This is a genomic window from Paenibacillus glucanolyticus NBRC 15330, assembly GCF_004000885.1.
Lineage (GTDB): Bacteria > Bacillota > Bacilli > Paenibacillales > Paenibacillaceae > Paenibacillus_AQ > Paenibacillus_AQ glucanolyticus.
In genome coordinates this window covers 1-115,343 of the sequence record NZ_BIMC01000011.1, presented here as the reverse complement: position 1 = coordinate 115,343, position 115,343 = coordinate 1, and the positions used below count along the sequence as shown (strand labels likewise).

Annotated in this window: 108 protein-coding genes and 2 pseudogenes (1 of these 110 running past the window's edge); 45 read left to right on the top strand and 65 right to left on the bottom strand. The window is 49.5% G+C overall.

Annotated features, from left to right (window positions below):
- From pyk to PGL02S_RS16890, 6 genes are all read right to left on the bottom strand, one after another.
- A protein-coding gene (gene pyk / locus PGL02S_RS16915) for a pyruvate kinase (RefSeq protein ID WP_006212041.1) crosses the window boundary here: on the bottom strand, positions 1-807 show its 5' portion. Its footprint begins 621 nt before the window's first position; the window shows 807 of its 1,428 coding nt (coding positions 1-807); the start codon lies at positions 805-807; the stop codon falls past the left edge of the window.
- A 120-nt stretch (positions 808-927) separates the two neighbouring features.
- Positions 928-1,920 (bottom strand): acetyl-CoA carboxylase carboxyltransferase subunit alpha, encoded by a 993-nt coding sequence (locus tag PGL02S_RS16910; RefSeq protein WP_036643304.1) that lies wholly within the window; start codon positions 1,918-1,920, stop codon positions 928-930.
- Positions 1,920-2,813 carry an acetyl-CoA carboxylase, carboxyltransferase subunit beta gene (accD, locus tag PGL02S_RS16905; protein WP_006212043.1) on the bottom strand — a complete coding sequence of 298 codons (894 nt, stop codon included), beginning with the start codon at positions 2,811-2,813 and terminating at the stop codon, positions 1,920-1,922. Before accD ends, PGL02S_RS16910 begins: the two co-directional genes overlap by 1 nt.
- A gap of 92 nt (positions 2,814-2,905) precedes the next feature.
- Positions 2,906-3,094 carry a hypothetical protein gene (locus PGL02S_RS16900; protein ID WP_006212044.1) on the bottom strand — a complete coding sequence of 63 codons (189 nt, stop codon included), beginning with the start codon at positions 3,092-3,094 and terminating at the stop codon, positions 2,906-2,908.
- A gap of 155 nt (positions 3,095-3,249) precedes the next feature.
- Positions 3,250-3,744 carry a phosphatidylglycerophosphatase A family protein gene (locus PGL02S_RS16895; RefSeq protein ID WP_006212045.1) on the bottom strand — a complete coding sequence of 165 codons (495 nt, stop codon included), beginning with the start codon at positions 3,742-3,744 and terminating at the stop codon, positions 3,250-3,252.
- Between the two features lie 145 nt (positions 3,745-3,889).
- Positions 3,890-7,633: a DNA polymerase III subunit alpha gene (locus tag PGL02S_RS16890; protein ID WP_036643306.1), complete on the bottom strand. Its 3,744-nt coding sequence runs from the start codon at positions 7,631-7,633 to the stop codon at positions 3,890-3,892.
- A gap of 177 nt (positions 7,634-7,810) precedes the next feature.
- Between PGL02S_RS16890 and PGL02S_RS16885 the strand changes: the two genes are divergently transcribed.
- From PGL02S_RS16885 to PGL02S_RS16875, 3 genes are all read left to right on the top strand, one after another.
- Positions 7,811-8,137, top strand: a complete 327-nt coding sequence (locus tag PGL02S_RS16885; RefSeq protein WP_006212048.1) for a YtrH family sporulation protein — start codon at positions 7,811-7,813, stop codon at positions 8,135-8,137.
- Between the two features lie 3 nt (positions 8,138-8,140).
- The gene (locus PGL02S_RS16880) at positions 8,141-8,644 is read left to right on the top strand and encodes a hypothetical protein (protein ID WP_036643308.1); all 504 of its coding nucleotides are present in this window, start codon (positions 8,141-8,143) and stop codon (positions 8,642-8,644) included.
- An 81-nt stretch (positions 8,645-8,725) separates the two neighbouring features.
- Entirely contained in the window at positions 8,726-9,037 is a 312-nt protein-coding gene (locus PGL02S_RS16875; RefSeq protein WP_006212050.1) for a YtpI family protein, read from the top strand.
- 76 nt (positions 9,038-9,113) lie between these two features.
- Here the strand turns inward: PGL02S_RS16875 and PGL02S_RS16870 are convergent, their stop codons facing one another.
- The 4 genes from PGL02S_RS16870 to PGL02S_RS16855 all read right to left on the bottom strand — a co-directional run bounded on the left by PGL02S_RS16870 (position 9,114) and on the right by PGL02S_RS16855 (position 12,613).
- Positions 9,114-10,448, bottom strand: a complete 1,335-nt coding sequence (locus PGL02S_RS16870) for a DRTGG domain-containing protein (RefSeq protein WP_006212051.1) — start codon at positions 10,446-10,448, stop codon at positions 9,114-9,116.
- A gap of 177 nt (positions 10,449-10,625) precedes the next feature.
- Positions 10,626-10,913: a hypothetical protein gene (locus tag PGL02S_RS16865; protein ID WP_006212052.1), complete on the bottom strand. Its 288-nt coding sequence runs from the start codon at positions 10,911-10,913 to the stop codon at positions 10,626-10,628.
- Positions 10,914-11,028: 115 nt separating this feature from the next.
- Positions 11,029-11,376: a YlbF family regulator gene (locus PGL02S_RS16860; RefSeq protein WP_006212053.1), complete on the bottom strand. Its 348-nt coding sequence runs from the start codon at positions 11,374-11,376 to the stop codon at positions 11,029-11,031.
- Positions 11,377-11,446: 70 nt separating this feature from the next.
- Entirely contained in the window at positions 11,447-12,613 is a 1,167-nt protein-coding gene (locus PGL02S_RS16855) for a DUF445 domain-containing protein (RefSeq protein WP_036643309.1), read from the bottom strand.
- A 137-nt stretch (positions 12,614-12,750) separates the two neighbouring features.
- Here PGL02S_RS16855 and PGL02S_RS16850 point away from each other — a divergent pair, with 137 nt between their 5' ends.
- Genes PGL02S_RS16850 through PGL02S_RS16825 form a run of 6 tightly spaced genes read left to right on the top strand, consistent with a single transcriptional unit; the run spans position 12,751 to position 19,463 of the window.
- The gene (locus tag PGL02S_RS16850) at positions 12,751-14,145 is read left to right on the top strand and encodes a YheC/YheD family endospore coat-associated protein (protein ID WP_006212055.1); all 1,395 of its coding nucleotides are present in this window, start codon (positions 12,751-12,753) and stop codon (positions 14,143-14,145) included.
- Between the two features lie 15 nt (positions 14,146-14,160).
- Positions 14,161-15,297: a YheC/YheD family endospore coat-associated protein gene (locus PGL02S_RS16845; protein WP_036643310.1), complete on the top strand. Its 1,137-nt coding sequence runs from the start codon at positions 14,161-14,163 to the stop codon at positions 15,295-15,297.
- Entirely contained in the window at positions 15,294-16,667 is a 1,374-nt protein-coding gene (locus PGL02S_RS16840; RefSeq protein ID WP_036643311.1) for a YheC/YheD family endospore coat-associated protein, read from the top strand. Before PGL02S_RS16845 ends, PGL02S_RS16840 begins: the two co-directional genes overlap by 4 nt.
- Complete coding sequence (locus PGL02S_RS16835; protein ID WP_036643312.1) at positions 16,664-17,770, top strand: YheC/YheD family endospore coat-associated protein; 1,107 nt, start codon at positions 16,664-16,666, stop codon at positions 17,768-17,770. Before PGL02S_RS16840 ends, PGL02S_RS16835 begins: the two co-directional genes overlap by 4 nt.
- A gap of 56 nt (positions 17,771-17,826) precedes the next feature.
- Positions 17,827-18,366, top strand: a complete 540-nt coding sequence (locus PGL02S_RS16830) for a GNAT family N-acetyltransferase (protein WP_036643313.1) — start codon at positions 17,827-17,829, stop codon at positions 18,364-18,366.
- A complete protein-coding gene (locus PGL02S_RS16825) occupies positions 18,348-19,463 on the top strand; it encodes a YheC/YheD family endospore coat-associated protein (protein ID WP_036643314.1) in 1,116 nt (371 codons plus the stop codon). The genes PGL02S_RS16830 and PGL02S_RS16825 overlap by 19 nt, the downstream gene beginning before the upstream one ends.
- A 103-nt stretch (positions 19,464-19,566) precedes the next feature.
- Here PGL02S_RS16825 and PGL02S_RS16820 read toward each other — a convergent pair whose 3' ends face one another.
- Positions 19,567-20,253 (bottom strand): HAD family hydrolase, encoded by a 687-nt coding sequence (locus tag PGL02S_RS16820; protein WP_036643316.1) that lies wholly within the window; start codon positions 20,251-20,253, stop codon positions 19,567-19,569.
- 179 nt (positions 20,254-20,432) lie between these two features.
- On the opposite strand from PGL02S_RS16820, the gene PGL02S_RS16815 reads away from it, so the two are divergent.
- A complete protein-coding gene (locus PGL02S_RS16815) occupies positions 20,433-20,720 on the top strand; it encodes a hypothetical protein (protein ID WP_173937139.1) in 288 nt (95 codons plus the stop codon).
- 328 nt (positions 20,721-21,048) lie between these two features.
- The gene (locus PGL02S_RS16810) at positions 21,049-21,777 is read left to right on the top strand and encodes a hypothetical protein (RefSeq protein WP_081742845.1); all 729 of its coding nucleotides are present in this window, start codon (positions 21,049-21,051) and stop codon (positions 21,775-21,777) included.
- A gap of 55 nt (positions 21,778-21,832) precedes the next feature.
- Here the strand turns inward: PGL02S_RS16810 and PGL02S_RS16805 are convergent, their stop codons facing one another.
- The 10 genes from PGL02S_RS16805 to PGL02S_RS16760 all read right to left on the bottom strand — a co-directional run bounded on the left by PGL02S_RS16805 (position 21,833) and on the right by PGL02S_RS16760 (position 32,643).
- On the bottom strand, positions 21,833-22,402 hold the full coding sequence (locus PGL02S_RS16805) for a manganese catalase family protein (RefSeq protein ID WP_006212065.1): 570 nt from the start codon (positions 22,400-22,402) through the stop codon (positions 21,833-21,835).
- 87 nt (positions 22,403-22,489) lie between these two features.
- Positions 22,490-22,765, bottom strand: coding sequence for a spore coat protein CotJB (locus PGL02S_RS16800; protein ID WP_006212066.1), 276 nt, complete (start codon positions 22,763-22,765; stop codon positions 22,490-22,492).
- A 5-nt stretch (positions 22,766-22,770) separates the two neighbouring features.
- Positions 22,771-22,992 carry a spore coat associated protein CotJA gene (locus PGL02S_RS16795; RefSeq protein ID WP_006212067.1) on the bottom strand — a complete coding sequence of 74 codons (222 nt, stop codon included), beginning with the start codon at positions 22,990-22,992 and terminating at the stop codon, positions 22,771-22,773.
- Between the two features lie 149 nt (positions 22,993-23,141).
- The gene (ytvI, locus tag PGL02S_RS16790) at positions 23,142-24,173 is read right to left on the bottom strand and encodes a sporulation integral membrane protein YtvI (RefSeq protein WP_006212068.1); all 1,032 of its coding nucleotides are present in this window, start codon (positions 24,171-24,173) and stop codon (positions 23,142-23,144) included.
- A 34-nt stretch (positions 24,174-24,207) separates the two neighbouring features.
- Entirely contained in the window at positions 24,208-25,533 is a 1,326-nt protein-coding gene (locus PGL02S_RS16785; protein ID WP_036643321.1) for a hemolysin family protein, read from the bottom strand.
- A 25-nt stretch (positions 25,534-25,558) separates the two neighbouring features.
- On the bottom strand, positions 25,559-26,698 hold the full coding sequence (yfkAB, locus tag PGL02S_RS16780) for a radical SAM/CxCxxxxC motif protein YfkAB (RefSeq protein ID WP_036643322.1): 1,140 nt from the start codon (positions 26,696-26,698) through the stop codon (positions 25,559-25,561).
- Positions 26,699-26,836: 138 nt separating this feature from the next.
- On the bottom strand, positions 26,837-29,098 hold the full coding sequence (locus tag PGL02S_RS16775; RefSeq protein ID WP_036643323.1) for an MMPL family transporter: 2,262 nt from the start codon (positions 29,096-29,098) through the stop codon (positions 26,837-26,839).
- Between the two features lie 18 nt (positions 29,099-29,116).
- The gene (locus PGL02S_RS16770; RefSeq protein ID WP_036643324.1) at positions 29,117-30,214 is read right to left on the bottom strand and encodes an HD-GYP domain-containing protein; all 1,098 of its coding nucleotides are present in this window, start codon (positions 30,212-30,214) and stop codon (positions 29,117-29,119) included.
- A 104-nt stretch (positions 30,215-30,318) separates the two neighbouring features.
- On the bottom strand, positions 30,319-31,143 hold the full coding sequence (locus PGL02S_RS16765; protein WP_006212072.1) for an undecaprenyl-diphosphate phosphatase: 825 nt from the start codon (positions 31,141-31,143) through the stop codon (positions 30,319-30,321).
- A 66-nt stretch (positions 31,144-31,209) separates the two neighbouring features.
- Entirely contained in the window at positions 31,210-32,643 is a 1,434-nt protein-coding gene (locus PGL02S_RS16760) for a bifunctional metallophosphatase/5'-nucleotidase (RefSeq protein ID WP_036643325.1), read from the bottom strand.
- Positions 32,644-32,756: 113 nt separating this feature from the next.
- Here PGL02S_RS16760 and PGL02S_RS16755 point away from each other — a divergent pair, with 113 nt between their 5' ends.
- Both PGL02S_RS16755 and PGL02S_RS16750 read left to right on the top strand, forming a co-directional pair.
- The gene (locus PGL02S_RS16755) at positions 32,757-33,494 is read left to right on the top strand and encodes a molybdenum cofactor biosynthesis protein MoaE (protein ID WP_036643326.1); all 738 of its coding nucleotides are present in this window, start codon (positions 32,757-32,759) and stop codon (positions 33,492-33,494) included.
- A gap of 89 nt (positions 33,495-33,583) precedes the next feature.
- Positions 33,584-34,630 (top strand): HD-GYP domain-containing protein, encoded by a 1,047-nt coding sequence (locus tag PGL02S_RS16750; RefSeq protein ID WP_036643327.1) that lies wholly within the window; start codon positions 33,584-33,586, stop codon positions 34,628-34,630.
- A gap of 366 nt (positions 34,631-34,996) precedes the next feature.
- On the opposite strand, the gene sufB is transcribed toward PGL02S_RS16750, so the two are convergent.
- The 6 genes from sufB to PGL02S_RS16720 all read right to left on the bottom strand — a co-directional run bounded on the left by sufB (position 34,997) and on the right by PGL02S_RS16720 (position 41,087).
- Entirely contained in the window at positions 34,997-36,394 is a 1,398-nt protein-coding gene (gene sufB, locus PGL02S_RS16745; RefSeq protein WP_006212076.1) for a Fe-S cluster assembly protein SufB, read from the bottom strand.
- A gap of 35 nt (positions 36,395-36,429) precedes the next feature.
- Positions 36,430-36,849 carry a Fe-S cluster assembly sulfur transfer protein SufU gene (sufU, locus tag PGL02S_RS16740; RefSeq protein WP_036643375.1) on the bottom strand — a complete coding sequence of 140 codons (420 nt, stop codon included), beginning with the start codon at positions 36,847-36,849 and terminating at the stop codon, positions 36,430-36,432.
- Entirely contained in the window at positions 36,839-38,059 is a 1,221-nt protein-coding gene (locus PGL02S_RS16735) for a cysteine desulfurase (protein ID WP_036643376.1), read from the bottom strand. The genes sufU and PGL02S_RS16735 overlap by 11 nt, the downstream gene beginning before the upstream one ends.
- A complete protein-coding gene (sufD, locus tag PGL02S_RS16730; protein WP_036643377.1) occupies positions 38,056-39,360 on the bottom strand; it encodes a Fe-S cluster assembly protein SufD in 1,305 nt (434 codons plus the stop codon). Before sufD ends, PGL02S_RS16735 begins: the two co-directional genes overlap by 4 nt.
- A 22-nt stretch (positions 39,361-39,382) precedes the next feature.
- Complete coding sequence (gene sufC, locus PGL02S_RS16725; protein ID WP_063455949.1) at positions 39,383-40,165, bottom strand: Fe-S cluster assembly ATPase SufC; 783 nt, start codon at positions 40,163-40,165, stop codon at positions 39,383-39,385.
- 445 nt (positions 40,166-40,610) lie between these two features.
- Positions 40,611-41,087 carry a Dps family protein gene (locus PGL02S_RS16720; protein ID WP_006212081.1) on the bottom strand — a complete coding sequence of 159 codons (477 nt, stop codon included), beginning with the start codon at positions 41,085-41,087 and terminating at the stop codon, positions 40,611-40,613.
- A 308-nt stretch (positions 41,088-41,395) separates the two neighbouring features.
- On the opposite strand from PGL02S_RS16720, the gene mtnK reads away from it, so the two are divergent.
- Positions 41,396-42,619 (top strand): S-methyl-5-thioribose kinase, encoded by a 1,224-nt coding sequence (gene mtnK / locus PGL02S_RS16715; protein ID WP_006212082.1) that lies wholly within the window; start codon positions 41,396-41,398, stop codon positions 42,617-42,619.
- Positions 42,616-43,695, top strand: a complete 1,080-nt coding sequence (mtnA, locus tag PGL02S_RS16710; RefSeq protein WP_036643378.1) for an S-methyl-5-thioribose-1-phosphate isomerase — start codon at positions 42,616-42,618, stop codon at positions 43,693-43,695. The genes mtnK and mtnA overlap by 4 nt, the downstream gene beginning before the upstream one ends.
- Before the next feature lie 164 nt (positions 43,696-43,859).
- Here the strand turns inward: mtnA and PGL02S_RS16705 are convergent, their stop codons facing one another.
- The gene (locus tag PGL02S_RS16705; RefSeq protein ID WP_006212084.1) at positions 43,860-44,162 is read right to left on the bottom strand and encodes a YunC family protein; all 303 of its coding nucleotides are present in this window, start codon (positions 44,160-44,162) and stop codon (positions 43,860-43,862) included.
- A 232-nt stretch (positions 44,163-44,394) separates the two neighbouring features.
- On the opposite strand from PGL02S_RS16705, the gene PGL02S_RS16700 reads away from it, so the two are divergent.
- Positions 44,395-44,943 carry a hypothetical protein gene (locus PGL02S_RS16700; RefSeq protein WP_152825399.1) on the top strand — a complete coding sequence of 183 codons (549 nt, stop codon included), beginning with the start codon at positions 44,395-44,397 and terminating at the stop codon, positions 44,941-44,943.
- 86 nt (positions 44,944-45,029) lie between these two features.
- Here the strand turns inward: PGL02S_RS16700 and PGL02S_RS16695 are convergent, their stop codons facing one another.
- Positions 45,030-45,410 carry a DUF423 domain-containing protein gene (locus PGL02S_RS16695; protein WP_006212086.1) on the bottom strand — a complete coding sequence of 127 codons (381 nt, stop codon included), beginning with the start codon at positions 45,408-45,410 and terminating at the stop codon, positions 45,030-45,032.
- A 212-nt stretch (positions 45,411-45,622) separates the two neighbouring features.
- Here PGL02S_RS16695 and PGL02S_RS16690 point away from each other — a divergent pair, with 212 nt between their 5' ends.
- The 8 genes from PGL02S_RS16690 (at position 45,623) to PGL02S_RS16660 (ending at position 54,449) form a co-directional block, all read left to right on the top strand.
- Positions 45,623-46,045 (top strand): hypothetical protein, encoded by a 423-nt coding sequence (locus tag PGL02S_RS16690; RefSeq protein ID WP_006212087.1) that lies wholly within the window; start codon positions 45,623-45,625, stop codon positions 46,043-46,045.
- Positions 46,046-46,212: 167 nt separating this feature from the next.
- Positions 46,213-47,373, top strand: a complete 1,161-nt coding sequence (gene yhbH / locus PGL02S_RS16685) for a sporulation protein YhbH (protein WP_006212088.1) — start codon at positions 46,213-46,215, stop codon at positions 47,371-47,373.
- Between the two features lie 338 nt (positions 47,374-47,711).
- Positions 47,712-47,849, top strand: a complete 138-nt coding sequence (locus PGL02S_RS28530) for a hypothetical protein (RefSeq protein ID WP_006212090.1) — start codon at positions 47,712-47,714, stop codon at positions 47,847-47,849.
- Entirely contained in the window at positions 47,833-50,025 is a 2,193-nt protein-coding gene (locus tag PGL02S_RS16680) for an acyltransferase family protein (RefSeq protein WP_036643381.1), read from the top strand. The genes PGL02S_RS28530 and PGL02S_RS16680 overlap by 17 nt, the downstream gene beginning before the upstream one ends.
- Positions 50,026-50,191: 166 nt before the next feature.
- Entirely contained in the window at positions 50,192-51,028 is an 837-nt protein-coding gene (locus tag PGL02S_RS16675; RefSeq protein ID WP_036643382.1) for a sulfurtransferase, read from the top strand.
- A 204-nt stretch (positions 51,029-51,232) separates the two neighbouring features.
- Positions 51,233-51,892, top strand: coding sequence for a response regulator transcription factor (locus PGL02S_RS16670; RefSeq protein ID WP_036643383.1), 660 nt, complete (start codon positions 51,233-51,235; stop codon positions 51,890-51,892).
- A gap of 6 nt (positions 51,893-51,898) precedes the next feature.
- Positions 51,899-53,299: a sensor histidine kinase gene (locus tag PGL02S_RS16665; protein WP_006212094.1), complete on the top strand. Its 1,401-nt coding sequence runs from the start codon at positions 51,899-51,901 to the stop codon at positions 53,297-53,299.
- A gap of 55 nt (positions 53,300-53,354) precedes the next feature.
- A complete protein-coding gene (locus tag PGL02S_RS16660; protein ID WP_036643384.1) occupies positions 53,355-54,449 on the top strand; it encodes a hypothetical protein in 1,095 nt (364 codons plus the stop codon).
- A gap of 157 nt (positions 54,450-54,606) precedes the next feature.
- On the opposite strand, the gene PGL02S_RS16655 is transcribed toward PGL02S_RS16660, so the two are convergent.
- Positions 54,607-55,572, bottom strand: coding sequence for an ABC transporter substrate-binding protein (locus PGL02S_RS16655; protein ID WP_051449325.1), 966 nt, complete (start codon positions 55,570-55,572; stop codon positions 54,607-54,609).
- Between the two features lie 143 nt (positions 55,573-55,715).
- On the bottom strand, positions 55,716-57,308 hold the full coding sequence (locus tag PGL02S_RS16650) for a helix-turn-helix domain-containing protein (protein WP_244892299.1): 1,593 nt from the start codon (positions 57,306-57,308) through the stop codon (positions 55,716-55,718).
- A 287-nt stretch (positions 57,309-57,595) separates the two neighbouring features.
- On the opposite strand from PGL02S_RS16650, the gene PGL02S_RS16645 reads away from it, so the two are divergent.
- Positions 57,596-57,934, top strand: coding sequence for a VOC family protein (locus tag PGL02S_RS16645; RefSeq protein WP_006212100.1), 339 nt, complete (start codon positions 57,596-57,598; stop codon positions 57,932-57,934).
- Positions 57,935-58,104: 170 nt separating this feature from the next.
- Here PGL02S_RS16645 and PGL02S_RS16640 read toward each other — a convergent pair whose 3' ends face one another.
- A complete protein-coding gene (locus PGL02S_RS16640; protein WP_036643387.1) occupies positions 58,105-58,869 on the bottom strand; it encodes an SDR family oxidoreductase in 765 nt (254 codons plus the stop codon).
- A 248-nt stretch (positions 58,870-59,117) separates the two neighbouring features.
- On the opposite strand from PGL02S_RS16640, the gene PGL02S_RS16635 reads away from it, so the two are divergent.
- The gene (locus PGL02S_RS16635) at positions 59,118-59,954 is read left to right on the top strand and encodes a YitT family protein (RefSeq protein WP_036643388.1); all 837 of its coding nucleotides are present in this window, start codon (positions 59,118-59,120) and stop codon (positions 59,952-59,954) included.
- A gap of 102 nt (positions 59,955-60,056) precedes the next feature.
- Here the strand turns inward: PGL02S_RS16635 and PGL02S_RS28845 are convergent, their stop codons facing one another.
- Complete coding sequence (locus PGL02S_RS28845) at positions 60,057-60,332, bottom strand: hypothetical protein (protein WP_228029940.1); 276 nt, start codon at positions 60,330-60,332, stop codon at positions 60,057-60,059.
- Between the two features lie 568 nt (positions 60,333-60,900).
- Here PGL02S_RS28845 and gdhA point away from each other — a divergent pair.
- Positions 60,901-62,280: an NADP-specific glutamate dehydrogenase gene (gene gdhA / locus PGL02S_RS16625; protein WP_036643389.1), complete on the top strand. Its 1,380-nt coding sequence runs from the start codon at positions 60,901-60,903 to the stop codon at positions 62,278-62,280.
- Between the two features lie 51 nt (positions 62,281-62,331).
- Here gdhA and PGL02S_RS16620 read toward each other — a convergent pair whose 3' ends face one another.
- Positions 62,332-63,315, bottom strand: a complete 984-nt coding sequence (locus tag PGL02S_RS16620; protein ID WP_036643390.1) for a diaminopimelate dehydrogenase — start codon at positions 63,313-63,315, stop codon at positions 62,332-62,334.
- 311 nt (positions 63,316-63,626) lie between these two features.
- Between PGL02S_RS16620 and PGL02S_RS16615 the strand changes: the two genes are divergently transcribed.
- Positions 63,627-64,364 carry an MORN repeat-containing protein gene (locus tag PGL02S_RS16615; RefSeq protein WP_036643391.1) on the top strand — a complete coding sequence of 246 codons (738 nt, stop codon included), beginning with the start codon at positions 63,627-63,629 and terminating at the stop codon, positions 64,362-64,364.
- A 103-nt stretch (positions 64,365-64,467) separates the two neighbouring features.
- Here the strand turns inward: PGL02S_RS16615 and PGL02S_RS16610 are convergent, their stop codons facing one another.
- The 4 genes from PGL02S_RS16610 to PGL02S_RS16595 form a co-directional block, all read right to left on the bottom strand.
- Entirely contained in the window at positions 64,468-66,012 is a 1,545-nt protein-coding gene (locus PGL02S_RS16610; protein ID WP_081742850.1) for a copper amine oxidase N-terminal domain-containing protein, read from the bottom strand.
- A gap of 12 nt (positions 66,013-66,024) precedes the next feature.
- Positions 66,025-67,431 (bottom strand): MBOAT family O-acyltransferase, encoded by a 1,407-nt coding sequence (locus tag PGL02S_RS16605; protein ID WP_036643393.1) that lies wholly within the window; start codon positions 67,429-67,431, stop codon positions 66,025-66,027.
- Between the two features lie 218 nt (positions 67,432-67,649).
- A complete protein-coding gene (locus PGL02S_RS16600) occupies positions 67,650-68,042 on the bottom strand; it encodes a VOC family protein (protein WP_006212107.1) in 393 nt (130 codons plus the stop codon).
- Positions 68,043-68,222: 180 nt separating this feature from the next.
- A complete protein-coding gene (locus tag PGL02S_RS16595) occupies positions 68,223-68,984 on the bottom strand; it encodes an SDR family NAD(P)-dependent oxidoreductase (protein WP_036643394.1) in 762 nt (253 codons plus the stop codon).
- A gap of 231 nt (positions 68,985-69,215) precedes the next feature.
- On the opposite strand from PGL02S_RS16595, the gene PGL02S_RS16590 reads away from it, so the two are divergent.
- On the top strand, positions 69,216-70,331 hold the full coding sequence (locus PGL02S_RS16590; RefSeq protein ID WP_036643395.1) for a DUF3626 domain-containing protein: 1,116 nt from the start codon (positions 69,216-69,218) through the stop codon (positions 70,329-70,331).
- A gap of 136 nt (positions 70,332-70,467) precedes the next feature.
- Complete coding sequence (locus PGL02S_RS16585) at positions 70,468-71,322, top strand: AraC family transcriptional regulator (protein ID WP_036643396.1); 855 nt, start codon at positions 70,468-70,470, stop codon at positions 71,320-71,322.
- A gap of 196 nt (positions 71,323-71,518) precedes the next feature.
- On the opposite strand, the gene PGL02S_RS16580 is transcribed toward PGL02S_RS16585, so the two are convergent.
- The 3 genes from PGL02S_RS16580 to PGL02S_RS16570 form a co-directional block, all read right to left on the bottom strand.
- The gene (locus tag PGL02S_RS16580) at positions 71,519-74,500 is read right to left on the bottom strand and encodes an S-layer homology domain-containing protein (protein WP_036643397.1); all 2,982 of its coding nucleotides are present in this window, start codon (positions 74,498-74,500) and stop codon (positions 71,519-71,521) included.
- A 165-nt stretch (positions 74,501-74,665) separates the two neighbouring features.
- Complete coding sequence (locus tag PGL02S_RS16575; protein WP_036643398.1) at positions 74,666-77,290, bottom strand: LuxR C-terminal-related transcriptional regulator; 2,625 nt, start codon at positions 77,288-77,290, stop codon at positions 74,666-74,668.
- Positions 77,291-77,498: 208 nt separating this feature from the next.
- On the bottom strand, positions 77,499-78,005 hold the full coding sequence (locus PGL02S_RS16570) for a GyrI-like domain-containing protein (RefSeq protein ID WP_036643399.1): 507 nt from the start codon (positions 78,003-78,005) through the stop codon (positions 77,499-77,501).
- 97 nt (positions 78,006-78,102) lie between these two features.
- Here PGL02S_RS16570 and PGL02S_RS16565 point away from each other — a divergent pair, with 97 nt between their 5' ends.
- Positions 78,103-78,795 carry a GyrI-like domain-containing protein gene (locus PGL02S_RS16565; protein ID WP_036643400.1) on the top strand — a complete coding sequence of 231 codons (693 nt, stop codon included), beginning with the start codon at positions 78,103-78,105 and terminating at the stop codon, positions 78,793-78,795.
- 363 nt (positions 78,796-79,158) lie between these two features.
- Here the strand turns inward: PGL02S_RS16565 and fabV are convergent, their stop codons facing one another.
- Both fabV and PGL02S_RS16555 read right to left on the bottom strand, forming a co-directional pair.
- Positions 79,159-80,349 (bottom strand): enoyl-ACP reductase FabV, encoded by a 1,191-nt coding sequence (gene fabV, locus PGL02S_RS16560; RefSeq protein ID WP_036643401.1) that lies wholly within the window; start codon positions 80,347-80,349, stop codon positions 79,159-79,161.
- Between the two features lie 217 nt (positions 80,350-80,566).
- Positions 80,567-81,316, bottom strand: coding sequence for an SDR family NAD(P)-dependent oxidoreductase (locus tag PGL02S_RS16555; protein ID WP_036643402.1), 750 nt, complete (start codon positions 81,314-81,316; stop codon positions 80,567-80,569).
- A 144-nt stretch (positions 81,317-81,460) separates the two neighbouring features.
- On the opposite strand from PGL02S_RS16555, the gene PGL02S_RS16550 reads away from it, so the two are divergent.
- Positions 81,461-82,360, top strand: coding sequence for a LysR family transcriptional regulator (locus PGL02S_RS16550; RefSeq protein WP_036643403.1), 900 nt, complete (start codon positions 81,461-81,463; stop codon positions 82,358-82,360).
- A 102-nt stretch (positions 82,361-82,462) separates the two neighbouring features.
- On the opposite strand, the gene PGL02S_RS16545 is transcribed toward PGL02S_RS16550, so the two are convergent.
- Positions 82,463-83,227, bottom strand: a complete 765-nt coding sequence (locus tag PGL02S_RS16545) for an exodeoxyribonuclease III (RefSeq protein WP_036643404.1) — start codon at positions 83,225-83,227, stop codon at positions 82,463-82,465.
- A 252-nt stretch (positions 83,228-83,479) separates the two neighbouring features.
- On the opposite strand from PGL02S_RS16545, the gene PGL02S_RS28240 reads away from it, so the two are divergent.
- Entirely contained in the window at positions 83,480-83,623 is a 144-nt protein-coding gene (locus PGL02S_RS28240; protein WP_164481466.1) for a hypothetical protein, read from the top strand.
- A gap of 80 nt (positions 83,624-83,703) precedes the next feature.
- Here PGL02S_RS28240 and PGL02S_RS16540 read toward each other — a convergent pair whose 3' ends face one another.
- Positions 83,704-84,711: an ABC transporter substrate-binding protein gene (locus PGL02S_RS16540; protein WP_036643405.1), complete on the bottom strand. Its 1,008-nt coding sequence runs from the start codon at positions 84,709-84,711 to the stop codon at positions 83,704-83,706.
- Positions 84,712-84,864: 153 nt separating this feature from the next.
- Between PGL02S_RS16540 and PGL02S_RS16535 the strand changes: the two genes are divergently transcribed.
- The gene (locus PGL02S_RS16535; RefSeq protein ID WP_036643406.1) at positions 84,865-85,896 is read left to right on the top strand and encodes a FecCD family ABC transporter permease; all 1,032 of its coding nucleotides are present in this window, start codon (positions 84,865-84,867) and stop codon (positions 85,894-85,896) included.
- The gene (locus PGL02S_RS16530) at positions 85,896-86,903 is read left to right on the top strand and encodes a FecCD family ABC transporter permease (RefSeq protein ID WP_036643407.1); all 1,008 of its coding nucleotides are present in this window, start codon (positions 85,896-85,898) and stop codon (positions 86,901-86,903) included. The genes PGL02S_RS16535 and PGL02S_RS16530 overlap by 1 nt, the downstream gene beginning before the upstream one ends.
- A 149-nt stretch (positions 86,904-87,052) precedes the next feature.
- Here PGL02S_RS16530 and PGL02S_RS16525 read toward each other — a convergent pair whose 3' ends face one another.
- From PGL02S_RS16525 to PGL02S_RS16515, 3 genes are all read right to left on the bottom strand, one after another.
- Positions 87,053-89,542: an FtsX-like permease family protein gene (locus PGL02S_RS16525; RefSeq protein ID WP_036643408.1), complete on the bottom strand. Its 2,490-nt coding sequence runs from the start codon at positions 89,540-89,542 to the stop codon at positions 87,053-87,055.
- On the bottom strand, positions 89,539-90,297 hold the full coding sequence (locus PGL02S_RS16520) for an ABC transporter ATP-binding protein (protein WP_036643409.1): 759 nt from the start codon (positions 90,295-90,297) through the stop codon (positions 89,539-89,541). The genes PGL02S_RS16525 and PGL02S_RS16520 overlap by 4 nt, the downstream gene beginning before the upstream one ends.
- A gap of 199 nt (positions 90,298-90,496) precedes the next feature.
- On the bottom strand, positions 90,497-91,546 hold the full coding sequence (locus tag PGL02S_RS16515) for a 2,3-butanediol dehydrogenase (protein WP_006212128.1): 1,050 nt from the start codon (positions 91,544-91,546) through the stop codon (positions 90,497-90,499).
- Between the two features lie 327 nt (positions 91,547-91,873).
- Here PGL02S_RS16515 and PGL02S_RS16510 point away from each other — a divergent pair, with 327 nt between their 5' ends.
- Complete coding sequence (locus tag PGL02S_RS16510; RefSeq protein ID WP_006212129.1) at positions 91,874-92,902, top strand: LacI family DNA-binding transcriptional regulator; 1,029 nt, start codon at positions 91,874-91,876, stop codon at positions 92,900-92,902.
- 109 nt (positions 92,903-93,011) lie between these two features.
- Here the strand turns inward: PGL02S_RS16510 and PGL02S_RS16505 are convergent, their stop codons facing one another.
- The 13 genes and pseudogenes from PGL02S_RS16505 to PGL02S_RS16445 all read right to left on the bottom strand — a co-directional run bounded on the left by PGL02S_RS16505 (position 93,012) and on the right by PGL02S_RS16445 (position 104,381).
- Positions 93,012-94,316: a 6-phospho-beta-glucosidase gene (locus PGL02S_RS16505; protein WP_036643410.1), complete on the bottom strand. Its 1,305-nt coding sequence runs from the start codon at positions 94,314-94,316 to the stop codon at positions 93,012-93,014.
- Complete coding sequence (locus PGL02S_RS16500; RefSeq protein WP_036643411.1) at positions 94,301-95,293, bottom strand: N-acetylglucosamine kinase; 993 nt, start codon at positions 95,291-95,293, stop codon at positions 94,301-94,303. The genes PGL02S_RS16505 and PGL02S_RS16500 overlap by 16 nt, the downstream gene beginning before the upstream one ends.
- 102 nt (positions 95,294-95,395) lie before the next feature.
- Positions 95,396-97,063 carry an extracellular solute-binding protein gene (locus tag PGL02S_RS16495; RefSeq protein ID WP_036643442.1) on the bottom strand — a complete coding sequence of 556 codons (1,668 nt, stop codon included), beginning with the start codon at positions 97,061-97,063 and terminating at the stop codon, positions 95,396-95,398.
- A 72-nt stretch (positions 97,064-97,135) separates the two neighbouring features.
- Positions 97,136-98,029: a carbohydrate ABC transporter permease gene (locus PGL02S_RS16490; RefSeq protein ID WP_006212133.1), complete on the bottom strand. Its 894-nt coding sequence runs from the start codon at positions 98,027-98,029 to the stop codon at positions 97,136-97,138.
- Positions 98,030-98,051: 22 nt separating this feature from the next.
- Entirely contained in the window at positions 98,052-99,005 is a 954-nt protein-coding gene (locus PGL02S_RS16485) for an ABC transporter permease (RefSeq protein WP_006212134.1), read from the bottom strand.
- A gap of 134 nt (positions 99,006-99,139) precedes the next feature.
- Positions 99,140-100,018 (bottom strand): AraC family transcriptional regulator, encoded by an 879-nt coding sequence (locus PGL02S_RS16480; protein WP_006212135.1) that lies wholly within the window; start codon positions 100,016-100,018, stop codon positions 99,140-99,142.
- Positions 100,019-100,207: 189 nt separating this feature from the next.
- Complete coding sequence (gene bglS, locus PGL02S_RS16475) at positions 100,208-100,978, bottom strand: beta-glucanase (protein ID WP_006212136.1); 771 nt, start codon at positions 100,976-100,978, stop codon at positions 100,208-100,210.
- A 291-nt stretch (positions 100,979-101,269) separates the two neighbouring features.
- Positions 101,270-102,118 carry an AraC family transcriptional regulator gene (locus tag PGL02S_RS16470; RefSeq protein WP_231888279.1) on the bottom strand — a complete coding sequence of 283 codons (849 nt, stop codon included), beginning with the start codon at positions 102,116-102,118 and terminating at the stop codon, positions 101,270-101,272.
- Between the two features lie 160 nt (positions 102,119-102,278).
- Positions 102,279-102,398 (bottom strand): annotated as a pseudogene (locus PGL02S_RS16465) (aldo/keto reductase); the annotation flags it as partial.
- A gap of 176 nt (positions 102,399-102,574) precedes the next feature.
- Positions 102,575-102,721, bottom strand: coding sequence for a hypothetical protein (locus PGL02S_RS16460; protein WP_218029248.1), 147 nt, complete (start codon positions 102,719-102,721; stop codon positions 102,575-102,577).
- 54 nt (positions 102,722-102,775) lie between these two features.
- Positions 102,776-103,351, bottom strand: a complete 576-nt coding sequence (locus PGL02S_RS16455) for a DUF4825 domain-containing protein (protein WP_036643413.1) — start codon at positions 103,349-103,351, stop codon at positions 102,776-102,778.
- Positions 103,348-104,028 (bottom strand): permease prefix domain 1-containing protein, encoded by a 681-nt coding sequence (locus PGL02S_RS16450; protein ID WP_036643414.1) that lies wholly within the window; start codon positions 104,026-104,028, stop codon positions 103,348-103,350. Before PGL02S_RS16450 ends, PGL02S_RS16455 begins: the two co-directional genes overlap by 4 nt.
- Positions 104,025-104,381, bottom strand: a complete 357-nt coding sequence (locus PGL02S_RS16445; protein ID WP_036643415.1) for a PadR family transcriptional regulator — start codon at positions 104,379-104,381, stop codon at positions 104,025-104,027. The genes PGL02S_RS16450 and PGL02S_RS16445 overlap by 4 nt, the downstream gene beginning before the upstream one ends.
- A gap of 238 nt (positions 104,382-104,619) precedes the next feature.
- Between PGL02S_RS16445 and PGL02S_RS16440 the strand changes: the two genes are divergently transcribed.
- The 5 genes from PGL02S_RS16440 to PGL02S_RS16420 all read left to right on the top strand — a co-directional run bounded on the left by PGL02S_RS16440 (position 104,620) and on the right by PGL02S_RS16420 (position 109,339).
- Positions 104,620-105,153: a DUF2062 domain-containing protein gene (locus PGL02S_RS16440; protein ID WP_036643416.1), complete on the top strand. Its 534-nt coding sequence runs from the start codon at positions 104,620-104,622 to the stop codon at positions 105,151-105,153.
- Between the two features lie 190 nt (positions 105,154-105,343).
- The gene (locus PGL02S_RS16435; protein WP_036643417.1) at positions 105,344-106,801 is read left to right on the top strand and encodes a spore germination protein; all 1,458 of its coding nucleotides are present in this window, start codon (positions 105,344-105,346) and stop codon (positions 106,799-106,801) included.
- A 2-nt stretch (positions 106,802-106,803) separates the two neighbouring features.
- Positions 106,804-107,973: a Ger(x)C family spore germination protein gene (locus PGL02S_RS16430; RefSeq protein ID WP_036643418.1), complete on the top strand. Its 1,170-nt coding sequence runs from the start codon at positions 106,804-106,806 to the stop codon at positions 107,971-107,973.
- Positions 107,974-107,987: 14 nt separating this feature from the next.
- Positions 107,988-108,191, top strand: a complete 204-nt coding sequence (locus PGL02S_RS16425) for a hypothetical protein (protein ID WP_036643419.1) — start codon at positions 107,988-107,990, stop codon at positions 108,189-108,191.
- A 26-nt stretch (positions 108,192-108,217) separates the two neighbouring features.
- Positions 108,218-109,339, top strand: coding sequence for a GerAB/ArcD/ProY family transporter (locus tag PGL02S_RS16420; RefSeq protein ID WP_036643420.1), 1,122 nt, complete (start codon positions 108,218-108,220; stop codon positions 109,337-109,339).
- A 93-nt stretch (positions 109,340-109,432) separates the two neighbouring features.
- Here the strand turns inward: PGL02S_RS16420 and PGL02S_RS16415 are convergent, their stop codons facing one another.
- The 3 genes and pseudogenes from PGL02S_RS16415 to PGL02S_RS16405 all read right to left on the bottom strand — a co-directional run.
- Positions 109,433-110,389 carry an NrtA/SsuA/CpmA family ABC transporter substrate-binding protein gene (locus PGL02S_RS16415; protein ID WP_244892300.1) on the bottom strand — a complete coding sequence of 319 codons (957 nt, stop codon included), beginning with the start codon at positions 110,387-110,389 and terminating at the stop codon, positions 109,433-109,435.
- A gap of 96 nt (positions 110,390-110,485) precedes the next feature.
- Positions 110,486-111,397 carry a TauD/TfdA dioxygenase family protein gene (locus tag PGL02S_RS16410; protein ID WP_036643421.1) on the bottom strand — a complete coding sequence of 304 codons (912 nt, stop codon included), beginning with the start codon at positions 111,395-111,397 and terminating at the stop codon, positions 110,486-110,488.
- A 47-nt stretch (positions 111,398-111,444) separates the two neighbouring features.
- Positions 111,445-111,552, bottom strand: a pseudogene (locus PGL02S_RS16405) (taurine dioxygenase); the annotation flags it as partial.
- A gap of 387 nt (positions 111,553-111,939) precedes the next feature.
- Between PGL02S_RS16405 and PGL02S_RS29120 the strand changes: the two are divergent.
- Positions 111,940-112,023 carry a putative holin-like toxin gene (locus tag PGL02S_RS29120; protein ID WP_223260591.1) on the top strand — a complete coding sequence of 28 codons (84 nt, stop codon included), beginning with the start codon at positions 111,940-111,942 and terminating at the stop codon, positions 112,021-112,023.
- A 169-nt stretch (positions 112,024-112,192) separates the two neighbouring features.
- Here the strand turns inward: PGL02S_RS29120 and PGL02S_RS16400 are convergent, their stop codons facing one another.
- Positions 112,193-113,053 carry a DUF421 domain-containing protein gene (locus PGL02S_RS16400; protein ID WP_006212151.1) on the bottom strand — a complete coding sequence of 287 codons (861 nt, stop codon included), beginning with the start codon at positions 113,051-113,053 and terminating at the stop codon, positions 112,193-112,195.
- A 153-nt stretch (positions 113,054-113,206) separates the two neighbouring features.
- Between PGL02S_RS16400 and PGL02S_RS16395 the strand changes: the two genes are divergently transcribed.
- The 3 genes from PGL02S_RS16395 to PGL02S_RS16385 all read left to right on the top strand — a co-directional run bounded on the left by PGL02S_RS16395 (position 113,207) and on the right by PGL02S_RS16385 (position 115,264).
- Positions 113,207-113,413, top strand: a complete 207-nt coding sequence (locus tag PGL02S_RS16395) for a DUF1657 domain-containing protein (RefSeq protein WP_006212152.1) — start codon at positions 113,207-113,209, stop codon at positions 113,411-113,413.
- Between the two features lie 161 nt (positions 113,414-113,574).
- Complete coding sequence (locus tag PGL02S_RS16390; protein WP_006212153.1) at positions 113,575-114,537, top strand: sugar kinase; 963 nt, start codon at positions 113,575-113,577, stop codon at positions 114,535-114,537.
- A gap of 58 nt (positions 114,538-114,595) precedes the next feature.
- Positions 114,596-115,264, top strand: coding sequence for a bifunctional 2-keto-4-hydroxyglutarate aldolase/2-keto-3-deoxy-6-phosphogluconate aldolase (locus PGL02S_RS16385; RefSeq protein ID WP_036643422.1), 669 nt, complete (start codon positions 114,596-114,598; stop codon positions 115,262-115,264).
- The last annotated feature ends 79 nt before the right edge of the window (positions 115,265-115,343 follow it).

Genomic DNA, 115,343 nt, shown 5'->3' with positions numbered 1-115,343 from the left:
GCCAGCCAGGTTACATTTTTCGATCATGCGTTTTTGAACCAATGGAACTTCCTCTGCAGGAATCTCAACGCCCAGATCACCGCGGGCAACCATCAAACCGTCGGATACTTCAAGGATTTCGTCAAGGTTATCAACGCCTTGTTGATTCTCGATTTTGGAGATAATTTGGATGTGCTCTCCGTTGTGTCTTTTCAGCAATTCGCGGATTTCAAGCACGTCACTTGCTTTACGAACGAAGGAAGCAGCAATAAAATCGATGCCCTGTTCGATCCCAAAAATGATATCGTTGGCGTCTTTTTCCGTAATTCCTGGGAGGGAAATTGCAACTCCCGGTACGTTAACACCTTTTTTGCTCTTGATGGTTCCGCCATTAACGATGCGGCATCTGATTTCCGTGCCTTCAATCTCCACTACGGTCAGACCGATCAGACCATCATCGATCAAAATCGTCGATCCGACTTGAACGTCCTGCGGCAACTCTTTGTAAGTAATGGACAAACGATTCTTATCACCAAGGATTTCCTCGGTAGTAAGGGTGATATATTCATCTTGTACAAGCTCAATCGGTTCCACTTCAAGTTTACCTGTACGGATTTCCGGTCCTTTGGTATCAAGCAGGATCGCTACCGTTTTGTTCAACTCTTCGCAAGCTTGGCGGATATTTTTAATCCGGTTGCCATGCTCCTCGAAGTCGCCGTGAGAGAAGTTCAGACGAGCCACGTTCATGCCAGCCATAATGAGCTTCTTGGTGTTTTCCAACGATTCACTGGAAGGACCGATGGTACATACAATTTTTGTTTTGCGCATTTTGGGTTTCCTCCGTTTATTAAAGGGTTCTCTATATCTCTTTTTCCAACAACTAAATCTACTACAAAAAGTCTCATTTGTATAGGAACTTTGTCATATCGTCACATACTCATCAGACTTTTACAGTATAATGTCTTCCTGTTCCGTCTTTTCGGCCTTCGCAAAATCAAACTCACCGATCTTGCGGAATTTGCGGTAACGGTCTTCCTTAAGCTCACAGGCGTCCATCACCGACAGCTCCTTCAGCTGGCTGATGAGGGCACTTTGGATCGCGGCAGCCGTCTCCTCATAGTTCCGGTGGGCACCGCCCTTAGGCTCCGGAATGATCTCCTCAATGACTTCCATTTCGAGCAGATCCTTCGCGGTAATCTTCATCGCTTCCGCAGCCTGATCTGCCTTGGACGCATCCTTCCACAGAATGGATGCGGCACCATTAGGGGATATCGCGGAATAAATCGCGTGCTCAAGCATCAGCACACGGTTGCCTACGGCCATCGCAAGAGCACCGCCGCTTCCACCTTCGCCGATGACCACACAAACAACAGGCACTCCAAGAGACGACATTTCCCGTAAATTACGGGCAATCGCCTCGGACTGACCTCTTTCTTCAGCTGTATTACCCGGATATGCGCCTTTTGTATCAATGAAGGTGATGATCGGACGCTTGAATTTGTTCGCCTGCTGCATAAGTCGCAGGGCTTTGCGGAAGCCTTCCGGATGCGGACTTCCGAAGAAACGGGCGATATTGTCCTTCGTATCTTTGCCGCGCTGCTGACCAACCACCGTAACGGGAATGCCGTCAAGTTTGGCCAATCCGCCGACGATTGCGAGATCGTCCCCATAGAGTCGATCCCCATGCAGCTCGATAAAATCGGTGAAGACCAATTGAATCAGATCAAGCGATGTCGGACGTTGCTGGTGACGGGCCAGATGCATTTTTTGGGAAGGCGAAATCGAAGTGTAAATTTCTTCCTCCAATCGGCTATATCGTTCTTCGAGGCGGGCGATTTCATCCGTGAAATCGATCCCTTTTTCCTGTCCGAATTGTTTCAGTTCTTCAATCTTCTTGCGCATTTCTGCAAGAGGCATTTCAAAAGGCAATTCGCCTGACATTAGAATCCCCCTTTCACGGAATGCATCTCCAGCAGCTTGCCAAGCATGGAGCGCATATCTTTCCGATGAATAACCATGTCAAGCTGACCATGTGCCAGATTAAATTCCGCTGTCTGGAAGTCGTCCGGCAGCTTCTGGCGAATGGTCTGTTCAATAACGATACGGCCCGCAAAACCGAATACGGCACCCGGTTCGGCAATGTTAATATCGCCGAGGGTTGCGAAGCTGGCGGATACGCCGCCGGTCGTCGGATCCGTAATTACTGAAATGTACAGCCCGCCCAGTTCATTGAATCTGGATAGGGCTGCGCTTGTTTTGGCCATCTGCATCAAACTTAGAATACTTTCTTGCATCCGGGCACCGCCGGAGGTAGAGAAAATAATAAGCGGCAAACGCTTGTCCGTTGCAAACTCAATGGCGCGCGTAATTTTCTCCCCTACGACGGAGCCCATGCTTCCCGTGAAGAAATCAAAGCTCATCACAGCCACAACAACGGGCTGGCCCAGGATGGAGCCGTGACCGGTAATAACCGCATCATGAAGTCCGGACTTCATCTTCTGCTGCTCCAGCTTGGCTGCATATCCAGGAAACTGCAGCGGATCCACCGAGATCATATCGGCATCAAATTCTTCGAAGCCTGTCTCATCCAATGTCATGCTAATCCGTTCTATCGCATTCAGACGCATGTGATGTCCGCATTCCTGACAGACCTTCAGATTCTTCTCAAGCTCTTTGCTGTATTGAATGGTGCCGCATTTGGCACACTTATTCATCAGACCTTCTGGAATTTCCCGTTTCGGGCGTTCGCCTTCCTGAGGCTGCCCCGCTGTCCCAAGTCGTTCCGATGGGATCGTTGCGTATTTCCTTTTTTTCTGAAACAAGTCTTTAAACACAACTACACCTCTCCAGCCGTAAATTTGAATGGCCGCCGCAAATAGCACTTCGCCGATCCGTACACTTGCTTCGCTATGTAACCCAGGTGAAACTAGGGGTGCAATATCGAATTCAACACTTCCTGTACTTCCTCAAGCTCTCCGGAGGGTACCAAAATCTCAAACTGCTGTTTGGAAAGATTCACAGGACGGCTTTGAACCAAAAAACCTTCTTCCGTTAGCCTGGTCTTGATCATTTCCGCCACCTTTGCAGTTGGCGCAATATAGATTACCGTCCACATGCCTTTCAGATCCCCCTAATCTCGTCCCACAGGCATATCCTGAGCCGATATAATGGATAATGATAACATACTTCAGTTTTTACCTCAACAAAGAGAGCAGGGGGCTGAAAGCCAAATTTGTACCCTTATGCATCATTCGACAGCACTCGCGATAATCAGTCAGAACCCGCAGAGTAGAGGGCCGCATCGGGATTTCGATGCGCGATCCGCGAAGAAGCGGCAGCGGCAATACCTGCAACGAGATCGTCCAAAAACACATGGATCCCGTCGGATTTATCATTCAACGTCTCAATCACACCCATTTTTTCCTTGTCCAAATAACCGAAACTGGTCAGTCCGATCATGCCATAAATGCTTGTGACACCAAGCGCCATGGTCTCATCCACACCGTAGAGCGGTTCATCTTGTTCCATAATCGACTGCAAGGGCTCCGGCAGCAGCTTCTTCTCTGCCAGCTCGTCAAGCGCAATGCCCGTAAACAGCGTATACTGCACTTCCCGCTTGCCAAGTACTGCTCGAACGCTTTCCTCACACTGGTCGATCGTTAATTTCGGATGATATCGCTTCTGAAGCTGAAACACAATATCCGCGATGGAGCTTACGCTGACTCCCCTGCGGCTGAGCATGCTCTCTGCCAAATCAATTGACATCACAAATCCCCCCGCGTCTCTGGCCGAATCCCCCACTGGATTAAATGTCGTGGAGAGCCTGTTGGGCTGGCGATACTCGGCCAATGTTTCCTGTAGTGTCCTAATTGTATGCGGGAGGGATTAGAAACGTTCTTAAATTTTGATATCATTTTACCTTGACGGTGTCTTGTCCCAGCATGCCCTCCATTTCAGCAAAAAGCTCCTTCGAGGGCTTAATCCGGTAGGCATCGCTAAGTGCAAGGACCTTTTGGCTCCGCTCGTAAAATAACACCGTTGCGACAGGTCCCGGGTGCCGCTGCAGCAGCTCTTTCAGCTTCACCAGCAATTCTGATTGCTCGGCATCGGCTGTTATTTTCACAAACACGCGCTGCTCAGCCTTAGGATTCGCTGTGTCTGTACGAGAATCCTTCTCGGACGCTTGGCGGTTGTTTACGGCTTCGTTTCCAGACGGGTTCGTCTCACCGCCATTCATGGTGCTCACCGGGGCCGCGACCGGCTCTGCCGATGGCACTGCGGTGGAAACCGGCTGTGCTCCTGACGGACCCGGACCCGATCTTCCAGCCCCGCCGCTGCCTGATCCTGGTCCCCCGGCTTTGCCCCTGCCGCCGCCTGCTGCTCCACGGACCTTGCTCCGCTGGACCAGTTGACGCAGCGTCTGCGCTTCAAGCGGCGCCACTTCTTCGGCCAGCAGCTTGAAACCTTCATCCTGCAGCTGTACCTTGGCCCGTATGGCAAGCAGGGCGCCTTTTTCAATCAGATGCGCGCTTCGTTTCCATACTTCAGGAAAGAGCACAACCTCGCAGCGCTCGATTTGGTCTTCGCATTCCATGAAGGCCATCGCTTTGCCCTGTTTGGTCGTAATCGTCTTCAGCGTAACCACCATACCGGCCACGGCAGCCATCGATTCGTCTGCCGCTTCATGAAGGTCCATTAGCCGGTCGGCCCCCGACTCCGTCAGTGTATCTTCATATCCATCCAGCGGGTGGCCGGACAGATACATACCCAGAAGCTCACGCTCGAATTCGAGCTGCTGACTTGCCGTATAAGGCGGGATGTCAGGATATTCAATGTCCCAATTGGTTGCTTCAACAAAGTCAAACAGCTGAATTTGCAGGTCGTCCCGCTCTTTACGCCACTTCACAGCTGCCTCCACCGTCTCATCCAGCATGGCCACCAGTTGGGAGCGGTGACCCGGCAAGGAATCGAAGGCCCCGGCCTGGATGAGTGACTCGATCACGCGCTTGTTGCATACGCGGAGGTCTACGCGGCGGCAAAAATCGAGCAGACTTTCAAATGGCTTCTCGCGGCGTATCTCTACGATATTCTCAACCGCTTGGGTGCCCACGTTCTTAATGGCTGCAAGCCCAAAGCGAATGCCGCCTTCGGTGAAATGATGGCTTCCTTCATCCAGGCTGGCGGATTCAGACTGGCTTACGACCGGCGTAAAATATGTCCCGCTTTCATTGACATCGGGCGGCATCACTTCAATATCGATGCGGCGAGCCTCCAGCACGTATTCTGCAACCTTCCGGTGACTCCCCATAACGGCGGTCAGCATGGAAGCCATGAATGGAACCGGATAATGTGCCTTCAGATAAGCCGTCTGGAAAGCGAGCACGCCGTAGGCGGCAGCATGCGCACGTGGAAATCCATAGTTCGCAAACCGCACAATCATATCGTACACGCGGTTAGCTTCATCCTCGCTATAGCCAAGCTTGAGGCTGCCCGAAACGAAGTGGCTGCGCTCCCGGTCCAGCACCTCGCGCTTTTTCTTCGATACCGCTCGGCGAAGCAGATCCGCCTCCCCGAGAGAGAAGCCCGCCATCGTCGAGGCAATCTGCATGATCTGCTCTTGATAGACAATGATCCCATAAGTATCGCCAAGTATTGGAATTAGATCCTCATGAGGGTACTCAGGATCTATCTGGCCGTGCTTAACCTGGATAAACCTTGGTATAAATTCCATCGGACCTGGTCGATACAAGGCGACCACGGATACGATATCCTCAAACGCCGAAGGCTTCAGATCTTTCAGCACCCGCCTTACACCTGCGGACTCAAGCTGAAATACGCCCGTGGTTTCGCCGCGCCCCAGCATTTCGTACGTGTTGCCATCGTTATCCGGTATCTGTTCGAAATCAAGCGCCCCGCCGGTCAATTCTTGAATCCATTTCAGCGTCCGCTCGATGATGGACAGCGTCCGCAGACCCAGAAAATCCATCTTAAGAAGGCCCACGCTCTCCAAATTCTCCATGGAATACTGCGTCAGCGCTGTCTTCTCGCTGCCTTCCTGCAGCGGCACCGCATCCGTCAGCGGATCGCGTGAAATAACGATACCCGCGGCATGCGTCGAAGCATGGCGCGGCATACCTTCCACTTTCATCGCCATGTCGATCAGCTCGCGCACCTTCGGCCTTGTTTCGTACTGCTCCTTCAGCTGCGGGCTTTGCTCCATCGCTTTGGCAATACTGATGCCAAGATGGTTAGGAATCAGTTTGGCCGCTTTGTCCACATCCCCGAACGGCACATTCAGCGCACGGCCGACATCGCGTACAGCCGCCCTTGCCGCCATCGTACCGAACGTGATGATCTGGGCGACATGCTCCTTCCCATACTTATCCACCACATAATCGATAACCTCATCCCGGCGCTCGTCACTGAAGTCGATATCAATATCGGGCATCGTAATCCGCTCCGGGTTCAGGAAGCGTTCAAACAACAATTTATATTTCATCGGGTCAACATTTGTAATCTGAAGGGTGTAAGCGACCAAGCTTCCCGCCGACGAGCCCCTGCCGGGCCCAACCGCGATGCCCTGTCTGTGGGCGTAAGCAATAAAGTCCCATACGATCAGAAAATAGTCGCTGAAGCCCATATTCTCGATGACGCCGAGCTCATAATTCAGACGCTGCTCCAGCTCACTCCGAAGTGCCTCATCCTGCCACCGTTCTGTAATCCCGTAGCGTTCCTGCAGTCCGTTCAGGCAAAGCTCGCGCAGGTATTCCGCAGCATTCTTTCCCTCGGGGAGAGAGCTGTACTCCGGCAAAATCGATTTGCCGAATTCGAGCTCCAGATTGCATTGGTCCGCAATCTTGGCTGTATTCTGTATCGCTTCCGGCACATGGGGGTACAGACGCTCCATTTCACTGCCGCTCTTGAGATACAGCTGGTTGGTCTGGATCTGCAGCCGGTCCTCGTCCTCCACTGTTTTGCCCGTACCGATACAGATCAGAACGTCTTGAACCTCGGCATCTTCCTCCGTGAGGTAATGCACATCATTGGTAGCTACGAGTGGAATACCCGTCTCACGGCTGAGCGCGATCAGCTGCGGATTGACGCGCTTCTGCTCCGGAATCCCGTGATCCTGCAGCTCCAGGTAATAGTCATCTCCGAATATCGCCTGGTAACGAAGCGCTGCTGCCTTGGCTTCCGCTTCACGTCCATGAAGCAGATGCTGCGGGACCTCGCCTCCCAGGCAAGCACTGAGGCATATGATGCCTTCATGATGGGCAGCCAGCGCCTCCATGTCGATTCGGGGTCTGTAATGGTAACCCTCCAGATGCCCGATCGAACAGAGCTTCATTAAATTGCGATAGCCAACCTCATTCTTGGCGAGCAGAATCAAATGATAGATCGGCTGATCCTTGCGGCTGCCCCGTTCCTTGCGGGAACCCGCCGTAATATAGGCTTCGCAGCCAATAATCGGTTTAATGCCCTGCGCCAGGCAGGCTTTATAGAATGGAATGGCCCCATACATCACGCCATGATCCGTCAGCGCCAGCGATTTCATTCCAAGCACTGCCGCTTCCCGCACCAGGTCACCGATACGTGCCGCTCCATCGAGCAAACTGTATTCGCTATGCACGTGCAAATGCACGAAAGAGCTCATCGTAACGCCTTCCTTTCGCCGGTACATTTATATTTATAGTCAACCCGGTAATATCTTTAAAAGTCTTTATTCCATTTTATCATAATCATGCTAGGCCCGCCCATAGAATGAGACTAGGGAGAATGTGGACAGGCGGCTGCCGTGATATCCACCTAAGAAGAGAGGAGACATGAGGCGATGAGCATTTTTTTATCAAAAGCGATTCTGGACTTTTTTATAGCCTTCGGCATCGTCCTGGGGGGCGCTATGGTGGGAGGCGTGGGTGCCGTGCTGTCCCTGCAGCCCCCCACCCATACCATGCTGGAGGTCGCAGACCGGATCAAGATATGGGCGCTTGCTGCCGCCATCGGAGGCACCATCGATCCGATGCGCGTCATCGAGAGCAATATGCTTGGCGGCAATTTATCCCCTGCGATCAAGCAAATATTATATCTTGGCTTTGCATTTCTCGGAGCGCATATGGGCAGCGAACTCGTAAAATGGGTTTGCTCCAGCCGGAGCTAGCCTATGCGAGTGCCCCCAGCCCACCGCTTTCGCCCCTTCTATCAGGTTGCTTCCATCTTCGTGCTGGGGATGGTCGTCGGCAGCATCGTCTACAACTCGATCTACCACGCAAGCTACACTAAACTGTGGGAAACGAATCAAGCCCAGCAGCTCCAAATCACGCAGTATAAAGAAGATATCGATTCGTTAAAAAAATACAATAAACAATCTACGGTCATCAAGGAAATCAAGATCCGCAGCGAGCAAGACGCCAAAGCCCCTCTTGATCCCGTGATCAGCAAGGATATCATAAAACTCATGGGGGAAGATCTGGCAGCCCTTCGCGGCCGGAACGTGTTTGATATCGATACGGACAGCAAGCTGACCCGTTCGCTCCTCAGCGACAAAATTTACACCGTTCGCGATAAAGATTACAAAGTCCAAATCAAGACCATGCTGGTCATGGAGGGTGTGCTGCAAATCTGGATCAGCATTGACCATCTGGATGCAAAGTCAAGCATATCATGATACAATACCGTTATCGTAAATGATCGAATCGTATATGCTGTGCTGCATCGTGAGCACATAGCCGAACTAAAGGAGCCTTCCATGATAACCGTCATTCACTACGTCCTGTACATTATCCTTGTCTTGTCCGTAATTGCCGCTGCGCTGTACAGTATTCGTGCTCGCCGAGTGGCCGATCCGGCTGATCGCGGACTATATATGTCCATGATGAACCTCTGCATGGGCATTATGCTGGTTTCCCTATCGCTTATCTGTATGTTTTTGTTCAGCGGCTCCACGCCGGCCGTTATTGTAGAGGCCGCGTTTATGGTGCTTGGCGCATTTAATATATTTGCCGGGCTTCGAAGCCGCACCTATTACAACAGGCTGAAGAATTCCCGGACTGCAAGCTGAGTGAATTAAGCTGAAGGGGCATCCCGTCAGGTCATAGCGACCTATGGGATGCCCCTTTATATTTCAAGCGTTTGTATTATCCATGATCGATGGCCTGCATCGTCATGACCGCTTTGGCAATCAGACTGGACTGATGCTGGATTTCGATCTCCATCTTGCAGGTGCGCCGGCTGATTTCCAGCAATTTCGGAATAATGACGATGGGATCCTCAATCTGCACGGGCCGGATGAAATAGGTCGACAGATGATCCAATACATGATCCCACCCGCTGATATCCTTGGCAGCCTTGACAGCCGCCTGACTCATCACCGTTGTGAGCACGCCTTGAGAAATCGTACCGAGATCCGTGGCCATCTGGGGAGTAATAAAGCCGTGGAAAAACAAATGCCCTTCCTCATCCCGATCCTCGGCAATGCCATTCCAGATCAGCTGGTCAAACGTCTCTCCAAGCTGAGGCTGGTTTCGGGCATCGCGAAGTGCGCCAAGCACCTCTTTTCGGGTGACGGTTGCGAGCAGCTTGCGGTTCCGATCGACAATCGGGAGAAAATCGATTCCCTCCCACATCATAATCTGTGCCGCTGAAGCGAGGGACGTCTTCAAACTTGCCGTTACCGGATTGCGGGTCATTGCTTTCTCGATCGGCTGGGATTCGGCCAATCCCTCCACATCCCGAACCCCGACGATGCCGATGACCCGGTTCCATTCATCGGTTACCGGATACCGAATCTCACCGGTCTCCTGGATAATCCGCTTAAATTCCTGAACGGTAACAGAGTTTTTCAACTGGTGATTCTTGGGTTTATCATGAGCAATATCCTCGACCAGCATAATTTTCTTCTTAATTAAACGGTCAAAAATGGCGCGGTTAATCATGGAGGCTACCGTAAACGTATCATGTCGGGATGATATGATGGGCAGGTCCAACTGGTCTGCCAGCTGCTTCACTTCACGGCTCGTACCGAAACCGCCCGTAATCAATACTCCCGCTCCCTGCTCCAATGCCAGGAAATGCGCATCCTCCCGGTTGCCAACAATCATGAGGCTTCCCGCATCAATATACCGGATCATCGCCTCTACCTTCATGGCGCCGATCACATATTTGTGCAGGCTCTTGTTCAGCCCTTCCGCACCGCCCAATACGTGCCCCTCCACAATTTCAACAACATCCGCAAACGTAAGCTGCTCCGATATGTTCCGCGGCTTGCGTTCAACGCGAACCGTGCCGATCCGTTCCTTGGTGACCACGATGCCCAGGCTTTCCGCTTCCTTCACGGCACGATAAGCGGTACCCTCGCTCACCCCCATCTCTTTGGCTAATCGGCGGACGGATATCTTGCTCCCAACCTTCAAACTTTCGATATGCTGAACCAACTGCTCGTGTTTTGTAATCGTATCATCTCGAACGTCCATCTGTTACACCCCCGGAACACTATCTGTACCATACTGTATCTATTATATCACGTCCTAACAAGCTCCCATACCCGGCCAACGCAAAAAACTCCCCTGCGGATACCGGATGGGTGCAGCCATCCAATCCGCCCTAGGGAGTTTATTTGTTCTTGTCGCGGTACTTATCGTCCCCTGCTATTAATTCGCTTCCTGGCTCTTCTGTTCTTCAGGCCATTTCAGTTCCCATTGATGCATTTTTTCCTTACGAATCTCATCAAGTGCTTTCTGTTTTGCATCATCAACACCGATAAGGTAATAGAGATGCGAGCCGATAACGAGCAGGGCAAATCCAGCCCAGACTGCACCGAACAGAGAAACCCATGAGAACCCTCCTGTGAAAGAAATGCTAGGAAGGGCGTATATCAACATGCCCAGTGCGACCAACAAATAAGCCGTGTGCTTAAACTTGTTCTTCTTCTTTTTCATTGTAAACGCAGCTCCTCTACTCTCTGAAATCTATATTTCTACTCTATGAGGAGTCTGCACAATTTATGAGACAAGTTTTCGAAATTTAACCAGTTCGGCTATGCCAATGACGAATTTATTGTTGGCCTGGGCCATACAGATGCTGAAGACTATCTGAAATGATCTTGTTCACGTCTTCAATAATAACACTCAGACGGCGCTCTGCATCAAACAAACGGCGAATGTTCAGGTTCAGGCTAAGCACATCGAACTGTTTCTCCATTTTCTCCATTTCGTCTTGTGCCGGCATATCCCCCGACATCATGCGCTGCTGGAGCTCCATCTGACGCTGACGGAAATCATCCAGCATGCGTCGGCTCTCCGGATCGGCATCCACGAGTTTCATCGCATCCGTAATCTCCTGTACCTCCTGGCTTTCCTTCATCGCTTTTGCCAAATCGTGCGCTTTATCATAAATGTTCATTTTTAATTTCCTCCAATTATGTTCGGCCTCATCGCCGTATTTGTTTGCTTTGCACTCGATGAATATCCATCTATCTCCAGAGCAGGGTTAACATCGATTGGAACAATCCAATCATTCCCCCCAGCAGGACACCGAGCCACGTAATGGCCCTGAATTCCCGCCCCGAGACGCTTAATATGACCTCTTCCAGCCGCTCAACGGGAAATTTCTGCACCTGCTCCTGAACAAGCTGTGGTAAATTAACAGCCTTCATGGCCACAGGAACGCCTCGCTCCAGGAAGCCCAGGGCTTTGTCAAGCAAGCCCGGCAGCGCCGCCTCGATGGCTGGCATCCGCGTCCCGATCACGTCGGCAACGCGAAGATTTTCGATTTGCTGAATCCACTTGGCCCAAGGAAGCTTATCATCCAATGTGCGTTCGATCCACGTCAGCCCCGGCTCGCCTGTTGCATGCTCGATGACCTCCCCAAGCGGCATATCGCCGTAATATGACAATTTTCCTGAGATGATGTCCGTAATCGTCTTACGAACCTGATCTCCCTCAAGCTGCTGGATCAGCATGGGGGTCAGCTTCTGAATCAGTTTATCCTCATCCACAAAAATCGAAGCCATTGTGCCCAAAAATCCGCCCGCCTTATCGATGAGCGAGGAAGCCACATCCGATAGCATTAGCTGGCCTTTGGCTGACAGCAGCGTGCTCCCCAGTTCCTTCAGCACCATATCAGTGGCTGCCCTGCTCCAGCCCTCGATCGTTTCTTCCGACCAACCGGGAACAAGCACCTTCAGCGGTTTGGCTCCCAGCTCATACCCATGCCATATTGCAGATGCGCCCTGGGCCGTAAGCGAGCGCGCCGATTGTTCGGCCCGAACCTTTACCTGCTCCCACTGCTCGGGACTCCATACCTTCAACGCCAAGTCTCCCAGGCTCCGTTCCGATTGGCTCCATTCCACCAGCTTCCGATGAAGGGTATCCTCCATCTTGGCCCGGAATACGGGCTTGCGGATGAGTTCCTGCAGTCCTTCGCTTGTCACCAGATAGTCCGAGACCACATGTCCCAACGACTCTGCGATTTCTTCCTTGCGCTTCGGGATCAAGCCTGGTGTAAATGGCAGGCGACGACCCAGCAGAATTTTTTCTTCGCGGGGGTGAAACAACATTTTTATCGCAAAGTGGTTGGTGATGCCGCCGACAAAAGCAGCTACGCACACGTTCACCAAAATAAACAGCCAGTTCGGCATTTTAAGCACTCCTTTTTCCCGAGCAGTACAATCACCAAGGGATATATGTCCTCATATGATGCATTACATGCAATGATCAGATGAAGTTCTTAGTCTGTTCACTTAAGTATCCAGTTGTTGTCGGAAGGAGATCCATCATGCGCAAATCCAAGATTAAACCCAACACCAAATCCAAGATATCGGTTCAATTAGTCCGTTCAGCCCAGCTTCCGGATAACGATATCAAGCTTGGTGATCGGCTCATAAGACAGCTCCGTATCCCCACAGATTCGCCGATACAGCTTGCCTTTGGCTCCTTCAAGCAGGAAATTCAAGTCACTTCAGGAGGTAAATCGAACTCACTGCACCTTAACCCTTCCGTATTCAGCAATTCGGGACTTCTTCCTCGAACCGTAATGAATGTCAAATATTTTCCATTAGAAAGGACTCTGAAGCTCGGTCCGCTTATCGGGGTTATGGTCAGTCGCTATCACCCGGATGAGCCAGACAAACCTTTCGGATCCATTTCAGCCTTCTGCCTGGAAATGGTAAACGCGGCCAGGAAACAAGGCGCATATGTATACTTCTTTACCCCTGACATGATCGGTTCGAACCCGTCGACACTTGAAGCGATTGCCTATGACGCGGGGTGGAAAAAGCTCAGCGTTCCAGCTCCAGACGTCATTAATAACCGGCTGTCTACCCGCAAACTGGAGAATAGTCCTAGCGTACAGCATTTTATGAGAGAAGTAAAATCACGATTCGGCACCCACATCTTCAATGAGAAATTTCTCGATAAATCCGATGTTTTTGAAGCACTCGGACCTGATGCGAAACTTCAAAAGTATTTGCCTGAATCCTATTTACTCAGCGGTTATCCAACCCTCAAAAAAATGTGTGCCGCTTATCGGACGGTGTTTCTAAAACCGGTACGTGGAAGTCTGGGAAAAGGAATCATCCGGATATCCCGCCAAGAGAACGGCCATTATCAGACGATGACCACCTCTCTTGAAGGAATCAAGAAAAATACCTACTCCTCGCTTCCAAAGCTGTTCAGCAGCTTATCAGGAAAAATCAAGAAAACGCGTTATCAAATTCAGCAAGGATTGGATTTGATCCGCATCAACCGGCGAAACGTCGATTTTCGCGTGCTTGTTCATAAAAACAAAAACGGCAAATGGTCGGTGACTTCTGTCGTAGCCCGAATCGCCGGCGGAAATCACTTTGTGTCCAATCTTGCTAGAGGCGGTACGCTCTCTGCCGTCAAGGATGCGCTTGCGATGAGTGGAATTCCGTTAACCTCCAAACAAACAGCGCCTGCTCGAATGAACCAGATCGCACTGGACATCGCTCATGGATTGGAGGCTGCCATTCCATATCATTTCGGTGAGCTCGGCATTGACTTGGCGATTGATACGTCAGGACGCATATGGCTCCTTGAAGTCAATTCCAAGCCTTCCAAAGGTGAAAATGCACCGCTGAATGCCGACTCCAAAGTTAGACCTTCAGCCGTACGCCTCGTTCAATATTGTCAATTCTTGACGGGTCTTTAAAAAAAGGAGAACCTTATGTCCTTAAACATGATAGGCACCCTAGGTGTCATGGTATGCCGCAGACCAGGTTCCCCTCCCTTTGCCGAGAAGGAATTTCTTCGTGAATTAAGCTTGAGGGGCAGGAAGCTGGGAATGCAGGTATTTGTTTTTTGCCCGGACGATGCTTTTGCTGCTGACGATGCAGGAAGCAGTTCAGACAGAATCAAAGGATATTGTTACGGCTCGGATCAACAGTGGAGTTCCGGCAGCTTTCCACTGCCTGATATCATCTATGACCGAGGTCTGCATCGAAACGGCGAGGAAACCGCCGCCGCAAGCGAATCTCTAAACCGCATGTTACAACGAGGTTCCAGACTATGGTCGCGCGGTTTGCCAGGCAAACAAAAAGTACATCAATTATTGAAGCATTCTGCCGCCTTAAGACCTTATCTTCCTGCAACCTTAAGTTATACGGGAGACGAATCACTGAACCGGGCTTTGCTGGCTTTTGGGAGCGGCATTTTTATGAAGCCAAGCGGAGGCTCTCAGGGTCGTCACACGCTGTGCATCTCCTGGATAGATGAGCTGCATGTCAAATTGCAAGGGAGAGATCGGATCAATCGCATGTTCGAGCAGACCATTCCCTTGGAGAAGATGAACGACTGGGTGCGGAGATTTACCGGCAGACGCCGATTTATCATTCAACCCTTCCTGAAGCTTCATAACCGTAACGGGGAGCCTTACGATATCCGGTCGCTGGTCCAGAAGAATGATCGCGGCTTATGGTCCATTACAGGCATTGCAGTAAGGCAAGGAGCTGTCCAGGGGTTGACCTCTAACCTCCATGGAGGCGGTACGGCTTACCCCGCCCTTCCATATCTAACCTCCGATTTCGGGGAAGAGAAGGCCTTGAAGATCATCCAGACCATCCGGGAATTGTCCGCCCAGCTTCCTTCACTGCTGGAAGAAGGGTTCGGCCGTCTTGGGGAACTGGGAATCGATTTCGGCGTGGATATGAGCGGGCGAGTATGGATTCTGGAGGTCAATTCCAAACCTGGCCGACGCGCATTTACACTAACGGGAGATGGTGACGCAGCCCGGCTGTCCGTCGAACATCCGATTCAATACGCCCGTTATTTATTGCTTCGACAACTTAGGAGGGTAAATACATGAGTTTGAATTTCGGAAATATTCATTTCTCGCAGCAGCCCGAAAAAGTCGTCTTTTTATCCGGTTCGCTGCTTCGGAGCCTGGGACTAACAAGCAGGAAATCCATTCAGCTTCGCATCGGCACCAATGCCGTGTCCGCTTCTGTGAAACCGATAGAGCGATCGGGGAAACATATCTATTTAAGCAACGGCGTCCGAAACAGCATCAATGTCCCTAGACAAGGACCCGTCTATATTAATTCCCCCCGTGACGGAGAAATCGAACTCGGGCCCGTTGTTGGCGTTCTGTCCGATGGACCACATAATCCATCCAGCCCGTTCGGCGCCAGGACTTCGTATATCAAGCAGCTGCTTCGTGAGGGCAATAAGAAGATGTTTGTATATGCCTTCGCCCCGCGGGATATCAACTGGCAGCGTGAAACCGTGCAGGCCTATATGCTCGGCTCTAACGGCGGCTTTGTTCGCAAAACCGTTCCGCTTCCTGACGTCGTCTATAACCGCCTGCCCAGCCGGAAAACCGACTTCTCCCCGTTCACCAATCAGCTCAGAGACCGGTTTGGCAAACGCAATATCAAATTCTTCAATTGGGCATTCTTCAATAAGTCGGATGTGTATTCGCAGCTGGACGGCGACGTGCAGGCCGGAAGATATTTACCAGAAACCTATAACAATCCAAGTCCCGAGCGGATCAAGGATATGATGGAACGCCATAGCTTTGTCTACTATAAGCCCTCAGCCGGAAGTTTAGGACTCGGCATCTACCGGCTGACCTACCTCCCCAAAAAAGGATACTATGCGCGATATCACGGAAACGGTGGTAACACACTGCTGAAATTCCCGAACTTTAACAGCATGATGCGGATGCTTCAGGCCAAACACGGCTCCAAGCTGAAGAATTATGTCATCCAGCAGGGAATTCGGCTTATTGAAATTGACGGCTGCCCCATCGACTTCAGATTCCATATGCATAAGAACAGCAAGAACCGCTGGTCGGTGGTCGGTATCGGTGCCAAAAAAGCCGGCCGGGGCAGCGTAACAACGCATATCAAGAACGGCGGCTCCTTAATGACACCGGAGCAGGCGCTCTCCCGTGCCTTCGGCTCCAGGTCGCGTGATGTGCTGGAGCGCGCCAAGGACGCCGCCATTGCGATGTCCGAAGCCATCGAGAATCATCATCCGCATCTGCTGGGAGAAATCGGGTTCGATATCGGCATTGATGATAACGAGAGAATATGGATGTTTGAAGCGAATTCGAAGCCCGGCAGATCGATCTTCAGCCATCCTTTGCTCAAAGGGGAAGGAAAAGCATCGGTCGAGCATATTTTTGAGCACAGCATGTATTTGAGTGGCTTCCACAGGGGGAATGATTCGTGATCAGCCGAGTGGAGAGTGATGGAAGACCGGTTGTAGCTATTCTAACCATGCATGATTCGTATTCCATGTTCAGGGGCAACCGGCAGAACTTTCAGGAAATCATCAAGACGGGAAAAGATATGGGCTTTATGGTCTATGTAGTAACCGTGCGTGATCTGAAACTAAACTCGGGTACGGTCAAGGGCTATACACTGCAGAGCGACAATTCCTGGGAGCAGAGGCTCTGTCCTCTGCCCCAGGTTATATACAACCGGATTCCATACCGGGAGGATGAATCCCTCCCCTGGGTCCGCCGCAAAATCAAGGAATGCCAAAAGCACCCCCACATCGATATTTACAATCCGCACTTCTTCAATAAATGGCAGCTCTTCTCGTGGCTGAACAAATCACGTTTAACTAAAAAATGGGCTCCTCTAACGAAGCGTATGAAAGGCTTCCCCACTTTATACGAGATGATTAAACGGAAGCCTTACCTTTATCTGAAACCCGAGGATGGAAAAGCCGGGCAAGGCATCATGAGAGTGCGGTATCAGAGGAACAACTCCCTTCCTTACCGCATTCAAATTCAGAACAACAAGAACAGCACGACTTATAAAGCGGCGTCTCTGGAACGGCTCTGGAATCGCGTCTATCAGGAAACCAAAGGGAGCTCTTACTTGATCCAGCAGGGAATCGAGCTGGCCCAGGTCCATGGACGCGCTTTTGACCTTCGAATTCTCGTGCAAAAGAATGAGTTTGGTGCATGGTCCGTCACTGGCATCGGTGCTCGCATGGCAGGTGCCAAGAGCATAACCACACATGTTCCCCGCGGAGGAACCATTGAGGATCCCGAGAAATTGCTTCCAATCGTGTTCGGTCAGGAGCGCTCTGAGGCCATTCTTAGTGAAGTTAGAAAAGCAGCCGTGCACATGGCCCGGCAGATTGAGAAAAGCTCCGGCCATACGCATGGTGAAATGTCGATGGATCTTGGAATTGACAGCGAAGGCGTCCTCTGGTTTTTCGAAGCCAACTCGAGACCGATGAAATTTGACGAACCGGCCATCCGTAAAAAGTCACTTGAGCGGATTTTTCAATATTCCGACTATCTGATCAATCAACGATAGGACGCTGCCTCGCCTCGAAACCGAGCCTTAGGGATTATAGGAAAGGAGGGGATCCTGTGGAAATCTCATGTCTCTCTCTCTCAAGTCCGGATGAATGGCCGCATGCACGACAGCAGTGCAGCGACTTTCTCCGGCGGTATAGCAGCAAGCGTCTAACCCGTGAAGGTTATCAGCGTCTGGCTTCGCTATCCTACGATGAACTGATGCAGCCCGGTACTTCTATTATAGCGGCTACAGTTCGAAGCGATGTCGGCCGCATACCTGTGGGAATTTGCTATGCGGCGGACTATGGCGAAGGTGCCTGTATGATTGCGGTGCACCCGCTATACCGCAACCGGCATATCGGCTCTTCCCTGATCCGCTCACAATTGTCCAGACTTGGTCGGCTGCGCTGCAAAGTAGCTGCCGATCATTCAGCCAGTTTGCAAATGTGCTTCCATGCAGGCTTACAAGCTATCGCCCTTGAGCAGGGTCCAACAGGCAAGCCAACGCTCATTATGAGCGGAACCCTGCCCTTAAACCAATACCAGAGTTCTTCAGCGCCTAATGCTGACTCTATTCAAGAAGGTGACCTTCTGTGTCAAAGCCCATCTTAGGTATCATGACGCTTTACTTGGATGATCGAAAAAAGCTGGAAGAACGGCATATCTACGAGCATATGATCAGGGAAGGTAAAGCGATGGGGATGGACGTTTATGTCTTCACCCCTGCCGATGTCAACAGCTCGCAAGGTCGGATCAACGCCATGGAGTACGATCCTGACAACAACAAATGGAGCCGAAATTGGCGTTCGTTCCCCCATATGATCTTTGACCGCTGCCGAATTCAAAAGAGCGCCCGATTTCAACAACTGCTGCGCTTTCGTTCCCGCTACCGGTATTTATTGTTTCTGAACAGACCCTTGCGCAATAAATGGACGATTCATCAAATATTATCCACCAAAAAACGATTCCGGCCCCATTTGCCGGATACCCGGATCGTGACGAGCACCAGCGATATCCACCGGATGCTGAATGTTCATCCCACCGTCTACTTTAAGCCGATTAACGGAACGGGCGGACGCGGAATTCTGAGGATAAACAAAGTGGAAGGTGTCGCAGGTACCTATGAAGTCCAGGGACGCAATGCCAACCGCAACATTATTAAACCAAAACGGATGCCTTCAGGCCATCTGGCCCAATACCTCTCAGGCTGGGGCAATAAAGATAGATACCTGGTTCAGGAAGGGATACAGCTGGAACTGCCGGATGGCAGAGTGCATGATTACCGGATGCTCGTACAGAAAAATGGAACCGGCCGTTGGCAAGTGACGGGCTGCGTAGGACGCGTTGGAGCACCCAAAAGCGTCACCTCCAATCTGCATGGCGGCGGACGTGCAACAAGGATGGAAGAACTGCTGAGCAAATGGATTACTGATCCGGCAAGGCGTGCCAGCATCCGCGAGGAAGCCGACGCTCTCGGCGTGGATGTCGCTCAGTTTCTTGATGAACAGTACGGGGGCTTGTGCGAACTCGCCCTGGATTTGGCCGTTGATAAATCCGGGAGAATCCTCATTATCGAGGTCAATCCGAAGCCATCGCGGGAAGTCTTCTCGCAAATCGGCGATATGACGGCTTACAGGGAATCCATGGTAAGGCCTCTAGAGTATGCAATGTGGGTATACAGTCAAAAAAAATCCGCAAAAAATGCTTAGTCGAATCTTACGAATACCGTATCTCAGAATTCAGAAGAACACACAAAGGCTGTTCCCAAGTTGGTTCCTACCCTTGGGAACAGCCTTTGTGACTCCTATCTATCTATTCCGCTTGATCATGAAGCTTCAACAGCTGTGAAAAAGAATGAATGACAACATCCGAACCCTTCAGCTCCTGCTCCCCGCCAAAGCCAGCGTACTGACATCCGATGACGGTCTGTCCATTCTCTTTGCCTGCCTCCACATCCGACGACCGGTCACCTACCATCCAGGCATTCTGGATATTATGCTGATCCAGCAGTAACCGTACCAGATCTACCTTCGAAGCCGTTCCATGCTCTCCAGCACTGTAGACTCCGTCAAAGAGCGACATGATTCCTCTCGCATCAGCAATGCCCTTAACGTAATGCTCCAGACCGTTGCTGGCAACAAACAAACGGACACCGCGCTGATGAAGCTCCTCTAACGTTTCCATCACCTCAGGATACAATATGCCTGTTTTATTGTTCAACCCCTCAAGCTCCAGCTGCAGCAGCAGCTCATCTGCCCTGCGATGGGCAGCAGGCGTTCCATTCGGTATGACCTTCTTCCAGATGTCATCGAGCAGCATTCCCAAACATCCAAGCATCAGCTCCTCATCCGGTGTTTCCCCTTGATAATGCCCCTCTTCACGCAAAATGTCGAACAGTTTGTGATAGGCAGGCAGCAGCAAGGTTTCCGTCTGAAACAGCGTTCCATCCATGTCAAATATCATTGCTTCCGGCTTGATCAAAGTTGCTGTGTTTTCCAATTTGGACCTTCCCTTCGCTCCGTATAATCTGATTTTAGTCTAGTATCCCCTCATCATATAGGAACCATATCACAACTGCAAACCCCAATTCCTATTTACTTTTGGACTTCAGCCTATAAAGTATGCGTAACCAGGGGAGCTTAATCGTTGTTATAAAGATAGTGAGTTAATGTGAAAGGATGATCGACGTGCCGGGAACTCAGGAATCCGCCGCTGCGCAGCAAATCGAGCAACTGGAAACCGAACTGGCGACAGAGCTCAATCGATATAATTCAGACGAACAGGCTGCCATTCTTAAGCGAATAATCAGCCGTCTAAAAAGAGGGAGGTATGTCCGCAGCCCGATCGTGATTGTTAAGGAGATGATCAGAACGCCGCTGGTGTGGCTCCTCATGGCGATGGGAATCACGATCCCTCTGCTATTCTATATTCTGATTATCTGGGTATCGCTGGCCGTTGAAAGGTAATCTTCGACCTGGTTACTTCGGACACGTGCGCCAGATGAACAGCGTAGCTGCGCACAATACCGACTGCCATCGTTAGACGGCGCCATCCCGGCAGGTACTTACTGACTGAATCACTAGGCAAAGGCAACCGCCGAAGCTCCATCATATACAGGACAGTCTGGCAGATATTAGCCTGGCCTTATTTGTTCATTGCGTAAGCCGAAAGCAAATCGGACAGAGTCATTGTCGATTATTTTCCTCCGTCAGCCAGTCCAGCCTGTGTCTAAACTAGGCGAACGTACATAGACTGGGATATATTTGATTTTGCCGATGAAGGAGCCAGAAAACCATGAATCATGCAAAAGCGAAAGCCAAACCCAAGCACATCCCCTTAAAAAAACTTCCCCCGCTCGCCCGGATCCAGGAGTTTCCCACTGTGCGCATTCATCACGCATCTTCTTCTACGAGTCAAGCAAACGCCCCCGCTGCCCAACAAGTGAGTGCCGCATACAACGAATGCATCGATCGGGCTTTTCGGATTCCAATCTTTTTGAGCACGGCCAATTCGTTGAACAACGTGCAGCAGCAATTTTTCAACCGGCTGGTTTTGGAAATTGAGGACGCTTTGTTATTTCCACGCACCCTGCCGCAGAGTGAGCAGTATCCCGAGACGGTGCTGACCAACATCCGTCGTCTGGTCATCTCCAGCTACGGTATGCTGGCTATCAACTTCCGAAGATTTTTTGTGCAGATCCTGGAAGCTAACGTCGGGCAGCCGCCAACAACCACGCCGTTTTGGCAGGGCTCTACCTTTTCACAGATCGAACCGTCGATGGCTTTCCAATTTGGCCTTCCGACCTTGTTGGTCAGGGAACGGGGGACCGATACCACCAATGGGATCTGGGCAGGCGGCATCACGCCGCTGAACATTTTCGTGGAATGGGACTCCGACAATCAGACCGTGGATGAATTTTTTGGCAGCGTGCAATGGAGAGAGGTCTTTGCCAACTGGACTGCGGAGGTTAGGGGCAACTACTACCTCCGAACGGAACCTCAGTTCAGCCTGCAGATGCAGTAAGATGCACATAAAGTCCCACCGGCAGGCTGCCAGTGGGACTTTATGTATTTCCTATTTAAAAAACCTTCTTTGTCGCCCGATCATCCTTAATAATCTCTACCGCCTCCCGGAAACGGATGGCATGAATGATTTCACGTTCCCGTAAAAATTTAAGACCGTCCTGCAAATCCACATCATCCGTCATATCGATCAACCACTGGTATGTAGCCCGCGCTTTCTCTTCTGCGGCAATGTCCTCATACAAATCCGCGATAGGATCGCCTTTGGCCTGTATATAGGCTGCCGTCCATGGTACACCTCCGGCATTCTCATAATACAGCGCATGGTCGTGATTCACGTAGTGAGCGCCGAGTCCTGCAGCTTCCATCTCCGACACCGTTGCATCCTTCGTTAATTTAAATACCATGGTGGCAATCATCTCAAGATGTGCGAATTCTTCAGTCCCGATATCATTAAGCAGCCCAATGACCTTGTCAGGAATGGTATATCGCTGATTCAGGTAGCGGAGCGCTGCCGCCAGCTCGCCATCGGCACCTCCGTACTGCTCAATCAAGAACTTCGCCATTCTTGGATCACATTTACTTACACGGACCGGATATTGAAGCTTCTTTTCATATACCCACATGGGCTCTTCCGCCTCCTTGTTCTCGCTTTTCCTCTTGAGGGCTGCATGCCGTTCGTGAAGGAAGTTGCAGCCCGAGTGACGGCACCATTAAACCTGCCAAGGCCAGGGGCCTTGAGCCCATTCAAAGGGATATTTAGAAAATGCACGGCCAAAATTTTGCAGGGGTCCATACAGCTCTTGAAATTGCTTCGCAAGTACCGTCCTTTCCTGTGTCAGCTTGTTAAACTGCTCAATACTCTTCAGGTCATCCGGATGAGTATCCAAAAACAGATTCAGCTCCACCAGGACAAAATCCAATGCCTGCAGCTGCTCTAGCAATTCGTAATACTTCAGATCACCAACCTGGGGTTTGGCTTCATTCACGCCGCTCACTCTCCTTTAAATTTTCGCGAGGTATACGGACTATATAAGGATGGCCACAACGTTCCGTATCTCAACGCTTCGGCAGGGCTGAATTGCGGCAGTCCAGCCGGTTGAAATACGATATACTGGTTAACAGGGACAACGTACGATCTGTAGAGTTTGGGAGGGCAAGGATCAAACGGGGAATGAAAAACCGGGTAGACACGTACCTCTGGATTCTCCTTCAAGGGTATTCCTCCTTATGTTTTACTATCCGTAATATCAAGGACTCTTCGTAATTAACATATGTCCTTCGCCCAGAAAATGAACTCCAAATTGACAAAAAAACCCTCATCCCTGGAATATTTCCGGGAAAAGGGTTCTTTTCAAGTTGTCCTTAAAATTTAATTTTGATTTGGAACAAGCCTGCTTTGCGCATCGCTGAGTAGATAATGACGACTAATGGACCGATAAAAAATCCGATGACGCCAACCAGCTTAAATCCGACATACATGCTGACCAGAGCAGGTAATGCGCCTATACCAACAGCATCACCGATGACCTTCGGTTCCAATACACGGCGGATCACCGTAATCAGAATGAACAGGAAGATCAAGCCGAGCCCTGTGAAAACATCACCTGTTGCAAGCAGATACACCGACCATGGCACCAATACGGACCCTACGCCCAGAATCGGAAGAATGTCGACAATCGTAACAAGCAGAGCGATTGCCAGCGGGTAGTTAATCCCTAATATCAGCAAGCCCAGCAGTGTGATCACATATGTAAACAGACTGAGTATCAGCTGTGCCCGTAAAAATCCGAAAATTGATTTTTTCAGGCTGAGCAGCACTTCATTCACCTGCGACTGCGATGTCTCATCAAACAGGGAGAGCACTCTTTCTCGCATCGTATCCAGACTGAAGGCAAATAAGTACACGGCCACGCAGAACACGATGAAGGTTACAAACAGGTTAGGCAATGTTTTGGCAAAGGACAGGAATGTCGATGATACCGAATTGACAAGCGACTGCACATAGGAAGAAATATTCGACATAAACTCGGTCAGACTGTCTGCAAGTCCCGGCGAAATGCCGTTCAGCATGTCTTGAGCTTGTATAATCGTATGCTGAAGGAATTCGTTAGCCCCTTCAAAATATTGCGGAGCCCGGCTCCAGTACTCAACCAGCTGGTTAAACACCTGCAGGCCGATTAAATAGGCTAATAGCAGCAGCAAGAGAAGGAACAGTGTGCTTGTAGCGGTGGCCGCCGCGATCCGATTGAGCCGCAGCCTTTTCATTAAGAGCCGATTTAACGGCTCCAGTGCAATAGCAATGACAATGGCCAACAAGAAGGGAGCTCCCACCGTAAACATTCCGTACAGCAAGAAGAGCCCCAGGCCGATAAATATCAGCTGCTTAATCGACATAATCCACTTCCTAACAAATAGAGTCTTGCTAGTTCTAAGTGAAGCTGCTATCCAGCTTCTGATGAATCATGACGCGGTTTACACGAAAACGGGTTGACTCCTCCACTTCGAAGACCACTCCATCGAATGTCGTTTTCTTCCCGACTGCCGGATTACCTTCAAGTTCCTTGAATAACCAGCCGCCAATGGAATCAACATTATGCTCCTCAATCATTAATCCGGTTAAATCATTCACTTCTTCAATGAGCATTCGCCCATCCACCGAAAAGTACTCATCGTACACTTCCATTTCCGGACGTTCATCTTCAAATTCATCGTACAGGTCACCGACGATCTCTTCCAGAATCTTCTCGGCTGTGAGTATGCCGGCAGTTCCCCCATACTCATCTATCACAAGAGCAAGCTGCTCATGCTTCGCTTGCATCTGACGAAGCACCTTGCTGATCTCCGTCGATTCCGATACGTCCATAATCGGTCTGACCAAGCTGGCCAGATCACGCTGTTTCTCAGGATCGGCGAGTAAAAGATCCGTAATATGAACAAATCCGATGATGCGGTCCTTGTTGTCCGTTGCAACCGGATAACGGGAATGCTTCGTCTCGCTGACAATCTGCAAGTTCTCTTCCAACGTAAGATTCGTGAACAGAACGTCCATATCGGTTCTCGGCAGCATGATTTCCCTGGCTCGCAAGTCGGAGAAATCGAACAGGTTGTCCATCAGCTTCATCTCATTCTCATCGATGACCCCGCTCTTTGCACTCTCGTTCATCAGAATTCGAATCTCTTCTTCCGAGTGGGCCGCCTCGGCTTCGCTTGCCGGCTGAATACCGGCCAGCTTGAGGATACGGTTTGCGGACGCATTGAGTATCCAGATCACCGGCAGAAAAATGCGGTAAAACCAGAGCAGCGGAGCCGACAGGATCAGTGCCGTCCCCTCCGTTCGCTGAATCGCAATTGATTTAGGGGCAAGCTCCCCTAATACAATATGCAGGAAGGTGATAATACAGAAGCCGACTGCAACGGAGATTGTGCTGATCAATCGCTCTTCCGTAAAGCCAATACTGTGCATAATCGGCGCAACCAGCAAATCCGAAATTGCAGGTTCCCCAATCCAGCCCAAACCCAGTGAAGTCAAGGTGATTCCAAGCTGAGTCGCGGATAAATACGCATCCAGCTTTTGGTTAACTTTCAGCGCAATACCTGCAAGCCGGTTGCCTTCACTAACGAGCTGGGTCAACCGGGATTGACGCATCTTCACAAGTGAAAACTCCGCAGCTACAAACACACCGTTCAACAAAACGAGCAGGAAAACCAAGAGTAAATTCAAAATCAGTTGCCCGACCTCAAATTCCTCTGCCATGATGACACGCCTTCTTTCTAGGGTTCTAGTTTGTCTGTGCTTTTCTTGACTTGAAATCCACACCCCGATAGTACATGTCAGCTACCAACAAATTCGGGCCGCAGCAGCTTACTGCATCACAATGACAGTTGACGGTTTGATTTAACGGGTGGCCGGTCGACCATTCGTCAAAAATATCGTCCAGCTTCTGTTCCTTAATATTACCAAAAGCCGGGATATCAGCAAAATCCGTAACATACACGTCACCCGAGAATAAATTCACATTCACCCGGTTGCGGCCATCCGGATCATTGCGAACCGTTACATTAGGCTCTTGCCGCAGGCGGCGGATGATCTCCTGATCGTGAGCATCGAAGCTGCACGCATAAAAAGGCAGCGTTCCGAACAGCATCCACATCTCAGGGTCGCGCACATCCAGCAAATGCTGAATGGCGGCCTTCGTATCCGCTAAGGACAACACAGGCAGAGCAGAAGCAAAGTTCGATGCATACATCGGATGGACTTCATGCCGCTTGGCGCCCATGTCCTTAATCAACCTGTGAATGCCTCCCAATTTGGTATGCGTTCGGTAGTTAATCATGGATTCAGCGGAGATGTACATTCCCGCTGCACTCAATTTTTCCGAATTGAGAAGCATCGTATCATACATCTTGTATGCTTTTTCCTTAGAAACAGGACGCGCACTATTCGCAAATCCGACTTCATAGAAGTCGTCCCCGTTCAAATAATTAAAGGAGATATGCATAACATCCAGATAGGGCAGCATCTTCTCGTAACGGCTGATATCGAGCGTCAAATTAGAGTTGATCTGGGTCCGAATTCCCCGATCCCTGGCATACTTAAGAAGGGGAACAATCACGTTGTCCACCGTCTTGCCGAGAAATGCCGGTTCCCCGCCGGTCAAACTGATCGTCTGCAGATGCTCTACCTCGTCGAGCCGCCTCAGCATGGTATCAAGTGGCAGCATCGGAGCTTCCTTCATGACAAGCATATCGCCAACAGCGCAATGTTCACAGCGCATATTACAAAGATGCGTCACTGTCATTTCCACGCTGGTCAGCACATGGCGGCCATGCTCACGCAATGAAGTTATCGGATCCCACGGATCATAACTCGGCGAAATGGGCCTCAAGGCTGATGGAAATGGCTGTGCTGTATTACTCATGGTTCACTCACCTTACTTCTTTGAATTACCGATTCTATCAGTACAACTTACATGGATGTACTTACGGTTGTTGATCATGTCCATTATATGATTATAACATACCCGTACAGAAGGCTTGTGTTTCATTCTTGGTGAATATCAGCCGGTTTCCCTTCCGCGATCAGGCGTATCCCTGGCAGCAGGCTTATATCGAGGAAACATCCAGTTTGGACTCCACCAATTGGCTCTGCCCAGCATTTTCATGAATGCAGGAACAAGCAAAACACGAATCACCGTAGCATCCAGAAGAACAGCCGCAGTTAAACCTAAACCGATCGCTTTCATGACTTCATTATCCGTAAATACAAAGGCACCCACAACGACAGCCAGAATCAGGGCAGCACTTGTGATCAGCCCACCCGTGCTCTCCAGACCTTCGGCTGTACTGTATTCATTATCCCCCGTCCGCTCATAGTTCTCCATAATCCGAGAGAGCATCATGACTTCATAGTCCATGGATATGCCAAACACAACACAGAATATCAGTATCGGCAAAAGTGCAAAAATGGATCCTGTTGAGGACACGCCCAGCCATTCTGCGCCTATCCCCTCTTGAAATACCCACACAACGATCCCGAGTCCCGCACCAAGGCTGAGCAGGTTCATCACACTCGCTTTTAACGGGAGCACCATCGATCGGAACGCTATAAGGAGAATGACGTAAGTCACTACAAATACAAAGGTAAGGACAAACGGAATATTCTGATGAATAACGTCAATGATGTCCAGTTTATAAGCAGGGCTACCTGTTACATAGGTTGTCAGGCCCAACGCATCCATCGTTCTCAAATCCCGGACAAGCTGCGTTGTTAACGCATGAGATTCACCGTATTCCGGAATCACAGCTACTGCGGCCATCTCTCCCCTTACGAAACGATGCTGTTCCAGCTGCTGGCGAATATCTGCACGAGACAAATACTTGGACACTTCATCGATGGACCCCCGCCCGATGCTCAGATAGCTCTCCACCCGCTTCACGCCCGGCATGATCCTGATTTCATCCGTATATGCCTTCATCTGCTCGATGCTGCGCAAATCCTCATAAGAGGCAGGTAGCTCCACAGCAACAACGATGGAGTTTAGTTCACGCTCATCATAAGCCTGTGCAAGCAGGTCATGGCCATAACGGGATTCATAGGCTGGAGGCAGAACCTCGGCAGCCGGGATCTCGATGTTCATGTTTCGTACCGGATAAATGGCCAGCAGAAGCGCACCGATCACAGCTATCGAGATCGTCACAGGATGAGCCATGACAAACCTGGATAGTTTTCTCCACATGCCTGAAGTCTGCTGTGCACGGAAGTGCCGGAATTTAGCCGGGAATAGAGGGAGTGTATGAATGCGGGGTCCCAGTAGCCCCAACAGTGCAGGAAGAAGCGTGTTGCCTGCCAGAACCGATAACAGCACCACCGTAATGCCGCCAAGGCTAAAGGAACGGAAAATCGGCAGATTGATAAAACCCATGGCCACAAAACCGATCAATACAGCGGCTCCGGAGAACATGACCGCTTTGCCGGCTGTTGCACAAGTGACGGCCAAGGCACTTTCCACGTCTCCGCTGCGCGCTTGCATCTCTTCTTTGAATCGGCTTACTACGATCAGAGCATAATCAATACCTACAGCCAGACCCAGCATCGTGACAACATTCGGAAGAAAATTACTGATCGAACCGTCAGCCATGGCAACAAAATACAGGAGCCCCATCGTAACAACCACGCTGACCACGCCTGCGATCAGCGGAAGGATCGCCGCGGTCAATGTGCCGAAGACCACGGCCAAAATGATCAAAGCTGCAGGTATGCCAATCATCTCGGCTTGGATTATGTCGCTTTTGACAGCTTCATTCATATCGGCGAATATGGCCGTATTTCCGGTTATGTAAGTATCCGCTCCCGTAATGGCAGGGACCGATTCCCTAATCTCATCAAACTGTAACAGGGCTTCCGAGGAGTCCAGGTCCAGCAGCACCGTCACCGATACGATATGGTCCTGACCGGCTCTATGAGCTGCCATATTCATATAGATATCTCTCACGTAAGGACGGGAACGCAAAGGCTCCAGCTCCGTTAGAATACGCCTATGCGCCATGCCTGTTGTCAGGTTCTCATCACTGTTGCTGACCACGACAATATCCAGCGAGGCTGCCGAAAGCCCCAGCCCTTCTTCCAGCTTTTCAATCCCGATCTGGGCGGGACTATCCTCCGGTGTAAATCCGTTATGCTGCAATATGGAGGGAAGTTTAAATGCAAAAGGAAGCAGCCCGCAAAACAAAATAAGCCAAGTTACAACAATGGCTTTACGGTAGCGATATATCTGTCGCCCCCATGTATGCAGCAATGTTGTACGGCCGTTACGTTTCACGAGTCAACCTCCTTATAGTCAAGTTTGATCTATGGTGCTCTGTCCGATTCCGGCAATCATGATCGCCAAGGTTTCGGATAAATCCAATTCGTACGGAGCCGAGAGCGGCGTTCCGTCCCCATCCGTTAAGACACGAACCACCGGCCGATGGGGCACATGCGCGTGGATTTTGGATACAACCCCGCTTTCACCCGTGTGCAGCTTCACCGTTATCCCTGGAGGATATATTGCTACGCGGTCGCGGAACATGGCCAGAAATTGCTGTTCATACAGCGTTCCCGACCCGGCATACATGACCTCTACCGCTTCATGCGGCAGTAAGGCAGGCTTGTACACCCGCTGCGTTGTCATCGCGTCGTAAGAATCCGTAATGGCAATCCATTTGGCATATTCATGGATATCAGGGCCTTTCAATGCTCTTGGATAACCGCTGCCGTCCAGACGCTCATGATGCGATAGCGCGCAATGAGCCGATAACAGCGGAATATTGGGCTCGTCCTTTAATATTTTGAACCCGATTTCGGTATGCTTCTGGATCTCGCGAAATTCCTCCTCGCTAAGCCGCCCGGGATGCTGCAGAAGCTTCTGGGAAATCCTGGTCTTGCCAATATCATGGAGCAGAGCCCCCAGACCGAGAACTCGAAGCTCCTCCCGGTTATATCCGTAGGACACGCCAAGAACCGTTGAATATAAACATACGTTTAAGGAATGGCGGTACAGATTGTAATCATTCGTATTCATATCGGTCAGCAGCACCATGCACTCATCATGTCCCGATATTTCATCCATGATCGATTCCATCATTCCCGAAAATGTCTTGCCCAAATGAAGAAAGCTGCCTTTCAGACTCGCTTGACTCTCCAGGTTCTTGAAGCTGGTTCGAATCGACAGAATCGCCTGAAGCCGTGTTTCTTCCGTCAATAACTCCGGAACCACGATATCCTCTGTCACCGCATCCTCGATATATACATATCCCAATTCTAATGTGCCAAGTCGGCGGATCAGTCCAGTCGTCAGTTCAACACCTTCAGCAAGCAGGACCAAACCGTCGCTATTGTATATTCTTTTACCAAGTACCATTCCCGGCCTCAACGCATGGATAGGTATAAGACGCAAATCCGTCACTTCCTCTGCTATTCTCAAACTTGTGTGGGATATAGCGTCTAGTCTTCAGTCGATCACTATACGAAGAAGCCGGACCACCTCTTTGCCTACGATCTCTAGTGCATAATAAACAGCCAGAAAACAGCGGCGAGAACAAAACGGTAGATCGCGAAATGAGTGAGTCGTATCTTCTGTATAAGCTTCATGAAGGCCAAGACGACAAAATAAGCGACAACAAACGAAACGATAAATCCGGCGAGAAATACACCAATCGTATCTGAAGTAAAATATGGATAAGAATCCAGCAATTCATAACCGGATGCAGCACACATAATAGGAATTGCGATAAGAAAAGAGAAATCAGCCGATGCCTTGTAACTCACTCCGCTGAGCATGCCGCCGGAGATGGTCGAGCCCGAACGGGAAAAGCCCGGCCATAATACCGATATGATCTGATAGACACCAATCAGAAGTGCCTGCTTGTATGTCAATTCGTCCAGATCGTGTGAAGTCACTTGAACTTTATTTTTGTTGTACCATTCTGCAAATATCATGAAAATACCGCCCGCAACAAGTGCAAATAATACAGTTTGGGCATGAAACAGGCTCTTGATGAAATCCCTCGCAAAAAACGCTACCAGCAGCGCTGGAGCAATACCCAAAAATACATGAATCAGATTCAGTTTTTTGCGCGGCGCCTTTTTGTTCAAAGATTCACTTCGACTCCAGCCCAGCAGGTTCAGAATACGATTCCAGTAAACAATCGCAATCGCCAAAATAGCGCCAAGCTGAATAACAATTTCAAATGTCTTCATGATCGCTGTTTGATCATCGTACCCTAACACCTTGGCTGTCAAAATCATGTGGCCTGTGGAAGACACCGGAATGAATTCCGTTAATCCTTCCACAATCCCCAGTATAATAGCTGTTATAAAATCCATGTCCATCCCCTCCCTAACCTTTGTCCTCATATGTATGCTCGGCCAAAGGAAGTTAGTCGGGGGTTGTCAGGATATCCAGCGTGAAATCAAGGTCTCTTCAAGCGAGCCGGGGCGCGAAAGTTCTTTTCGCAGCAAATCTCGGATAAACTCCGGCAGCATGTAAACCGTATCCTTGCCAAGTGCCAGCGTCTCGTATCCGATTTTGAAAGTGAACATGTCCAGCGTCCCCACTTCATATTCACGTTGTCGATCCAGCGGCTGTCCCTGGATGGAGATATCGGTGATCTTGTGATACGGCTCTCCCTGCTTATCGTAGTGAATGCTTAATCCGTCTACGGCAAGCCCGCCTAATATATAGCCGCGAAAGCCGAAACCGAGTATTTTCTTGCTGCTAAACTCCTGGAGTAGACTCTCTTCAAGCGCCTGGTAGATATGTTCCCCAAGCAGCTTCACTACACAGGGGTTAATGGGGGAAGGACACAAACCATGGAGCATTCCCGTACTGATCTCGCCCTCCGGCAATGGACCGAGCAGCTGTCCCGAGTTAACGATGGCAAGTTCTGCCCCTGTGTGCTGAAGCACGGCCTGAGCCAGCAGGTTTGCAAACGGCGACTCCTCTTCATAATGGATCGGCAGACTCCGATCTATAACGGCAACAGACTCCGTTAATCGCTCCCTTGCCAACTCATGATGCCTCATGATCGCTTGTTCGACGATCGGCTCCATCACGCTCTTGTCAACGGGCAGAAGGCTGCCCTCAATACAAGTAAACCGCTCCTCCACATGGCTGTGCTGCATAACGATTCGACCAACATATTGTCCGAATTTGCCTGCACCGCATACGGCGGTATTTCCGATCATCAGCGGTTCCTCTAAAATATGATGGGTATGACCGCCAAGAATGACATCAATGCCTTCGATAGTCTCTGCCAATCTTTTATCAATCGTTAGACCTAAATGGGATAGAACAATAACGATGTCGCACTTGTCCTGAAGTGCCTCTACTTGTTCAGCAATGGCCTGCACAGGATCCTCAGCTTCCCAGCCTAACAATTGATAAAATCCTGCAAAAGCAGCGGTTGCGCCAGTCAGCCCGATTCGGATGCCTTCCCGCTCAAGGATGACATGCTGTTTCATCCATGAAGGAGGAGCGCCGCTTATCGTCTCATGAATGTTGCAGCAGACGACAGGACATTGCAGTCCGGCGTAAACACTCTCCAAGATGTCATAGGGTATGGTCAACCCTTCATTATTGCCAATTGTAATCGCGTCGTATCCTGTCAGATTAATGACATCCACGTTGGCTTGGCCCATGGAGCCTTCCGTTTCCACCGAAGCCCGGTCCATATGATCACCGATATCCAGTACGATAGCAGAATCGCCGGCAGCCGTCTTTTCCCGGGAAATAAGTGCCGCCACCTTACTCATCATTTCAAAATGGCTGTGTATATCGTTGGTATACAGTATGGTAAGCGTCTGTTTATTGCCTTGTATCCCCATCTGGCGGCCCCCCTCCCCATGTTCGTTTTACGATAATTTCCGGTCTATCAAGCATAACATTTTAGCGAAGAATATGGTATATTGTAGCCCATAAGAATTACGAGGTGATAAAGATGTCGACAACCATTCCTTTACTGCTATTCGCCGGACTAGCTGATCGGATCGGCACCGGTTCGCTTGCCTTCAACGTACCGGGCCTCCCGCTTACAGCCGGCGAATTAAAGTCGCTTCTCAGCGAAGCTTATCCTCATGCCAAATCCCAGATTGCCACCGCTTTTGTAGCGGTCAATCAAGAATATGCCCTATCGAATCAGCTTATTCAGATTGGCGATGAGGTTGCTCTCATTCCGCCTGTATCCGGCGGTGATGGAACAGAGGGGGATGCCCCTGACTCGAAGTCCTCCACGGATGGGAATTGCCTTATCACTTACGACAAGCTGTCTGTAGAAGAGGCTGTAGCCAAAGTCCATGATGCAAATCATGGAGCTACACTTTCATTTATAGGAACCACCAGGGAAATGACCGGCGAGATGCGTACGGTTACGTTGGAATATGAGGCCTACATTCCGATGGCATTAAAAGAAATGCAGCAAATCTGTGCAGACATCCTCTCACAATGGCCTGGTACGCAATGCGCGATCTCTCATCGAATCGGTACCGTTGGCATAGGTGAAACCAGTGTGGTCATTGCCGTGTCCTCTCCCCATCGGGCATCCTGTTATGATGCCAGTCGCTACGCCATCGAACAGCTGAAGCGCTCCGTCCCGATATGGAAGAAGGAGATATGGGACGATGGGTCGGAGTGGAAAGGACCGCAGACTGGACCCTGGGACCCAATGATTAGGCAATAAGTCGTGATTATATCATTGTAAAACCATAATTTTCTTGCTAAGATAGTTTTGATCTTTTTACTTACTATAAGGGCAAGAGGTGCAATGATTTGAGAGTACATGTCACGGACCTGATACCCGGTGATCAAATGCAGCATGATGCTTACAACAGTAACGGCGTTCATGTTCTACAAAAAGGAGCAACACTTCGAATAGAGGATATATCCAAGCTGCTGCAGCACGGCATCGATTACATTGAAATAGAGCCACGGGCATTGACTGTATCCCTCGATCCATTATCTGAAATTTCAGATTCATTCAACAAGGTGAAACCACAATTCAATCTCGCATTCAACGGATGCTCCACCCTGTTCACGGAAGCATCTCAGTCCGGAAAGTTCAATGAATCCGTTGTAGACGATGTCTTCAAACCTTTGGTCGGCTCTCTGGATGAGCATACGGATGTCGTATCCCTCCTTCTCCTCTTTAACGGTAAAGATGATTACACCTACCGGCACTCCATTCAAGTAGGAATGTTATCGTACTATATAGCGGATTGGATGGGATATTCCCAAAAGGAAGCTTACGATATTGGCAAAGCCGGTTATCTCCACGACATTGGCAAGAGCAAGATTTCAAGAGATATACTGGACAAGCCTGGCAAGCTCACCCCTGAAGAGTTTGAGGAAGTGAAGCTGCACACCATCTATGGTTACGAGATGATCTCGGAATCCATGAATGATAAGATTACCGCAATGGTTGCCCTGCAGCACCATGAGCGGGACGATGGCTCCGGTTATCCCAGAGCACTCCGTGAAGATCAGATCCATCCATATGCCCAAATATGCGCTGTGGCGGATGTGTATAGCGCGATGACAACGAACCGGGTGTATCAGTCCAAGCAGCAGCTGTTAACCGTTCTTCGGGAGCTCTACAGCCTCAGTTTCGGTAAGCTGAACGGCAAGCCTACACACGCCTTCATCCAGCAAATGCTTCCGAACTTTATTGGCAAAAAAGTTCAGCTGACAACCGGTGAATCGGGCATTATTGTGATGAACAATCCCTCGGATTACTTCCGTCCGTTGGTGAAAACCGACGACCGGTTCATCGATCTTTCCAAGGAATACAATACGGCGATTCTGGAGATCCTCCTGTAATCTGTAAACCGCGTTTTTCTATGGTTACGTCCTTTTCGAATTCATTTCGATATATACATTTGAAATAAAGGTTCCCCGGCTGGATGAGAGATTCACCACCGGGGAACCTTTTCATATTTTCAAGGGAAGGTGTGATATTTCTCACATCCGATCCCTCCTGGTTTCTGGCAGAATATAAGACGTATCCCGATAACCTGAGCACGCAAGCATAAAAGTCACACTAGATACATCATGGGACCGTTCCTGTCAAAATGAATGGAGAAGGACACCAGGCTTTCCCCTTCTCTGTGGGCTATAATAATCGGGATTAAGCAAAAAAAGGGGCAAACCACTCGCATGTGAGTGATTTGCCCCTGTGTTTAGGATTTAACCGATGGAACCTTCCATCTCGAACTTGATAAGACGATTCATCTCTACCGCATACTCCATTGGGAGTTCTTTGGTGAACGGTTCGATGAAGCCCATAACGATCATTTGTGTAGCTTCAGCTTCACTGAGACCACGGCTCATAAGGTAGAACAATTGATCCTCGGAAACCTTGGATACGGTCGCTTCATGCTCCAGCACGATATTATCGTTCTTGATTTCATTGTAAGGAATCGTATCGGATGTAGATTCGTTATCCAATATGAGTGTGTCACACTTAATGTTGGCTTTGGCGCCTTCCGCGTTGCGGCCGAAGGAGGCAAGTCCGCGGTACGTTACTTTACCGCCGTGCTTGCTGATGGATTTGGATACAATGGTAGACGTTGTATCCGGTGCCAGGTGAATCATTTTAGCCCCTGCATCCTGATGTTGGCCTTTACCTGCTACAGCGATGGACAATACCATCCCTTTAGCGCCGCGGCCTTTCAGAATAACAGCTGGGTATTTCATTGTAAGTTTGGAGCCGATGTTGCCATCAACCCATTCCATCGTTGCATTCTCTTCAGCAACCGCACGCTTCGTAACGAGGTTGTAGATATTAGGTGCCCAGTTCTGGATCGTTGTATAACGAACGCGAGCGTTCTTTTTACAGATGATCTCAACTACCGCGCTGTGAAGCGAGTTCGTGCTGTAGATTGGAGCTGTACAGCCCTCTACGTAGTGAACAAAGCTATCTTCGTCCGCAATGATCAGGGTACGCTCAAACTGTCCCATGTTCTCGGAGTTGATGCGGAAATATGCTTGCAGCGGAATTTCGCATTTTACACCTTTTGGAACATAGATAAAGCTTCCGCCGGACCATACGGCACTGTTAAGTGCAGCAAATTTGTTATCCGTTGGAGGTACCACCGTTGCAAAGTATTCTCTCAAAATTTCCGGATGCTCTCTGAGCGCCGTGTCGGTATCCATGAAGATGACACCTTGATCCTCAAGATCCTTCTGCATGTTGTGATAAACAACCTCGGATTCGTACTGTGCGGATACACCGGCCAGGAACTTCTGCTCTGCTTCCGGAATTCCTAATTTGTCAAAGGTTTCTTTGATCTCGGTAGGTACTTCCTCCCAAGTCTTCCCTTGCTTATCAGAAGGTCTTACATAATACTGGATATCGTTGAAATCGAGCTCGTCGAGGTCGCCGCCCCAGCGAGGCATTTGCATTTTCTCGAACTGCTCCAGTGATTTCAGGCGAAATTCCAGCATCCATTCCGGCTCGTTCTTGATTTTGGAAATTTCCATAACGACTTCACGTGTCAAACCTTTACCGGTTTGAAAAATAGCTTTGTGCTCGTCGCGGAAACCATATTTATACTCTTCCATTTCTGGTGCTTTTTTAGCCATTTAACTTACCTCCCTATCGATCTATTATCGTTCGCTTACTTCGCGTCTATTCCTTTTCGGAGTGCGTTCCACGCAAGTGTTGCACACTTAATGCGGGCAGGAAATTTATTAACACCGGATAGGGCTTCAATGTCCTCGTACTCTTCAAATTCCACAGCCTCACCTTTCATAAGGGAGGAGAAGCGGTTCGCAAGACTAATTGCTTCATCAAGCGACTTGCCCTTTACAGCATCGGTCATCATCGAAGCGGAAGACATGCTGATGGAACAGCCTTCGCCTGTATATTTGGCATCGGCAACTACGCCGTTCTCCACCTTCAGCTGCAAGGAAATTCGATCTCCGCAAGTCGGATTGTTCAAATCGATGGTTACCGCATCTTCATCAAACTTTCCGCGGTTGCGGGGGTTCTTATAATGATCCATGATGACACGTCTATACAAATCGTCAAGTTGCATCGCCGAAATACTCCTTTGTCTGGATTAAGGCGCTAACTAACCGATCAACGTCCTCCTCTGTATTATACAGATAAAAGCTAGCACGTGCCGTAGATGATACTTTTAACCAACGCATAAGCGGCTGACAACAATGATGTCCTGCTCGAATCGCAATTCCTTGTGCATCAAGTACCGTGGCTACATCATGCGGGTGAACGTCTCCAAGATTGAATGTAACGAGACCGACCTTGCGTTCGCGTGGACCGTATATCGTAATCCCTTCAATCTCGGACATGCGGTTCATAGCGTAAGCCGCAAGCTGAGTCTCATGCTGTTCGATCGCGTCCATTCCGATTTCTTCCAGGAAATCGATAGCAGCTCCAAGACCGACAGCCCCTGCAATGATAGGCGTGCCCCCCTCAAACTTCCAAGGGAGCTCCTTCCAATTCGATTCGTACAATCCAACATCATTGATCATCTCGCCGCCGAATTCGATCGGCTCCATTGATTCCAGCAGCGCCTTCTTGCCGTATAATGCGCCGATGCCTGTTGGAGCACACATCTTGTGGCCGGACAAGGCGTAGAAATCGCAATCCAAGTCCTGAACGTCCACCTTCATGTGCGGTGTGCTTTGAGCGCCGTCAACCACAACAACTGCACCGTGGCGATGGGCGATTTCCGCGATTTGTTTTACAGGATGCACAATGCCCATGACATTGGATACGTAAGCAATCGCAACGACCTTCGTCCGTTCGGTAACGATGGCCTCTACATCCTCGACCCTGATCGAGCCGTCAGGCTGCAGAGGAATATATTTCAGCGTAGCGCCAACGGCCAGAGCCGCTTGCTGCCACGGAATGAGATTACTATGATGCTCCATTTCCGTCAGGACAATTTCATCCCCGGGACCGCATACAGAGCGTGCGTACGACGAAGCAACCAGATTCAGTGCCGTCGTTGTACCGCGGGTAAAAATAATCTGTTCCGAACTCTCGGCATTAATGAAACGGGCAACCTTCTCCCTGGCTCCTTCATAAGCGTCGGTAGCACGGCTGCCGAGCGTATGAACCCCGCGGTGCACATTGGAGTTCTCCCACTCGTAGTACCGCTTGACAGCATCTATGACTACCTGCGGCTTTTGAGATGTCGCGGCATTGTCGAGATATACCAGCGGATGTCCGTTAATCTCCTGATGAAGGATGGGAAATTGCTCACGGACGGAGGCTATCATTGTCCCAGCTTCCTTTCAACAAGCCCCTGCAGCTGATCGCGAAGTCCCTCAAGCGGGATTTCACTTACAACCGGAGCCAAGAAGCCATATATAATCAAGGATTCAGCCACTGTACGCGAGATACCGCGGGACATCAGGTAATAGACTTGCTCCCGATTCACTTGTCCGACGGACGCTGCGTGTCCTGCCGTTACATCGTCCTCGTCAATCAACAGGATCGGGTTCGCGTCGCCGCGGGCTTTCGGGCTGAGCATCAGAACGCGCTCGGTTTGTTGTCCGTCCGCCTTCGTTGCACCCTTCTCGATCTTGGTGATTCCGTTGATGATGGCCTGGGCTTCTTCACGCATGACCGCGCGAGTAATCATCTGGGATTCAGAGCTCTTGCCAAAATGCTTCGCTTGCGTCGTGTAGTTAATCTTCTGGGAGCCGGAACCAACTGCAATGATTTTTGCATCGGAGGTTGAGCCATTGCCCTTCAGAATACTCATGGTGTCACTTGCTGTATCCCCATCATTCATCTCGCCGACGATCCATTCGATGGAGGCATCATTCTCCAGCATCGCGCGGCGGAATGTAACATCCGTTACCTCGCCGGTCAATTGGTGTACGGAAGCATACCGAACCTTCGCGCCATTTTTAACGAATACTTCCACCGCTCCGTTGTGCGTTACCGGCGCAGTCAAGGAATCCGATACGTAGTTATCCACATACGTAATCTGACTGTTCGCTTCCGCTACGACCAGAACATGCGGAGCAAATGTCGCTTCGGCATCATCACTCAGCATAACGGCCTGAAGCGGAACATCCACCTCTACGTTTTTGGGAACATAGAGGAACACCCCGCCGTTCCATACCGCAGCATGCAGAGCAGCCATCGAATGCTCATCGTTCTTAAGCGCTTGGTGCAGATAAGGTTTAACCAAATCCGCATGCTCTTTAACCGCTGTTTCCAGATCGGTAAAGATAACGCCTTTTGCAGCAAGTTCCGGTGCCAAGCTTACATGCACAGTTCCCGAGTTGCGTTGAATAACCAGACCGCCTTCTCTTGAACCTTCTACAAGTTTAGCAACTTGTTCAGGCAGATCATCAAGGGAAGCAAGTTTCTTGCTCTCTTTATATTCACCGTAGCTTTGAATGTTCCAGCGTTCAATACGCTGTTTCTCCAGCTTGGGCAGTTCCAACTGGCCAGCCAGTTCCAGAGAAGCCAGACGGCTGTCTGTCAGCCAAGTCGGCTCCTGTTTACTTTCGGACAATGCCTTCAGAGCCTCAGCGTTGACCGGAAGAATGGTTTGTGTAGTCATATCGTTTCCTCCTCCCGTCTATTTACGCGTCTTGACCTACAGTTTCATCAGTAATGCCCAGCTCTTCTTTAATCCAGTCGTAACCCTCAGCTTCCAGACGCTCCGCCAGTTCAGGACCGCCGGATTTCACGATGCGGCCTTGCATCATAACATGTACATAATCTGGCGTGATATAGTTAAGCAAACGCTGGTAGTGGGTAATAATCAAGAAACCGCGTTTTTCCGATTTCATGGCATTCACGCCGTTCGCTACAATTCTCAAAGCATCGATATCAAGACCGGAGTCGATTTCGTCAAGAATTACAATTTTCGGATCCAGCATCATCATTTGCAGGATTTCGTTACGCTTCTTCTCACCGCCGGAGAAACCTTCGTTCAGGTAACGATGGGCAAACTCAGGGTTCATCTCGAGCTCTTTCATTTTGCCTTCCATTTGACGGATGAATTTGATCAACGAGATTTCGTTACCTTCGCCGCGGCGCGCGTTGATGGAGCTGCGCAGGAAGTCGGAGTTCGTAACACCAGCGATTTCACTAGGATATTGCATAGCCAGGAACAGACCGGCGAGTGCGCGCTCATCAACTTCCATATCCAGCACATCTTCATCATTCAACAAAACTTTACCGTCTGTAACTTCATATTTAGGATGACCCATCAAAGCGGAAGCCAACGTACTTTTGCCTGTGCCGTTTGGTCCCATGATGGCATGAATTTCTCCGCCCTTCATCTCAAGGTTGATCCCCTTAAGGATCTCCTTGCCTTCGATTGTTGCTTTCAATCCTTCAATGACAAACTTGGTTGACATATTAGATTCCCTCCGTTAGATAGGTAGTGTATTTTTGTCCTATATGATAACAGGATTTGGACGCCCTGATTTCATAAATAAAAAATAATTATTTATTTATAATCATTCTAAACTGATTATCAATGATTCTCAAGCCATTTTATAATAAAATATGACGTATTTCAACCGGACAAGCGTTTTAGAGACAACATTCGGACAACCAAAACGCTTAAAAAACAGGCTTGACCGATAGACCGGCCAAGCCTGTTTTAATCTGCTCTGCTCATCCTGTAGTTGCTGATGCTTCTAGTGTCGTCACGGCATCAGTCACCGGCGTTAACGCTCGTTGACAAACGGTGTTATAGTCATCATCATGTTGAGCTGTACAGGCGCACGTTGGACGAGCACCCTAAAGCTCTGCAAATACAAGTCATGAACATGGCATCGCTACATTAATATTCACGAATTATCCAAGGAAAGAACGCAGCATCCACATATGCTTCTCAAGATCAGCCTTGAAGCCTGTGAACATATCCGCTGTAGGCGCATCTCCGGCTTCCTCAGCCATTTCGATACCTTCTGTCAGCTCTTCCGATACGGTAGCAAAGTCCTCAATCAGGGCTTGTACCATTCCGCGAGTATCCTCGTTGCCGGAAGCTTCCTGAACCGTTGCAAGTTCCAAATATTCTTTCATGGTTGCTGCAGGCTTGCCTTTGATCGACAGCAGGCGCTCCGCAACCTCATCCATTTTAAGTGTAACTTCATCGTACAGTTCCTCGAACTTGACATGAAGGGAGAAGAATTGCTCTCCTGTTACATACCAATGATAATTATGAAGTTTGACATAGAGCACGTTGAAATTCGCGACCTGTTGGTTCAACAGCTGCTCTAAGCTGGAGTTTTTTGTTTTTCCTGCAGATTTGCCTGATGTAGTTTTTGCCATGGTTAATCCCTTCCTTTTCTATATGAAATGCACCCTGTACTGCGACAAAGGAATATGCTGCAGATTGGTGTATACCCATTGTAACTGGAACCTTCTGCTAATGCCATTCCTTCATTAATATATAAGTACATCCTGAGCTTGGGCGTCTATTTGTAGTTTACCCTTACGGCTGCGAAGCGAATCAGATTCACCAAACTTAAGGCTTGCCAAAAAGTTATACAAAATTTGCGAAAAAACGTTATACTAGGTAATACCAAGCAAAAAAGTTGGCTTTGTTTTTCTTCTATTCTATTTGGGGGTGACCATCCATGTCTGCATACCATCCGCTGAACGCGGAAGAAGCTATACAGTTAGCAAAAAGTATACCGGGCCGTTTCCCGGACCATGCCGAACTCGAATGCCGCGAAATCGGCGACGGCAATCTGAATCTGGTGTTTCATGTCACCGCCAAAAATACGGCTGATAGTATCATTATCAAGCAAGCCGTTCCTTATGCAAAAGTTGTAGGTGAATCCTGGCCGCTGTCGCTCGACCGTGCCCGTATTGAACGTGTGGCGCTGGAGACGCAGTACTCCCTCTGCCCGAACCTCGTACCGAAAGTATACGGCTATTCGGATGAGCTCGCCTACACCGTGATGGAGGACTTGAGCGAGTATACCATCATGCGCAAAGGTCTTATTGAGGGCATCGCCTATCCGAAGTTTGCCGAGCACATTGGCGAATTCATGGCCAGAACGCTGTTCTATACATCGGATCTCGGGATGAACCAACAGGAGAAGAAAGTACTTGCCGGCCGTTTTGTGAATCCGGATTTATGCAAAATCACCGAAGATCTGATCTTCGAAGATCCATACCGCGAATCCTCCAATAATAACTATCCGGACCATATTGCCGATGAGGCGGAGGCGCTTCGTACGGATCTGCCTCTCCACTTCGAAGTGGCTCTGCTTCGCGAGAAGTTCCTGACTCACGCCCAAGCCCTGCTGCATGGGGATCTGCACACAGGCAGCATCTTCGTCACGCCGGAATCAACCAAGGTGATTGACCCGGAATTTGCTTATTTCGGGCCGATGGGCTTTGATATCGGCGCCGTGATTGGCAACCTGCTGCTCAACTATGCCGCTCAGCCGGGCTGGAGCCAGGACGAGTACACGCAAGCGACCCGGGAGGCAAGGCTCCTCGAAATGGCAAGCGACGTGTGGAATCACTTCGAGAGCAACTTCCGCATGCTGTGGAATGATGACCTGTTGGATGAGATGTCTCGTACGCCTGGATATCAGGACTACTACGTATCGCAGATATTGAAGGACACCGCAGGATTTGCCGGCTGCAAGATGATCCGGCGCATTGTTGGGCTGTCCCACGTTGCGGATATCGATACCATTGCCGACGATACCGCCAGAGAAGCGGCGCAGCGCAAAGCACTGGCGATCGGCAAGAATCTTGTTCGCCATCACCGCAGCATCAAATCCTTCGAGGATATCCTGACTTTGATTCAACAAGCAACTAAAGGAAATGAGGTATCGATATGAGCGGTATAACTACCGGCAACTCCAGCACCTATGAGCCGCTAAGCTCCGTATACTGGTTTGGGGACCATCTGGTCCTGCTTGATCAGAGATTGCTCCCGGAAGAAATCGTGTATCTCAAGCTTTCAACACCGGAGGAGGTGTGGGAAGGCATTCATTCCATGAAGGTCCGCGGCGCACCGGCCATTGGAATCGCGGCAGCATTCGGCGCCGTGCTGGGAGGCATGCTGTACGAAGCTGAAGACAGCGAGGGATGGCTTCAGCAAGTTGTAAAGACCTGCGCTTATCTCGCCACTTCCAGACCGACGGCTGTTAATCTGTTCTGGGCACTGGACCGTATGAAACTGGCTGCAGAAAAACTCGCAGCAGATAAGCTTGATACAGCCGCGCTAAATGCAGCATTGCTCGCTGAGGCTGAGGCCATTCGTTCCGAAGATGAAGAGGTATGCCGCCGGATCGGGGAAAATGCACTGCCATTCTTCAAGGATGGCATGGGCGTCCTTACCCACTGCAATGCGGGCGGATTGGCAACTGCCAAATACGGCACAGCCCTGGCACCGATGTATCTGGCTCATGAGCAAGGCTTGAACATCAAGGTGTTCGCAGATGAGACAAGACCTGTACTGCAAGGCGCCCGACTAACCGCTTTTGAGCTTCAGCAGGCCGGTATCGACGTTACGCTGCTGGCAGACAATATGGCCGCCATGGTCATGTCCAAAGGCTGGATCCAGGCGGTCATCGTCGGTACAGACCGTGTAGCCGCAAATGGCGATGTCGCCAACAAAATCGGAACGTATGGGGTAGCCGTTCTGGCGAAAGCCCACGGCATTCCTTTTTACGTGGCTTGTCCGCTGTCTACGATTGATCTGAACACGAAGACAGGTGCCGATATTCCGATTGAGGAGCGTCCTGCCGAGGAAATCACAGAAGGTTTTGGCAAACGCACGGCTCCGCAAGGCGTAAAAGTATACAATCCGGCCTTCGACATCACACCGAATGAATATGTCACAGCAATTATTACCGAAAAAGGCGTCGTACAGGCTCCTTATCATGAGAGCTTGAAAAGCTTGTTTGAATAGTCCTGTCGCTGCATATGCAAGTCAATTCAACTAAAACGGACAACCGGTTGAAAAACCCGATTGTCCGTTTTTTTCTTGTCCGCCGCTTCAATGCAGCTTACTTACATATTTCATATAAAAAAGAGCGATCCGCTTGGACCACTCCTCAGCCCCTGAAACAGGCCCTATAACATCCGAAGAATTGCGTCCTTGCCAGCCAAGCCTGGATGGATACCCCATTTCTCCGCTTCCAAGGTTACGGATTCGAGCGGTGCTTCCAGCAGCTGCTCGAGTGTGCGTACCCCAACGGCTCTTGCGGCAATGATTTTGCGGTCCGCAAGCTGTTCGTTCAGAAGACCAACATCCAGCGCACCACACATAATATAGCCGCGGGAAGTATATACGGCCAGCAGCGTAGTTTTGGGCAGCTTAACCTCAACCCCCATAACGGTATGTCCTTCAATTTCGATTGGCAGTAAAGTCACCAATATAAACAAACCTCCCCTCACATCGGCTTAGAATTATGTTTATTCTCCGTGAACCGACATGGTGCGAATGTCTCTGATATCTGGGCCTTCTCCTGCATACAAGTGGTACGAATGTCTCTAGATCAATAGAACAATCATGAAATACGCATGACATTAGGACTATGAAAATCTGAAAATTATGGTATATTTGATTCAGTAGAAACAATGTGAAAGCTGGTGAATAATAAAAGCTATGAACACAATTCCTGTCACCGATGATAACGGCTTTTTATTCAACGTTGATATTCTGGTCAAGAGTCCCTCCAACGCACTGGCTTTGCAATATTTGCTGGAAATGCTGAACGACAAGGCTGAGGTCGTCGATTTCCGGGTTAAATCCGGGATGGAGCTTGGAGAGATTATCAACACTTTGGTTCAAGCCAAGAAAAAATCCGTTATCAGCAAAGCCTCTCAGAAGATGGCTTCTGCAACTTCTCAGAATAAGGAAAAGCCCGCTCCGCCCCCTGCGACATCCTCGCCGGAAAAAAAGAAGGTCGCTGCCAGCGTGCCTTCTGTTCAAACTCCACTCACCGGAAACGATCCCTTTGAATGGATTAAAGTATATAGTAAGGAGAATCGCCTTGTTCGCTTGACAACCAACCGCCACGGCAAGCAGACAAGTCTTCCCTGCCGGATTCTCAACTATGATGAAAGCAATTTTCTGGTCAACGTCTATCATGTGGATGAGAAACAGGTTTATACCTTCAAGCTTAATGAAATAGACGAATTCAGTGTCAGTTAACAGGGTATACATTTAACCGGATTCCACTAAAAAACGGCTTCGCCGCCCCTGCAACAAGGGATCGGCGAAGCCGTTTTTCGGGAGAATCAGGCGTTTCTTCGAGACAGCGCCGAGGACATCAGCATCAGCCAGCCCACGATGAAGGATACGCCGCCAATCGGCGTGATGGCCCCAAGCCACTTTATACCTGATATACTTAACACATAGAGACTGCCGGAGAAGATGATGGTGCCTGCAATGAATAAAGCTCCCGCCCAGAACAGCTTGCGGGATTCGCCCAGTACCTTTGCCAGAATACCTGTAATCAGGACCGCAAGTCCATGCATCATATGATATTGGACTCCCGTCTCATAAATGGCAAGCTCGTCTGCCGTAATCATGCCTTCTAACATATGGGCACCGAAAGCACCGATGGCCACAGACAGCGCCATCAGGATCGAGCCCCATGCGATGAATGTTCGACTCAAGCCGTTTCAACCCCTTCTGTCAACGGACACACCGTGTCCTTATGTAATCATGTTAAGTTTAACGGATTCGCCACAGCTTTTCCACCTGCATGAAAGCGCTCTGGACTTGATTTCAGGGCCATTTTGTGAAAGATTAATAAGGATGTCTTTTTTTATGAATAAGCCGCATGGACTATTAAAGAATGTATCCCAAGTTAGGAGCGATTAAGTACATGGATCAGCAAACACCTTCCTCCCCATCCGAGGACCAAGCTTCACCCCAGAAACCTAAAACCACATTTATCCCCCCTGAGGACAGAAAGCACTCCCGATTCGGCATAGCATCCTTCATACTGTCTATCGTTACGCTGCTCGGTTATATTTTGCTCGGCGCACTCGGCACAACGATGATTGAACCTTATATGACGGAAAATGGCCCGATCCTGGAGCCGACGCAGGAAACGATGGAAGCGATGACGACGCTTGCCGCTGTGTTCATCCTTGTGATGATCGTAAATATCGTCGGACTGGTGCTCGGCGTTGTAGGCTGCTTCTCCAAAACGCGCAAGCGTGCGGTTGCCGTCATTGCAACCATCGTCAACAGCGTGGTTATCGTCACCATCGGCGCCCTGTTCCTATTTGTACTAAACGGCTAAGCATTATCATGGTGGGACACTTGCCTGATCATTTTCAGGTGAAGTGTCCTTTTTCATGGCAAACACGGATTCACACTCACATATCGCTCTTTCTCCCGAATATAATGAAATACTACAGCCAAAACGACGGCAACAGTGTCAAGGCTACACTTGGGAGGTGACTGTCCGTGCAAAATGAAGATGCCCTTTCGTTTGTCGTATCCCGTGAAGACTGGTCGCTGCACCGCAAAGGCTATCAGGATCAGGTACGTCATCAGCATAAAATTCGCGAAGTGATCAAGCGCAACCTGCCTGACCTTATTACCGAAGAAAACATTATCCTCTCCGACGGGAAACAGATCATTAAGGTTCCGATCCGAAGCCTTGACGAATACCGTTTCATCTATAACTATCAGAAGCAAAAGCATGTCGGCCAAGGCGATGGCGACAGTCAGGTTGGTGACGTCCTCGGCCGAGACCCTTCGTCGGCCCAGCCCGGAAAGGGAGAATCCGCGGGCGATCAGGCAGGCCAGGACATCGTGGAGACCGAGGTCAGTCTGGAAGAATTGGAGAACATGCTGTTTGAGGAGCTGGAACTTCCGCTGCTTCAGCCCAAGGATAAAGAGCAGATCGAGACGCAGTCCATCGTGTTCAACGACATCCGCAAAAAAGGCATCATGTCCAACATTGACAAGAAACGCACCATTCTGGAGAATTTGCGACGCAATGCCAGAGACGGCAATCCCGGCATCCACGGCATCAGCCCGGACGATCTTCGTTACAAGACCTGGGACGATACCGTCATTCCGGAATCGAGCGCGGTCATTATTGCGATGATGGATACTTCAGGGTCCATGGGCTCTTTTGAAAAATACTGCGCACGCAGCTTTTTCTTCTGGATGACCCGTTTCCTTCGCAAACAGTACGAAAAGGTTGAAATTGTGTTTATCGCCCACCATACCGAAGCGAAGGAAGTAACCGAGGAGGAATTCTTCACACGCGGTGAAAGCGGCGGAACCATATGTTCATCCGCTTATCAGAAAGCGCTGGATATTATCAATCACCGTTATCCCCCTTCCCAATACAACATTTATCCATTCCATTTCTCGGATGGCGATAATCTCACTTCCGACAATGAACGCTGCGTCAAACTCATCGGCGAGCTGCTGAAGGTAAGCAATATGTTCGGTTACGGCGAGGTCAATCAATACAACCGCAGCAGCACGCTGATGTCGGCCTATAAGAATATCAAGCTGGACCAATTCATGTACCATGTGATCAAAGACAAAGGGGAAGTGTACGACGCACTGAAAACCTTTTTTCGCAAACGTGAAGGAGCCGCTATATAATCCGTACGCAAAAAAGAATGAAGGAAGATGTGAGCTGATTCATCATCTTGACGTTAGGGGAGGCAGGGACCTCCTCTTTCTTATGGTCTGAAGCGATACGGCTAACAGGCTGTTATCGAAGAGTGCACATACCAAGCACAATAGCTTGTAATTTCAAATGAAAAATCTGTCTTATTATTGACATCACAATGTAGCCGTAGGTTCATTTTTTTGTCACCTTCTGTTTTTCTGGGGATGCTAGTATTTAACTATGACATCAAGTTGCAGGATATTACAGGTTTCGATACAGGTCTCCTTAATATGAAATATCCTCCTATAAAGGAAAGGGAAGGTTTACCATGTTCCAAATGACACATCGACTATTCAGCACCCAGACGTTTGAGAATATGTCCTACATATTATCGCAGCGGCTGTTGCAGGGCGGCATCAGTGCAGATCCTTCGAAAGGAGTGATCTCCAGTGCCGATATCGGATAAACCACATTCGCGTTACATGCCTGGTCTGGATGGGCTAAGAGCCCTCGCCTTGATCGGGGTTATGGGATACCACTGGAATTTTGGTTTTGCAGGCGGTGGTTTTCTCGGGGTCAGCTTATTCTTTGTACTATCCGGTTATCTCATAACCGATATTCTGGCATCCCAATGGCATCATCAACGGCGGATCGACCTGAAGGATTTCTGGATACGAAGGTTCCGGCGCCTTCTGCCGGCCATGCTGCTCATGCTGTTCATCCTGGTCGTATGGGTTACACTGTTCGACCGATCCCGGCTGCTCACTCTTCGGGGCGAAGTACTGGGAGCCGTTACGTACATAAGCAACTGGCAGTTTATTTATCAGCAGCAATCCTATTTCGAATCATTTGGCCCGCCGTCTCCACTAGGGCATTTCTGGTCGCTGGCCGTGGAAGAGCAGTTCTACTTGCTGTGGCCGCTCATCATGCTGGCGGGACTCAAGCTGTTCCCCCGCAGAGGACAGCTGTTCAGCTTTATCGCCGCCGGAGCAGCAGCCTCGGCTCTGGTCATGGCGCTCATCTACCAGCCGGGAGAAGATCCCAGCCGAGTCTACTATGGAACGGATACCCGGGCGTTCGGTCTGCTGATCGGAGCAGGGCTGGCCATCGTATGGCCCAGCTGGAAGTTATCCCTTCAAGTATCCACTGCCGTCCGGCGCAGACTTAACCTGACAGGTGCTGCAGCATTGCTCATCATCCTCTTCATGATGTGGCAGGTGGACCGGTACGATCCGTTCCTGTATCGCGGAGGCATGTTCCTCTTCTCTATGGCTGCTGCCGTACTCGTTGCGGTACTCGCCCATCCCGCGGCATCAATCAGTCGCTTGTTAAGCTGGAAACCGCTGTTATGGGTAGGCGTACGTTCCTATGGCATCTATTTGTGGCATTACCCTGTGATGATACTCACCTCGCCTGCTTCCGGTTCAGGAGATCTGAGCCTGCCACAGGTTGTATTGCAGATTACGGCAAGTGTCATACTGGCAGCACTATCCTGGAAGTATGTAGAAGAGCCGATACGACACGGCGGTTTGAAGAAGTTATGGCTTAAGGTCCGTTCCGTTCGCCGCCGTCCGGCTTCGATATCGTTAAAAGGCTGGATCGTGTCGCTAAGCTCGCTTATCTTAATTGGCATTTTCTGTACCGGCATGATGAGCAGCGTATCCGATGCAAGAACAGTTGGCGATATCGCCGCAATGCTGAACATCGAGAACCCGGTTCTGGAAGAACCCGAGCCGTCTCAAACAGAGGAGCCCTCCCCAGACGTTCCTCCGCAAGGACAGCAGCGAAATCCGGTAGGAACGAGTGGAAACATTACTCCGCCTGCGGACGTGTCTTCGATGCAGCCTGAAGCGACGAGGGAGCCAAGCTCCGGGGATGACACGAAGAAGGATTCCCTCCCGGATACAGAAGCCGTTCCAGGGAATAACGATTCAATCGTGAATGAAGATTCGGGCAATGCACTTCCAGCCGGAGATGGCACCGCGAGCCATCAGACAAACAAAGTGGATGGGAGCTCAGAGACAACGGATTCCGGCAACAATGATAAGACTGGTAAGGAAATAAAGTCTGAAAATCCTCCTCAACCCAAGGATTCTTCAGGCGGTTCTGCTGATGGCAAGGACCCTAACCATACCAAGCCGGTGAATAAGGATCCGCAAGCTCGGCCATCGTCTAAATCCACAATCACGGCCATCGGAGATTCGGTCATGCTCGGTGTCTCCCCTTATCTGGAGAAATCACTGCCCGGCATTCATATCGATGCGGTGATTGGACGCCAAATGCGCCAGGCTGATGATCTTGTCCCAGCATTGAAAGCTCAAAACCGTATCGATGGCGGCATCATCATTATCGGACTGGGTACCAACGGAGCTTTCTCGAAAAAAGACCTCGATTCGCTTCTGCGCCCGCTGGATTCCGCTAAGCAAATTGTACTTGTCAATACACGGGTTCCTCGTGATTGGGAACAGAACGTAAACGACATGCTGGCAAAAGCGGCTGCCGAGAACCCGAAGGTTACACTCGTGGATTGGTACTCGGCGAGCAAAGATCATCCTGAATATTTCCGATCCGACAGCGTTCACCTGGAACCGGAAGGTGCCGCTGCCTACACCTCGATGCTGCTTCAATCTATCAAGAAATAAGCATTATCCGATTCTTGCCATATTCCATTCTTACTAATGTCGACCGGCTCTCATAATTTTATGGGACAGGTCGACTTTTTACTTATATACGTAATGGCAAGCAGCAATATGATATAATTCGATTACCTTATCTCATTATTTCCCATAGAAGGCGGTGTCCTGATATATGAACAATATCGTGACGATGAAATGGCTGCTGGCCAGACTCTACGAATCGGATCTGGTCATCGTAGACTGCCGTTTTGCTCTTGGCAAGCCGGAAAGCGGCCAGGCCAGTTACGAGGAGTCGCATATCCCGCGTGCGGTTTATCTCGATCTGGAGAAGGACCTCTCCTCCCCCATTACGGAACATGGCGGACGCCATCCGCTGCCAGACTTGGATACATTGGCAAAGCGTCTTGGCCAATCCGGTATTCTTCAAGGCAGCCGTGTCGTCATCTATGATGACCAGGGCGGGGCCATGGCCAGCCGTTTATGGTGGCTGCTGAAATATACGGGGCACGAACAAGCCTATGTAATGGCCGAAGGCTATTCAGCCTGGAAGAGTGCTTCTTATCCGGTTACGGATGAACAGCCGATTGTCATTCCCGTTACATACGAAATGAAGCTGCAGCCCCATAAACTCGTCAGCGTACATGACGTACGCGAGGCTTCTCAACAGGGTATCAGCATGCTTCTGGATTCCCGCGAGCCGCGCAGATATGCCGGATTGGAGGAGCCCTTGGATGCCAAGGCCGGACATATTCCGGGTGCAAAGAACTACTTCTGGAAGGGTGTTCTGGAGCCTTCCGGACATTGGAAGGCTCCAGGAGCACTTCGTGAGCACTTCTCGGACATTCCGCAAGATGCCGAGATCATTGTATACTGCGGCTCCGGCGTAACTGCCTGCCCCAACGTGCTTGCTCTGGAGGAAGCCGGTTACGGCCATGTGAAGCTGTATGCCGGCAGCTGGAGCGACTGGATCAGTTACGAGGACAACCCGGTTGCGACGGGAGACGAGTAAAGTGCAAGAACCCGTTAGTCGGCGGGTTCTTTTTTTATATGATCGCTCTTGTTAACTATCTTTCATGAATCTATGTATCGCTGAAACGACAACTCGTGCTAAAGTACTTTCAAAGAGAAACTATCGTAAAACACGGGCTTTGACTTAAAAAACGCCCTGCTTATCGCAGTGAATAACGGATTTTAGCAAACGGAGGACTCGATTGTGGCCAATATATTAGTCGTTGAAGATGAAAAATCAATAAACGATTTAATTACAATGAATTTAAAGCTGGTAGGACATCATTTCTGTAAATCTTACAACGGAACAGACGTCATTCAATTTCTTAAACAGGAGAAATTTGATCTGATTCTCCTAGACATAATGCTGCCTGGTATGGATGGTTTTGAACTAATGCAACATATACGAGCATATAACATACCGGTTATTTTTCTTACAGCGAAGGAATCCTTGTCCGACCGCATCACCGGATTTGAACTTGGAGCTGAGGATTATATCATCAAACCATTTGAAATTTTAGAGCTTCTTGCCCGCATAAATGTCGTGCTTCGCCGTGCGAAGCCATCCGATGACCTCTTTGTCTTAGGTGAAGCAGAAGTCAAATTGCTGGAACGGCAAGTATTAAAAGACGACCAACCTGTAGAACTGACTGCACGAGAATTCGATCTACTTGAGGTATTAATCCGTAATCGCAATATTGCGTTATCCAGAGAGAAACTGCTGGAACTTGTCTGGGGTTATGATTTCCTCGGTGAAACCCGCACGGTAGACGTCCATATTAGACAGCTGCGTAAAAAGCTAGGATGGGAAGAACGGATCGTCACTATCTTTAAGCTGGGCTATAGGCTGAATGCGGAGGTATAGAACCCATTGAAATTCTGGCTGAAGACACTACTCGTGGTATTAGTTCTTTTCGTTGTGGCACTTGATATCAGTGTTGTCATGATTATGAATAAAAGCTGGTCTCTTAATACAGAGCGAGAAATCCAAAGAGCCTCAAGTGAACAAGCGCTCATTGCTAATAACATCTATGAGAATTTAACGTCGATCATGTCACGAGGATCGAGTGTAGACGATGAAATCCTGCACAATGTTACCTATTCTTATGCCAAAAATTATTTACAACAGGGTGTTACCTTACAGCTCTGGAATCAAGAACAGCTATTATATCCAAAAGATATGAACCATCTAATAAAACCCGACATTCCATTCGAACAAATTGAAGAACAAGGAATTCATTATATACAATTCTCTCATAAACTTCCTCCCCCTTATGATCATCTACTGCTTGTTTACACACGAGATATTGAGGAATTGTATGACAATCAGCGAGAGCTGAATCGTTTTTTTGTAACTATCAACTTTACGATCAGCCCTGCGCTTATGATTCTCCTGTTTCTATTCATCAGGCAATTGACTAAACCACTTAGGTTATTATCGAAGACAACCAAACATATTGCCGAAGGCGATTATTCAGAACGGGTCCTGTTATACAACAAGGATGAGTTCGGCGAATTGTCGCAGAATTTCAACCGCATGGCTGAAGCGATAGAACAGCGTATGCATGAGTTGTCAGAAATGGCAGAAGAAAAACAACGAATCGTTGATAATCTTGCACACGAATTGCGAACACCACTTACAAGTATGCAAGGCTTCGCAGAATACTTGAGATCCGCTAACATTGGGGAAGAAGAACGCGGCACCGCCACCCACTATATATGGACCGAAACCATGCGATTAAAAAGCCTGGCCTTTAAGCTGCTAGACCTTTCGGTTGTCGGTCGTAAACCGCTGGAACTGCAACGAATCCCTGTTGAAGAGTTATTCAATTCTGTCCAACAGACTGAAATGAAAAACATGAGGGATTCTCGAATCAAGCTTATTGTCCATCGGGATATCGATTATGTATATGGGGACTTTGATTTACTCGCCACTTTCCTAGTAAACTGCCTTGAGAATTCAATTCATGCTTCCGTTGAAGGAGGCGAAATTAGGCTAATGGCTTATGAACTTGACGAAGAAGCCGTTCTGGAAGTACGCGATTTCGGTATTGGAATGACTGCACAGCAGGTGGCACGGGCTTTTGAACCCTTTTACCGAGCTGACAGTGCCCGTTCCAGAGAACATGGAGGGGCAGGGCTCGGCTTATCCTTGTGCCGTCAAATTGCCGAAGCACACGATGCTCGTCTATCACTGCAGTCCAAGCAGCATTCAGGAACGAGTGTCCATCTTATTTTACAACTCCATAACAACTCCAGTACGACTCCATAATAACGCTATATTAAAGTAAACCAAGACAAAAGCTTATTAAATGGAGGGTATATCAATGAAAAACAAGAAGAAATTATTCACGATGGCAGCAACAGTATTTGTTATTTCGGGGGGACTTCTAGCATTAAATGCAGTCATGGTTCCAAGTGTCGTAAATCAAACAGTTGTAGCACAAAAGGCGTCCTTGCAACAGAACATTTCGACCGTAAGCTCCGTTAGCAGCACGGTGCCTGTTATGAAAATTGAAGCCACAGCTCCTGTATCAACAGTTGAGAGCTATCTAGAGCAGACCATAACAGATGAAGAAATACAATTAATTAATAACTATTTCGATGAAAATAAGAAAGAAACCACCGAGCTAAGCAGAGAGCTTACAGAAGAGGAAAGTAACCGTCTTCTAAAGCTGGGCGATCAATATGTATATGATGGACTGCGACCAACGAGCCCACTACCCTTAGAGCCAGGACCTTATGATTTTTATCTCGATATGGACAAAGACATCTTCTTCTACCCCAAGAGACCTATGACAGATCAAGAGCTGCTGCAACATATCGACTGGTACTACCGGATCAACTATGTATTATCCAAACGAGTTGATCCCGAACAACAGGAAATCACCGACATCAAAGAGTCAGAAGCTGTCAAATTTGCAGCAGCAAGTGTAAAGAAAATATTTGACGTCGATGTTTCCAAGCTGGAGGTCTCTGCCTCTTTGCATACCTTATATTCCGAACAACAGAAAACATGGAGTATTCTCTTTCAGCCTTATAAAGCAGATACTTTACGAGCCAATGGACAAGCCTATTTAACTTATATTGTCATCCTGGATTCAACAACAGGTACGGTGATAGATACAACGGTTACTGATTTATCATACAAAAGAACACCTATTAGTTCCTCAGCAAGTCTAAAAATAAGCAAGGATGCAAGCTGGGTAGTAGCAGCTAGGCAGATTGTGACTAAGAAGCTTGGCGAAACCCGAGCAATCAAGAGCGCAAAATATGTGAAGAATCCAGTTAACGATAAACGTGGAATGGTTAACATTCTAATTACATTGGAAGATGGCAGCACTTATGATGCAGAGCTTCGTTATCCTGAAAAAACACTACGATGCCTGTTGTATAATCCTGCTCCCTCCATTACACCATAACCTCTCAAGTATTAGGCTGGTTCCTCATAGATTGAATTCAACACAACAAAAAAGAGTGTGCAGAAATTGCACACTCTTTATCTATTTTTCCAGTAAGCCAACACGTCATATCATTCGCGAGCGTGCTCATCGTCGACGACGGAAAGCACCGCATCAACTATCTATCCTGTTTGGAGAGCCAATCCGCCAATTCTTCTGTTTGAGCAAGAACGGCAAGCGGATCATAATACCAGGAGCGTTCTTCAGGCCAGACGTACATCTGTCCCTTATTGACTGCCGGGAGGCTGCCCCAGATCGGATCTGCTTTATAATCCTCCATCGTACGCGAATTGGAAGTCATAATAATATAATCACCCGCATATTTACTCACCATTTCAGCCGTTAACTCAGCCCACTGCTTCTCTAATATTTCCTCGGCCACCCCGCTCGGAGGTTTCCTTCCCAAAGCCTGATAGACAGCCTGACCGCCACGCCCAAAATTATCACCGTATACCCAGGTTGACTTCTCGCCGTCCTCCATAATACTGAAGGTGGCGTCAGTGGGAATTGCTGCATCGACTTTAGCCTTGGCGGCCGCAATGCGCCGGTCATATTCCTCCAGCCAGGTTTTAGCTTCTTCTTCCTTACCAAACAGTTCGCCGAAATAAGTCAACTCTTCGTGGGCGTTTTTTAAATCCCCATACGGAATGACGATAGTAGGTGCAATTTTACTGAGCTGTTCATACGTTTTTTCAGCATTGCCGGTGATGATGAGATCCGGATTCAATGCCACGATCTTCTCGACTGACGGCTTTCCGTAATCCCCAATATCCTCGATTCCTTCCAAAGATTCTTTAAAGTAGTAGTTCTTGATGGTTAATCCTGGCGCTCCGACCGGAATCACATCAAGCGCAATGAGACTTCCCAAGTATTCTTCAGCAACAATTCGCTGCGGATGCACCGGAACTTCAATGTCTCCATGGACAGTGGAGATCGTTTTCACTTTGGAATCTCCCTCCGAATTCGTCTCAACCGCTTTCGACGGATCCGACGCTGCAGTCTGTACTGTCTCCGTGTTGCTATTGCCGTTACCCGTATCTGCTGCTCCACACGCACTGATCATAAGTGCCGTTATAAGGACCATGACAATCAATGTAAGCCTTCGTCTGCTCAAATATTCTGAAAAAAGCAATTTGAATCCCCCTTATTTATCGATAACGATAATCATTCTCAAATAAACTTTACCCCCTGTCCCTTCAAATGGCTATGCCTTATAATGATGTCCATTCATGCAAATTTGTGATGTCGTCTCAGCACCTTCATCAATTCGTGCAGCTGTGCTTCCGAAGAGATGGGATCATACCCGAAGAATAATTCCGGCTGATTCAGCACATAGACTTGATTGCGCCGGACTGCATCCAAATTCATCCATTCCTCCGAACGAAACAATACATTGACACGTTCCTGACCAGATGGATCACTTGGGAGTGACGTGATAAAAATATGATCTGCTGCATAAGAAGCGATCTCTCCAATATCGACTTCGACAAACCCATCACGAAACAAACCCTCCTCTATCAGCCGTTCAGGTGGACGGAATCCGATATCATCATATAAAATCTGACTGCCTCTGCCGAAGCTGCCGCTAATGCAATAGGCCGTGTCCGAGCATATTTCCCAGACAACGGCGGTGCCCCGCTCACCAAGCACATGGTTCAGCTCACCATTCACACGATCGGCAAGTTCGTCATAACGGGACAGCCAATCCTCTGCTGCCGTTTGTTTGTTCATCGTGCAAGCAATGAAACGAAACTGTTCACGCCAGCTCATCGTCTTGAATGGCAGCTCCAGAACAGGGGCCAAAGAGAGCATCCTCTTATTCTCAGCAGCAGAATTGTAGCTAATAATCAAATCGGGACTGGATGAAGCCACTGCTTCATAGTATCCATCAGTGGCAAGCGTATCGGGATCGAAATAACGTCCTGTACTCAAGTTCCTGTTATATTGAGTCTGCAGCAGCCAGGGAGTATACACACCAAGCTCTGGAATAATGCCAAGTGCCAACAACGATGCGGTATGGTTAAGATTTAACGCCGTGATACGTTTAGTCTTGCGTTTGTATACCGTAGGCGATACACCGACGGATTCTTTGAATTTACGGCTTAAGTACAAGCCCTCCTTATACCCTACCTCCTGCGCCAGAGCATTCAGATCCTGCGATCCGGTCAATACTCGTTCCTGCGCTTTGCGAATTCGAAGCAGCGTCAGGTAAGTATTAAAGGTACGTCCGGTATGCTTGCGGAACATGCGTGAGAAATGCTCAGGACTGACACCCGACAGAGCAGTCATATGCTCACGTGTTACATCTTGATGGTAGTTCTTATCTATATACTCAAGAGCTTGCTCTACCCAAGGTTGTTTTGTTGATGAAGAAGCCCTGATTTCCATCTCCGCATGGATCTCCTGCAGCAGTTTAATAAACAGAAGCTGCATGTGAAAGGGCTCATCTGAGTTCTGGCCTCTCCACAAGCTCTCAAACTCTCCGGCCAATCGCAGAGTCTCGGGCGAGATGGCATGAAACGGCGCAGAGCAATCAAGACCATAAGATGTGCTGCCACTTATAGGTAAACACCGGTATTCTATATAAATCCCCCGCAACGGGGTAACTCTGTTCGATTCCAGCCTTAAATCCGGAATGGTGCTGCCAGAGACAAATACGCTTCCCCTGGAAACCGGGAATGAACGATCATCCTGGTGCAGCATACCGGCTCCGTCCTGAATAATCAGTACTATGTAATCCGCCTCCTGACTGTCCCCGATGGTGCTTGGAATCCCTTTCTCCAATCCGATTAAACGAATGGGGATATGAAAAGAGTACATGGAACAGGTGGCCTTTGGAGTTAACATGGAATCCTCCCCTTGATTATGATAATCATTATCAATTAAGTATAACAGATGAGCTGTCTCATCTGTTAGGATAAATCCATTCTCAGCAGCTATGCATTTTTATGAACTGACAAAGCAAAGTCCGTTCAAAAACCTTCAACTTATATGACGGCTTTCATCATCAACTACAGTCTAAAACGACCATAAGCCTGGTACTTGCATATATGTGCTACGCTTGAATTAAGAATCACTCATTCCACTAAAAAGGAAGTGTGTACACAATGATACTGAATCATCTTAATCTCACGGTAACTGATGTAACCGCAGCCAAGGAATTTCTGCAAACTTATTTCGGACTCAAAATCGGCGGTGAGCGCGGTCAGTCATTTGCAGCGTTGTTTGACGATGAAGGGATGGTGCTGACCTTAATGCGGGGGACCGAGGTGAACTATCCCAAGACTTTTCATATCGGCTTTATACAGGAAAGCGAAGAGAAGGTAAATGAAATCCATCAACGTCTGAGGGAGGATGGGTATGATGTCCCTCCTCCCCAAAGGGCCCACGGCTGGACTTTCTATGTCAAGGCTCCGGGAGGCTTTACAGTAGAAGTACTTGCATAATTGTCATGCCGCATGAGGTAACGGCTGGGTTAGCTTCCTACCATAAGAAGCCTGCGCACTGCGCGCGGGCTTTATGGTATGTCGGCCTGTTACAGAACATGCAAAAAACCGTGCATGGCACGGTTCTTCTCATGAATACGTGTTCTTCTCTTGCTTCAAGAAGCAAGCTCTTACAAGTGAGAGCCTCCGCTTGCATCGATGCTCTGACCCGTGATCCAGCGGCTCTCCGAAGAAGCCAGAAATGCTGCGATATCTGCGATATCGCCAGGCTCTCCCCACCTTCCGAAGACCGAATAGTCGGCGCCGAATTGAAACGAAGCAGGATCCTGAAGCATCGGGGCATTCATGTCCGTGTTAATGAATCCGGGTTGAATCGCATTGACCGTAATCCCACGGGAGCCAAGCTGGCTTGACAAGGAGAGCGTCAACGCATTGATGGCCCCCTTCGTCATGGTGTACGCCGGAATATTGGGCAAGGAAATCCGGGTTACGGCAGACGATAGATTAATAATGCGCCCGTCGTCCCGAAGGCGTGGAAGGGCTTGCTGAGTCAGGAAGAACGGTGCCTTCACATTGACTCGCATGATATCGTCAAAGCTCTCTTCTCTTGTCTCCTCGATTGTTGCCATCAAGCCGACTCCTGCGTTATTGACCAGAATATCGAAACGCGTATCATCGGTCCGTGCTCTCAACATCTCATCCAGCGTTTTGTACAGCTTGCTTACTCCATCCCTGTCGCCAAGATCTGCCCCAATCAGAAAAGCGTCGCCTCCGCCCTGTGTTATCTCCCGTACGACCTCTTCCGCCGTATCGCGGTTCTTGCCATAGTGAACAGCTACCAAGGCCCCTTCCTTTGCTAGACGCATGGCTACGGCGCGCCCAATTCCTCGACTGGAACCCGTAACCAGGGCTATCTTCCCATTCAATGCAGTCATGATCTCATCATCTCCTCTTCTTCTTTCACTTTCAGTTTTATCACAGGGTCCGTTTCGAAATGTTGCTCACCTATTCGGACATTCCTTTTCTGAAAATTAAAAATCATTTACATTCCATGTAATGCTCTTTATAATGAGAATATCAAAAGAGCTGCGCAACCTATGTTTGCATAAAGCGATTAAAGGATGATTTTTTCCTTTAATCGCTTTTTTTGTGAGCTTGTTGAAAGTCATGGAGGTAGGTACGTATGAAAAAAAGAGCATTTGATATGATCATGCTGCTCATCGGGGCATTTATTTTTGCGCTGGCCGTCAATTTATTTGTGATTCCCAACGATTTTGGCGAAGGCGGCGTTACCGGGGTATCCATCATTCTGTATTACGTGCTGCAATGGTCCCCGGCACTGGTCGGCATCGTTATTAACGGGATTTTACTCATTATCGGCTACAGGCTGCTGGATAGAAGAACAACGGTGTATACCATTATTGCGGTTGCCTTTAACTCCATCTTCCTGCATCTGACAGAGAACTGGCGTATCGCTTCGAATGAGCCGGTGATCAACGCCATCTTCGCCGGACTGTTTGCCGGCGTCGGAATCGGACTCATCGTCCGGGTGGGCGGCACAACGGCAGGCACGGTCATACTCGCACGTCTGGCCAACAAATATTGGGATTGGAATATCAGCTACGCCCTGCTGTTCTTCGACCTGATCGTGGCTGGACTGTCCGTCTTTGTTATCGGTATCGAGAAGGTGATGTTCACGGTGGTGATCCTCTATATCGGGACCAAAGCCATGGAGTTTATTATCGAGGGGCTGAATCCCAAAAAAGCCGTTACCATCATCTCAACCCATCATGATCGCATCGCCATACGGGTGACGGAGATCATGGATCGCGGGGTAACCGTATTGCGGGGTTACGGATACTACACCGGTCAAACGAAAGATGTGCTCTACATCGTCATTAGCAAACAAGAAGTATCCATGCTCAAAAAAATCGTGCGCGCAGAGGACAAAAACGCCTTTGTCACGATCCACGATGTACGCGATGTGTTTGGCGAAGGATTCATTGATATATCCAAATAAAACGCACTTATTCTTATTGTAATAACAAAATAGATCGAAACTCAGCACGCGGACTGGGTTCGATCTTTTTTTTGTGTAAATGTTCGGCTATATTTAACCAGCTTATATCGGAGACATATATCTTCCGTACTCCAATCCGAGATCCGTTATCGCATCATCCGACACAGACAGCAGAGATACATTCTCTCCTTCCGCCCCCATCCATTGGACTCCGACCACGAGACCGTTAGCAGACTCTGCTGCAAAAAGAAAGGAGAACATCTCCGGCCGTATCTCTCCTTGATCGTTCACTCTCCATGTGGAATCCGAATCATATTTCGCCGGATAATCATAATACAGCCATACCCCCGCATGTTTCAGCGCCAGGCTTGCCAGCATATCGTCACCTTGTCTGGCAATTGGACCAGGTATACGGTTTCCCTATCTGTAAGCTGAGCAAGCGGCCATGCCTGGTCTACCTTCCTTCCCTTGACGTCCTCTATCTCCTTCCGCTCCTGTTGGCCGGCCTGCTTCGGATCTGCTGGCTGGATGACCAGAAGCGTCTCCGCCGGAAGATGGCTCCTTCAGCTCCTGTAATAATATTCCATTACTTCCATTACCCTAAACGTAAAACACACCCAAAAAATTTAACTGCGCGACCGGTTTCGTTGTGTATTTCCATGACAAATTCAGCTTATTATTTGCATTTTAACTACACGAAACACGGCGAAACTGCCAGCGAATTAACACCTAATGACAGGTTTATAGAAATATTTAATGAGTTCGTAAAAAACATTTTATTGGTAATGCGAGCCAAGATTCTATAAAATTCTTTTTAACTTAAAAATGCAGAGTGCAAACTTTTAATGTTTTAGTACAAATTGTCCAAGACAGGCCCCTCTTTCTGCAGAACAGACGATTTTTCACGCAATACTACTTTAACGATTTGAAGGAGTGCATCGCAAAAGTGAATACGAATATTTCTGTATCCTCACCCCTTACTGCCGCGCAAGATTATGTGGAATCCATCTATAACCAGGTTGTAGCGCGAGATCCGCATGAGTCCGAATTTCATCAAGCCGTCCGGGAATTTGTGGATTCCCTCGTCCCTGTGTTAGCCCAGCATCCGAAGTATCGTGAGCTTGGTATCTTGGAGCGCCTTGTCGAGCCGGAGCGTATGATCACCTTCCGCGTTCCTTGGATGGACGACCAAGGCAGAACTCAAGTGAACCGCGGGTTCCGCGTCCAGTTTAACAGCGCACTGGGTCCGTTCAAAGGCGGCATCCGGTTCCATCCGTCGGTTTATGCCGGCATTGTCAAATTCCTTGGTTTTGAGCAAATCTTTAAAAACTCGCTCACGGGCCAGCCGATCGGCGGCGGCAAGGGTGGTTCGGATTTCGATCCGAAAGGCAAGTCCGATCAGGAAGTGATGCGTTTTACCCAGAGCTTCATGACCGAGCTGTACCGCCATATCGGACCTGATTCCGATGTGCCTGCTGGGGATATCGGTGTCGGTGCTCGCGAGATCGGTTATATGTTCGGTCAATACAAGCGTATCCGTGGAGGACATGAAGCCGGAGTGCTGACAGGCAAAGGCGTCATATATGGCGGAAGCCTGGCTCGGACGGAAGCAACCGGTTATGGCTGCGTTTACTTCGTACAGGAAATGCTGGCTGCGCAAGGCCTTGATTTCAAAGACCGCCGCGTCGTGGTTTCCGGTTCGGGCAACGTCTCCATTTACGCCATCGAGAAAGCGCAGCAGCTCGGCGCGCATGTCATTGCTTGCAGTGATTCCAACGGATACCTGCATGATCCGGACGGAATCAACCTTGAAACCGTCAAGCTGCTGAAGGAGCGGGATCGCCTGCGGATCAGCGAATACGTCAAGATCCACCCGCATGCCGAATATACCGAAGGCTGCTCGGGAATCTGGAACCTTCCATGCGATATCGCACTTCCTTGTGCCACGCAGAATGAGCTCGACGCCGACGCTGCCAAAACACTCATCGCAAACGGAGTGAAGGCTATCGGCGAAGGAGCCAATATGCCTTCAACATTGGAGGCCATGGAGCTGTTCATTAGCAGCGGCGTGTTGTTTGGACCGGCTAAAGCCGCCAATGCAGGCGGAGTTGCCGTATCCGCTCTGGAGATGAGCCAAAACAGCATGAGAATGTCATGGACCTTTGAAGAGGTGGATGCGAAGCTCCATCAGATTATGAAAAACATCTACAGCAGTGCCGTAGATGCTGCTGAAGAGTATGGTGTGGCCGGCAATCTTGTGGCTGGCGCCAACATCGCTGGTTTCATCAAAGTGGCCGATGCCATGATCGCCCAAGGTATCGTATAATATCCAGAAAAAAAGAAGCCCTGCCGCATATGCGGCAGGGCTTCTTACAGCTTACAGCAGCTCGCTGCGGAGCTCTTCGGCTGATTTTGGCGACAGGTATCCGAGCGGGATATCAAATACCGTCTTGGCGCCTTGCTGTCCCTCTCTGCTCAAGCGAATGGCCGCTCTTGCATAAGACACGAGCACGCTCGCCGTAAATTCAGGGTTGCTGTCGAGTTTCAGCCCGAATTCAACAATTTGTTTGCTTCCGTTTCCGGTGATCCCGCTGCGGATGACAAATCCGCCGTGAGGCATCCCGGCATGCTCAGCCTCAAGCTCTTCTTGCGTAATAAAGGTAACGGTTGTATCGTAATCCGCAAAATAGTTAGGCATCGACACAATGGTTTGGCGGATTTGTTCTTGGTCCGCTCCTTCTTCCGCTACAACAAAGCAATCTCTCCGATGCTTCTCGCGAGTAGATAGCTCCGGCGTTTCTCCGAAACGGATCTGGTCGATAACCTCTTCTACCGGAACCGTGTATTGAACGCCCGCTTTCACTCCGGGTACTCGACGGATCGCATCCGAGTGGCCTTGGCTTACGCCCTTGCCCCAGAACGTGTAGTCTTTTCCTTCAGGCAGAATCGCTTCGGCGAGGAGACGGTTCATGGAGAACAGCCCCGGATCCCAGCCTGTCGAGATCACGCTCACATGACCTCCGCCCATCGCTGCTTTGTTAACTTCCTGGAAAAACTCAGGGATTTTCGCGTGTGTGTCAAAGCTGTCTACCGTATTGAACATACTGGCAAGCTGTGGAGTTTGCTCAGGCAAATCCGTAGCCGAACCGCCACAGAGGATCATGACATCAATCTTGCCGATATATTGCTCTGCCGCTGATATATGCTCGAAGCGTGCACCGGAATTTGCCGGCATTTGCTGCGGGTCTCTGCGCGTGAAGATAGCCACCAGCTCCAGATCCGGATTCTGTCCGATCGCTTTCTGTACCCCTTTACCCAAGTTACCATAACCTACGATTCCTACTTTAATAGATGCGTTCAATGTTTATCCTCCCTTTGCCAGACCATACTTCCATTGGCATGATGTTTATGTACTGCTTTAAAGTATAAGTATATAGACATCACAACAAATGTAAACTATTTTATGTTGAGAGGAAATCCTTTCTATCTGTTTCGTTCATATTTTATCCACAATAATCTTACCTGTCGTCTTGTGAAACGTTGCCCCGGTATTCTGACTTCGTTCTTGCTATTTCAACACGAAGCACCCATAATTTTGCAGCCATAAGAGGATTTATGGAAGCTTAAGAGAAGTAAATATTAAGATCACACGAGAAAAGGAGACATGTTATCATGCAAAAAATAAAGGCGTTATCCATAACTCTTGCTTGTGCTTTATCGCTCTTTGCATCTTCTCTCGTTCCAGCACCAGCATCAGCAGATGCCAATGCCGCCTCCGCCAAGAAATGGATCCAAATATCCGCACGGACATCTTATTACGGTGAGACAGCCAATGGCCAGCCCCACGGGCGAGGCACTATCAAATGGGGTGAAGACAAACAGTATTCCGGCGATTTCGTAAACGGAAAACGCACGGGCACCGGTAAATACATGAACCAATACCAAGCAGATGATGAAGAACATAAAGTGGTGTACAACGGCTCCTGGACGGACGATAAGATGGATGGCGAAGGCCTCCAGACACACAAAGTCACGCTCCCCGACGGGACCGTCAGATGGAACCAGCTCCAGAAGGGGACATTCAAGGCAGGCGTATTCCAAAGCGGCTACGATGTCATTCATGCCGTAGCGGACCCGGATTACAGCTTCACTTACAAGAATGGCAAGGAATTGCTGACGATTATGGGAAGCAACCAAAACATGAAAAAAGCCTGGGCAGCTGCCTCCATGTTCAGTGTCCAATACAAAAACGGCTCCGTCAACAAATCCTATTCGATCTTTCCGGCCAGCACGGCTGCAGAACAACGTCAAAATGATGCCGCAAAAAAATATTTAAAGAGCATACAAAACAAAATAAATCCTCATCTGTTGCAATTTGAGGCATTGTCCAAGCAGGTCCCGTTAAAATAACCCGGATTCAAACAAACCCAAAAAAGAACCCCCATCTTGCAAAAAACAAGAGTCGGGGTTCTTTTGAATGTTTGGCGGGTTCTTTCATTGAACTCCGTCGATGTTATGAAGCAGGTCGATCGAGTACATAACGAAGCGTATAGTAATCCGGCTTCTCAATGACTACGTTATAGCCCAATAACTCGGCGGTTTGCAGAAGGGGAACCATGGTCTTCCCGCCCGCAACATAAGGAGCATGTCGAAGTGTAACCTCGCTTTTGGCCACTCCATTCTTCCTGTCCTCTTTGCTTCTGGACTCCCATGCCTGTGTTGAATCCACCTTCAGCTCGACTACGGGACCTCGACCTGATAATGTCACGATGCCTGCATCATACGCAGCCGATATCCCCAGCGCTTCAACCGCTTCCTTCACAGGCACCATCAATTCCGTCTCGTCCGGCATCTTCCGGCTTGTAAAAGAGATCGGCTCCCCATTCCCGTCTATCAAGACCTCGACATTTCTGGCTTCCTTCCCCGTAATAAGCACGGTGTCGACCTGTCTGGATAGCCGTTCCGTGAATGCCTCAACATTATCCGGCGTCACCTTATAGCGGACATCCCCTTCACTGATTGCCCAAGTTATACGGGAGTTTATGTCCTGTGAATGATGCGACAGATCCTTGAATAACGAGAAATCGTAGGTCCAGTCCGCTTCAGCCTGGAAGTCATATACCTGCGTGTTGCGATAGCGGTTGAACTGCTGGAACATCCAGGTCTTCATTTCCAACTGGTTACTGTAACGGGCCGGGTTTGAATCCTGCCAAAGCTTCTGCCGCAGAATGCTGTATGGCGGAGAATAAACGATAAATTCAACTTCGGGATATGCCTCGACCAAAGACAAGACATACGTGTTGAAATGATGCTGCACCTCTTCGAGCGGCTCTTCATTCACGCCAAAATAATGTTCCGTGTTTCTTGCGCGATCGTAGGCATTCATCACCTGATCACTTCCATAGGACGCTTCATCGTTCCAGTTATACAGATATTCGATATTTTGGGGTGTTCCACCCAGGAGCGACTTGGCAATCCCTCTTGCAAAGCTTTCATAAGCGGAGTAATTGAACCAATACTTGTAATCGTTCCACCAGATGTCATCATAAAGGTAATCAGGAAAATTAGCATCTGTGCCCTCATCCGGATTCTTGAGTGCAAAATAGTCCAGTCCCCACAGGACTCTCTTCACCTTCCCAGTCTCAAGCGCCAGCGATGCAATCTTAAACTGCTCATCCGCTGTTGATCCTCGCATGGACAGCTTGAGAGCTTGACCTCCCAGAGCCTCCCCCACCTCAGAAGGCAGGAAATTCTCCGTCATGGATGTACCCAGAATAATCGTATCATAGGGATAATTGCGGGCCAGACCAGGGTTCTGGTATCGCTGCTCGCCGGTGAATACAGGAGAATACCAGGTTGCCTTGCGGTAGAACTGAAAAGGGTCCAACACAAATGTCATACAACTGATCAGCAGCGCAGCTGCGATGGAAACGAGAGCAAACTGAATCAGCATCCTTTTTCCGGCTCTCCGAGAAGCTCGCGCAGGTTGGAGATCTGCCATAGCATGCCTCTTGGATGGCGCCGACTTCGCGGCTGTTGATGTGGATGGCATGTTCATTAGCCGCCCTTCCTAAAAATTAAAATACAAAAATTCGCTAATGCGAGTAATGTACATCAAAGAGATCACAAACAGTACCGCACATACTACTGCCTGTCTGAAGTTCGGCCGGAAGGATACGGACAGCTCCGAGGAATTCCGACAGAAGAACACGATCGGGGCGATGAGGATCATGATCGCGACCGGCTCTAACAGGGCAGTGTCCAAATTCAGATGAATACCCGATAGACCGCTCATTCCCTTCATTAGCCGCATGGCATCAGCCCAGCTTTCCGCTCGGAAAAAGACCCAGGTCACCGTTATAAAAACGAAGGTGATCGCCCAAGCGAGCACACGGGGCATCGTAATGCCCAGCTTCCCCCATAACCGTTGAATGACCTGTCCGACACCGTGCAGGAGGCCCCAGAACAGAAACGTCCAGCCTGCGCCATGCCACAGTCCGCCGATCAGGAAGGTCAGCACCAGATTCCGCAGCATGATCGCTTCACCACGGCGGTTGCCTCCCAGCGGAATATAAATGTAGTCCCGTAAAAATCGGCTCAGTGTCATATGCCAGCGCCGCCAGAAGTCTTGAATATTCACCGCCTTATAAGGTGAGTTGAAATTCTGCGGCAGCCGGATATTGAACAGAAGCGCAGCACCGATAGCCATGTCGGTATAACCGCTGAAGTCAAAATAAAGCTGGAACGTATAAGATAGCGCAGCTACCCAGGAATCAACGAAGCCCGAAGCAGTATCAAAACCTGTATTGGCATAAACCGCCAGCGTATCCGCGATAACTACCTTCTTAAACAAACCGATGCAGAATATAAAAATGCCGTTTGCGGCGTTCCCCCAATCCCACAGCTTGCCCCGAACCCGATCAAACTGCGGCATCATCTCGCCATGATGCAGGATCGGACCCGCGATCAGATGCGGATAGAAAGTCACGAACAGCACATAATTGACCAGATTGTATTCACGAGCCTTCCCCTTGTACGCATCCACCAGATAGGCGATTTGGGTGAAGGTAAAAAAGCTGATTCCGAGTGGCAGCACCAGATTGAGGAGGGGCACTTCCCACCCTGTCGCTGCTCCAATATTAACGATGAAGAAATCAGCGTATTTGTAATAGATTAACAGCAATACATTCCCTGATATGCCGGCGATTAATATGCCTTTTGCACCGCGCCGGGAAGCGGTTTGATCTAGGGAATGAGCTTGACGTGCCTGGAGCAGCCGTCCCACGGCATAATTGAAAGCAATGGAGCCGAGAAGAAGAGGTAAATAACTGATATTCCACCAGCTGTAGAAGAATAGCGAGGATAATGCCAGCCAGCATTTAGCGGCCAATCCATAACGAAGCCGGTTCAGCATAAAATAAACAAGCACCGTAATCGGCAGAAACACAAAAATAAAAGGATAAGAATTAAACAACATGCCTGAACAGGCACCTCCGACTTCCTGACTTCACATTTCGCTTCGGTTTATGTCGTTTTTAGACGACGATTTCTCAATAGTATCATATATTTTACATCTGAGAAATAATTTTCTTGCAAGTGCTTTCTATGATTTATATCGAACAATTTCCATATAAACTGAAGTATAACTGAAGTATTTAACCCAAGAAATTTAGGAATCGGCAGGTGCCCCAAGCATTATCGGAGAACTTGATATAAGTCGAACTGATTACCGTATAAATCCTCAAAACCTACGCCTCTGCCACCTGGAACAGGCTTCGGTTCTCCGTGGAATACGACGCCTCTTGCTTTCAAATCCTGATAATCTTGGTCGATATCATTCGATGCAAACATGATAAGAACTTGATCGGCTGCTTGTTTACCTATAAGTTCCTCTCGTTCTGGCGTATCCGCTTCAGTTAACTCCAGAACCAACTCATTGTGCTTCTGGGGTGCAACGGTCAGGTAGCGCCAACCCGGTGCAAACTCCTCCTCTGCTACAACATGAAACCCCAGCTTCTCCGTATAGTAGGCTTTGGCTTCGTCAAGATCTCTCACGAAAATAGTAACTTGAATAGCAGACGTAATCATCGTTTTCTCCTCCCTTATCTAGGTGCAGTCCTGATTGGCTTCACCTCATCAATCACAATACAGTTTAGCAAAAGGCCTCATGCTATCTTTCTTATGCATTGCTAGATTTAAGGAGTTACAGAGAGGACCTTTGAAAGCCTCCTAGTATATAAGCGATAGAATCTTCTAATGAATGCAGCACTACTGTGCTGTCCAGCCGCCATCCACAAGCAGCAAAGTACCTGTAACAAGATCGGACGCCGGTGAGGCCAAATAAATGACGGCTCCCGCCACGTCTCCAATGGTGCCGATCCTTCCTGCCGGAATACGAGCCAATACGCCATCTCGAAAATCCGGCGAGTCCAGACGCTCGGCCGTTCCAGGCGTATGAATGAATGTCGGGCCCACCGCATTGATATTTACACCGCGACTGGACCACTCCAGCGCCAGCACCTTCGTCAACTGATTCACGCCTCCCTTGGAGGCGCAATAAGCTGCACCTTCGGTAATGCCAACGACACTGACCTGTGAGCTGACGTTAATGATTTTGCCATAACCCTGCTCCAGCATGATGCGGCCGGCGGCCTGACAGCAGAAAAATACGCCCTTCAAATTAACATCCATCATTTCATCCCAGTAGTCCTCTGTGATGTCTTCGGTCAGCATCCCCTCTCCCAAGCCAGCGTTATTGACCACGATATCCAGTCTGCCATAATTCTTGGCAACCTGAGCAAAAGCATCACGGATCTGTTCCACGTTCCGGACGTCCAGTTCATAGGCCTTGGCCTGACCTCCCGCTTGGGATATGTCCTCAACTAATCGATCCAGCACCTCCTTGCTCCGTGCCATGACCGCCACCTTAGCCCCTACCGCTGCAAGCGATTGGGCCAAACCATACCCGATTCCTTTGCTTGCGCCGGTTACAATGGCGACCTTACCCTCAATACTGAAATTAGGCTGCATATGTAAAACCTCCATGATTTTTATTCGTATATGTAGTTACATTAAATCATGGCGGTAAAGCCGAGGCAATCTTTACCAGATCATTTGAAGTCCGGCAGGAGGCTGGAACCCTAGAACCGAAAAGGAAATTTACCGAAACGCAATGGAGGAGTCATAGCCTCTCGGCTAGAAATGATGTAAGAGCAGCATCGTTATCGAAGCATGAAGGAAGTATGAGGAAGGAGTTACGATATGAGTGAATGGTTATCCGAAGCACAACAGCAGGCGATTCTTCATGTCGGCTCATCGATGAAACGGGCACAACAGCATGCCATAGACATCATAGAGCGCATTTTAGAACGTAACGGCTTAGGCGCTGTGACAATCCACTCGCTATTAACCTGTATCCGAAAGAATGCCCGAGTCACGTTGAATTTCCATCCTGACCGGGTACTGCCCACCACCAACCGCGCTGTAATAGAAAGCCTTCTGACAGAGGGCCGTTACCATAACCAGTTCATCACAAGCGTGACGAATGGAAGCCGTACCGCCTATCCGGGCGGTGAGCGTGACCGCTGGGAACAGCTTCTGTTTGGCGGAGCCTACCAAGAGCCTGGCGTTCATAATGAGGAGCGGCCCAAATACGGGGCCCTTAATCTCATGAACTATGCGGACGGCGCCTCGCCCCGGTTTGGCTCTTGTTTTTTTGTATTGTCTCCGGCCATATTGAGCCGCTGCACGTTTACTTTCGGGGACAGTCATGCAGGACCTGCATTTACAGGTACCATAAAGCAATGGGACTCCGTTCTTGCAGCCCTTCTGCTTGAAGTCGAGTCCACGGGGTCAGCCCTGGGGGCCCCCCACATGAACATTCCATCTATGGTGGAGCAGCTTGTTCACCTGCCTTCATCCTATACCAGTCACTCCGGACCTGTTGGTCGCAGCCTGGATGATTATATTGAAGCGCAGATTCATGGCGTTATCGATTTGTCCAGCGATGTGGAAGCGCTTGTTGCCGATCCATCTTACCGGAATACCCGAACCGGTCAGCTGTTTCAAGAATTGTGTGAACGATATAACCTTACCCTATCCTGGCATCCCGGGTTCTGCCTTGCTGTACAGGATGTACCCGATGACTTTCGGGGACCCGCCATGCCGCCGCTGGCCCAGAGGATCGACCGGCAATTTGCGGATTCGCAAGGCGTGCTGGACGCCGCTGTTATCGGCAAAGCAGCAGCACAGCTGTATCATCAACCAGACCATTGGAGCGATTGGGGAACCTATGATGAAACCTGTCAGCATCTCAAACAGCTGTGGCACGTGCTCGTAAAGTATGGATATCCGAATCCGAATACTTCAAGCCACTAGGCCGCATTCTGCCCCAGTACAGTTGATCGGTTGATCGTTCGCCTGGAAATAACCAGGCTAGCCGGATCCGTGCAGCAACGGCTAGGCTTATCGATCACAGCTTCTTTATATTGATTATAGAAAGGATGATGACCGGATGGATTGGATTCAGCGAATGAATGAGGCCATAGGCTATATGGAAGCGCACCTGACCGAGGAGATTGATTACGCGGAAGCTGCACGGATTGCATGCTGCTCCGTATACCATTTTCAGCGCATGTTCCCTTACATTACGGATGTTTCGCTATCTGAATACATACGGAGACGACGGCTGACCTTGGCTGCTTACGAGCTGCAGAACAGCGATATCAAAGTCATCAGCCTTGCACTCAAATATGGCTATGAATCGCCGGAGGCGTTCGCGCGCGCGTTCCAGAATATGCATGGCACAACGCCAACGGCAGCTCGCCAAGCCGGTACAAAGCTGAAGGCCTATCCCCGCATCTTCTTTCAATTTTCCATGCGAGGAGCTGCAGAAATGAATTATAGAATTGAGGAAATGAAGGGTTTCTCCATTGTTGGCTTCCAGAAGCAAATTCGAACACAGCAAGCTTATGAAGACGTCCCCCTCCTCTGGAAGGACGCCCATGCGGAAGGAATATTCGATAAGCTGTGGAACTATCGTCAGGATGACCATCCGATTCGGGGGATACTAGGGGTTTGCGCGGACGGCGACTATGGGAAAAACGAAGATTTTGATTACATCATGTCCGTGGTCTCCCAGCACACGCCCCCGGATCCGATGGTGCGGCGGCATGTTCCCGCAGCCACTTGGGCCGTCTTCGAAATGGAGGGCGACCCGAGCGGGATAGCGGATATGTGGAAGCGTCTATATACCGAATGGGTTCCATCCCATGCGTATGATCTCGCACCGATACCTGCTATTGAATGCTACCTTCCACCGGATGAGAACAAGAATGAGTTATGGATTCCTGTCATTAGAAAAACTTAACCAGGGCTCTCCGTCTACCGACCCATAATGCGAAACCAATGAGCAGTATATCCATGCCGATTGGTTCAGCGGACATTCCAGCCATTCCGTCAACAATGATCCAGCCGATAAAAGCCGCAAGCTCTGTGATATCACAAGCTTGCGGCTTTTATATCGAAATTCATGTCTTTAACCCTAACCGACCAGGTCGTGGATGTTACTTGTTCAGCAAACGCAGCAGCATAACCACAGCCTCTGCCCGGGTGGCCGGGGCATCCGGCTCGAACTTCCCGCCGCTCCGACCGCTAACCAGTCCTTCTGCATATGCGGCGGCGATATAACCTTTTGCCCAAGCTGGAAAACTCGCCAAGTCTGCAAACTGGGCAGGGTCACCTTGAAGCGGTTCTAAACCTAATGCTTTGGCCAGCATGACAGTTAACTCCGCTCTTGTGATCACACCTGCAGGCTGGAATCGCCCATCCTGATATCCCTGAATCATCCCGGCCTGTACTGCAAGCCCTACCGCTTCCCTTGACCATTTCGGGATGTCGGATTCGTCTTTAAATGTATATTGGCCTTCACCTTGCAGCCCCAGCGCTCTAACCAGCAAAACCGTGAATTCATCTCGTCTAATTAAGGAATCCGGTTTAAACCATCCGTTAGCATAACCCTTGACGATCCCTCGGCTTGCCAGTTCGTCAATCGCTGCCTGCGCCCAGTGTCCTTCTGTATCACGAAAAACTTCCGCAGCCTGAGGTGGCTCAGGTCTCATCGGCGGCTCAGGATTTGGCACAGTGCGGACAATGGTTAGGGTATACGTATTCACCTTGCCGCTTTCAGCGCTTACCTTAATCTCTATGACATTCTCCCCAGGTTTTAATGTGATCCTTCCGTCTTTGTCCCAGGGTCCCGTAATGCTTGCTTTGTTATGGGCGGCAGTGAGATCGAATTGGATCTCTGATGCCTCGGTCTCGGCACGATACGCGAACACGTTCGGCGAGAAGTCGGGACTCAGCTTCAACGCATTCCCGGCTTCCCCAGCTCCAATAGAGAATGTATGAAGCAAGGCATTATCCGAAGGAATCGTGGGTGTAGACGGGATCGGGTTCGCCGGTCCCGGATCTGGATTGCCTCCCGGATTTGGAGCTGGAGGCGCAGGGAGCTGAAGTGTCTTCGCTGTTGCCTCGAGCGGTGTGCTACCGTTTCCGGCAGGGTCATATGCCTTTACCCGAAACGTGTAGGACGTATTCGGGGATAAACCTTCCACCTTGTAGGAATACGTGCTGCCGGTTACCGTTGCTACCGGCGTATCTGCGGTATCTACGCGGTATACCCGATATCCTGTAACCTCTTCATCATCCGAGGCTTGCGGCCAGGATAACCTCATCGAGGTAGTGCTGATGTCAGATATCGTCAGTTGTCCGAGATCAGGCCATACCGGAGCTTCCTGATCCGGATCAGGGCCTGAATTCGGATCTTCCAGCGTCTGAACCGTCGTCTGGAGCGGAACGCTCGCATTGCCAGCCCGATCATAGGCACGGACGCTAAGCGTATACGATGTGTCGGCCGCCAAACCGTTCATCTCGTAGGAATAGGTGGCACCCGTCACCGTTGCTGCCGGCGTGGCATCATTCCCATTAAAAATGCGATATTCCGCAACCTCGTCATTGTCCGTGGCTTCAGGCCAAGACAGCTTGAGGGAGTCGGTGGATATGTCGGATGCAAGCAGCTCCGCAGCCGCAGGCCATAACGGCCCTTCCGTGTCTGGCTGCGGGTCATCCTCTGTTATCGTGATAACCGCCTGGATTGGGCTGCCAACGACTGTACCTGGCACTGCAGCAATATTCAAATAAAACTCACGGTCATCTTCATGGATATCATCATTTAGAATTTCGATCTCAATCCATTTCTCAAGCTCTCCATCGGCAAAAGAGAGCGTCCCTGAAGTTGGCTTATAATGCTTGTCAGCCTTAGCGCTTCCATCCGCAGTATGATAAGTGACAGCGACAGCACCGTGGCTGCCTCCTTCACGTATCACCTTCACCCGTACCTCGGCCCCGTCTTCCGAAACCGCGTAATCAGCCGCCTCCAGCCTTATCGTTCCCGGTTCGGGTTGCACAACAATAGCCTTGTAGATATACAGGGCTTGATTAGAAGATACAATAAGGTCCGGCGTTCCGTCCTCGGCATAGTCCCCGACAAGCGCCCGGTGCGTTCCATTTCCCTGAGTGACCAATTCCGTTTGCCACAGTAAATTCAGTTGGCCTGACGCATACTCCTTGGAATACAAATCAACGCCTTTTCCCGTCGCAACGATTATTTCCGATTGGCCATCCCCGTTTACATCCTCTGCATATACTTTTTGAGGAACCGTGACCAGAGGCTGCTGCTGAAGATTATACGTATTATCCCCAAAATTCATATAGAAGAAAACGCCTAATATATCATTCAGTGCCATAATATCGATATGTCCGTCACCATCAATATCCCTGGATATGAGATCCACGGTATTGCCTGGTACCATATGAAAGATCTCGCTCCGCGTATAATCATTTCCCTTATACCGCTGCAGACCCAGCATCGGACTGGCCACAACCAAATCTACCGTGCCTATGGCTCCATTCGTGATGGTTGTCGCTCTATTGCCGCCTGGTGTCAAAGTGATGGGGAGCATTGTAAAAGTTCTATCTGCGGCAACGTGAACAATGGTAACCTGATTGAAATTAATAATCATAATGTCTCTCTTACCATCCAAATCAAAGTCCGCAGCTACGATATCCTGAGAAGGCAGCAATGAAAGCAGCCTCGTATCACGAAAGGTACCGTCACCTTCCCCGTACCATAAAAACGTTCCGATTTGCGTTCCGATCAGTAAGTCCAAGTGATCGTCCTGATCGTAATCATCGATTTCTAGTGTATGCGGCACCCCCAGAACCTGCAGGCTTTGTGGGAGAGGATCAAATGTTCCATCCCCCTGGCCATAGAATACATGGACACTCCCATCATCCGTTATGGCCGCAAAATCCAAATGACCGTCTTGGTTGAAATCACCCGATTTTAAATCTACCACCTTACCGCTAAGCTGGGCGATCTCGGATTTATTCTCATAGTCCGGTACAGCCGCATAGGCACTCGGCGGCAGCAGCAAAAGACTGCATAGCAGTATCATCATGAATTTATAGCCGTTTGGAATACTCATAAAATTTCTCCTGAACATCGACTTCAACTTCTAACCTCCCATTCACTAAATAGACCTGCCTTTTTATTTGTGCGCTCCGAATTCATTGTAAGACAACACGTAGCACAAAAAATCCCCCTGAAGGGGGATAGATGAGGGGTGATAAAATGATGAATCGTATCAAGTTCAGGGTCTATTCGTTTTCTTGGGATCGCTCAGCCTCTCGGCCTGCGCAATCGCCTCACTGAGATTGGCTGCATTCAGTTTGCTATAGATCCGTTTCCTGTGCGTCTTCACCGTTTCGTAGGTAACATTCAGTTTCTCCGCAATTTCCCTTCCGCTCAGATGGTCCAGCAATCCCTGAAAAACATCCATCTCCCTTGACGTGAGCAGAGCCTCCAGCGGGGAATTCACCGATTCGGCCATTCCGTCCACTGCGGCAAGGATCGATCTGATAAAAGAAAGAGATGCGGAATCCTTCCCCCGATATCGCCCCTGCTGCTTCGCGCGGATCAGTTCGTGCAGGAGCTCTATAACCGGAGCTCCTTCATCGAGAAAAATCCGGGTAAAATCATTGGCCTCCGATACCTGCAGCGCCTCTTCAAGCTGGATCAGCGCCTTGCGATGCTCCTCCCTGGACTGTAACATGACGGCTGTAATGCATAATATTTCAGCAGCATCGATCGGTCTCATCTCACTCTCCGCAAGGTACAGCAGCCGATCCAACAGCTCTTCGGCTTCATCCCATCTGCCCTGCAGAACAAGAACGCGGGCAAACAGCTGATAATCAAATAATTCGAAGACAGACACCCTGTCCCGGCTCGATAATTGGCACTGTTCGCCCCAAGCCAGTGCAGCCGCCGGATCGCCGTATTGCAATTGGAGACGTATGCCCTCCAGGTGTAAAATTTCCATCCCCCGGGGAATATCCATCCACTTCATCCGCCGCTGCCCGCCTTCAAGCAGTTCCAGAGCTTCGAGCATATGACCCTCGGCGGCCTTGAGTTTCGCTTGCAGAATCCAGCTCGCCACAAGGTCATGCTCGGGCCGGTTTGGATTTTGTCCGATCCACGTCATCGCCTTGGAAACATAATCGGCTGCCGCCGATAGATCATTCCAGTAGTAGAGCACTTCCGCGTGATTAAGGAATAATTTTCCCAGAAAAATCGGATTCACGGCCTGGTACACTTCTGCCATCTGCATGGTGTACGGTGCTGCAATGGCCTTTGAGGCATGACCGCGGCCGATTTTATAAGTTTTTACCGTGATCGGCTGCAGCGGTTTCTCCGGTTGGCCAAACAACATTTTGATCCCATTCGGGGCATATCGCACAACCTGCTCGTATTCCTGCTTGGCGAGCTTCAGATCATTCCGCCCAAACACCATTAACGTCCCGCGCACATAGTGAAGCATTGCCAAATATTCATGTCGCAGCACCTCGCTCAATGCTCCAGAGGATTCGGCATACCAGGCATCCGCTTGATGCAGCAGCTCCTCTCCCTTCGTAATATCCCCCGACTCCTCGGCAATGAGCGAGTTGGCATAGGAGAAAAAGAGAACCGGGTGCTGAAGCAAAATATCGCTGGGAATCACGGATAACCATTTTTGCAGATTCGACCATTCCCAATCCACGACGCGGGAAGTCATCTCGCGCAGCAGCAACACGGCCTGCTCATAATATTGACCTTGCAAGTAATACTCAACGGCTTCCTCCGCAAGGCGTTGTTCACTGCACCAATCACCGGCTGCCTTGTATAGCAATTCCTTATGAATATCCTTCTCCTGTTCCAGTCGTCTCTGCAAAAATTCCGAGAATAAATGATGAAATCGGAACCACTCTCCCTTATCATCCAGTGCCACTACGAATAGGTGGGAACGCTCTATCAATTCGACTAGTTCCCGGCTATCCTCAAACCCAGACACAGCCATACACAGGGATACATTCCACCGCTTCAGGATCGAGTTGGTTAGCAGAAAATGCTTCATCCGATCGTTCTGAACCGAGAACACCTCTTCGAACAAATATTGCTTCACCTCGCGGCTGTCCCCTGCAAAATGGCGGATAAACGGTTCTTTATTCTCCTGCCGCCGCATGGCAATAGATGCAAGTTTGAGGCCGGTAATCCAGCCCTCTGTTTTTCTGACGAGTGCGGAGGACAGCTCTTCGTTCAGCAATAGCTCGGTGCTCTGGAAGAACTGCGCACCCTCCTTCTCTGTAAACCGCATGTCCTCGGTATGGAGTCTGCTGGCGAGCTGTCTTGCTTCCATACGGGCTACAGAGAAATCAGGTTCTGTACGACTGATCAGGCAAACATGGATGCCCCTTGGCAAATGGTCGACAAAATACGAAAATGAAGCTGATAGTATTTCGTTCTGAATCACATGGAAATCGTCCAGCACGAGGATTAGCTCTTCGTTCAGCCTGCCTAGCGTATTCAAGCACACGATGAGCCCCTGCTCATAACCTTCCGTATGCAGCAGCGGCAGCACAGGTTTGACCTCTTCCCAGTAAGCGGGAAACACTTCTGCTATCGCGGCCGATATGTACCTCCAAAAGCGGGAGCCTTGATTATCCCCGGAATCCAGCGACACCCAGGCGGCCTGTTTCCCATGCTGCAGCAGCCACTCGCTGACAAGCGTCGTTTTCCCGAATCCCGCCGGAGCGCAGATCAGTGTCACATTGCCCGACATGGCATCCATCAGCCGTTCACTTAGACGCGGCCGGGGAATCAAGGTGGATACCGTTCTTGGAACGGTTAATTTCGAGTGCAACAGCGGCTCTTGTGCACCGAGTTCAGTCCCATTTATCATCATACGCCTCCGTATCACCTCGAATTTGACGCTGGGACTTAACCTGATGGCATGGCCCAGACGTGTTAATCCATCATTTCTGTACTATTCTACCATTCCATAATCTGAGCTATAAAGCTTCAATTTCGTCAACCGGTCAATCAAGTAGACAAAGTTCATCTGTCCAAGAAAAAAACCGCTCACTATCAGAGCGGCTCCCGGATACTTGTTATTTCCCCGCCTGATCGGTTTGGACGGGAATCATAATGATAAATTCAGGGTTATCCGCATACGGATCCTGACTCATCGGATATTTTTCGAAGTGGGTTAAATGATCCGGATTATATTCCGTATAGCCTTGCTCGTGAATCCAGCTGTAAATATTATTATAGGATTGCTCTATGCTGTGCTGCCTGCTGTGCTCACAGGCTGCATAGGTAAGTGCAGGTACGGACAATGAAACCATTCCTGCCGGAATTTCCTCGATCCGTTCCACTTCGACGACCCCATAATGGATAAATCCTTCTCCATCAGGAAACGCATGATACGACAGCCCCAACAGCGTATCGGTATGTATCGGATAAGGGATCTCCGGCAGCCTCTCTTGCAGCATCCGATGAATCGCGCGAATCCCCCCGGCACCGGCCTCGGCAAACGTCCCTTCCCACTTCAGTCCAACTGCTTGGAAGGCTTCCTTGCTCATGATTTTTGCTTCGTTTCGTTGATTGATTGTCATGGGGATATGCTCCTTTTTCATATTTTTTAAATTCATTATATACTTGATCTATGTCAAAAACTGTCACAGTATAAAAAATAATCAAAGGAGCAGGGTCATGCCAAAAACCGAACGAATCCTTAAGGTCATGCAGCGGGTATATGAACGGCAAAACTTCACGGTAGGCGAGTTAGCTGAGGAATTCTCGGTTTCGTATCGGACAATGCTCCGCTACCTTCATGAGCTGTCCCATCTGGGTGTTCCCCTGTATGCCCATGAGGGAAAGAACGGTGGTTATTCGATCCTGAACACACGCCAGCAGCGAGCGCGCACGGAGCAAACGGGGGAGTCCATTCAGCGGATTATCAAGCCGCAGACCCTGATAGTTGGCCTGGAAATGAAAATCCCTTTCACGGCTTATTACATGTCGCATGCCCTCAAACCCAAGCTGTGGCAAGAGCTTGAGCAGCGTATGGCTGAAATTCCATATTTGCGGAGAACATCAAAACCCCAATATGTCGCCGCTGTATTAAACCGGCAGCAGATCTATCATTATGTGGCCGGGATGGAGGTAACAACGATCCGTGATATGCCAGAACGGATGGTGAGTCTAACCCTGCCAACGCAGGAGTATGCAATGTATACGCATGAAGGGCATTCCAACAGGGAGGATACTGATCAATCCTATGCTTATGTTCTCCAGCAGCTGAAACAACGCGGTCTTACGCCGAACCCGACACGCTACTGCCTGGAGCTGAGAGCCTCCGTTCATGCTTCTTTGGCTCAAATTTACGTTCCTCTAACCGTATAAAATAGGCTTACAGCCAGAATCAGTACTTCATTCAATGCTTGCCCACTTACACTGCGTTCAAGCGAACTAATCGACAGTGTATACGAGCAGCGGACTCCACAGGCCTTATTTTTGATATATCCGGCTATTTAGGAAGTTAACGGACTCAGGAGACGCTAAGTATAGGAATCCTTGCAAAAAACGGATGTTTTTAAGCAGATAACGTCTCCTGAGTCCGCTTCTTGCTCCAAAACACGGTTTCATGCACAAATAGTGGCTATACGGTCCGCCGACTCCCGATCGATACAGAGGAGAAGCGAAACGTCAAAGCTCCTTCCGAAGTTAAAAAACAAGCCCCGGCTCACGTTGGCCGGGGCTCCATTATTAAATGGCTTTCGGATTGTCTACCACAGGGTTTACATCCGCATCATAATCCACGCCGTCGGTTTCAAAGCCGAACAGCTGGAAGAACTCGCGGCGATACCCTGCAAGGTCGGTCAATTCTTCGATGTTCTCGCTTGTAACCTTGCTCCATAATTCCGCAACTTCAGACTGCACATCCTCGCGAAGCTCCCAATCATCAATCCGGATACGGCCCTTCTCATCCACGGGCGTTTCTTGTCCGTTATAGAGACGATCTGCGAAGAGACGGTAAATCTGCTCAATGCAGCCCTCGTGGAGTCCTTTTTCCTTCATAACTTTGTACAGCGCCGATACGTACAGCGGAACAACCGGGATCGCCGAGCTGGACTGGGTAACCAACGCTTTGCTGACCGTCACGTAAGCACGTCCGCCTCCATCTGCAAGCCTTTCGTTCAGCTTCAGCGCAGTTGCCTCCAGATGATCCTTGGCTTGTCCGATGGATCCATCCCGATAAATGGCCTTGGTGATCTCGGAACCGATGTAGGAGAACGCAATCGTTGTGACTTTTTCAGCCAGTACGCCGCCTTCAGCCAGCTCATTCATCCACAGCTCCCAATCATCGCCGCCCATCACCTCAACGGTGTTCTTCACTTCCTCTTCCGTAGCGGGCTCGATCGTAACCTCCGTTACTTCACCGGTATGGAAATTCACCGTTTTGTTGGTGTAGGCAGGTCCGATCGGCTTCAATACGGAATTGACCGTTTCGCCGGTTTCAGGCAGGGTGCGGCGCGCCGAGGCAACACTGTACACCACAAGGTCAATTTGGCCCAGTTCCTTGCGGATAAGCTCAACCGTCTTGGCTTTTGTCTCTTGTGTATAAGCATCCCCTGTCACGCTGAACGATTTCAAGCCTGCCGCGTCTGCCGCCTTCTCAAATGCAGCTGAATTATACCAGCCCGCGGAAGCCGTCCGCTTCTCGGTGGCCTGGCTGGGACGGTAAACTCCCACGGTATTCGCCCGGGAGCCAAATGCCGCAGCAATTCTTGCCGACAAACCATACCCTGTCGAGGCGCCAATGACCAGCACATTACGCGGACCTTCGATTCCAGGCTGCTTCAATACATAATCGATCTGCTCCTGTACTTGTGCTTCGCATCCTACAGGATGGGATGTGGTACAAATAAATCCTCGGGTTCTAGGTTTAATAATCATATTTATATACCTCTCTTCCAGTATTCGTCGTCTGACACCATATGTATGGTCTTTTGAATTCCTTTCTATTTTAACTGTTTTTCATGGAGAGAGGAAATCTTTTGACTGAAGAACCAATAAAACCTCCCTACTAAATAACGGAGGGCATCGCCTTCCATCCAATTAAAAGAGAGGTTCTTCTTGTCATCTATTCGGATTCGATTCTATAGCCGCCGCATTATTTAAATGAAGCATAGCCTTGGTCAGCCATGACCACACTGCCTGTAATGGCGGCTGCTTCGTCTAGGGATACCAGGTAAACCGTATCTGCGACAACTTCAGGCTGGGTTAATTCCCCGCCCATAACTTTGGCTCGCATGGAATCCAGCAGCCCTGAATCTTTATAGCCCTGGATAATCGGTGTGTCTACTGCGCCAGGAGCAACAGCCACAACACGGATGCCATAAGGTGCAAGTTCAAGGGCGGCAGATTTACTCATCATGATGACCGCACCTTTTGTGGCATGATAGGCAAACGTACCCGGCGAAGCCAGGAATCCGAATACGGATGCCGTATTGATGATAACCCCTTTAATGCCAAGCTCCTTCATTTTTCTGCCTGCTGCGATAATGCCGTAAGCTACCCCGTGTTGATTCACGTTAATGGTACGGTGATAGAGATCCATGTTCTGCTCAAGGACCGGTCCAGCTCCGCCAATGCCTGCATTGTTGTGCATGACATCAATACGGCCATATAACTCAACCGCTTTATCAACAAGCGCTTCAACGCTTTCCGGTTTGGAAACATCAACCTGTACAAAAGACGCTTCGCCGCCTTCTTGTTGGATCATATCCACCGTCTCTTGTCCGGCAGCCTCGTTAAAATCGGCAACAACAACACGGTCGCCCTTTCTAGCAAATTTAAGAGAAACCTGACGGCCGATGCCGCTCGCTCCACCGGTAATTACCGCTACGCGTTGTTCTGACATTATCAATGACCTCCTAGGGTAAAATAGCATTATTTCTTGAATATTGTGTGTCCATGTCCTTGTGTTCATTGTAACGCTGCGTTATATTTAAGTAAATTTAAATCTAATTAATATTACTTAAATTTAAATTAAGGATGCGATCACATGAATCTGGAGCAATTGGAATATATCGTGGAAACCGCCAAGACAGGATCATTAACGAAGGCGGCCCAAAACTGCAACGTTACCCTGTCAGCCGTCAGTCAAGCGGTGTCCAGTCTGGAATCCGAGTTCGGATTCTCCTTGTTCACCCGCTCACGGCTTGGCGCCGTACCTACAGCCGAGGGCCAGCGAATCCTCCAGAAAGCCTATGCCATTTTGGAACAATTTCAGGATCTGAAATCAGTGGCGGAAGGATATTCCAACCTGCTGAGCGGATCTCTTCGGATTGCCACCGTACCCGTACCGTTAACACTATCCATTGATGCGATTATTCAGTTCAAGAAAGATTTTCCCCAGATCCAACTCGAAATCACGGAGAAAGCGACACTTGATATTATTGAGGATATCAAACAAAACCAGGCCGATATCGGCTTGATTTTTGTCGATGACGCTATCATCCATCAGCACCGCGGACTGCATTTCGGCAAGCTGCTGGTAAGTAAATTCGTCGTGGGGGTCAGCCGTCAATCCCCGCTTGCAATGAGGCAGTCCATTACGCCTGAGGAGCTGTGCAAATATCCGCTCGTCCTCTATAAGGATGATCAGCTCTTGAAGCTTATGGATCAGTTCCAGGAACAATACGGCGACATGGAGGTGCTCTTCTCTACTAACCAGACAAGGGTCATACAGAAGGTCGTCGAAGAGAATGTAGCGGTTACGGTGGGGGTTGATTTGTCCTTCTCCAGCTTCACTCCCATACCTTCGGGAAACATCGTCACGCTGGAGCTGGAGATGCCCCCCGGCCACGCTGCTTCCTCATTCGGATGGGTACAGCCCGGAACCCACCATCTGTCAAAGCCAGCCTCGATCTTTTTGGACAAGCTGAAGCATCAGATAGGATGAATGCAGCCTTTGCGCTCCCAAATATAAAAGCCAACCGACAAGTAGGATCGTGACCGTTATCCAGTCCCCTGCTTCCGGTTGGCTTTTTCAGAAAAATCTGTATTAACGTAATGACTCGCTAAGTGTCAAACTCACCGGACAATGGTCACTTCCCATCACATGGCAGTCAATCTCGGCATCCTTGAGCTTTTCGGACAAACGGGCAGACACCAGAAAATAATCGATGCGCCAGCCGATATTCCGCTCTCTGACCTTCGCCATATATGACCACCAGCTGTATACATCTGTCCGGTCCGGATAGAAGAATCGAAAGGAATCGATGAAGCCCGCTGCCAACAGATCGGTCATTTTGCCGCGTTCTTCCAGCGTGAAGCCGGAGTTGCCGTGATTGGATTTGGCATTTTTCAGGTCGATCTCCTGATGGGCCACATTCAAATCTCCGCATACGATGACGGGTTTGCGTTCATCAAGCTGAAGCAGATAATGGCGGAACCGCTCTTCCCATTCCAATCGATAAGGAAGCCTGCTCAGGTCCCGCTTGGCATTCGGTGTATACACGTTCACCAGATAGAAGCCCTCAAACTCCAGCGTGATCACTCTCCCCTCCGGTTCGCTGTCCTCCTCCAAGCCATATCGTACAGACAAAGGGGCAATTCTCGTAAATACCGCTGTTCCCGAGTAGCCTTTCTTCTCGGCATAGTTCCAATACTGCTGATATTCAGGCCCCAGATCCAGTTCAATCTGTCCGGCTTGCAGCTTCGTTTCTTGCACGCAAAATATATCGGCACCCGCCTGTTGAAAATAATCGTTAAAACCCTTTGTTACGCAGGCGCGCAGGCCGTTGACATTCCAAGACACTAACTTCATATCGAAACCTCCATGATATCCATATCGTGCGGTAAGCAGAATCTATGAATCTTCTAAATTCTATTATGGTATCATGCGCCGGCCGGAACGAACAAGGGAACTTCACTGTTTCATCATAACTTCATACATAGAATCGAGAGTTTGCATGCATAATCGGGAGCACAATCAGGAACAACATAAGGGTACATGAAGTGCGGCACGGAGCACGCACACAATAACAGATGAAGATCCTATCTTATGGAGGTGCACAGCATGACTGGCAGAAACAACAAACCCAAAAACGACGGCCCTTCCAGCAGTCCGGATCGTCTGGACCAATACGGCGACAAACTTGCTTCCGAGAATGAAGAAGAGTTTACCTCGGCTGCCGAGGAGAACTGCCGGGATCAGGATTAGCTGAATGTTCTAGGTTACACACAAAACAGCCGCCTCCCGATAAACATCGGAAGACGGCTGCACATGCAATCATTTAAAACTTACTTCACCAAACTCTCCAGTACATCATCAATGATCTGGGTATTGGCAATTGTGCCGGTATACAACCAGCTTGTTTCTTTCCCATACTCATAAATGTTTCCGTTCTTAACAGCAGGAATATTCGCCCAGAGCGGATCTTGGAGCACTTCGGCACCTTCTCCGTCACTGTTAATGAAGAACAAATGGTCGGCATCAAGCTCAGCCAGCTTCTCCAGGGAAATGGAGGACCAGTTGCCAGTTGCCGATGCGGAAATTTCCTTCACCACATTCGGTACCGCGAGACCCAGGTCACCATACATGACAGCACCGCTGGACAACGTTTCGCTAACGACAAACAGTTTACCGCCGACAAGCCAAATGGCAGCCGCCGATTCACCGCCGATGCCCTGCTGGATTTGCTCTTTGGCATCCTTCGCCTTCTGCTCGTACTTGTCGAGTGCCGCCTGAGCTTCCTCTTTCATATCGAAGATTTCGCCAACCTGCATAAGCTCTTCGCGCCAATCGTTATTGACTTCAGTACCAACTACATAAGTAGGAGCGATCTTGTCATATTGACTGTACTTATTGCCTTCGACCATGGAAGCGGAATCCATAATCAATAGATCCGGCTGGAAACTGGCTACCGCTTCAAAGGGAAGATCATGTTCAATAGTCGGCACATCTTTCAGATACTCCTGAAGGTAGTCCTGAACGCTTCCGCCATTGACCGACCACTGGGCAGCTGGTGTGATGCCGAGTGCCACCAAGTTATCCTCCAGGTAGGAAGCTATGACTCGCTTCGGCTCAGCCGGAATCTTAACCTCATGTCCCATGGCATCTGTCAGCGTACGTTCTGTTGTGGCTTCGGCATCAGGCTTGGCCTCAGTGCCGCTGTTCTGCTCGCTTGGCGTCTGTGCTTCAAACTGGCCATTCTCAGCCGAGTCCTTGTTATTTCCACAGGCTGCCAGAAGTGTCAAGGCAACCAATAAACTTGCGATAATCCATATTTTTTTCTTGAAATGATTCATGATTTTCATTTCCCCCAATGTCTATTTTTTGATACAATTCACTAGCATTCTATTTGGCAAGTGATATAATAGCCATAACCATGATAATGAAATTCATTCTCATTTACAATACGTTATTTTTATTTTTTTATCAACATAAAGGTTTAGGTGACTATGCAAGCAAATCATTCCATAACAAAAACAAAAACATACCACCCTAAAACAGCCGTGGCTGTGATTGTGTCGGGGTTATGCCTTCTTGTCCTCGCCATGGCATTCTCCATCATCTATGGAGCAGCGAACATCAAACTCTCGACGATATGGGAAGCTTTTGTCCACTTCGATTCCAGTTCTACCGCTCACCAGATTATCCAGAGACTGCGTATGCCAAGAGCTGTGGCGGCAGCGTTAATCGGCGGTTCCCTGGCCGTGTCCGGAGCCGTTATGCAGGGCATGACAAGGAACGCGCTGGCCTCCCCTTCTATTATGGGAGTCACGGCCGGAGCTACCTTCGTGATGTCAATCGGCCTTGCTTTTATGGAGTCGGCTTCCAACACCACACTGATGCTGCTGTCTTTTGCAGGCGCTGGCCTCGGTGCCGGACTGGTGCTCCTGATCGGTTCGTTATCAAAGCGGGGACTAACACCTGTCAAGCTGGCACTGGCCGGTTCCGCCGTTACCGCACTCCTGAGCTCGATATCCTCGGCCATTGCCATTCACTTTAACGTTGCCAAGGACATCAGCTTCTGGTACGCCGGAGGCGTATCCGGTGTGCAATGGGTGAATGTGCAGCTTCTGATTCCTGTATCCATCGTCGGATTATTGCTTGCGCTGGGGCTAAGCAGGTCAATTACCGTCATGAGTTTGGGTGAAGAGGTGGCCACCGGACTTGGTCAAAAAACGGGCATTGTTAAATTTCTGGGCACACTACTTGTCCTGCTGCTAACAGGGGCGGCGGTGGCGGTAGGCGGAACGATAGGCTTTGTAGGCCTCGTCATCCCGCATATCGTTCGGTTCATTGTAGGCCCTGACTATCGTCTGATCATTCCCTGCTCTGCTGTCATGGGGGCGCTTCTTCTGGTGTTCGCCGATGTGGCAGCTCGCATGATCAATCCTCCGTTTGAGACGCCTGTCGGCGCGATTACGGCGATTATCGGCGTTCCCTTCTTCCTCTATCTCGCACGCCGGGAAGGGAGGGGGCTGTAATGACGAATAAGACAAGAAAAGTCATGTCGGTCTCCATGATCCTGCTGCTGGCGATTATCACCGTGTTTTTAATCAGCTTGAATATGGGCACCCTCAAAATCCCGCTCGCAGAGGTCATCAAAGCTTTCAACGGGACCGGATCGGAGCAGAACTATACCGTGCTCGTGCACTTTCGCTTGCCCCGTATGGTCATCGCCATCCTGATTGGTGCCGGAATCGCCGTGTCAGGCGCCATCCTGCAGAGCGTTTCACGAAACGCGCTGGCGGACCCGGGCATACTCGGCATTAACTCCGGGGCCGGACTGGCCGTCGTACTGTACATTTTTTATTTTCAAGGGAGCTCATTCAGTTCAGGTGTACTGTCCGTCTACATAATGCCTTTTGCCGCGTTACTCGGCGCCTTTCTTGCCACATTCCTGATTTATACGCTTGCCTGGAAGCAGGGGGTAACGCCGATTCGGCTTGTCCTGGTAGGGATCGGTATCAATGCCGCATTTGCAGCACTTATTATTGTATTCCAGCTCATGATGGACCCTAACAATTTTATGCAGGCTACCATCTGGCTGTCGGGAAGCATCTGGGGAGCGAGCTGGGAATATGTCTATGCCATCCTGCCGTGGATTCTTCTGCTGATTCCTTTGGCGCTGTATAAATCGCAAAATTTAAATGTGCTAAATTTGGGGGACCATACGGCAACGGGACTTGGCGTCAAGGTTGAACGCGAGCGAAGAACGCTGCTGTTCATCTCCGTTGCTTTGGCTGGCGCTTGCGTCGCTGTTGGCGGAGGGATTGCGTTCCTGGGACTTGTCGCTCCGCATCTGGCGCGTAAATGGGTTGGTCCCCGTCATCAGGGAATGCTGCCTGTCTCTGCACTTATCGGCGCCCTTGTTCTGCTTGTGGCTGATATGATCGGCAAAAACCTGATGGCCCCCTCCGAAATTCCTGTGGGGCTGGTCGTTTCGTGTCTAGGAGCGCCTTATTTTATTTATTTGTTGATCAAGGATTAACGAAGTTGAAATATAAAAAGACGGCGATCGCTCCCGAGTGGACACGGGGGAGATCGCCGTTGTTTATTTAAAATACGGGCTCACTTGTTTATTACATTGCCTGTTTGCCCCCGCCCCACCAAGCACGAGTTCAGGTATAACAACAACCGCTAGGCATGGCTCTGATTCAGCTCAGAGGCAACCTTTTTATTCCCGAGACTGCTTGCATACGGAATAAACACGATAAGCGCCAAGAACAGCATGATTCCTACGATTGTGGTTACGAACCTAACATGAATATGGATAGGTGACGGGTCTATCAATCTAAAAGCATATAACAGGATTATCCCAAGCATAATCCCCACCGCCATTCCAATACAGAGATACAACAGCACCTGTGTTAGTATGATCCGAACAAGCCCTTTTTTGTCCACAGAAATGGCCCGTAACACGGCGAATTCTTTGCGCTTGCTGTGGATGTTGTTCATCAGGGAATTAAATACCCCAATGGTAACGCTCAGCATAATCACAATGATCGCGCTCAGGAAAAAGGACCACACCCGCGTGTACATGCTGCTTGAATTCTCCAGAGCTTGTGAATAACTGCTGATGTCCACTGTAGGAAACTTCCCCACGATTCCTTCCAGCTGCTTCAATGCAGCATTCTCATTTATGGGCGTTACATAAGCCGTATCAAAAACCGTAAATTTCGTATGAACATCCGCATTCGACCAATCGATGTACATATCCGCGTGATGAAATGGCTCCACGATAGCTGCTACTGTCAATGTTCCGGCATGCTTGAAGTTCTTTGGATCCTCGTCTTGATAAACCGATAAAGCAATCGAGTCGCCGATGCCTATCGCATGTGCCTTGGCGTATTGCTTGGACACGATAACTCCGTTCGCCACATTCACTATATCCGGCAGCAGCCGCTGCGCTGCCAATGCATCCAGGTCAGCCAGCGCATAGTCGATAACCTTGTCGTCCTGCCCCTGCTTGGCGGGGCTTAATCGGCTGACCGTGCTTACTGCTTCTATCCCTTCAAATTGCATGATTTGCTGCTTTAATTGCTCCGGGTCAATGGTAGACGAGCCCTCCAGCCGATCTACAATCTTGATATCCGTAGCGTACTGCTTCTTGACATAATTCCGTTCATTATATTGTATCGTATTCAGCAGGGACGAGCCGATGACAGCAATCATCATGGCAATGCTTATCGTCAGGATAAGGAAGGTATTTCTCTTGACCTGCGGCACGATATTTTTGACAGCAACATAGGAGATTCGGCCCGCAAACAGCTTTAGTACAGGCAGGATTTTAGTTAAAACAACGGAAAGGTACACGGGAACCATCGTAAACACGGACCATATAAACAATAGAAAGCCCAGAAGATAACCTAACTCCGCGTTAGCAGACGGCGTACCTGAAAAGGCAACCCCGAAAAGGATGCAAAACAGACTGGCTGCCATCAGCACTTTCCCTAAAGTTCCCCGTCCTTTTTGCCCTTTAAAATTATGATTCTGGTTCATCTCCAGCATTTTCAGCGGAAGAATCTTGGTACTTCGATAAGCAGGGATCAACATAAATAACTCAAGGATGATAAAGCTTGCCACCGCAACCATAGCTGCAACTCCAACATCAAAACGGGGTTCCGATATCGGAACCGCAAACAGTCCGGATATCCATGGAATGATGTAGGAATAGCTTAGCAGCGATACCAGCAGTCCGCACACAACACCGAGTCCATCCGTAACCGAGCACTGAATGAAGACCATTTTAAACAGCTGCTCCGTTTGAGCGCCCATGGACCTTAGAACGGCGAATTGAAACCGGTATTTATGCAGCATACCCTCAAAATTAGAAATGATCAGCAGGGCGATGACCATCACAATTAGAACCGAAATGACCAAGATGTAATTGCTCAAGAGGGACAAGCCTGCTTTTAACGCCGAACTTTGCTCAGCAATCTCTACCGTGAACCCGGGATCCAGCTCTTGTAAGTACTCACTCAGAATCAGAAGATCGGTATGGTCCGCTGCCTGCACCATCATATAACTTGACAACATTTCATGCCGGGCTCTGGCAGCTTCAATCTGCTTGACTTCCTCCCGGTTCATAAGCAGAATATTCGAAACAGATTCCGCACCACCAACAGGATCACCAATGATCTCCTTAACGGTGTAGACCTTTCCTTCCACTGTCATTTGACTGCCCGCCTGCAGCTGCAGTTCATCCGCCAGCGACTGATTCAGAATCAGCTCCTCCTGTCCCGGGTAGGCCGTGAAATGATATCGGCTCTTCGACAATGCATCGTTCTCAACGCCAGCAGTGGATATAGGCAGCGCCTGTCCCTTAACGCGCATATGTGACAGAATGACCGGAGACACCCGCTGTACCCCACCGGTCGATTGCATCAAATCTGCCATATACTGATCTAATGTCTCATTGTCCAGCTCGGTCGCGTACCCCACCAGCATATCCATGTCGCCGTACTGCTGCTTCATTTCATGGTCTATCGAACGATTGGCATTCGCCATGAAGGAAGACACCGTGATCATCAAAAACACGGCTAAACATATGCTGATCACGGAGAAGGACAAAATCGTCTTATTACGGGCAAGTATACGAAGGGCTATGCCTCGTAATGAATGGATCATGCGGATCGCTCCATCATGTTCTTGAATATAGACAATATCGGATCGATATCCCTCTTCCCTCTGCTCACGTACTGATCCACAATTTGCCCATCATGGAAAAACAACACCCGGTCCGCGTAAACGGCCACGTTCGGATCATGAGTTACCATAATCATGCTTTGTTTCAAGCTGCTTCTCATCTCTACCAAGGCTTCCAGGATTTCCTTCGACGTATTATAATCCAGATTGCCAGTCGGCTCGTCTGCCAGCAGCAGCGGCGGTTTCGTAATCAACGCAAGGCCGATAGCTACACGCTGCTGCTGTCCCCCCGACAGCTGTGTAGGACGTTTCTTCCTCCAGTTTGCCAGCCCAAGCAGCTGGAGCATATTCTGGACTTTTTGCTGTATATCCGCCTCTGAATCACCTTGTAAAATTAAAGGAATCGCTATATTCTCTTCTACGCTTAAATCATTCAATAGATGAAAGGATTGAAACACAAAACCGATATTTTCACGCCGGTAGTGGGTTGCATGAGGCTCCACAAAGATGTTGTCCATGACCTTACCTTTTAACTCAATTGTCCCCGAGGTTGGCTTATCAAGGGAGCTGATAATGTTAAGCAGGGTGCTTTTTCCAGAGCCGCTAGTCCCCATGACAGCAACCAGTTCACCCTCCTCAAGCGCAAAAGACACATCCTTTAATGCATCAACCTTAAACCCGTCTCCATCATAGGTTTTGTGGATATTGCGAACAGATAACAAACTCTTCTGATTCATCCGATCCCTCCACTAGATTTATTTGTCTGGTTCCTCCTAAAACACTCTATGAGTATATCAGATTTGGTTATATATGTAATCTAATGGAATCTGTGGAACACGGGAAGTTGACCTGTCGATCCTATTCACCAAAAACAAAAAAGAGACCGCGTTACGCGGTCTCTAACAGTCCTTGCTGCTGCACAGCACAGCTACATCATTAGTGAGCACTTACCAGGATTTTCACCTGGTTCTTCTCTTTGAGCAGGGCCTCAAAGCCCCGGTCAATCACCTCGTCCAGTTTGATCCGCTGGGTTACCAGCTTATCCGCAGGGAAGAATCCTTTTTCCATCAGGCTAATGACAGCCGGGAATACGTCGCGATAACCGATGATTCCGGTAATATTCCGCTCCTTCATCACGACATCATTCGGCACGATGGGCGCGGAGGTTTCGAATATGCTGACAATCATAATCTGTCCGCCGATCTTCGTGGAGTTGATCGCTTGGCTCAGAACAGGAGGGACACCCGTAACCTCGAATGCCACATCGACTCCACCACCGGTGCGGCGATGAAGCTCATCCACCACAGCGTGGGCTTTCGGATCCAACACAATGGCACCCAACTCCTCGGCTTTCTGTTTCCGCTCCGGGGACAGCTCCACCGCGTAGATTTCAGAAGCGCCTGCTGCCTTCAATGCTTCGATCACAAGCAGACCGATAGGCCCGGCTCCGAAGACCACAGCTCGATCCCCGGCTTTCAGCTGACTTTGGCGCACGGCATACAGCGCGACCGCCGCAGGTTCTACCAAGGCTCCCTGTTCATAAGAGACACCGTCTGGAATTTTATGAACCATATGCTCATCGGCTGCCACATATTCGGAGAATCCGCCGCCACCGCCGGCAAGCCCAAGAAAGCCCATTTCTTCGCATAGATTATATTTCCCTTGTCGGCAAGCGTCGCATGTTCCGCATGAAAATACAGGCTCAACGACCACTCGGTCACCAGCCTTGAATTTCGTAACGCCTTCGCCAACCTCTACCACCTGGCCGGAAAATTCATGGCCCATAACGACGGGAGCCTGTTCTCCTGTAAGCGTATGAGGTGTATTCTCAGGTATAAATATAGGCCCGGCCACGTATTCATGGAGATCACTGCCACAAATGCCGCACCATTCAACCTTGATTTTCACTTTTCCATTCGTTGCTTGAGGCTCCGCTATCGTCTCCAAACGCAGATCCTTCACGCCATGCCAGCGCAATGCTTGCATTGTCTTCATCTCCTTATGAGTTCGAAAAATAAGAATGAAATAGGAAACGTTTCCGAAATCAAATATGTCACAGTTTTGACATTCTGTCAAACCCCGCAGCCCCAAATGTATGAAAAGTCATGGACAACTTCCGATTGTGCTTACTCTTTATTTTTCAAGGCGATAAAGCTAACTGTTCTGATGAAACAATCTCGATATTCTTCGTCTTACATGAGTACCATGATTTAAGTACATTCTTAATGTTATAATATAGATATGGCTCGATTTATTCTCCAAATTGCATTCAGAACAGGAAACGTTTCCGATATAGAGAGGACTTTTTCGAATATGGTGAACCCCAAAAAAGTGACAATTGAAGATGTCGCTAAAAAAGCGGGCGTCGGTATTGCCACTGTGTCCAGAGCGATCAACAACAGCAAGGGAATCAGTCCCGCAACAAAAGCACGGATCCTGCAAGTGATCGAGGAAATCGGATTTAGTCCGGATACATCAGCTCAAAGCCTGAAGGTTCGCCAGACGAATCAAATTGCCTTGGCCGTGCCGGACATCCGGAATGCCATTATCCCGGAAATCGCCTGGTCGGTCGAACAGACCGCCAAGCAGCATGGATATCGTGTCGTTCAGATCAATACAGCTGGCAACGCCCGCAACGAGCTTGAAATTGTGAGGGATATCAAGAAGCTGCACGTGGATGGTCTGATTATTATGCCGCTGGCCTATCCCAAAACACTGGGCGAGCAAATCAATAAATCCAGCCTGCCCGTCTCCATCATTAATTACGGGAAGCAGTTAGGCGAGGAGTATAAGGCCGATATTGTCGGACTTGCCCGCCAGGAGGGCAGACTTGTCATGGAGCATCTGCTGAAAATCGGACGAACCCGAATCGCCTATGCCGGAGCCCCCAAAGATAAAATCGAAGAGCGGTATTGGGCATATGAGCAGTCGCTGAAGCAGGTCGATCCGTCCCTCGTTTATTTCGGGGAGGATTTCTCATTTGAAACGGGGGTTCGTGCAGCAGACTATTTTTATGGACTGAAGCATATGCCGGACGCCATCTATGCGGTTAACGACATGGTCGCCATCGGCATTGTCAATCGCTTTAAGGAGCTGCATGTACGGATTCCCGAAGATGTGGCGGTCGTAGGCATCGATAACAATGCTTGGACAACCGTTACCAATCCGCAGATCAGTTCGGTTTCCATCATGGGGGACGAAGTTGCGCGTCTGGCTACGGAACTGCTCCTCAAGCGCCTTCGCGAGCAAAAGTCCGGCCAATACGAGCGTGTGCAATTCGAACCGCGGCTCATCGTGAGGGAATCCAGCATTTCCGTCATTCGAAACGCGACAACCGACTAGGGTTGCCGGACAATAAACAAAGCCTGGATGCGAAGTTCCAGGCTCTTTTCTTGCGAATATTTACTTCGGAGTCACATTAAGAATCCACAATTTACTGCGCACTCGCCTTCTATACCTTGAAAAACTGCGGCAAATACAAACGGTTCCGCTCCAGCATTTCATTCAGCATCCATTCCGCTTCACTTACGGAATCGATAAGGGGATGACTGCTTAGCGCAAGCAGCGCCTTCTCCCTGCTTCCCGTCACTGCCGCTTCAATGGTCAGGCTTTCGTAGGTCTTCACCGCTTGAATCAGGCCGACGGCAGCAGCGGGCACTCGCTTAATCGGGACCGGAACGGCACCGCTCTTCGTGACAACACAGTTCACTTCAATGCTGGCATCCGCAGGCAAAAATTCCAGCGTATCGCCGTTCATAACGTTCAGCGTCTGAATTTCGCCGCTGTCCGTATGAATAGCCTTCATCAAATTGACAGCGGCCTCAGAGTAGTAAGCACCGCCGCGCTGCTCCAGCTGCTTCGGCTTCTCCGCAAGCTCCGGACGCTTGTAAATCTCGAACAGCTCATCCTCAAGACGCTTGACCGTCTCGGCTCTTGTCTCACCTCTGGCCGCGGCAGCTTGCTGCTCCCCGAGCATCTCACGGTGGAGATAATAATATTTCAGATAATAGGACGGAATCGCGCCGATTGCCCGAATGAGTGTATCATTCCAGGCAAGCTGCGGTACATTGCTCGCTGAATAGCTTCCTCCTGCCTCCAACAGCTCCTCCAGCTTCGACTCTCCATCAATCTCGATCCGGCTGATCCAGTGCAGATGATTTAATCCGGCAAACTCACAGTAGATGCGTTCGGCAGGCACCTGATACAGTCCAGACAGCCATTTGTAAGCGGCGATCGGGGAATTGCATAATCCGATGGAGCGGATGCTCGAATGCTTCATGATTGCTTCCGTAACCATACCGGCCGGATTCGTAAAATTAAGCAGCCAAGCGTCTGGACACAATGCCTCCATGTCCCTGCATATATCCAGGAGCACCGGGATCGTACGCAGAGCCTTCATCATGCCGCCGGCTCCGGTCGTTTCCTGCCCGAGCATTCCGTATTTTAACGGGATTTTCTCATCCCAGCCTCTTGCCTCGAGCAGCCCTACACGCATCTGGGTCGACACGTAATGCGCATCCTTGAGCGCTTCCTTGCGATCCAGGGTTAAGGAAACGTTAATCGGCAGTCCGCTTCGCTCAACCATCCGCTGGGCCAGCCCGCCAACAATGGCGAGTTTATGATGACCCACCGGTATATCCACCAACACGATATCCGTCACCGGAAACGACTCGTAATGCTGAATGAAACCTTCGATCAGCTCAGGCGTATAGGACGAGCCTCCCCCAATAACAGCCACTTTCAATCCAGTGCCCATTCCATATTCCTCCCCTTTACAGCAAGTTCGTGATGCAATCGCTCATATACGGCGGCGTCCGGTACGACGCCGTTCCCATCCATTGCGAGCAGAACGGCACCCGCAGCGGGCTCAAGGGTCAATATGCGCAATCGGCTCTTCGGTGCGGCTGCACTCACCTGGGCCTCGATATACGGAACGACATAATCCCCTTCGCCGCGGGTCAGCACACTGCCTGCCAGCACAACGTCGAAGGCATCATGGCGCATGCCCAGCTTGTGAATAACTGCACTTGCGACCTTTCCCAGCTCCAGCCCTTGCCTCGCCAGTATCTTTCTGGCGGCTTCATCTGCCGGCGCCGCCTGAAACAACAGCTTTGCCAGCGTGTGCGGCGCCCTTCTGCCCTCGTCCAAAAAGCGGTGGAACATCTCCTCCACGCTGCCGAAGCTAAGTTCATCCAGCGTGAGCGAAGTCAATGAAGTCGGCTTCTCCCGGCCTTCCCATGAACGAACGACTGTGCGAAACACCTCGACGGCCAGATCACCGCCTCCGCCGAAATCGCCGAATGCATAACCGAATCCTCCAATCTGTATCTCCTCTCCCGCCGCATTCACACCATAACCGTTCGTCCCGCTTCCGCATATAAGAACGACCCCGTCCGTCTGTCTCGTGCCGGCTCTCATCGCAATGACGGTATCGCATACGATCTGATGTTTCTTGAAACCCATGCCACTGATCATAGGCCGCAGGATGCGGAAATCTGCCTCGCGGTCGGCTCCTGCCAGCCCGAAGGAGGCACAGGTAATGCTCTCTCTTTCCAGCTCCGCCTGTGCGAGTGCTTCATCCACGGCTTGTCTTATACTTCGCTCCGCGAGGGCGGCGCCAAGCTGATGATTGCCGCAGCCGCTGATGCCCCTCCCTGCAATTCGTCCCGTTTCGTCCGCCACGACAGCCAGGGTCTTGCTCCCTCCGCCATCGACTCCCAAGTAATAGTTCAAGTATGATCTCTCCTATGCTGCCAGGCTGAGGAAGCCGTCCCGCCAAGCCTCCCGGCCGTCAACCTGGGATCCTTCAAATCAGGCGGCTTCCTGCCATGACGTTTATTTCGATACTGCCATCTTCTCTTTGTTCTCTTGCCATTTCGCTGTTTTGTACTTCAACAGCTTGTCGTAACCCGCCTTCTGTGCATCCGCCTCTGCCTTGTCCAGAAGCGAGAGCACTTCCTGATCAGAGGACGTTGAGCTAATCGCTTTTGCTCTGGCCTGCTCATATATTTCGAACACACGCTGTGCAATGATGCCTTCCTCCGAATCGCCTGCAGGATCAAGGTTGACGTATTCCGTTGTATTCATCTGCGTCTTCCAGGTAATCTCGGATTGCCAATACGTCTCAAAGTTCCGTTTCTCCGGCGGCAGCGTGGACTCGAATTTCATCTTGGAGTTGTCCACGTACACCGTGTTGCCGCTCCATTGGAAGTTGACAGTGGCATTCATCAGCTCATCGCGGCCTTTCGCATCGCTGGTGAATTTATCGGTGAAGAGCGGCATATCCTCTTCATCCGTTCCATCCCAGTACAGCCCTTCAGGCCCCCACATGATCGTACGCTGGCCTTCCGGACCTGTGAACCAGTCCAGGAACGCGAAGATCGCCTCAGGATCTTTGGCCGCTTTCGTAATGACGCTGACATTCCAGCCGAGCTGCTTGTAATCGCCCGGGTAAATTTTATTGCGATCCAGTTCCGCTTTGTGTACAGGCCATACCATAATGTAACCTGCATCCGGGTCCTGCGCTTTCAGCAGATTATTGCCCTTGGAGCCGAACTCCGTCGGGCTGGATGCCACATAAACCGCTGCTTTTCCGTTCAGAATCTTCTGCTCAACCTGCTCCAGCTTCTGTGTAAAGGCATCCTGAGTGACCAGCTTCTCACGGTACAGACGGCCCATATACTGCAGCAGCTCCCGATAGACCGGGTCCGTGAACAAGGATACGAGTTGATCCCCTTGCGGTACGGCAATCATGCTGTTGAACGTATAAGGACGATTCTCTGCGAATGCGGAAACCATGATGTCCACACCCGCGGCCGCTTGGCCCACCTCCAGCGGCACAACATCCGGATATTTTGCCTTTACTTGCTTCAGATAAGCATACAGATCATCCGGAGTTTCCAGGCTTGGCGAACCCAGCTCCTCGTAAATCTTCTTATTGACGAGATAACCGGCGTTGCCGTTGGGCTGCGTTGTATACCAGTTCGGGAACTGATACAGCTTCCCGTCCGGAGAACGAAGCAATTCGAGGGTGGATTCTCCGGCCCATTTTTTTAAGTTTGGATATTTATCCAAATAATCATCGAAGGGCACCAGCATTCCCTCGGAACGCAGCTTCTCGACCTCCGCTCCCGGTTCCATCCAGATGACATCCGGCAATTCCCCGGACACAATCATGGTGCTGAGTTTGTTCTTGGCAACGCCACCGGAGCTGACAGGCACGACGTTGACCTTTTTATTCTCCTGGATCCACTTCGTTGCAAGATCTGCACCCCAATCCGGCATCGTATACCAGTCATAATGGCCGTAGAACGAGAACTCGAGCGGCTTCTCCCCCAGCACAAAGGCATCCCCCGTGCCTGGTGTTTCATTGTTTTGCGAGCTTGGGCTATCACTCTCCGGGCTTGCGGAATTGCCACTTGAACCGGAACACCCCATCAGAGCCATGACGATGACAAGTGTGACTGACAAGGCAGACAGAAGCTTCATTTCCCCTTTTTTCATTCCCAGTGCTCCCTTCACCATTCATCTATGGTCAAAGCTGTCGCTTTAAACCCTCCTGTTGGCTGGCTTGAACTACTCCTTCAAAGAACCGATCAATACACCCTTAACAAAATACTTCTGAACGAACGGGTATACACACAGGATCGGAACGGTTGCCACCATCATGGTAGCCATGGACAACGACTTGGTGGTCACGGCCTTCATTGCGCTCATTCGGCCTTGCGCGGCAGCGTCCATATTCTGCATCTGCTCCATCATGATATTGGCATTGAGTATCTGCTGGAGCTTCGTCTGGATTGGCAGCAGATCCGCATTGGATATATAAATGCTGGGAGCGAACCAGTCATTCCAGTGGTATACAGCCGTAAACAGCGACAGCGTCGCAATGACCGGACCTGAGAGCGGCAGCACAATTCGGAAGAATACCCCCCAGTTCGATGAACCGTCGATATGAGCCGACTCCTCGAGTCCGGGCGGGATGCCCTTAAAGAACGTCCGGAAGATGATCATATTCCATACGCTGATGATGCCGGGTATGACCATAACCCAGAACGAGTTCATCAGACCCAGCTCCCGAATGAGCAGGTAGTTCGGAATGAGACCGCCGCTGAAATACATAGTCACGATGCACGTTACCATATAGAAGCTGCGTCCCATTAATTCACGCTTCGAAATGCCGTAGGCAAATATGGCGGTTGCCACAATGGAGAGCAGGGTGCCCGTTACCGTGCGAAACACCGAGATGATGAACCCGTCAATCAGCCGCTCATCCTTAAACACCACACGATAATTCTCAAGCGTGAATTCGCGCGGCCAGAATGTAATCCCGCCCTGCATCGTATCGGTCCCCGAGTTAAACGAGATGACGGCGGCGTTCCAGAATGGATACAGCGCAATAAATGCAAGCAAAGCCAGCGAGCCGTAGACGATGCCAACGAACAACCGATCTCCGTTCGACAGCCTCATATGAATCTCTCCCCCTTCTTCCCTACCATAGGCTGTTCCCCGATCGGCGGGCCCAGTAATTGGCCCCGGCCAGTAACACTACGCTGATGATGGCCTTGAACAGGCCTGCCGCGGTCGCGTAGGAGAATCGGCTGTTCTGAATACCAATCCGGTACACATACGTATCCAGCACATCGCTGACATCCCGCAATACCGGATTGCCCGCCAGCAGCAAGATATCCTCAAAGCCTGCATTCAGGAAATTGCCAATGGCCAGAATCGAGAACACAACGATGATCGGCATAATGGACGGAATCGTAATGGAGAAGATCTGCTTCAATCGGCTTGCACCGTCAATCGAGGCTGCCTCATACAGTTGGGGATTGATGCCCGCGATAGCCGCTAAATACACGATGGATGAGAAACCGATCTCCTTCCACACGTTGGTCACGGTTAAGATGCTCCAGAAATATTTCGGCTCCGACAGAAAGTTAATCGGGTCGTCGATCAGATTCAGACTCTGCAGCAGGATGTTCAGGCTGCCGTTATCCGTAGACAGGATAGAGATCGCAAAGCCCGATACGATGACCCACGACAGGAAGTGAGGCAGATAGCTGATGGTCTGGACGATTCTTTTGAAGGACCGTCTCCCGACTTCGTTCAGCATCAGCGCGAGCAGAATCGGCGCCGGAAACCCGATGCACAGCTTGAGCACACTAATAACGAGGGTATTCCGCATAATGGTCCAAAACTCCGGCGCTCCGAAAAACATGTCAAAATGCTTGAAGCCCACCCAGGGACTATTCAAAAATCCCTTGAACAAACTGTAATCCTGAAATGCCATGAGCACGCCATACATCGGAATATAACTGAAGACAAGAATGAACATCATAGCCGGAAGCACCATGAGCTGAATATCCCATTGCTTCAGGAAGCGGTGCAGGCGGCCCTTCTTCCTGTGCGGCTCTGCCTTGCGATGGATCTCGGCTTGCGGCATGGGCATCTCCCCCTTTTAACTTTGTGTTAGATTTATTGACATAACTCTGAGATGCTTGCCACTTCATTGTATCGCCTGCACCAGGCTCATTTCTCTGCTAAAACGAGTAAAAACCAGCACTATATCACTGGTTTTTAGGAATTTTGCTTTTGTGAAGCCTTCGGCGTCATGCCGATGTGCTTTTTGAACAGCCGATTAAAATTGGTCAGCGTGCGGAAGCCGCATTCCAGGGCAACATCCATTACTTTCATATGACCTGCCTCCAGCATCATGACGGCTTGCTCCAGCCGAATATGGATGAGGTACAGCAGCGGCGGCATGCCAACCGCGCGTTTGAATATTTCGCTGAACCTGGAAGGGCTGAGGTAGACGAGTGATGCCAGCTCCTCCAGTGTCCAGGGATGCGCGAAATTTTGTTCCATGACCATGATGACCTGGCGCATCTTCTCAAGCTGGCGCTCGCTGATGCTGGGCTCGCCTCCGTTGTCCCCCACCTGCCGGCATTCCCGGTTTACGGTAGCCAGGAACTGCAGCAGAAGCGCGTAAACAACCGTAGCATAGGAACGCTGCTCCCTCTCATGCTCCTCCTGGAGCTGAAACAGAAGTGCATGCAGCTTGTCCATGGCCGGATGGTCGCGGTGGATCAGATTCGTGTAATGCTTGCCCATCTCCCGGAACGGACTGAACAGCTCCGGGTCGAACCGGAGGTTATGGATAAACCAGGTCGAATCGAACGTAATGACCGTGATGACAAGATCCTGGGTCTCATAGGCGCAGTGAAGGTCATTGGAGTTGATAAGCAGCACGTCGCCCTGCTGAAACTCAAATTTCTGCCCGTTGATGATGTAGTAGCCTGTCCCGGCTTTAATATAATTAATCTCCAGAACATTATGCCAATGAAGCTTCTGATAGGGGCTCGTCACGCCAATCGTATCGACGACAAAAATCGGATAATTCTTAGCCAATTTTACTTTTTCTTTTGGAATCGCTTCTTCCCGCATGATAGACGGCATCCTAAACCCCTCCGCAATCGTTTATTTATGTAAGCGCTGCACACATACATTGTTTGTCAAAGACTCTATCATCCACATTCCATAGTTGTAAATAAAAAAAGCTGTCCCGAATGTCATTCCTGACATGGAACAGCTTATTGACACCAAAAACTTCCGAGTTAGCGTTCATCGTCCCCCATCTGCGGAACGTTAGTTTGCCGGGGTGAATTTAATCCAATCGTAGTAAGCGCGTACCGGAGTGCCCGGGTAATTGAATTTCCCCGTCCATATTTCAGCTGGCCCCGCACCTGACCATAAGTTGACCATAATATGGCCCGGGCTTGTCGGCAGCGCACCGCGCGAGCCGTTCTCCGTGTGTACCAATTGGCCGTCTACATACCACTTAATGGACGTTGGCGACCATTCGAACGCATAGTTATGAAAATCGAGGGAGGCATCAAATCCCAGGTTGATAATGGTGCTATGCTGACCTACGCCATTCGTAAAATAATTGGTTTCCATCTTCGTGGTGTCTTTCCCCAGGATTTCAATGTCGATTTCGTCGTTGGACGTGCCGGTCCCTGGTCCGGAATACGTGAAGAGGCTCGTGACGAGTCCCGTTCCCTTGGCTGCTTTCAGCCGCGCTTCGACCCGGCCATAGCCATACTTGACGTTTGTTGCGTACTCGGCGGAAGCATAATTTTTCCCTGAGCAGCTGGCAGGACAGCCTGCCTTGTCGAGTCGCAGAGCCATAATGCCATTCGAGAATTCCTGGTTAGCCGCTTTCCAGCCGACACCGAAATCCGGGCCATTTCCCCATCCATCGGAGGTATAGAACAGGTTAGGGTTCGTTCCATTCAGCGGTTCGTTAAAAGCCACATCTGCAGCCGACGCTTGAATAGGTAACAGCAATCCGCATAACAGGGTACCTGCCGTAAGCACGGCCGTCATGTTCCTTCTGAAATTCATTAGCATGTTCATGAACAACACCTCTTCCTTGGAATGTAATGAATAGAATACAAGTACGATGCTTCTATGCTTCCGGGAATCTTGAAGGAAAACAGGCCCCTTTCGTTAAAATAGTTGATATGGGTGTAACTTATTGGTTGTTCATCTTCATCCTACATGTAAATATTTAGTAAATCCTAGCCATTTCAATGATAATACTGCACTATTTAACGGTTATCCTCAGTCAGACATGCGAAAAAAGGCTGCCACAGGTCGCTTGATCCCCCCTGTCACAGCCTTATACAGCCACCTCAAGAAGCATATCTAGGTTGGCACCAGAACATATTGCTGCCGATAAGCCGTTGGTGACGTGTGATGGTATTTAGCGAACGCTCTCGAGAACGTATGCAGATTGGAGTATCCCAGCGAAAAAGCCGCCTCGGTGACGGATACATCCGTTTCTGTCAGCAGCGCCGCCGCCCGCTCCATCCGCAGCTTCATTAGATAATGACTTGGACTGATGCCGTGTACCCGGATGAATTCACAATAGAGATGCGTTCGGTGTACACCCGCATGCTCGACAACATCCGTAACCGTAATGCCTTCCATGTAATGGGAATCCATATAATGCAGACTCTGCTCAAGCCAGTTCGATCTGGTCCCCTTTTTGGCCGGGGCGCCAGACAGCAGTTCAAACAGATGATACACCCATTTCTGGCGTGCAAACTCGCTGCCAAGCGTATCGTCATCCACACATTCGTAGATTTGATTTAACACCCCCGGCAGCTCTGCCTTCATCGCGTTGCGAATAAAGGGCTTATGCGGATGCAGACCAATTCGGTTCAAAGCGCTGACGGCAAACTCTCCGTTGAGTGTGACCGAATGTGTACGGAGCGGAGATTCCGGATGATGATTCGATTCCCAGTAACTGTACCTGATATGAGGGAACAAACAAAAGGCGTCCCCTTCTGACAAGGTAACCTCCTCCTCCCCATAGACCAGTGAGACCTTTCCATTTAGAACAAAATGCAGCGAATAGTTCTCCGATACCTTGGGACCAACATAATAATGGGATTTGGCAATGCTCCGACCCGTGCGGAGGATCCATATTCCGCTCTTTCTCTCCATATCTGAAGGAATGCAGTACTTCATGTCGACATACTCAAAGGCCATTTCCTTCACCTGATATCCCTCCCGTCACAAAAAATGTTTCCTATGATGCGGAGCCCTGGCAAGACTCCATGGCCTTCATCTATGGAAAAACAACAAAGAGGCACAGCGCCACCTGCCGTGCCTCCAGTGATCTGGTCGACAAACCTCGGTTTATGATCCCGAGTACCTGATCCAAAACGGCAGCCGAGGCCCTTTCATCGATCCGTCGTCCGAACGCCATGGTCCCGAGACTAACCTCCGACACTTTCACTCCCGTTCTGCCAAACGTCCTGTACTGCATAGTTACAGCCTCCTTGTATTGTCTGGTATACAAAAACAACCGGAGACACACCTTGGATCATGATGATCCAAGGATGCATCTCCGGTTGTCCGGTAGATGAAGAATTCCTTAATTATATTATTTCCGATATGTTAAGTAGGATTATAGCATCGTCTATTTTTGTCGTCAATTATTTTTCATGTTGGATTCTCGGCCAGATCAATCTGGGATGTCTCCTTACCGTCCGCTCCAAAGACAATTCCCGCAAACACCAGCGCTGCTGGAGAAGCGGTACAACACGCTCCATGAACGGCTAAGGTCCGCCTCAAACGCAAAGGAGCCATAATGTTGAATCCATCATAAGCTCCTCTGCCCCTCAACTCACTCATCCGATCTCTTTACAATGCTTCCTGCTGCTCGACCAGCTTCTCTACGTAATCGCTGACATACTCTGCATCCTGCAGACGAGATTGCACCTCCGTCTTCCACGTCTTAGCATCCCTTAATGAAGCAAGACTTTCCGTGCTGCCATACCATGTCTCTACTTTATCCCTGGAAATGCTGAAGACTTGGTCCTCGAATGCAAAAATCAGCTTCTCCAGATTATCAATCATCACAAAATTTGCAGTGGAGTTATACAGGAGAAACTCCTTCAGCTTCTCCTCCTTCAGAGCTCCAGCAACTGCTTGAAAACGCAGCTCTGCCGTCTGTTCCTCCGGGTACAGCTGGAAGGTGCGCCCGATCTCGCGCAACGGAAGCGAAGCATTCAGATTTATGAAATTCCCTGCATTCCCCATATAGGGACTGGCAAAACTTAATGAATTACGAATATCATGCGTCATCGGATCATTCTGTTCTGCTTCGTACTGGATGGCCTGGGCATGCGCCCGAGGCTTGATATATCCTTCCAGCGCAATCATGCCCCCTATGCCAATAAGCAGCAATACAATGATCAGCATATTCTTTCTACTCATTGCTCATTCACCTCATGTTTAATCGTCAGCTTACAGGCTTTATGGATCAGCAGTGGAATGAAAATCGACGTTAATGGAATCGCATATTGCAGAACAGTAACGTAAAAAGAATACGGGCCGTCTATCCGCAATTCCCTTCCAAACCATACATCACTTCCGAATTGCATCGCAAAGGAATAAGCCGAAACCACGATGACAAAAATCCCCCACAGTCCCCACGCTGCCTTGCTCCATTTGAACAGCTTGCCTGCGTTAATGACCGCCGTCTGCTTCTCATATACTTTCAAATGTCGTGACATGGAGAGATAAACCACCCCACTCAGCACAACAAGACAAAGCAGTAATCCATTCACCGCTATACCACTCGGCAGAATACGGGCAGGGATGCTTGCAATCCAGGCCAGCAAGGAATAAATCAAGGCGCTCTGAACCAAATCGTAACGGTAGCGGTAGCTGTATATCTTCTGATTATCGTCAATTAAGGACTCAATATCCTCAATGTTGTCAATAGCCAGGCTGATAGCTGATTGATAATTCATACCATTCTCCATGTAATCTGTCACCCGTGCCTCTAAATTGCTGAGAACCTCATTCTTCAGTTCTACAACCTCTTTGGTTCTACGTTGATTCGCAAATAGGCGGTCGACAAAGATCTCAAGATCATGCCGGTTTGTCATTGCTGTCTCAGCTCCCTTCCGTTACCGATCAGAACATCGATTATTTCCCGTGCAGCCTTCCACTCTTCCTGATTTTGTGTTAAACGCTCCTGTCCATCCTGACTAAGATTGTAATATTTACGCCTTCCCCCCTGGGTTTCTTCCCCCCAATAGGAGCGTATCAAGCCCTGCTTCTCCAGCCTTCTCAGACTGGAATACAGGGTAGGCTCCTTGAGCTCAAACCGGTTCCCGCTTCGCAATGAGATTTCCTTGATGATCTGATAGCCGTAATTATCTCCGTCCAACAACACGCACAGAATAAATGTATCAATATTTCCTCGTATTAAATCACTGTTATGTAATGACTCCATCAAGCTCCTAAACCTCCCCCACTGGCGGAATAGGTATAATATAACGCATATTACTATGCGTGTCAAAGTAATATTTCACACATGTATATAGACGAAATGAATGTTCTACAGATTGACGATTTACAAGCACCTGCTATATAATTCATGAAAGTTCTTCCTATTATAAATAGAATCCATTCCATGCTATATATGATATCGAAACATTTCTTTATCGTATCAGTATCTGCAGGAGGAGACGGTTGTGCTTCTTAAATACATTCGACGACTGAAATACTATATACTCCGAACCCTCCGCATGCAAAATAGCGATCATCGGATTGCGCTCGGCTTTGCCGTTGGCTTCTTCCCTTGCTGGTATCCGACTTTTGGCATTGATCTGCTGCTGGCCCCGCTGCTCGCTCGGCTGGTACGGGGTAATATTCCCTCGGCCTTCCTTGCAGCCACGGCCGGGTCCGTCCTATGGCCCATCTTGTTCTATTTAAACTACAGAGTCGGGGTATTGGTGCATCTGTTCACCACATTTCCCAAAACATTTGAAATTGAAGATGCCCTTACGGTTCCAGTTCCTGAAACGGATTATATTATCGAGACCGATCATTTTGGCAGATTAGGGCATATGGGTGTTAACTTTCTTGTAGGTGCCCTCATCAACAGCGTCCTGTCTACGTTGATCCTCTATATTCTGCTGCGCATCATGCTCTCGGTTTACCGCAAACCCCTGCTTCAGAAAATCAAGCAATCCATCCGAAAAGGAAAATCCAAAATCATAAGATGAACCCTTCATGTAAAAGCGCCCGGAACTTCACTCCGCGGCGCTTTTTTATATAGAAATCCCCTTGTTTGTGCCTTGACCAAATCCAGCCTCCTTGACAAATTCTCTGGAAATTTCGGTATAAGTTGCTAAGAGTACGGCATTCTAAAGAGGATGAGCCTTCACTACTTACCAGCAAGGGAGGAAAGAATGGATGAAATCGAAAGTACAGGACGAACTCCTTCTTAACGTCAAGAACCGTCTTGAGAATTGCGAAGATGTCATCTATCAATCCTTACGCATCCATGGATCGACATGCACCATCATCTATATTGAATCGATTGTGGACATCAGCACCTTGCACGAACATATCGTTAAACCCCTTATCAAGGAAGCCGCGCAGGTGCAGCATAATTTCGATAACTTCATTGACTGTATGGATCGCGGAGATACGCTATCGGTTCCGTTTGAGCGCTCAGCCTCGGCCGAGTACATTGCCAACATGATTGTAGAAGGCAGAGCCGTACTGATTGTCGAGAAACTGACCGAGAGCTATTTGTTTGATATTGTTTTGTATCAGAAACGAGCGGTTTCGGAATCGCAGAACGAACTGGTGGTGAATGGCCCGCAGGAGGCTTTTATTGAAGACATCGGCACAAATTTATCGCTGCTGCGGCACAAAATCAAGCATACCGATTTAAAAACCATCCGTTATCAAATTGGCGATTACTCAAAGACAGCCGTATATATGGTATACGTGGACGGTTTATGCAAGCCCGAAATCGTATCCCAGGTAGACCGTCAGTTGAAAAGCATATCCATTGACGGGACTTTCGGGATCAGCACCTTGTCGGAGCAGATGAAAGAAGGCGTGAAATCCCCCTTCCCGCAGTTTCAATATACGGAACGACCGGATTCCGTAGCTGCCTCCCTGCTTGAAGGAAGAGTCGGCATCATGCAGGACGGGACACCCTCGGCACTCATCGTGCCCGTGACGCTGTTTTCGCTGCTGCAGTCGTCTGAGGACTACTACCACAGCTTCTTCTCTTCCAGCTGGATACGGATTATCCGGTTCATGTTCGCCGTTATATCATTGCTAATGCCCTCTCTGTATGTCGCGATCACAACGTTTCAGCCATCCATCATACCAACCGATCTGCTGATTACCATTGCGGCATCCCGTGAGAATATCCCGTTCTCCGCGCTGGCCGAAGCGCTGATCATGGAGCTGACGTTTGAAGCACTGCGAGAAGCCGGAACACGGATTCCCAAGCCCGTTGGACAGACCATATCCATTATCGGCGCCATCGTCATTGGACAAGCTGCGGTTGAAGCAGGCATCGTATCCAATCCGATGGTCATCGTGGTATCGATAACGGGCATCGCTTCTTATATTATCCCGCACTTCGAGCTTGGGCTTGCATTTCGCTTGCTGCGCTTTCCGATACTGATTCTTGGAGGCACTCTCGGTCTCATCGGTGTATTTGCCGCCGCCTTTCTCGTGTATGGACACATGGCTTCGCTGAAGTCGTTTAACACGCCGTATCTGCAGCCAGTGGCGCCACTCGTAATATCCGAATGGAAGGATACCTTCTTGCGGGCACCATCCATGCTGATGAAGAACAGGCCTAAGGCCTATGCATCATCCAACAATTTAAGGAGACGAAAGTGAGCATGACTCTACTCAAATTGTTCAAAATTCTGCTTCCCCTCATTCTGCTAACAGGCTGCGGCTTCAGCCTGACCAAGGTGGAAATCAATGAACAAACCTTCGTATTTGCCATGTACATCAATGAGGGCAAGCAAAAGGGGACCGTTGAGGTGACCATCAGCGCCCCCCTGCCGAACCGTCTCACATCCGGCCGGCAAGCGGGAGGACATGGCGGTGGAGATCCTTATGCCATGGTAACCAAAACGTCCACCACGGTGCAGGACACCCTCCATCTCATTCAACGGGATCTCTCTCGCCGGTTTGACTTCAGTCACACCAAAGTGGTTGTTGTAGGCAAAGGTTATGCCGAGGCGGGACTTGAGGATCTGATGGATTGGCTCCAGCGGGAACCAACAACAAACCTGCGTACATACTTAATGGTTGCACCCGGCGATGCTAAAAAAGTCGCGGAGCTGACACCGGTGTTTGAGCAAATGCCTTCCGAAGTGCTCATCCGGTTTGCGACTCAACATAACATGATCAATACAACCTTGAAGGATTGCCTGTATGCTGAATCCGCTAACCAGGGATATGCCTTGACCTATTTGGCAGCACAAAAAAAACCGATGGTGGCCGACCAGGAAAAGCTGGAGCCTTGGACTGGAATTCAAGGTACGGCTATTTTTCATAACCATCGACTTCTTACCACACTCCCCATGCAGGAGTCCTTGGCTGTCAGTTGGGCCGTAAACGAAGTGAAGGGGCCGCTGTATACCGTTTCCTGGAATGAAGGAGCTGGGAGAGCCAGCGTATTTCTCATCTCGACAAACTCGAAGAAATCCGTGCGTATGGTCAATGGCCATCCGGTATTCACGATTAAGCTAATTGGAATCGGGGATGTCATCTACAAGCGGAACCAGAAGCAGTTGGACACGTTGGAAGCCAAACGAATTATCGAGCGAGAGCTCAATGACATGGTCAAAAGCGAATTGCAAAAAGCGCTCAGCACTTCGCAAAGGGTGGGCTCCGACATTCTGCAGTTAGGCATGCTGGTGGACTGGAACTATCCTGACCATTGGGAAAAGGTTCGCTCCGAATGGGCGAATTACTACAAGAACGAGGTTGAGATCCAGGTCGTCACGGACATTCGGGTCCGCAACTTCGGAACAACGCTCAAAATGAAACCGAAATAAGGAGGCACGTCCGAATGCTGGCACTTTTATTCTTAGCTTATGCCCTGGTTGAATGGTTCATTGCGAAGAATAAAGTAAAAGCCCCCCGTGAAAAATGGACGATGCTTGTTCTTATTGTGGCCTTTACGATCTGGAACCTGTTCGCCCTTTACTTTCACGAATGGCTAACCCCAAACCATCTGATCATCTGGTTATTTGGCTGGCTTGATAGGTTATAAAAAACGGAAAGGACGTAAGCATCCTCATGCGTAATACTCCCTGGCAGCTGTTCCGATTCGGATTTGTTTATCTTAACGCCATACCCACTGGCTTTCTGATCAGCCCCATACTGTGGAATTCTGCCTATTTAGGCTGGGCTTCCATCCTGGTAGGGTATGCCATGAGCTTGATTCTGCTGTGGTTTACCATAAAGGTTGGGCTCTGGGATCCGCATAAGCCATGGCTCGACTTCGGTAGCCAGCTGGTTAGCAAGTGGATTCACTTTCCGATTGTTTTCCTGGTGATGGTCTGGGCCATTAATTATATCGGGATGGATATCGAAGGTTTCACTTTATTCTTTGACACCAATTACATGCGGGAAACCCCGCAATGGTTTGTCCTCCTCATCGTGGGCATGGTCGTCACCATAACCGCACGCTGGGGCCTCGAAACCATGATCTATATATCCGATGGATTGTTTATCGTGATTGTGATTGCCATTGTGTTTATGAATATGTTTTTCTTCAAGGAAGCCCATTTCGATATGGCCATTGCGATGGTCAGACATCACAATTACGGATCCACGATGAAGGATGCCCTGTTCTGCCTCTCCTTTTTTGCGGAATGGATCGTATTCCTCTTTCTCGCGCCCTACCTCAAGTTTGATCGAAGATCGTTTCGAAACCTGGCGGCAGCCGGGCTGCTGGTAACCATCGGCATGCTGCTCCAATGGGCATCCACGCTGTTGAATTTCGGCCCTTATCTGGGCCGTGAGCTTCAGTATCCGCTCGTTGAATTAATGCGGGCAGCCAGTGGATTCCTCGGAAATTCGGATCCGCTGATGATCGGTCTGTGGAGCAGCTCCATGTTCCTGCACAGCGCTTTTTTAATCCATATCAGTGCAAGATGTCTTGCCAAGCTGTTTCAATTAAACCATATGGACGGTCCCTTGATTGCCATCATCGGGGGAACCGCTATCGTAATCGCATATCAGTATTCGCAGAATCCGATCCGATTTATGGGGGATTTCAATTCCTTCGGGATGGCGGTGTTTTTTATTTTGATGGAGTTCATCCCCATTTTCTACTGGATAGCCTCCCTGTTTCGCAGACGTGGACATAAACATAAGCCCAGACAGAAGCCCAGACAGAAACAAAAGCCTGCTTAAAACTACTGCTCGACAATCCATAGTCCCTGCTTGGCAATGAAACATAAAAGAGAGCGGCAATCATGCCGCTCTCTCCTTCCTTAACATGACCTGTCAAGGCCCCAGCCTCTCTATATACGAGTTATCAACATACTTTTCATATTGAATCGGCTGTTTCAGGAATCCGCTTGCCTCCAAAATCTCGACCGAAGCCTGCTGGGTTGCAATAGCATCCCGCGTGATCGGTGTAAGCTCCGCGTTTTGGTTGCTGAATACCTCCTTCAGGATTTCGACCGGTATCTTCTTCTCATCGGCAAACATCTGGGCCATTTCATCCAAATGCTCATTCTGCCAGACAATCGCCTCCTTATACACCCGGAGGAACTCCGTCACAAGCTCCGGGTGCTCCTTGGCAAAATCGGTACGGGCAATCAGCGCGACCGGCGCGAGAATTCCCTGTTCGGGACCCGCCACAAGGGCAGCTGTTTTTTGCCGTGTCAGCTGGGTCGTAAACGGATCTATAGCAACCCATGCATCTACTTTCCCCGTAGTGAAAGCGGGCAGTGCGTCGGTAAACTGTAAATTGACAATCTCCAGATCCTGCTCGGATAATCCATACTTGGCTAATACCTTCAGAAGATACACATGGGAGGTCGTCCCTTTGGCCAGGGCAATTCTTTTGCCCTTCAGATCCTCCACACGATGCACCGGCGAATTCGCTGGCACCAGTATGGAATTCAGTCTCGCTCCATTACTGATCAATCCAATATTAACAAAAGGAAGTCCTGCGGATTGGCCTTGAAGAGCTGCTCCGTCACCAAGAAGTGAAATATCCACACGATCGGCTGCCAATGACTCCAGCAGCGGCGGACCGCTCTGGAATTCGCTCCATTTCACGGTTGCGTGATGAGCCTTGAAGCTCTCTTCAAGCCAGCCCTTCTCCTTGATGACCGTAAATAAATTGGTTCCCCCATTAATCGCCAGCTGGACAACGATCGGTTCCTTCTCCCCCTCCCCCGCCTCCGAGGTTTTGCTGCTGCACCCTGTTGCAAACATCAGCAGTGTCAGCATGAATAAGAGGACTATCATTAACTTAAAGTGTGATGACTTCATCAGGACCATGGCTGCTTCTCTCCTTGTTTATATCCAGCAGGACGTTTGCTTTTACTAAGCATGGATGTTAGGCGTTTTCAGATAGGTCTTGCTTTGCCGGCCGTCCACGCTGTACGGCACTTCTCCTGCAAGCGTAACGCGGCGAACGATGCGGTGCTGTTCACCATAGTCATTAACAGCGATATGCTGGGTCGAGCGATTATCCCAGATGGCTACATCCCCTGCTGCCCAGTGCCAACGCACCGTATTTTCCAGGCTGGTGATGTGGCCTTGAAACAGCTCATATAATCTGGACGATTCCGCTGCGGATACTCCAAGCAATCGCTTGACAAAACTCCCTAGTAGAAGCGATTTCTCCCGGGTCTCCGGGTGAACGCGAACGATGGGGTGCTCGGTCTCATAGACGGTGGATGCAAATGTGCGCTGATACTCCTTCACGCTGTCCTCCGAGGCTTCCGGACGTCTTGCGGCATAATCATACAGATTCGTGTGAACCGCCCACAGCTTCTCTGCCAGCTCCTTCAGCTCTTGCGGCAGACTGTCATAGGCAGCTGCGGTATTGGACCATACGGTATCTCCACCGGAAGAAGGCACTACGACTGAACGAAGTACAGAAATGCTGGGATATGCATCGATAAATGTAATATCCGTGTGCCATGCATTGGCGCGTCCGCCATGATGCGAATCGATCTCCAAGATATAACGGCTTCCTTCTTTGGTCTTCACCGTAGGATGTGCGAAGGGCTCACCGAGCAGATCCGCGAAGACTTCTTGTCCCTCATCATCCAGATGCTGTTGATTTCGGAAGAACAGCACTTTGTGTTTAAGAAGGGCCGCTCGAATAGACTGGACCGCAGCCCGATCCAGATCTCCACCCAGTGTGATCCCCTTCACTTCGGCTCCAACGCGGCCGCCAATCGGCCGTACCTCTAATGTATCTGTTTCTTGTTTAACTCCAATACTCATAGACTCTGCACTCCTTATTTATAGTTTTCATTCCATGAAACACGATTTTAATAAGGCCGGTCGCCGATAATCGATACCCGCTCAGCCACCCTGCGGTTCGGATAATAATCATTTACAGCATAGTGCTGAGTCGAACGGTTGTCCCAGAACGCTATCGTATGAGCATCCACTCCATTCATCAAATTTCATAATTCTCATGTGAATAGTAGGTATTTAGGGAATAAAAAAAGATCCAACGGTTTAGCTGATTTGCTAAATCCGTTGAATCTCCGGAGGCCCAGTCGATTCCCGAATACCCTTTATTCGAATGAACTACTGAATTTCACGTCTTGTTGTTGTGTATTTGATAATATATTCCTATCCAATACATGTCAACCATTTTCTGAGAAGATCTGTTTTCAGCTTTATTATCAAAGTTTCCAACAAAAAACCAACATTTTGTGAAAGCGCTTCCTACAAAAGGTTCTTTTATTGTAAGCAATTGGCATATTATATAGTACAGTAGACCAGCTGGCAAGGGTGGCAACTAGGAGGTGATAGGCATGGGCGTGAATGAGGCATTGGCTTTGATGATTTCGTTCGCCACTCTGGTCGTTTCGATCCTTGCTTTCCATAATAAGAAATAGACCCGTCCCTTGTACAGATGAATCTATTTCTTACGTCTGGTTGGAGCAAGCAATCATCCGCCCTGCATGCAACAGTCCGCTGTATCAGGAGTCGGCGGCAACCGGCTCCTTTTGTGATACACAAAATATCCTATTCCGATTTTTACGCAAATATGACTCTGGGATGCAACTAAGTATTAAGAATCGGCGTCACTTGGGCTAAAATCTGCTCGATCTGCTTGGAACTCTCTTCATACATTTTTTTCGCCTTTTTACTTTTGGTACTAAGGCTGAACAGCTCTAAATCTGCTTGGCATTTTTTTAAATTTGCATACAACAGCTTGCGCTCCTCATTCTGGGGAACCTGAATCTGATCGTCATACAAATCCACGGTAAGTGTGCCGTACGTATCAACCTGGGCAAAATAAACATCCTTCAACTTGGCTCCTATTTTATCCAGCTCATCCAGCAGCCAATTCTGGCCAAAACCCATAACTCGCAGGGGCTCATCCATGATATTCCCGTCCATAACAACAACCTGCGGCGGTTTCTCCGGAGCCACCGTAATGCCTAAATGCTTAGGGGTTAACGGGAGATTCTCCCGCTTCTGCAGGATATTGATCTCCCCACTGGATTCCATAATGGCAAACTCCACATCAGCCAGTTGAAAAATATCTTTTTTTCGAAGCTGCTGCATGATCTCATCAGTGGACAGGCGCTCTTTTTTCATATTTTCCTCAAGAATCTTTCCACCCTGTATGAGCACGGTTGGTTTAAAGTCTATAAAATCACGTGCCTTCTTACTCTTGATCTGCAAAAACTCGATAGCAAGAGAGCATAAGACCCATACCCCCAACGCAATCAGTCCCAAATACCAGTTCGTATTTAAATCCATGGATATGTAGGCAGCCAAGCTACCAATGGTAATCCCGGTCAAATATTCGAAAAAAGACAATTGTGTGACCTGACGTTTTCCAAGCAATTTTGTCATCAGAAACAGCACAATTACGGCACATAATGTACGAAGTACAATTTCAAGCCATTGCGGCATAAATGACCCTCCTCCATCTTTTTGTTCAATGATCACCTTATAGATTATTGTCAAATTTACGCATAGAAATTACACCATTATTTTCCTGTTCCCCCATCATGCATGATCTGAGAGAAAATGAGTACATTATGATGCATGAAAGGAGTGATAAAAATGACTGTAGCATCCGATGTAAAAACATGTCTCTCATCCTTGAAAAGCGCTCAGGCCAGCCTTGAGCAATTTGCGTTGTCTACACAAGACCAAAATGCTAAAACTCTGTTTACCACTGCCGCACAACAGACACAACAAGTCGTAGACCAAGTGGCACAGCGAGTCCAGCAGCTTGAACAGGAAGAGCCTCAGTATAAAGGCTTCTAATATTCGTTGCACTTTTGTTCTAACTGCGAGTAAAACCCAAGTTCGCCTCCTATCATTCCCTGGTAGGAGGTTATTTATATTGTGTGAATTGTTATTGAGTTATGCTCTACATCAGGGTAAAGTGGTAATAACAAAAGGCGGACTACAAGGAGGCAGATTCTATGAAGAATGGTACGCAGTCCATGGATGTCATCACATTCGGCGAGTCCATGGGATTGTTATATCCGGAAGGCACACGGGGAATTGGTCAAGGCGGAAGTTTGGCGCAATCCTTCGGCGGAGCCGAGAGCAATCTGGCCATTGGCCTGGCCAGGCTAGGCTGCTGCAGCGGCTGGTTTGGTCAACTGGGCAGCGATCCGCTCGGAACCGGTATTTTGAAAACGCTTCGCGGAGAAGGGGTCGATGTTTCACGCGCCAGGCAAACTGATGCCGCGCCGACCGGCCTTATGCTAAGACAGAATGTACGCGGTCAGTCCTCCGTGTACTACTACCGCAAAGGCTCAGCGGCCAGTCAAATGACGCCGGATCTCGTGGATTCCGAATACATAGCTAATGCCCGTATTCTTCATTTCACCGGCATTACGGCAGCGCTGAGCAGCAGCTGCCTGGATACGATTCGGCATGTGATTTCTGTGTGCAAGGAGCATGGCGTTCTGATCAGCTTCGATCCCAACCTAAGGCTCAAGTTATGGAATATAGAGGAAGCCCGCCCTGTTCTGCTGGAGCTTGCCGGAGCCTGCGATTATTTCCTCCCCGGCTACGATGAATGCAAGCTTTTATTTGAAACCGAGGATGAGCAGGTCATCATCAACCGTCTGCGGCAGCTGCCTGGAATGTCCATTATCAAGAGTTTCAACGGAAACAACGTAATGGTTCACCAGGATGTAACCTACTCCCTGCCGTTTGAACACGTAGAGCAAGTGGTGGATACCGTGGGGGCAGGCGATGGTTTCTGTGCCGGTTTCCTTGCCGGTATTGCCAAGGGCTGGACACCGGAAGAGGCTTTATCCCTGGGTGGCTTAACTGGCTCGCTGGTTATCCAAGCTCCCGGTGATTGGGAAGCGCTTCCGACATGGGATGAGGTTCAGCAGCGGCGCGGCCATTCGGCTCATATCGAGCGCTAGACCTTTTCATAAGCTATAATCCCTAATTCATTCATCATACGACAAGGAGCTGTGTAGCATGAAAAAACTAAGACTGATTGAACAGATTCATCAAGCCGGTGTTGTAGCTGTCCTGCGCGGAGATTCTCCAGAAGAGGTAGTGGAAATCGCCAAGCGTGCCATTGAAGGCGGCATTAAAGTGATCGAGGTCACGATGACCGTACCTTTTGCTACGGAAGCCATTACAACGCTATCCAAAATGTACTCTTCCAAGGATCCGCAAGCTGATGATTATGCCATCATCGGTGCCGGCACCGTCCTCGATTCCGAAACGGCCCGAATCACCATACTGGCTGGCGCTGAGTTCGTTGTGTCCCCAAGCCTCGACCGGGATACCATTATGCTCTGCAATCGCTACCGGATACCGGTCATGCCGGGCGCTGTCACCGTTCATGATATGATCGCCACGCTAGAGCTCGGTGTCGATGTCATTAAACTCTTCCCGGGGAACCTGTACTCTCCATCGGTTATTCCATCCATGAAGGGCCCGCTTCCGCAAGCCAACATTATGCCGACCGGCGGCGTGAACCTGGACAACCTTCACGAATGGATTAAGGCCGGAGCATTTGCTGTCGGAATCGGATCCGATCTAACCAAGGACGCACTCAAGAGCGGGGATTATAACCTCATTACGGAGAAGGCGCGCGCTTACATTAATGCCTTCAAAAAAGCCCACTCCCCGTCATAATTTCATTATCATGAAGAAACTCTCTTCCCTTTTTCAATGCAACATTGCGATAAACAGCAGGCCTAACAAGAATCAATTC

What these genes read in the sequence shown, in the direction of transcription:
- PGL02S_RS16760 (WP_036643325.1), bottom strand. Translation starts at nt 32,643, where the DNA reads ATGGGGATACAAGGCAATAAACAGACGCTTACCATACTGTATACCAAC.
- PGL02S_RS16640 (WP_036643387.1), bottom strand. Translation starts at nt 58,869, where the DNA reads ATGACTGCATTGAATGGGAAGATAGCCCTGGTTACGGGTTCCAGTCGA.
- PGL02S_RS16855 (WP_036643309.1), bottom strand. Translation starts at nt 12,613, where the DNA reads ATGCCGAACTGGCTGTTTATTTTGGTGAACGTGTGCGTAGCTGCTTTT.
- bglS (WP_006212136.1), bottom strand. Translation starts at nt 100,978, where the DNA reads ATGAACATGCTAATGAATTTCAGAAGGAACATGACGGCCGTGCTTACG.
- PGL02S_RS16720 (WP_006212081.1), bottom strand. Translation starts at nt 41,087, where the DNA reads ATGGCAAAAACTACATCAGGCAAATCTGCAGGAAAAACAAAAAACTCC.
- PGL02S_RS28530 (WP_006212090.1), top strand. Translation starts at nt 47,712, where the DNA reads ATGTTCCAAATGACACATCGACTATTCAGCACCCAGACGTTTGAGAAT.
- PGL02S_RS16400 (WP_006212151.1), bottom strand. Translation starts at nt 113,053, where the DNA reads ATGCCGCAATGGCTTGAAATTGTACTTCGTACATTATGTGCCGTAATT.
- sufU (WP_036643375.1), bottom strand. Translation starts at nt 36,849, where the DNA reads ATGCAACTTGACGATTTGTATAGACGTGTCATCATGGATCATTATAAG.
- PGL02S_RS16540 (WP_036643405.1), bottom strand. Translation starts at nt 84,711, where the DNA reads ATGAATCATTTCAAGAAAAAAATATGGATTATCGCAAGTTTATTGGTT.
- PGL02S_RS16885 (WP_006212048.1), top strand. Translation starts at nt 7,811, where the DNA reads ATGAGCATTTTTTTATCAAAAGCGATTCTGGACTTTTTTATAGCCTTC.
- PGL02S_RS16525 (WP_036643408.1), bottom strand. Translation starts at nt 89,542, where the DNA reads ATGATCCATTCATTACGAGGCATAGCCCTTCGTATACTTGCCCGTAAT.
- PGL02S_RS16805 (WP_006212065.1), bottom strand. Translation starts at nt 22,402, where the DNA reads ATGTGGGTATATGAAAAGAAGCTTCAATATCCGGTCCGTGTAAGTAAA.
- PGL02S_RS16840 (WP_036643311.1), top strand. Translation starts at nt 15,294, where the DNA reads ATGAGTTTGAATTTCGGAAATATTCATTTCTCGCAGCAGCCCGAAAAA.
- PGL02S_RS16650 (WP_244892299.1), bottom strand. Translation starts at nt 57,308, where the DNA reads ATGTACTCTTTTCATATCCCCATTCGTTTAATCGGATTGGAGAAAGGG.
- PGL02S_RS16545 (WP_036643404.1), bottom strand. Translation starts at nt 83,227, where the DNA reads ATGAAGTTAGTGTCTTGGAATGTCAACGGCCTGCGCGCCTGCGTAACA.
- PGL02S_RS16410 (WP_036643421.1), bottom strand. Translation starts at nt 111,397, where the DNA reads ATGAGTATTGGAGTTAAACAAGAAACAGATACATTAGAGGTACGGCCG.
- PGL02S_RS16660 (WP_036643384.1), top strand. Translation starts at nt 53,355, where the DNA reads ATGAAAAACAAGAAGAAATTATTCACGATGGCAGCAACAGTATTTGTT.
- PGL02S_RS29120 (WP_223260591.1), top strand. Translation starts at nt 111,940, where the DNA reads ATGGGCGTGAATGAGGCATTGGCTTTGATGATTTCGTTCGCCACTCTG.
- PGL02S_RS16490 (WP_006212133.1), bottom strand. Translation starts at nt 98,029, where the DNA reads ATGAGGCTGTCGAACGGAGATCGGTTGTTCGTTGGCATCGTCTACGGC.
- PGL02S_RS16485 (WP_006212134.1), bottom strand. Translation starts at nt 99,005, where the DNA reads ATGCCGCAAGCCGAGATCCATCGCAAGGCAGAGCCGCACAGGAAGAAG.
- PGL02S_RS16875 (WP_006212050.1), top strand. Translation starts at nt 8,726, where the DNA reads ATGATAACCGTCATTCACTACGTCCTGTACATTATCCTTGTCTTGTCC.
- PGL02S_RS16645 (WP_006212100.1), top strand. Translation starts at nt 57,596, where the DNA reads ATGATACTGAATCATCTTAATCTCACGGTAACTGATGTAACCGCAGCC.
- fabV (WP_036643401.1), bottom strand. Translation starts at nt 80,349, where the DNA reads ATGATTATTAAACCTAGAACCCGAGGATTTATTTGTACCACATCCCAT.
- PGL02S_RS16755 (WP_036643326.1), top strand. Translation starts at nt 32,757, where the DNA reads ATGTCGACAACCATTCCTTTACTGCTATTCGCCGGACTAGCTGATCGG.
- PGL02S_RS16860 (WP_006212053.1), bottom strand. Translation starts at nt 11,376, where the DNA reads ATGAACATTTATGATAAAGCGCACGATTTGGCAAAAGCGATGAAGGAA.
- PGL02S_RS16845 (WP_036643310.1), top strand. Translation starts at nt 14,161, where the DNA reads ATGTCCTTAAACATGATAGGCACCCTAGGTGTCATGGTATGCCGCAGA.
- PGL02S_RS16910 (WP_036643304.1), bottom strand. Translation starts at nt 1,920, where the DNA reads ATGTCAGGCGAATTGCCTTTTGAAATGCCTCTTGCAGAAATGCGCAAG.
- PGL02S_RS16520 (WP_036643409.1), bottom strand. Translation starts at nt 90,297, where the DNA reads ATGAATCAGAAGAGTTTGTTATCTGTTCGCAATATCCACAAAACCTAT.
- PGL02S_RS16890 (WP_036643306.1), bottom strand. Translation starts at nt 7,633, where the DNA reads ATGAGCTCTTTCGTGCATTTGCACGTGCATAGCGAATACAGTTTGCTC.
- PGL02S_RS16505 (WP_036643410.1), bottom strand. Translation starts at nt 94,316, where the DNA reads ATGGGCACTGGATTGAAAGTGGCTGTTATTGGGGGAGGCTCGTCCTAT.
- PGL02S_RS16880 (WP_036643308.1), top strand. Translation starts at nt 8,141, where the DNA reads ATGCGAGTGCCCCCAGCCCACCGCTTTCGCCCCTTCTATCAGGTTGCT.
- PGL02S_RS16585 (WP_036643396.1), top strand. Translation starts at nt 70,468, where the DNA reads ATGGATTGGATTCAGCGAATGAATGAGGCCATAGGCTATATGGAAGCG.
- PGL02S_RS16785 (WP_036643321.1), bottom strand. Translation starts at nt 25,533, where the DNA reads ATGGCAGAGGAATTTGAGGTCGGGCAACTGATTTTGAATTTACTCTTG.
- PGL02S_RS16395 (WP_006212152.1), top strand. Translation starts at nt 113,207, where the DNA reads ATGACTGTAGCATCCGATGTAAAAACATGTCTCTCATCCTTGAAAAGC.
- PGL02S_RS16530 (WP_036643407.1), top strand. Translation starts at nt 85,896, where the DNA reads ATGACGAATAAGACAAGAAAAGTCATGTCGGTCTCCATGATCCTGCTG.
- mtnK (WP_006212082.1), top strand. Translation starts at nt 41,396, where the DNA reads ATGTCTGCATACCATCCGCTGAACGCGGAAGAAGCTATACAGTTAGCA.
- PGL02S_RS16635 (WP_036643388.1), top strand. Translation starts at nt 59,118, where the DNA reads ATGAAAAAAAGAGCATTTGATATGATCATGCTGCTCATCGGGGCATTT.
- PGL02S_RS28240 (WP_164481466.1), top strand. Translation starts at nt 83,480, where the DNA reads ATGACTGGCAGAAACAACAAACCCAAAAACGACGGCCCTTCCAGCAGT.
- mtnA (WP_036643378.1), top strand. Translation starts at nt 42,616, where the DNA reads ATGAGCGGTATAACTACCGGCAACTCCAGCACCTATGAGCCGCTAAGC.
- PGL02S_RS16470 (WP_231888279.1), bottom strand. Translation starts at nt 102,118, where the DNA reads ATGGCCTTTGAGTATGTCGACATGAAGTACTGCATTCCTTCAGATATG.
- yfkAB (WP_036643322.1), bottom strand. Translation starts at nt 26,698, where the DNA reads ATGAGTAATACAGCACAGCCATTTCCATCAGCCTTGAGGCCCATTTCG.
- PGL02S_RS16810 (WP_081742845.1), top strand. Translation starts at nt 21,049, where the DNA reads ATGAATCATGCAAAAGCGAAAGCCAAACCCAAGCACATCCCCTTAAAA.
- PGL02S_RS16570 (WP_036643399.1), bottom strand. Translation starts at nt 78,005, where the DNA reads ATGACAATCAATCAACGAAACGAAGCAAAAATCATGAGCAAGGAAGCC.
- PGL02S_RS16870 (WP_006212051.1), bottom strand. Translation starts at nt 10,448, where the DNA reads ATGGACGTTCGAGATGATACGATTACAAAACACGAGCAGTTGGTTCAG.
- PGL02S_RS16495 (WP_036643442.1), bottom strand. Translation starts at nt 97,063, where the DNA reads ATGAAAAAAGGGGAAATGAAGCTTCTGTCTGCCTTGTCAGTCACACTT.
- sufD (WP_036643377.1), bottom strand. Translation starts at nt 39,360, where the DNA reads ATGACTACACAAACCATTCTTCCGGTCAACGCTGAGGCTCTGAAGGCA.
- PGL02S_RS16605 (WP_036643393.1), bottom strand. Translation starts at nt 67,431, where the DNA reads ATGTTGTTTAATTCTTATCCTTTTATTTTTGTGTTTCTGCCGATTACG.
- PGL02S_RS16455 (WP_036643413.1), bottom strand. Translation starts at nt 103,351, where the DNA reads ATGAGTAGAAAGAATATGCTGATCATTGTATTGCTGCTTATTGGCATA.
- PGL02S_RS16735 (WP_036643376.1), bottom strand. Translation starts at nt 38,059, where the DNA reads ATGATAGCCTCCGTCCGTGAGCAATTTCCCATCCTTCATCAGGAGATT.
- sufC (WP_063455949.1), bottom strand. Translation starts at nt 40,165, where the DNA reads ATGTCAACCAAGTTTGTCATTGAAGGATTGAAAGCAACAATCGAAGGC.
- PGL02S_RS16900 (WP_006212044.1), bottom strand. Translation starts at nt 3,094, where the DNA reads ATGTGGACGGTAATCTATATTGCGCCAACTGCAAAGGTGGCGGAAATG.
- ytvI (WP_006212068.1), bottom strand. Translation starts at nt 24,173, where the DNA reads ATGTCGATTAAGCAGCTGATATTTATCGGCCTGGGGCTCTTCTTGCTG.
- PGL02S_RS16460 (WP_218029248.1), bottom strand. Translation starts at nt 102,721, where the DNA reads ATGGCTCCTTTGCGTTTGAGGCGGACCTTAGCCGTTCATGGAGCGTGT.
- PGL02S_RS16575 (WP_036643398.1), bottom strand. Translation starts at nt 77,290, where the DNA reads ATGATAAATGGGACTGAACTCGGTGCACAAGAGCCGCTGTTGCACTCG.
- PGL02S_RS16480 (WP_006212135.1), bottom strand. Translation starts at nt 100,018, where the DNA reads ATGCCGTCTATCATGCGGGAAGAAGCGATTCCAAAAGAAAAAGTAAAA.
- PGL02S_RS28845 (WP_228029940.1), bottom strand. Translation starts at nt 60,332, where the DNA reads ATGCTGGCAAGCCTGGCGCTGAAACATGCGGGGGTATGGCTGTATTAT.
- PGL02S_RS16655 (WP_051449325.1), bottom strand. Translation starts at nt 55,572, where the DNA reads ATGGTCCTTATAACGGCACTTATGATCAGTGCGTGTGGAGCAGCAGAT.
- PGL02S_RS16865 (WP_006212052.1), bottom strand. Translation starts at nt 10,913, where the DNA reads ATGAAAAAGAAGAAGAACAAGTTTAAGCACACGGCTTATTTGTTGGTC.
- PGL02S_RS16590 (WP_036643395.1), top strand. Translation starts at nt 69,216, where the DNA reads ATGAGTGAATGGTTATCCGAAGCACAACAGCAGGCGATTCTTCATGTC.
- PGL02S_RS16535 (WP_036643406.1), top strand. Translation starts at nt 84,865, where the DNA reads ATGCAAGCAAATCATTCCATAACAAAAACAAAAACATACCACCCTAAA.
- PGL02S_RS16610 (WP_081742850.1), bottom strand. Translation starts at nt 66,012, where the DNA reads ATGAACATGCCATCCACATCAACAGCCGCGAAGTCGGCGCCATCCAAG.
- PGL02S_RS16420 (WP_036643420.1), top strand. Translation starts at nt 108,218, where the DNA reads ATGCGTAATACTCCCTGGCAGCTGTTCCGATTCGGATTTGTTTATCTT.
- sufB (WP_006212076.1), bottom strand. Translation starts at nt 36,394, where the DNA reads ATGGCTAAAAAAGCACCAGAAATGGAAGAGTATAAATATGGTTTCCGC.
- PGL02S_RS16390 (WP_006212153.1), top strand. Translation starts at nt 113,575, where the DNA reads ATGAAGAATGGTACGCAGTCCATGGATGTCATCACATTCGGCGAGTCC.
- PGL02S_RS16550 (WP_036643403.1), top strand. Translation starts at nt 81,461, where the DNA reads ATGAATCTGGAGCAATTGGAATATATCGTGGAAACCGCCAAGACAGGA.
- PGL02S_RS16430 (WP_036643418.1), top strand. Translation starts at nt 106,804, where the DNA reads ATGACTCTACTCAAATTGTTCAAAATTCTGCTTCCCCTCATTCTGCTA.
- PGL02S_RS16425 (WP_036643419.1), top strand. Translation starts at nt 107,988, where the DNA reads ATGCTGGCACTTTTATTCTTAGCTTATGCCCTGGTTGAATGGTTCATT.
- PGL02S_RS16615 (WP_036643391.1), top strand. Translation starts at nt 63,627, where the DNA reads ATGCAAAAAATAAAGGCGTTATCCATAACTCTTGCTTGTGCTTTATCG.
- PGL02S_RS16565 (WP_036643400.1), top strand. Translation starts at nt 78,103, where the DNA reads ATGCCAAAAACCGAACGAATCCTTAAGGTCATGCAGCGGGTATATGAA.
- PGL02S_RS16580 (WP_036643397.1), bottom strand. Translation starts at nt 74,500, where the DNA reads ATGAGTATTCCAAACGGCTATAAATTCATGATGATACTGCTATGCAGT.
- PGL02S_RS16815 (WP_173937139.1), top strand. Translation starts at nt 20,433, where the DNA reads ATGATCGACGTGCCGGGAACTCAGGAATCCGCCGCTGCGCAGCAAATC.
- PGL02S_RS16415 (WP_244892300.1), bottom strand. Translation starts at nt 110,389, where the DNA reads ATGCTGACACTGCTGATGTTTGCAACAGGGTGCAGCAGCAAAACCTCG.
- PGL02S_RS16675 (WP_036643382.1), top strand. Translation starts at nt 50,192, where the DNA reads ATGAACAATATCGTGACGATGAAATGGCTGCTGGCCAGACTCTACGAA.
- PGL02S_RS16555 (WP_036643402.1), bottom strand. Translation starts at nt 81,316, where the DNA reads ATGTCAGAACAACGCGTAGCGGTAATTACCGGTGGAGCGAGCGGCATC.
- PGL02S_RS16690 (WP_006212087.1), top strand. Translation starts at nt 45,623, where the DNA reads ATGGATCAGCAAACACCTTCCTCCCCATCCGAGGACCAAGCTTCACCC.
- PGL02S_RS16515 (WP_006212128.1), bottom strand. Translation starts at nt 91,546, where the DNA reads ATGCAAGCATTGCGCTGGCATGGCGTGAAGGATCTGCGTTTGGAGACG.
- PGL02S_RS16700 (WP_152825399.1), top strand. Translation starts at nt 44,395, where the DNA reads ATGAACACAATTCCTGTCACCGATGATAACGGCTTTTTATTCAACGTT.
- PGL02S_RS16600 (WP_006212107.1), bottom strand. Translation starts at nt 68,042, where the DNA reads ATGATTACGTCTGCTATTCAAGTTACTATTTTCGTGAGAGATCTTGAC.
- PGL02S_RS16895 (WP_006212045.1), bottom strand. Translation starts at nt 3,744, where the DNA reads ATGTCAATTGATTTGGCAGAGAGCATGCTCAGCCGCAGGGGAGTCAGC.
- PGL02S_RS16450 (WP_036643414.1), bottom strand. Translation starts at nt 104,028, where the DNA reads ATGACAAACCGGCATGATCTTGAGATCTTTGTCGACCGCCTATTTGCG.
- PGL02S_RS16765 (WP_006212072.1), bottom strand. Translation starts at nt 31,143, where the DNA reads ATGGATTTTATAACAGCTATTATACTGGGGATTGTGGAAGGATTAACG.
- PGL02S_RS16850 (WP_006212055.1), top strand. Translation starts at nt 12,751, where the DNA reads ATGCGCAAATCCAAGATTAAACCCAACACCAAATCCAAGATATCGGTT.
- PGL02S_RS16435 (WP_036643417.1), top strand. Translation starts at nt 105,344, where the DNA reads ATGAAATCGAAAGTACAGGACGAACTCCTTCTTAACGTCAAGAACCGT.
- PGL02S_RS16385 (WP_036643422.1), top strand. Translation starts at nt 114,596, where the DNA reads ATGAAAAAACTAAGACTGATTGAACAGATTCATCAAGCCGGTGTTGTA.
- PGL02S_RS16595 (WP_036643394.1), bottom strand. Translation starts at nt 68,984, where the DNA reads ATGCAGCCTAATTTCAGTATTGAGGGTAAGGTCGCCATTGTAACCGGC.
- PGL02S_RS16510 (WP_006212129.1), top strand. Translation starts at nt 91,874, where the DNA reads ATGGTGAACCCCAAAAAAGTGACAATTGAAGATGTCGCTAAAAAAGCG.